The sequence below is a fragment of the Nocardia sp. NPDC051052 genome (assembly GCF_044456045.1).
Classification (GTDB): domain Bacteria; phylum Actinomycetota; class Actinomycetes; order Mycobacteriales; family Mycobacteriaceae; genus Nocardia.
In genome coordinates, this window is the sequence record NZ_JBITFL010000005.1 from 393,597 (window position 1) to 505,878 (window position 112,282).

Below are 112,282 nucleotides of genomic sequence, written 5' to 3' on the forward strand. Positions count from 1 at the left end.
GGACGGTGCCGAGCGAGTGCTGAAGGTGGAAGCCCTGTCGGACACCGGGTTTCATCTCGGTGCCGGGCTTTACTTCGGCTTCGAAGGGCGACACCACGGTTCGTGGCTCGGACCGGGTCTGCACGTGGACGGCGAGCGGATCGAGGACTGCTCCACCTACGAATCCGCCCGCCGCCTACATCAGATCCGCGACACCGTGGTCCGGGTAACCGATTCCACCGGCGCGACCGGCGTCGGCAACTGTCAGCCGATCATCACCGGTGGCGACGAATCGCTCGGATTGACCAAGGAGTCGTCGTTCATGTGAATCGCGCCCTCGGACTGGGTGTGTCGGGTTCCGGCCGTTGTGCAGACCCGCCACGCCGGACGAGAGGCTCGGTTGATGTCGAGCCCCCTGCAAGCATGTGGTGTCAGTCCTGCCCCGCGCTCGCGCTGATGGCGATCGTCAGCGTCCGCTGCCGTCGGTGCTTTCTTCCGCCACCCATTGAGCGCCGGTGGTTTCCGTCCTGAAGAGAATATCGTCGCTGAACGACACTTTCACGGTGCCCTTTCCGGGCTTCGACCATTTCATGCCTTCATCCGGCTCGACGCTGACGGTCCGGCGCTCCTCCGAGCCGGTGCACCCCTTCTCTACTTCTTCTTTCCCGTCAGCGTCCTTCATCTTGATGTCGATATCGGCCATGCCGGTGCCTTCGGTCGGTGCGGGAGCTTCCTTGCCCTCCTCGGCCTTCTTGGCGTCTTCGGTCACCGCGACGCTGAGCATCTTGTGCTTCGCACCTTCGGCGCAGGTGAAAACAATGTCGACCAGCAGGTTTCCCTTGTCATCGATAGCTGTACCGGCGACGGCCAGGGACTCGCCCGCCGCGGCCGACGCGATACCGCCGACGCCGATCTGCATTGCCGCGGCGATCGCCAGCGCGCTGCCGGCCAGAACCTTTGATGTGCGCATAGAAACGCTACCTCCCATTGCTGTTTCGGCGACGCCGGTAGCCGAGCCGAGAGCCACCTGTGCGTCATGGATTCTTGGCAGTGCTGCCATCTGAAACTGTGCAGCAGACTCTTGGCGTACTCATGAGAAATTGTGAACAGCGTCCATCGCATTATCCGGGGCCCGATCGCAGGCCGATATCACGGCTGCGAGGGCAGGCTATGTGCGGCGGCCACATGCCTGACCAGCGGAATCAGATGGATCGCGGAAAGGTTAGCGCATCCGGTGAGGCGCGGCAAAATGCCAGCTCAGGACAGTTCGCATTAGTGCGTTCAATGCTCTGAAATGACTGAAAATTGCACCCATCCAGAACTGTCATGGCAACGAATACGTATTAGAGTTCGAATTGATTGCCGACTGCTAACCCTGAGTATTACGCGGTCTCGGGTGGTCCCGCGAGGGCGGCACGAATCTCATTGATACTCGGATTCACCAGCTTGTGCCCATTCGCCAGCACAGTCGGCGTGATCTCGTCCCCGCCGGTGATCGCCCGCACCTCGGCCGCGGCCTTCGGGTCGCGGATGTCGATTCTGCGGAAGGGGATACGCGCGAGCCGCAGGCGGGCGCCGAGCCGCAGGCAGAAGGGGCAGCCCCAACGCCAGTAGACGGTGATCGGAGTGGACGGGCTGGAATCGGTCATCGTCAATCCCCAATGCGTCGGTTGTCCACGGGTCGCCCCGTGCAGGTCAACCGAGCGTATACCCGCGTTTTCGCCTGTGGCACCGCCTAATCGGCCCTTTCGCGCGGCGCGGTCCGAAGATGGACAGCCCGGGTGCACCCTCCGGCCTAGATGAAAATCAATCGACCTGGGTTGTCTTGGTACCTACGGTCAGGGACGTGATCGATCGCTCGCTGAACCAAGAGCAAGCCGCCGAAATCCTTTGCCCGGTATGGCCGGAGGCAACCGTGACCGATGTGCGGTCGCGAACCGGTGGGCAGTTGAGCTCCGTCTATGAAGTGCGCTGCGCGGAGCCGGCCGAGTCGGTGATCGTGAAGGTCTATGCCGATCAGTGGCGCTGGAAACAGGCCAAAGAGGTCTACGTGTATCGGTTGTTGCGCGCACACGGGGTCGGTTCGATTCCGGAGATCCTGCGAGTGGAACCGGACACCGGGCCGCTCGGTTGCGCGTTCACCGTCATGACGATGCTGCCCGGTCAGCCGTTATCGCATATCGTCGGCGATCTCGATGAGGGGCAGGTCGCCCATGTCTACCGGCAGTTGGGCGCGACCCTGGCGGGGATCCATTGCATCGGGCAGCCTGCCTACGGCTATCTGGTGACCGGAATACTGGATCCGGAGCCGGATAACACCGCCTACATGACGCGTCAGTTCGCCAAGAAGCTCGCCGAGTTCGCGGAGCTCGGCGGTGACTCCGCACTGCACGCCGCGGTCAACGCGCACGTCGCGAATCGAACCGATATGTTCCGTCGCTGCGAAGCACCAGTGTTGTGCCACAACGACTTCCACGAAGGAAATATTCTCGTCGAGCAAAGCGCGGGCAAGTGGACGGTGACCGGTTTCATCGACGTGGAGAATGCCGTCGCCGCGGACCCGCTCCTGGATCTCGCCAAAACCGACTATTACGCGATGCACGGCGACCCGGTAAAGCGAGCTGCGTTTGTCCAGGGCTACGGCTCGCTGCCGGACGACTGGTCCGAGCGATCGGCGCCCTACCGGCTCTATCACGCCCTAGAGCTGTGGGACTGGTTCGCCTCCATCGGGGAGACGGCTCCGCTGCCCGGTATCGCCGACGATATCCGCGCATTGATCTGAAACATTCGGCGGTTTATGTCACACCGATCCGCCGGGCGAGTGAGGATGCAAGGTATCTCGCCGGTGCGTGGTGCTCCGGTGCCCAGGACTGAGGACCAAATTCATGACGGATCGAACCATCTGGATGCGAGTCGGGGTTGTTGCGGGAATGGCCGGGGCCGCGGTGGTATGTGCCGTGCCGGGGGCGGGCGCGACGGCGACGCAGGTGCGAATGTCGCCTGGGATCAATTTCGGGTCGGCGACCAATTATGGGACGGGTTGTAACTATCAGGCGCAGGCGAAGGTGACCGATGTGGTGCAGCCGGTGGTGTTCTACGACAACGGAATTCCGTTCGCCTTGGTGAAACCGTCCGGCGGCGTAGCGCTGGTGGATTGGGTGCCCGCGACGCAAGGGTTGCACACGATCAGTGCGGTGCAGGCGCCCGACGACAGCGTTGTCGCGAGTGTGGATCTTCGGGTCGGGACCGGCGTGCACCTTGGGTACGCGTGCAATGTCTTCGGCGGCTGACTTACTCCCCGTCGATCAGGTGTCGCAGGTAGCGGTCCGGTTCGGCGAGGAAGTCCCTGGTCAGGCGGACCGGTAGCGCCTGGTCGTAGGTGACCTCGTCGATGTCGCCGTCCTCGGCGATCTCGTAGATCGTCGCGCCGGGCAGCGCGAGCAGGATCGGGGAATGGGTGGCGACCACGAACTGGCAGCCCTGTGCGGTCAGGTCCGACAGCAGCGCGAGCACGGTCATGCAGCCACGGGGTGAGAGGGCCGCCTCCGGTTCGTCCAGCAGGTACAAACCGTTCGGGAAGAAGCGAAGTCGCATCAGGTCGACGAACGACTCGCCGTGGGAGCGTTCGTGCGGTGACACGCCACCGAAGACCGCCAACTGATCTGGTCCGAGCCGCTCGGTTTGGGTGGCGACGTTGTAGTAGGACTCGGCGCGCAGGAAGAACCGGCTGCGCGGCTTGTCGATGCCCCACTTCACCACCAGATAATCGCCGAGGACCGACTCGGTCGACCGGGTGGTGAAGCGATAGTTCTGGCTGCCGCCCTCCGGATTCATCCCGACGGCCACCGCCAGCGCCTCGACCAAGGTCGACTTTCCGCTGCCGTTCTCGCCGACGAAAAAGGTCACACCCGGCGCCAGCGGCAGGCCGTCCAGCTGGGCGAGACGCGTCACCGCGGGCAGGCAAAACGGATATTCGGCCATGTCGACGTCGTTCGACGCGAGCCGCAGCTCGCGGAGAAATCCCGTTGTCCTGACACCCTTGCGCACGCCCCATGGTAAGTGCGAAGAGAAGAGTGGTGGGCGGGCCGAACCGGGGCTACCATCTCCACCATTCAGGCGCCCGTGAGGAGGCCACTTTGTCGCAGACTCCGCTCGGGGCCGCAATTGCCGCTTCCGCTAGCGCCGTGCTGTCGTCAGGGGGACGGTCATGATCAAGGTCGAGCTCGACATCCATTCCGACAAGCCCAATCCGAAGTGGCAGCTGGCGCCCGGGGACGAGGCGCAGCTACACGGTCTGATCGCCGCGGCACCGCGGTCGACGGTGGGCGACGTCGAAAACGACGGTGGGTACCAGGGTTTCGTCGCACGGCTGTCGGATGAGGAGATCCTGCGCGTGCGGCGCGGCATCATCGAGATCGCCCGCGGCGACCAACGCACCTATCGCACCGACGGTGATCGCGCGGTCGAGCGGTGGTTGCTGGCGACCGGCCGCCCGACGCTCGCATCGACCGACTATCAGACTGTCGTTGCGGCACTGTGGGATTGAGCATTCAGCCGCACGCCTCCTGACTTCCCGCGCATGCGATTTTCGGTGCGCCACATCAAGAGTCGTGCGCCACTATCGACGGATCGGTGCCGGCGATCATCGAACTTCCGCTGCAGCTGATCCGGCTACCCGGCCGGGTAGCCGGGCATGACAACTGTCATGCCGCAGTCGTGATGGTTGACAGATTCGCTGGCTCGCCGGCGTCCGTAGCGTCAATTCTCGTACCGCACGGACGAATACGCCGACGAGGAGCACCCGATGTCCATCACCGCATCCCACACCGAGAAGGTCGACCAGCCTGTCGAGTCGTCCGTCAAGCAGTACGCCTGGGTGGCGTCGATCGCCCGCGATATCGCCGTCCCGGTAGGCGCCTACTTCGTCATGCACAGGCTCGGCTACAGCGACTTCGCCGGACTGCTCGCCGGAACCCTGCTCTCGGCCGCGATGGTGATCGGGCAGGCCATCCGGACCCGGCGCCTCGAGGTGATGTCGGCAATTATCCTGGGCGGCTTCGTCTTCGGGCTCGTCACCTCGTTGATCAGTGGTGACCCTCGAATGATGATCGCCAAGGATTCCGCGGCGACGGTGCTGATCGGTCTCGCGTTTCTGATCAGCGCCATGATCGGCAAGCCGTTGATCTACTTGGTGGCGCGCAAGGCGATCGCCGCGGGCGGCCCGGCCAAGGTGGCCGCTTTCGAAGCGGCCTACCGCACCAATCCCGACAAGCGCCGGGCGTTCACCAGGATGTCCGTGCTCTGGGGCGCGGGCCTGGTGGGCGAGGCCACCCTCCGGATTGTGCTCGCCTACCAGCTGCCGGTCCACACCATGGCGTGGCTGTCGCCGGTGCTGATGATCGCGGTGGTCGGGCCGCTGATGGTGCTCTCCATCCTCGCTCGCAAGCGCGGTCAGCGCGCCTGAGCCGCGGCGGCAAACGGCCCGGTCCACCAGGACCGGGCTGTTTCGTATGACATCGGCCACTTGGTCCGCGCAGGTAGTGTCGGTTTCGTGGAGTTTGCTACCTAACGGAATGGAGAAAGCTGTGCAGATCCAGATCAATACCGGAAGCGGCATCCACGGCGGCGAAGACCTGAACCGGTGGGCGGAGGCCGAGATCGCTTCGGTGCTCGACCGTTTCAGCGAACAGCTGACGCGGGTCGAGGCTCACCTGACCGACCAGAACGGCGAGAAGGGCGGCCCGGAAGACAAGCAGTGCGTGCTGGAGGCCCGGCCGGCCGGACAACATCCGGTAGCGGCCACCCATCGCGGCGAGACGCTCGAAGAGGCGGTGCGCGGCGCGGCGGACAGCATGGCACACCTGCTCGACAGCAAATTCGGTCGGCTGCACCACGCCAAGGGCGGCGAGACGATCAGGCACATGGCCGCGCCGGAGTAGGGATCAGGCCCCGGTCGTCGAGCCCGGCCGGACGATCATCAGCACGGTGACGATGACCCACAGCAGGTTGAAAATGCCTGTGTCCATGCCGAGTCGGCGGATCAGCGTCGGCGTTGCTCCTGGCAGGTCGGCGAGGATCTTGTGCTGGCCGGGCAGGATCAGCAGCGCGAGTACGCCGCCGGCGGCCGCGGTCAGGCCGATCGAGGCGATCAGCCAGGTGTTGGTGAGCACGCCGAGGCTGAGCGCGGTGAGCGCGCCGAAGACGGGGATGAGGATGCCGAGATAGGCATAGACCCGGCAGATGCGGTGCAGCGTGGCGAGCACGGCGGATTCGCTACCGGGTTCGGCAAGGGCTCGGCGCGTGGTCGGCGCGAACATGCTCGCCGCGACCGTCACCGGCCCGACGGCGAGGATCACGACCAGCACATGGACCGACAGCAGAAACTTCGTCACAGCGGCGAGGCTAGCGGTGAATCGCCCGACGGAGAACGGGCGAAACTGCCACACACCGGTCGATTCTCGCCACTCGTCCTGACATCGAGATTTGTCGGATGACGCAGGTCACAGCTATTGGCTCGAATCGAGTGGCGACCTACTCTAGTGCCATGCATGTCGTGGCTGTGCTCGCGCTGGACAAGGTGATTCCCTCGGACCTCACGACGCCGATCGACGTGTTCGGCGCGGCCAGACTGCCCGACGGCCGAGCCGCCTACCGGGTGCAGGTCTGTGGCGTCACGCCGACGGTGGATGCGGGGGCCTTCACGCTGCGACCGCCGTTCGATCTGACGGCCTTGGCCGCCGCGGACACGATCATCGTGCCCGGCTGCGCCGATCCCACGCTGCCGGTCCCCGGCGAAGTCCTCGACGCGCTGCGGCAGGCGGCGGATCGGGGCACCCGCATCGCCTCGATCTGTGTCGGCGCGTTCGTCCTCGCCGCCACCGGACTGCTGGACGGGCACCGCGTGACAACACACTGGGTCGCGGCCACCGAGTTCGCCGCGCGCTTCCCCGCGCTCGAGGTCGACCCGGATGTGCTCTACGTCGACAACGGCCAGCTGCTCACCTCGGCGGGCGCGGCCGCGGGAATCGACCTGTGCCTGCACATGATTCGCCGTGACCACGGATCCGCCGTCGCCGCCGACGTGGCCCGCCTGTCCGTCGTTCCGCTGGAACGCGAAGGGGGGCAGGCACAATTCATCGTGCACGACCAGCCACCCACCCCGCGCGGCTCGGTGCTTGAACCCGTAACGCGTTGGCTGCAGGACAATTTCGCGAAGGATCTGACCCTCGATGAGATCGCCGCGCACGCTGGAATGAGCACCCGCACGCTCAACCGGCGCTTCCGGGAGCAGACCGGAACAACCCCGCTGCAGTGGTTGCTGCGGGCCCGGATTCGCCAGGCTCAGTATCTGCTCGAATCCACCGCGCATCCGGTGGACCGGATCGCGGGGCAGGTCGGTTTCGGCTCGCCGACCGCCTTCCGGGATCGTTTCAAGCGGGTGGTCGGCACCAGCCCGCACAGCTATCGTGCGGCGTTCCACGGGTCCGGCGTCGGGGGCTGAACCGCGGCGAAAGTGTGTCACGTCAAACCGGAGACACTTACTCCGTTTCTGGTTAGAATTCACCTGTCGAATTCCCGATCCACCATCAAGGCGAGGGACAGGTTTCAGCTATGACCGACAATGACGGAACACCCCAGATCGACCCGTCCTCCATCGATTTCGAAGAGGCCTATCGAGGCGGCACCATCGTGCAGGGCCTCCCCATGGACCGGCTGCCGTGGGAGATCGGCAGGCCGCAGCCGCTGCTCGTCGAGTTCGAGCAGGCAGGCCGAATCACCGGTGACGTGCTCGATATCGGTTGCGGCCCCGGGGATACCACGATCTACCTGGCCGGACTCGGCTACCAGGTGACCGGCCTGGATTTCGCGCCGACGGCGATCGAGAAGGCGCGGGCCAAGGCGGCCGAGGGCGGCGTCACCGTGTCGTTCGCGGTAGCGGACGCGACCGTGCTCACCGGATACGACGGACGGTTCGACACCGTCGTCAGCAGTGCCCTCGCGCACTGTCTCGATCCTGAGCAGCGCAAGGCGCACGCGGCCGCGCTGCGCCGAGTGATGCGGCCCGGCGCGCGGTTGATCCAATTCTGTTTCTCCGAAGCCGATTACAGCGACACGTACGCCCCGTACTCGATCGGCGAGGCGGAACTGCGTGCGACCTTCCGCGCGCCGGACTGGAACCTCACCGAGCTGCGCCCGGGCAAGCTGACCGCGATCAAGCCGTCACCGGAGTTCAAGGCGGTGATGGACCGCAGCGGTGCGCAGCTCGAGTTCGACGCGGCGGGTTCGATGTTGCTGCCGATCTGGGTAGTGGAGGCTGAACGGGTCTGACTCGCCGGGCCGATGAGTTTCCGATCGCCGCTTCGTCAGATCAGGCAACACAGGTTCAACTGATCAAGGAGTGGATGATGAGGAAAATCACCGCAGGCATGTTCGTCGCGCTCGACGGCGTCGTGGCGGACCCGCAGGACTGGCACTTCCCGTACTTCAACGAGGAGATGGGTGCGGCGGTGGGCGCGCAGCTGGGGTCCGCCGAGACGCTGCTGTTCGGCCGGGTGACCTACGAAGGCTTCGCGGCGGCGTGGCCGGAGCGGGAGACCGCGGGCGGCGAGGACGCGGGCATGGCCAAGTCGATGGGCGATGCCCGCAAGATCGTCGTGTCGCATCAGGATCTCGACCTGCCCTGGCGCAATTCCGAGGTGCTGAAGGGTGATCTGGTCGAGGCGGTGACCGCGCTGAAGAACGAGCCGGGCGGCGACATCGGCATGAGCGGCTCGGTCTCCATCGTGCGCCAGCTGCTGCGGGCCGGGTTGCTGGACGAGCTGCACCTGCTGGTGCACCCGATCACGGTCGGCAAGGGCCTGCGGTTGTTCGACGAGAATGACGCGACGCTGCCGCTGCGGCTGCTCTCCTCGGAGACCTTCACCACCGGCGTGCTGCACCTCGTCTACACCAAGGACGAGTCGGCGCCCACCGGCAGCTACGAGGACGCGAAGGCCGCGCTGCCCAAGGACTAGCGATCGATGAGATGCGGGCCGTCGTGGACGGCCCGCATTTCGGGTGCGTCGAGCAGGTGCGCGAGCTGCTTGACCACTTCGGCGGCCAGCACCGCCTGGCCCGAGGTGGTGAAGTGAATACCGTCCGCGCTCAACAGGTTCGGGCGATTGTTGATCGGGTGGTCCCACATGTCGATGACGGTGGCGTCGTATTCCGCGGCCAGCGCGCGGGTGATGTCGTTGACCCGGCGGATGCGATCACGCCAGTCCGGAAAGACCGGCACCACATAGGCTTTGCCAAGGGTGAAAGCGGTGAGCTGCGCGCCGGTGCTCGCCGCCATGCGGTACATATCGCGCAGGAGCTGTTCGATATCGCCGAAATCCGGTGTGCGGCGGACGATATCGTTCGCACCGGATGGTAGGTGCAGTAGGTCGGGAGCGAACTCCAGCATTCGATCAGCTTGCCGCCGTAGGCTTTCCAGCGTGGTCGCCCCGTCCGCCGCGGTGTTGAGATACGCGAGATCGGGACGCACGCGGCGCAGGACGTCGGCGACGCGGTCGGCCCAGCCGAGGGTCGCGTAGCCCGGGCTCGGGTCGCCGGTGCCCGCGGAGAGGCTGTCGCCGATCACGGCGAATCGTTGCCAGGGGGCGTCGTAGAGCAGTGCTGCGGCCTCCAAAGGTGGCAGGCAGTACGGATCGGTTTCTTCGGTGCTGGGGATCGTCACGGTCATATAGAAACAATACGTGCGTACGTATGTTTACATCAAGCGATTGTCAGTCCTGGTCTTCGGCGGCCATGGCATGCAATAGGTCGCGGAGGGCTTGCTGTTGCGTGGCGGTGAGCGAAGTGAGCGGGGAGTCGGCACCGAGCAGCTCGACCGCGGCGGCGCGGCGGCGCTTGCCGGTGGGGGTCAGCACGATTTGTTTGGCGCGACGGTCGGTCGGGTGTGGTTCGCGGCGAATCAGGTCCTGCTGTTCGAGCCGGTCGAGGACGAAGGTCGCGTTCGACGGTTCACAGGACATCCGGGTGGCCAGCTCTCGCGCGGTAATCGGCTCGGACAGTTCGCGCAGGGCGATGACCTGTGACGGAGTGAGTTCGAGCTGTTCGGCGACGCGACGGACGTGCACGTCGAGCCGGTGGGTGAACCGGTGCACCAGCTTGCAGACGTCCCGGTCGAGTTCGGTGTCCACGTTCGTCGGGGTCTGGCGCGTCATTTCGCCGAGTCTAGCGCTACTGGTTCGAACTGTGATAGTTCTAGTTCACATCATTTGAGTTAGAACTATATGGGGATGCTGTGATGCGGCCTGCTGTCTTTTCGTTGATGTTGGTGGTCTTCAGTCTCACCACCGGGGAGTTCGTGATCGCCGGGATATTGCCGGAAGTCGCTGATGGACTATCGGTTTCGGTGGCGGCGGCGGGAATGCTGGTGACCGCGTACGCGATCGGCATGATCGTCGGTGGGCCGGTGGTCACCGTGTTGACGGCGCGGGTGGCGCGCAAGCCGCTCGTCGCCGGGCTGGTGTTGTTCTCGGTGCTCGCGAATGCGGGATCGGCGATCGCGCCGAATTACGCTGTGCTGCTAGTAATGCGGGGCGCGGCGGGATTGGTCGTCGCTACGTTCTTCGCGGTGGCGATCGCTACCGCGGTGTCCACGGCCGAGCCGGGTAAGGAAGCCGCCGCCGTCGCGCGGGTGGCGCTTGGGATGAATCTCGGCATCGTGCTCGGCACGCCGATCGGGGCCGTTATCGGTCAAAGTTGGGGTTGGCGTGCGACTTTCGTTGCCGTCGCGTTGTGTACGGCAGCCGCGCTGCCGCTGGTGCTCCGGTTCCTGCCGGATCAGCCCGGAGCGCGCGGATCGGTGCTCGGTGAGTCGCGTGTCTTCGGTGATCGCGCGGTGCGCTGGGCGATCGCGCTGACGGCGCTCGGCAATATCGGCGTGGTCACCGTTTTCACGTTCATCACGCCGCTGCTCACCGATATCAGTGGTTTCGCCGCCAGTACGGTGCCGGTCCTGCTGTTGGTGTACGGCGTCGGCGCGGTCGTCGGCAACCAGGCCGGCGGCTGGCTGGCCGACCGGGCGTTGCTACCTTCGGTAGCGGGTCTGCTTACGGCCTTGGCCGGTGCGTTATTCCTGTTCTGGCTGGTCGGTAGCGATCAAATCCATGCTGCGGTACTCACTTTCGTGATCGGTGCGCTGGCGTTCGCGATCATTCCGGGGATGCAGACCCGGGTGGTCATGGCGGCCGCCGCCGCGCCGACGCTGGCCGTCGCGGTCAACGCGTCCGGGTTCCAACTGGCGGCGGCGTGCGCGGGGTGGCTGGGCGGCGGTGTGACCGGTGACGGATCGGGCCTGCGGTCGATTCCGCTCGTCGGCGCGGTGCTGACCGCGGCGGGATCGGCGCTGGCGGTCTACCTGCTGTGGCGTGATCGCACCCCGGACGCGGGGTCTGCGAGAACGCAGGTTGTTGCTGAGAACCGTTAGGAAGTCAGGGCTTTGGCGACGATGCCGCCGGTGATCGCCTTGGTCAGGTAGTTGGTGGAGTCGTGCGGACTCGCGCCGTTGTCCAGTGGTTCCTCGGTGATCGGTGCGATGTCGGCACCGGGGAACGGTGGGAAGAACGGGGCGAGGTCGAGGTGGGCGGCGACGAGGTCGTCGCGATCTACCAGGTTGTGCCAGCTGGCAACGGATTTGGGGACGGTGGACGGTTGCGGGCGGAGCCGTTCGTAGATGACGGTGCGCAGGCCGAGCGGCGAGCCCATGGTCAGCAGGGCGACCTCCTGGTCGACGCGGTGCAATGCCTCATAGGCCACCACCGAGCCGAGGGAGTGGGCGACGACGAGCTTGGTCTCGGGGCCGACGAGCGCGAGCACCTGCTGCTGGGCGTACTCCCGGACGGCCTGATCGGTGAAGTAGCGAGTCACCTGGGAAAGCGCCCGCACCACGAACTTCTCGGCGAGCCCGACGCCGAACGGGGCGAACCAGCGCAGCCGGACCAGCGCGTTGAGTGCCGGGCGCAGTGCGGCTTGGACGCCCTGCGGCCGGGCGCCCGGCGGCGGCACGGCGGCCAGGCGCTGGGCGGTCGCCCGGTCGCGTTGGTCGCCCGCGTGCTCGGCGGCCGTCGCCAGCCACTGCTCGGCGAGTTGCTCCATCAGCTCGAGCTGCTCGTCGTCGAGGTCGCCGACCGCGCCGCCCTGGGCGCCCTTGGCCAGGAACTGATTGCCGTAGAACGCCATTCTGGTCGAGATGTCACCCGGTAAACCGTTGCGCCACAGGCGATCAGCGAGGTCGTTGTCGCCGTGATTGCGCACCCCGCCCGCTAGCCCCGGCAGCCATTGCGCTTCCAGCGTGTCGGCCGCGGCCTGCTCCTGGGCGATCCCGTGTACGAGGACGATGGTTGCCAACGTCCCACCCCTTTCGTTGGACGGTCAGGTCCTGCGACGTTGTCTCGCGCCATTTTCGCCCACCCGGGGCTGCTTGTCGCGCCCGAATGGTCAGCCGGCCCGCCATTTGATCGAGCAGCCCATGCTCGGCCGGTGCGGTTCCGGCACCGGCTTGCCGTCCAGCACGGTTTCGATGGCGGCGCGCAATTCATTGCCGGTCAACGGTTTTCCGTTGCCCGGCGTGGATTCGTCGAAGGCGCCCCGGTAGGCGAGGGTGAGGGCCGCGTCGTAGAGAAAGAAGTCCGGGGTGCACGCGGCCTGGAAGGCGCGGCCGACCTCCTGTGCCTCGTCGACGAGGTAGGGAAACGTCCAGCCCGCGCGAATGGCCTGGTCGCGCAGCCGGATCGGGGCGTCGTCGGGGTAGGTGGCGGCGTCGTTGGTGCAGATCGCCACCGTCGGTATGGGTAGCGAATCGACGACCTCACCCAGCGCCGATTCGAGATGCTTGACGTACGGGCAATGGTTGGACGCGAAGACGACGAGCAGGCCTGGCCCGTCCGCGAACTCCGCGCGCGAATGTGTCCGCTGATCTAGATCGGGCAGCGTGAAGTCCGGTGCCGGTGTGCCGAGGGGAACCATGCGGGATGCGAGCGCCATGGAAATGCTTCCGTCGGGATCGAAGACGGTACGAGCCTAACGCCGCTCGATAGTGTTCGCCGGAAATCCGGCAGGCGCGATCGCGCGCTACGTCGTCAAATCGGCGGGGTCGGTATTCGCGCCGCACACCACGACGCACACCTTCTCGTCCGGCTCGGACCGGAACGGCGGCGGGTTGTCGCCGCCATGGAGTGCGGCAAGCGCTGTGGCGGCACCGTATTCGACGACGAGACGGCGGTCTTCCCAGACCGCGCGGCGGGCCGCGATGATGTCGGCGTCGTCGACGAGCACCGAGGTGACGTCGTAGTGCTGCGCGGCGTGCAGGGCCAGTTCGGTGGCTCGGCGCGCGCCGAGGGAGTCCGCGGCGATCGAATCGATCTCCACGTCGACCAGCCGACCGGCCTCGATCGACGCGTTGAGGGCACGGCAGCGGGTGGGTTCCACCGCGATGGTCTGGACGCCGTAATGCGCTGCGGCGGTGGCCACTCCGGCGAACAGCCCGCCGCCGCCGACGGCGACCACCACAGTGTCCAGGTCGGGGATGCACTGATGGATCTCCTCCATCAGCGTGCCCGCGCCCGCGGCGATCAGCGGATTGTCGTAGGCGTGCGACAGCAAAGCGCCTGTCGTTGCCGCGAATTCGCGACTGGCCGCGAGCGCGTCGGCATACTGCGTGCCGATCAGCGTGACCTCGGCGCCATAGGAACGCAGCCTGTCCACCTTCACCTTCGGGGCGGTGGCCGGCAGGAACACGGTGGCACGCACGCCCTCACTGCGCGCGGCCCAGGCGCAGGCCAGCCCGGCATTGCCACCGGAGGCGATGGTGACGCCCGCGTCCGGCAGCGTGCCGTTCTCTCGATGGGTGAGCAGGAAGTTCAGCGCGCCACGCGCTTTGAAGCTGCCGGTGTGCTGCAGGAACTCCAGCGCGAGCCACCGATTCCGGTCGTCGGCGGGCGCGACGGTGATCGGCCGGACCCGGCCTGCCACCCGCTCGACGGCGGCTTTGATATCGCTGTGGGTCAGTTCCATCGGCGTCCTCAGTGTTCGCGGCGGTGCGGTGCGAACTCCAGAGTAAGCAGCGCGGCGGCCGCGATGATGACCTCGCGCCAGCGGATCAGCACGTACCGCTGATCGGTCAGCGCGTGGAACTTGCGCAGGAACCGATACAGCGATTCGAGCCGGATCAGCGGATCACCCAGGTGCACCGCCACATAGATCAGCTTCGCGGTGCGCGACTTCTCCTTGTCGGCGAAGAGCTCGGGAAAGGGCGCGAAGGCCAACGAGATTCGATGGATGTCGTGCTCGCGGGCGTAGTCGACCAGGTCGATGATCATCCGCTCGTCCAGGCCGTTGGGCGCGTCCTTGCGCCGCCACGGCACGTCGAGGGTGAGTTCGCGGCCACGATTGGACACGCCGTAGCGCTGGAACCCGGACAGCGTGCCGTCTTCGTCCTTGGCCATGACCACCAGCATGTTCGGATTCCGCCCGTCCAGCAGGTGGTCGAGGATCATCGAGAACCCTCGGGTCTGCCTGCCCCTGCCCCACGAGTCGACGATGGCGAGCAGTCCGTCGCGTTGGGCGTCGGTGAGCGCGGACTCGTCCACGATCTCGGTGCTGACGCCGAAATTGCGGGTGCGGCTGACGGCTTGGCGCAGGTTGCGGTAGTGCCTGCCGACCATGGCGAAGGTGTCCACGTCGATCACCACGTCGCGGCCGATCGGGACGGCGTGCAGCCCACGGTGATCCAGCGCGCGGCGCTGCCACATCGCGGCCAGGTCCGGGCTGGCGCCGAGCACCGCGACCCGCCAGCCCTGGTTGATCGCGAATTCGGAGAACTCGGTGAGCAAGGCGGGGAAGGCGGCGCGGTCGCCGATCGGATCGCCCGCCACCACGGCGATGCCGAAGCGGGTGCGGTAGCCGATCCCGGCGGTCGAATTCGCGTTGAAGAAGTAGGTTTTCGAGGAGTGCAGTGCGAACGGGGCCAGCGGGTCCAGCTCGGTCCGGCCGACCAATTCGGCGACGCGATACAGCTGTTCGGGCTGCGGCTTGCTCGACTGCGGCAGCACCATGATGAATCCGCTGGAGGCGAGCAGCACGAAACCGATGCCGGGGTGCTCCGCGCGGTAGGCGAGACTGGCGATCGCCAGCACCAGGACGGCGACCGCGAAGTGCGCCAAGGTGATCGGCCGCCGCAGGTGCAGCCCGCGAGCCACGAATACGCCTGCCACCGCGATGCCGACGAACCAGGCGTGGTCCGCGCCGTCCTTCGCCGCGGGGTGGGCCGCGTACACCAGGAAGACGCTGACGATCAGCGCGACGCCGATGAAGACCGGACGGGTAGAAGGGGTGGTGGTGAGTGCGGCTTGCCGATACCCGGTCAGTGCCGAGTAGCGCTGCGCCGCCGCTGCCGTGCCCCGTTCGTCACTCACGCCTGGACTCCGCCCCGTTGTCGCGTTCCTCCATCCACACCAGCTTTGCCATGTGGTCCTCCCGATGATCGCCTACTCACAACACTATGCGGAACCGGCGGTTCCAGCGGCAACGGCCCCCGAAAACCGGCCGGTTGGTCGCGTCGCGGCACAGTCCGGCCTGGCGGCTGGAGTCGATGCCGACTCCAGCCAAAACATCGGATGATATGGCCTTTATTCCGGGGCGAAGGCGCGATTCAGCAGTGCCAGGAGATCGTGCAGGTGACGCGCGTACGCGTCCTCGCTATACGCGGGCGTATCCCGCATGGTGAAACCGTGCTCGGCGTCGGGATAGACGACCGAGGCGTAGCGCACGGCCGCCGTGTCCAGGGCCTGCTCGAGGCGCGTGATGTCCTCGGGTGGCATAGACGAGTCGTGATCGGCGTGCGCGATGAATAGTTCCGCGGTGATGTCGCCCGCGGTGTGGTGCGGGCTGTCCGGCCGGTCCTCGGCCGCCAGAAAGCCCCCGTGGAAGCTGGCCGCGGCGGCCACCTGGTCACCGAAGGTGGCGGCGGTGCGCAACGCGAGCCTGCCGCCCATGCAGTAGCCCGTCGTCGCGAGCGCGCCGGGGGCCACCAGATCGTTGGCGGACAGCCACGCGAGGTAGCCGTGCGCGTCCTGCATGGCCTTGTCGGGGGTGAGTTCCGCCCGCGCCGGGGCCACGGCCGCGAAGAACGTGCCCATCGCGTCCGGCTCGCGGAAATCCGGCAGGGGCACCACCGGGGCGTGGCCGGAACGGTAGAAGAAGTTGGGCGCGAGTACGGCGAACCCGTGCGCGGCAATGGTTTCCACCATCTCACGCAACCAGGGTCGCAGGCCGAGCGCGTCCGGGTAGCACAGCAGGCCCGGATGTGCGCCGCCGTCGTCGGGATGGGCGAAGTAGGCGTCGGCGGTGCCGTCGGGAAGTGGAATGTCGACCGCGTGGAACGCGACAGGTGAAGTCATCAGACGAGTCTCCGTGGAGTAATGGTGACAACGAACGAGCCAACGTTACTCCGGCAAATTACTGAATAATTCGGCGATTTCGGGCGCGTGTAGTCTCCATTCGACTCCGAAGTTGTCATGCTCTGTCTGTCGGCGGCGCGCACGTGGTCACGGTGGGCACCCCCGCAGTTCGATCGCTGATCCGTACCAATCGCCGGTTAAGTGGGCGCGACGAGAGGGTTTGATCTGTGAAATTGATTTGGCTGGTGGGTCCGGCGCTGGTCGCGGTGGTGGTGTCGGGGTGCTCCGACGACAAGTCAGCGGGCAAGGAATCGTCCGCGTCGAGTAATCCGGGGACTTCCAGTTCGGAAGGGACAACCACCACGGCGGGTGACGACAGCGAAACCGGTGGCGGCGTGCGGATCGCGCTCGGCGAGACCAAAAAAGTCGCCGTTCCGGCCGACGCCGTGATGGATATCCGGATGCCCGCGGAGTGGGGACCGGTCGCAAATGAGCTGCGCTGCACGGTGGTCGACAGTTCCGGCCGGAACGAAGATCTCCGGTCCTCGGATGTGAAGAAGACCGAATCGATGAATGGCAAGGACTGGCTGACGGTGTGGACATTTTCCGCCGCCCCGGTCGGCGATGTCACGGTCGGCTGCACCGATCCCGACTCGAAAATCGCCGCCGCACACCCCGACGCGTTCGTCCGGGTCGTGCCGCGCGGCGTGTTCCCGGTCCCAGCTCCGCGCTGAGCCTGCGTCAGCTCCGCTGCGAGGCGGGCGCCCAGTTCGGACCGTCGGCCCGGGCGAACTCGCGTTGCGGGTCCACCGCGTAGACGATTTCGACCGAGCCGCCCGGCAACGCGCGGGAACTCTCGAAGGTCAGCCCGATATTCGGATCCAGCGAATCGGTCAGCCGCATGCCCCCGCCGAGCAAGAACGGCAGCACCACCAATTCGAGCTTGTCCAGCGCGCCGAGCGCGCGGAAGGTCTCGATGGTGCGCGGCCCGCCGATGAGGTGGACGTCGCCGCCGCGGTTGGCCGCGCGCAGCTGCTCGAGCAGGCGCACCGGATCGCTGTCGACGGTGACGTGGTCGGGTGTGCCCGCCGGACGATGCGACCCGAGCACGAACACCCGCAGATCCGGCCACGGCCACCGGTTGTTGGTCAGCGCGGGCTCGAAGGTGGTGCGGCCCATCAGCGCGGCCTCGCAGCTGCCGAGGAACTCCGCGATGCCGTGACTGCCCGGCGCGTGGACGGGATCCACCACCTGCGGCGGCCAGCCGTTCGGGGTGGTGATGTATCCGTCGGCACTCGTGCACAGGCGAGCCAGGATCTGCATGGTACTTCCTTCCCTCGGGGAGATCGGTCCTACGTAAGACGATGGCGCACGCCGAAACTCACCGCTGCCCGATTAGACATGTCGGGGGGTGGCGGTAGCGTCGGGGATGTGGACGATGCCTGGGATGGTCTGGGGTATCGGGAGCGGCCGTCCAGGTTCGGGCAGGCCGTCGTGTGGACGCGGACGGTAACGGCGGCGGACGCCGGCTCGCCGGTGCTGCCGGATGGATGCATTGATCTGTTGTGGGTTGGTGAGCGGCTGGTGATCGCCGGGCCGGATACCCGAGCCCATCGCCCGGCGGCGGTGGTGGGGACGCGGTACGCCGGTATTCGGTTCTTTCCGGGGACGGCGCCCGCGTTGCTCGGTGTGCCCGCGGCGGAATTACGGGATCGGCGGATCGAGCTGGCCGATGTGTGGGCGTCGGGAACGGTGCGGCGGCTCAGCGAGCAGCTCGCGGCGGCCGACGATCCGGTACTGGCGCTGGAGCGGATCGCGCTGCGGCGGGCGGGGGAGGTGGACCCACCCGATCCGGTGCTGCGGCGGGTGGTGGCGGCGTTGGCCGCGGGGTGGTCGGTGGCGGCGACCGCCGAGGCGGCCGGGCTGAATGCGCGACTGCTGCATCGGCGTTCGCTGGCGGCGTTCGGCTATGGACCCAAAACCCTGGGGCGGGTGTTGCGCATGCAACGCGCGTTGGCGGCGGCGCGCAGTGGAGTGTCGTTCGCCGACACCGCGGCGGCGACCGGGTTCGCGGACCAGGCGCACTTGGCGCGGGAGGTGCGTGATCTCACCGGAATGCCGTTGGGGCAGGTGCTGACTCGGTCAGCTGCCGCGGTGCCGGACGGAATCGACCTGCTGTTGGCGACTGGCTGATCAGTCGGCGGTCGGCAGCGCGGCGTAGAGGTCGACGCCGTTGCCGTCCGGGTCTTGGACCACGGCGTAGCGCTGACCCCAGAAGGCGTCCCATGGCTTCATCTCGCCGTGGTAACCCGCCTCGATGAGGTCGGTGTAAACGGAGTCGACCTCGGCGGGATCGGCGCAGCGAAAGGCGAGCCCGACCCGGCCCGCGCCGGTCGGGTGTTGCCAGCCGATGTGGAAGGACTTGACCGTGGCCTCGGTGTCGAGTGCCAGCCGGAAACCGTTGGGCAGGGCGGCTTCGGCGTGCGGCTCTTGCTCGGAGCCCGCGGAGAAGTCGAGGCCGAGGCGGCGGTAGAAGGCGACCGAGGCGCTCATATCGGTGACGACTATGCCGACGAAGTCGAGTTGTGGAGTCATGTCAGCACCGTAGCCAGCCACGCCGCGGCCGGTCTTGAACGAATCGGACAGCTCAGCGGGCCAGGGCGGGGACGAGTTCGGCGATGAGGTTCTCGACCAGGATCTGGATGCGGTCCCGGATGGTGCGGACCACGTCGATAGTTTGCTCAGATGGATCGGGGAGCGGCCAGTCGCGGTAGCTGATGCCGGGGAAGAACGGGCACGCATCGCCGCAGCCCATGGTCACCACCACATCGGAGATGCCAACCGCGTCCATCGTCAACGCCTTGGGGGTCTGGCCGGCGATGTCGATGCCGACCTCGGCCATGGCGGCGACGGCGATCGGGTTGAGCGCGGCGGCCGGCGCGCTGCCTGCCGTCCTGACCTCGATCCGGTCGCCGGCGAGCGCGTTGAGGAACCCGGCGGCCATCTGCGATCTGCCCGCGTTGTGCACGCAGATGAACAGCACGCTGGGCTTGTGCGGCATAGAAGCGCCTTTCGGTGAGCGGATCTGAAGCAGGGATTGTCTGTGCTGCCAGATAAGGGTTATCCGGCGTGTTGGGGCCGAAACGCTGTCGAAGCGTATGGGATACGTATACCAGCGTTGCGAAGATCGTTACTGCGGACAGGTCCTCGTCCGCATTGACACCCGGTGTGGTTCGGTTTGCGCTGGGGGTGCTGGATATCGAAAGTCATTGCTGCACAGCGGTTGCCAGGAAGGACGGCGATTACTGCGGTGCGATTCCTGACGGGATCGACAGGACACCCTTTTCGGACTGGTCGGTTTCGTAAGTGGGTGGGCGTCGGTATCGGCTCGCGCGACGCGCGCAGGTCGAGAGTCATTGGCGCGCAATGTGTTGCCTTGGGAACGCGGCAGGCATCCGAACGGGGCGGTATTGAAAGCTATTGCTGCACAATAAAAAACGGCGCTGTGGCCGGTGGTCACAGCGCCGTCATCGGAAGTCCTCAGATCGGACGGAAGTCGATCATTCTGCGCAGTCGCGCGCGATCACGCTCGAGGCGGCGCGCCTCATAGGCGATCGGGAAGTACCGAACCCGTTCCGGCAGCAGCGGAACCGCACGGGCGATCACCCAACCGAGCGCCCGCAGCTTGCGCTCATCGGACTCGCTCCAGGTCAGGCCGAGCTTTTCCCGTGCGACCTCGGGTGTCGTGCCCACCGTCACGAAGTACTGCATCCGTCCGACCGGCGCGACGGCCCGGCGCCAGAGGGGCGCGAACACGCGCGGCAACTGCTTCGGCGGCGCGACGGACCGGATCACCCGCAGGTAGTCGCGTGCGGTGCCGGTGGCCTCCAACTGGTTCGCCACCATGTCGGCGAAGAACGCCTCGAACTCGGGGTAGCTCGCCGGAATCTCCTTGGGCGCCACCGAGAAGTTGCGCATCAACTGCACCATCTCCTGGTAGACCGCCTCCTTTTCCGCTGGGGAGAGCGGGTCGCGGGCGAAATACTTCGCGTTCTCGGCGAAGGCGAACGTTCCGGTGTGCAGCACCCAGGCCCACGGCCCGGAAGCCAGCGCCTTGTGCCGGACGCCGTGCGCGTCGGTGGTGTTGAGCGAGGCGTGCATGGTGCGCAGTCGATCGGCCTCGGCGAGGGCTTCCTCGCCGCCGTAGATCCACATCATCACCGACGCGATGCTGCGCAGGGCGCGACCCATCGGGTCGGTGCGGAAGGTGGAGTGCTCGTCGACCACCGCGGAGATGCTCGGCTCCATGGTCTGCAAGAGGAAGGCCGAACCCGCGGTCAGCGAGAAGGTGATCAGTCCGGTCTCATCCCACAGGCGGGTGCCCGGCTCGAACGGGCGGCGTGGCGCGGGCGTGTGCGCGCTGGTGGATTCGAGGGCGGCGGACGCGGTCATCGTGATCTCCTTTGATCAACACCCGTAAAGCGATGAGAGGATTAGCGTAACATCCTCTCATTGCCTTGTGTAGGCCGAATCGGGCACGGTGGTTCCGCATTGCCGGGCGCCCTAGGCTTTGGTGCTATGACGAGCGAGTGGCGCAGCCGCGACGGCCGCATCGGGGTGCTCACCGGGGCGGGTATCTCCACCGACTCCGGCATTCCGGACTTCCGCGGCCCGCGCGGGGTGTGGACGAAAGACCCGATCGCCGAACTGCTTTCGACCTACGACAACTACCTCGCCGATCCGGAACTGCGCCAACGCGCGTGGCTGGCGCGGCGCGACAACCCGGCCTGGGCGGCGCGACCCAACGCCGCGCACCTCGCGCTTGCCGAGCTGGCGCAGGCCGGGCGCGCGGTCACGATCATCACGCAGAACATCGATCGGCTGCATCAGCGGGCCGGGTTCCCGGCGGATCGGGTGATCGAGATCCACGGCAACATGTTCGAGGTGGTCTGTGTCGAATGTGATTACCAGACAACGATGGCCACGGTGCTGGACCGCGTCGCGGCGGGCGAGGCGGACCCGCCGTGCCCGCAGTGCGGCGGCGTGCTGAAGTCGGCCACCATCATGTTCGGCCAGCAGCTGGACCGGCGCACCATGATGAAGGCCGCGCTCGCCGCGCAAACCAGCGCCCTCTTCCTGGCGGTCGGCAGTTCGTTGCAGGTCGAGCCCGCGGCCTCGATGTGCGCCATCGCCGTCGAGAACGGCGCGGACCTGATCATCGTGAACAACGAAGCGACACCGTACGACTCGATGGCCACGGAGCTCGTCCGCGAACCCATCGGCACCGCGGTCCCACGCCTGGTCGACGAGATCCTGGCCGCCCGCGGATAACCGACCCGTGCGGCTCTTGTTGCCCCGTACCGCGGGTGGGACATCGAGAAGCGTGCGCCCGCGCGGTCAGTCGACCGGCCCGAGGACCCGGTTCAGGTAGGCGTTGCTGAAGCGGCCCTTCGGATCGAACCGGCGCCGCACCTCGGCGAAGCGGTCCCAGTCGGGGTAGCGCTCGCGCAAGGTGTCCGCGGTCTGGAAGTGGCGTTTGCCCCAGTGTGGGCGGCCGTTGTACTTGTCGAACACGGCCTCGCAGGCGCGGAAGTACGGCTCGTACGCCATGCCCCGGTACTGGTGCACGGCGATGTAGCAGGTGTCGCGGCCGGTGGCGGGGGACAGGAACGCGTCGTCGAGGGCGACCCAGCGGACCTCGATCGGCATCGCCGTGTGGAATTTCGTGGAGAGGTCCTTGATTTCGCGGATCGCCGTCGCGGAATGCTCGCGCGGGATCGCGTATTCCATCTCGGTGAAGCGGAGCAGGCGCGGGGACGCGAAGACCCGGTAGGAGCGGTCGACCTGGCGGCGATAGCTGCCCGCGTAGGCGGCGCCGCGCTGAATGAATGGCACCAGTCGCGGCTGCCAGCGGCCGAGCTTGCACAGCGCGTCGAAGGTGTAGTTGGACATCAGGATGTCGGTGAACCAGTCGACGGCCTTGCCGCGCGGCTGCTCGGGCAGCTCGACGGGATTGTTGCGCTTGGTCATCGCCAGCGGGCTGTGCCCGAACATGTAGAACTCGAAGTGCTGGTTGTCGTCGACGTAGGAATCCAGGTCGGCGAGGATGTCGTCCACGGCGAGTGGGCGCTCGATGCCCTCGAGTACAAACGACGGCACCAGCTGCAGCGTCACGGCGGTGATCACGCCGAGCGCGCCGACGCTGACCCTGGCCGCGCGCCAGCCCTCCGGATCGGTCTGCGCGTTCAACTCGACCCGGCTGCCGTCGGCGAGCAGCAATTCGATGGACTGCAGTGCGGCCGAAAGGTTTTGCAGGGTGGACCCGGTGCCGTGGGTGGCCGTGGCGGTGGCGCCCGCCACCGTCTGCACGTCGATGTCGCCCAGGTTGGGGAAGGCGAGGCCGTGCTCGTGCAGCGCGTTGCTCGCGGCGTTGAGGGTGATGCCCGCCTCGACTCGGACGCGTCCGGTATCGGTGTCGACGTCGAGGATGCGGTTGAGGTTCGCCAGGTTCAGCAATACGCCGTCGGTCAGGACGGTGTCGGTGAAGGAATGTCCCGCGCCCGCGACGCGCACGATCTGTCCGGCATCGCCGGCCCGGCCGAGGATCTCGGCGACCTCATCGGCGGTGCGAGGGGAGGCGATGGTGGCCGGCGCGCAGTGTTGGTCGCCAGCCCAGTTCACCCACGAGTTGGTCATGTGACCAACTGTAGGGGATCGGCGTGTGATATGGCCGACCAATAACGCAGTTGTTACCTTCTACGTCCCTGGCACGCGCCTTTTGCCTGCTCTACCTCGGTGTCGTTGAGCGGCGGCACCAGCAGCTGCTGCGGCGGGGTGCCCTCGGCCCGCACGCCGTTGAGCACGATCGCCATATAGCGCTGCCAGACGTCGGGATTGACCGACCTGGCGAACTCGGCGATGCCGTCGACCATGTGAATCAGCGCGAAGAAGTCGGAGGGCTCGATGCCCGGGGCGAGCACGCCTGCCTCTCGGGCCCGATCGACGATGCCCGTGACGGTCGGCTTGATTCGGTCGCGGACGACCACGAAGCGGTCGACATCGTCTTCCAGTTCGAGCATCACCTCGCTGAAGCCACGATTCTTCGCCATGTGCCTGCAGGCGTACTCGAAGAACTCGACGAGGCCGAACCAGGGATCCGCGTGCCGGAAGGCGGCGTCGGCCGCCTCGGCGAACTCGCTGATGCTCTGCTCGAAGACCTCGGTGATCAGTTCCTTCTTGTTGGCGAACCGGCGGTAGACGGTGCCGACGCCGACGCCCGCGCGTTCGGCGACGTCGTCGAGGGTGATCTCGAGTCCGTGGTCGGCGAAGAGCTCGCGAGCGGCGGCGATGATCCGCTGTTGGTTTCGGGCGGCATCGGCACGCAGGCGCCGGGGTGGAGAGAGGGCCGTGGCGTGATTCACACCCACATCCTATCAAGTATCGGGATTAAGCGGAGGCATTCTCTCCGTTATGGTGGTAGCTTCTTACGGTAACCGGAGGCGCCAACTCCGCATCAATACTTGAGACAAAGGGGACACATGACTACCACGTTCGACCGTGGGGCACCCGCCCCCGCTGAAACGGATCAGGGCCGTCGCGGCTCGCACGCCCTGCGTTGGTGGGTGCTCGCCGTCCTCGGCGTGGCACAGCTCATGGTCGTGCTCGACGCGACCGTCGTGAACATCGCCCTGCCCGCCGCCCAGCGCGACCTCGGCTTCAGCGATGGCGATCGCCAGTGGGTGGTCACCGGTTACGCGCTCGCGTTCGGCAGCTTGCTGCTGCTCGGCGGCAGGCTCAGTGACCTCTTCGGCCGCCGCAATACCTTCATCATCGGCCTGATCGGTTTCGCAGGCGCCTCCGCGGTCGGTGGCGCGGCCACCAGCTTCGAGATGCTGGTCGCGGCCCGCGTCGGCCAGGGTGTGTTCGGCGCGCTGCTGGCTCCGGCCGCCTTGTCGCTGCTTACCGTGACATTCACCGAACCGGGTGAACGGGCCAAGGCATTCGGCATCTTCGGTGCCGTCGCGGGTGCCGGCGGTGCGATCGGCCTGCTGCTCGGCGGCATGCTCACCGAGTGGGCGAACTGGCGCTGGGTGATGTTCGTCAACCTGGCCTTCGCCGCCGTCGCGCTGATCGGCGCGGTGCTGCTGCTGGCCAAGCACGTGACCACGAACCGCCCCAAGCTCGACATCCCCGGCACCATCGTGGTGACCGCGGCACTGTTCGGCATCGTGTACGGCTTCTCGCACGCCGAGTCGACCAGCTGGACCAACCCGGTCACGCTGAGCTTCCTCATCGGCGGCGCGGTGCTGATCGCGGTGTTCGCCTGGCTGGAGACCAAGGTCAAGCACCCGCTGCTGCCGCTGCGCATCGTGCTGGACCGCACCCGTGGTGGATCCTTCCTGACCGTGTTCGTGATGGGCATCGGGATGTTCGCGATCTTCCTGTTCCTCACCTACTACATGCAGCTGAGCATGGGCTACTCGCCGATCAAGACCGGCCTGGCCTTCCTGCCGATGGTGGCGGCCATGGTCGTCTCGTCCACCACGGTGCCCTCGTTCGTGCTGCCGAAGCTCGGCCCGAAGGTCGTCATGTCGGGTGGCTTCCTGATCGCCGCGGCCGGTATGGCCTGGCTGACCCAGATCGGCCTGCAGACGGGGTACTCCTCGCACATCCTGCCCGCGCTGATCCTGCTCGGCCTCGGCCTCGGTGGCGCGATGTCGACCGCGTTCCAGGGTGCCACCTCCGGGGTGCACCACGAGGACGCCGGTGTGGCCTCGGCGATGATCAACACCAGCCAGCAGGTCGGTGGCTCGATCGGCACGGCGCTGCTCAGCACCATCGCCGCCTCGGCCGCCACCGACTACCTGTCGACCCGCACGCCGGATCCGCTGACCGTCGCGCAATCCGCGGTGGAGAGCTACACCACCAGCTTCTGGTGGGCGACCGCGATCTTCGTGGCAGGTGCCCTGATCACCGCGGTGCTGATGCCGAACACCGTGCCGGTGCCGTCGGAAGGTGAGCCGGTGCTCGCGCACTGAGTTTTCGGCCGCGCGGGCGCGGCGTGTTCGTGGCCCCCGGATGTCTCGTGTCCGAGCCGTCGAGACTCGCGCCTGCGGCGCATGCGCTTCGACAGCTCGGACACGAGACGGGCCACGAACGGCGCTCGCAAGACTCGCGCTGTGGTGGTCGCCAGGGTCTGGAGTGTGGCGTTCCGCTCGAACGACACAGCGCCCGCGTTCAACGATGAACGCGGGCGCTGTGCGTTGGACTCAGCAGTTGCTGGGTGCCGGGGCACCGGCGAAGCGGTCGCCGAGGTAGTTGAACGCGTTGATCGCGCCAGGCGCGATCGCGGTGCCGTGGTCGGCGCCGGGGATCAGGTCGAACTGGACTCTGACGCCCTGGCCGCAGTAACGGCCGAGGACGTCACGCACCAGCTGCGGTGACACCTGGTCGTTGGCGCCGTGCCATTCGTAGATCGGGATGCGCGGGACGCCGGGATAGATCTCGATGCTGTTCTCGTGCAGGATCCGGACCACCGTCGGATCGGCGTCCATCGCACCGTAGAAGACATCGCTGAAGCTCTTGTTCGCGCCCGCGTTGATGATGTCGTTGGTGCAGGCATTGGCGATCTGGTCGCGCAGTGCGAAGCCGGCCGGGTTTAGGATCCGGTCCATCTGCAGCTCGGCCGGGTACTCCCGCTCCAGTCCGATGGCGGCGGCGAAGCCGAGGCCGAACAGCGGGCTGCGCTGCAACCCGACGTCCTGGGCCAGCTTGCCGATGTTCATCGGGACACCGCCCTGTGCCGCGCCGACGATCGGCAACTCCGGTGCGTATTCCGGCGCCAGCGCGGCGGCGAAGCCGGTGGCCATGCCGCCACCCGAGTACCCCGCCATGCCGACCGGGCTACCGGCGAGATCGGCTGGGCCGAAACGCTTTACGGCGCGGATACCGTCGAGGGTCAGCCTGCCGCCGAGACGCGCGGCCCCGTAGGAGCTGGTCGGTCCGAGATGATCGGGAACCGCGACCGCCCAGCCCCTGGCCAGCAGCATGTTCAGCGCGGGCGCCTCCTGCATGGTGCCGTCGAAGATGCTGTGCGAGGGTGCGCACCGCATGCCGAGTGAGTTGACGAACGGTTGATACGACACGACCGGACGGTTCATCCCGCCGCCCGGCGGCAGCAGCAGCGTGGTGACCGCGCCGATCGGCGCGTCGGCCGAATTGGTCGACCGATACAGCAACTGCCAGGCCGTCGCGCCGGCGAAACCGTTCGCGGGCACCGCCCTGCTGCGCATCACGTCGCCCGGCTGGAAGTTCGCGACATCCGGTGGCGCGCTGTAGAAACCATCGGCGTCGGGCACCGGATAGATCGGCGCGGCCACCGCGGGAGCCAGGTGTCCGAGACCGGCCGAGGCCGTCGCGAGTGCCACGATCGAGAGTCGACGCAGAGTCCGGCCGACGGCTAGCTGCCGTCTGCCTGAGGTTTGCTGGCGCACCGGTCGGCGAGGTTCCGCCGCCTCCGGGTGCGTATTCGGTTGTGCCCGCTGTGCCGCCATCGTTGCTCCGACCTGAGTAAGTGGGGGATGGAGGCAACTTCGGCCAAACCTTCAGGCCATTCGTACGCGGAACTCGGCCAGATGTCAATGAACAACGCTGTTCGTAGTGGGTTTCTTCGTGGGTCCGACTGAACGGACCGACCGGTCCAACCGATAACATTGCGCAGGTGGCGTTCGGCGCGGGCGGGTCCCCTGATCGACGCTCGCGGTAAATGTCATGGGATGCTTTGCTATCGGCATTCTGATGGTTCCGAGCACCGGGATGTGGGTAGCCCAGAGACTGCTGCGGCCCCGTTTCCGGTATCGGAGTGCTCGGCGGCTGCACCACTTTTCCCACCTGCCTCGGCGAGGTTCGTAGACTGCTCGAATCGGGCGCCGCGGTCCACGCGCTCGGCTCTTTCGGGGGAACGGTGGTGGCGTCGCAGGGGTGGATAACGGAATCGCTCGGCGGTCAACAGCAACGGCACGACGGAAGGGGGCCAGGCAGTGGGAGAAGCAGGACGGTGGCAACCCGCGGCGCGACTGACGGTGCTGCTCGACGAGGACGACACATGGCGGCACACGCCCCTGTATCAGGAGATCATCCGGCGCGCCCGCGACACCGGCCTGGCCGGGGCGAGCGTGTGGCGCGGCATCGAAGGCTACGGTGCGGCCTCCCGTATCCACACCACGCGCGTCCTGGACATGGCCGACCATCAACCGCTGGTGCTGATGCTGGTCGACGAACCCGCCCGGTTGCGCGCGTTCGTCGAGCAGAACACCGAACTGTTCACCACCCTCAACGTCGCGCTCTCGCCACTGGAGCTGTGGCAGGGAGCCGCCCGATGATCCTGCCGCTCGACGCGCCTGTGCACCATCGCGTAGATCGTGTCGTACCAGTACGTTTCGGTGCTCTGCTGCCGGTTGGCACGCCGACCGTTAACATTGTCGGTTCGGCGCTGCTCGGTGGATTGATCGGCGCACGTGCGGGCACTCGGCTGTCAGCCGCCGCCGGTACGGCTTCTCGCGGCGCGCTGACCAGGTTCAGCGGGTTCGGCTACGAGACGATCCGGCCGGTGACGGTCGCGGGCCGACTGATCGCGGTCTTCGTCGCCGCGTCCACGACACAGTGGTTGTGGCCATGATCCTGATGACGAGCAGGGCGCAGCCGATACGGAAGGGAGACCCGAGCATGGCCCATGATCGAGCAGGGCGACTCGCGCGTCCCACCGACCTGGAAGACATCGCACATCTGGTCACGGCGTACTACAGCCGGATTCCGGATCCGGAGGTTCCGGCACAGCAGGTGGTTTTCGGCACGTCGGGACATCGCGGCTCCAGCCTGGACACCGCGTTCAACGAGGCGCACATCCTCGCGATCACCCAGTCGATCGTGGAATACCGTGCGACGCGCGGGATTACCGGTCCGGTATATCTGGCCAGGGACACCCACGCGCTGTCCGAGCCCGCCATGGTCACCGCGCTCGAGGTGCTCGCCGCCAACGACGTGACCGCGATGATCGACGCCCGCGACCGGTACACGCCGACGCCGGCGCTGAGTCACGCTGTGCTGCGCCACAATCGGGGCGGCACCCGCAATCAGGCCGACGGCATCGTGATCACCCCGTCGCACAATCCGCCGCGCGACGGCGGCTTCAAATACAACCCACCGCACGGCGGTCCGGCCGACAACACCGCCACCGACGCCATCGCCGCGCGCGCCAACGAACTGCTGCGCAGCGGGCTGTCCGGGATCAAGCGCACCACGCTGCAGCACGCGCTGGAGACCAACGTCCAGCGCTACGACTACCTCGACCACTACATCGCCGACCTGCCGAATGTGTTGAACCTGGACGCGATTCGCGGCGCGGGCATCCGGCTCGGCGCCGACCCGATGGGCGGCGCGAGCGTCGACTACTGGGAAGAGATCGGGCAGCGCTACGACCTCGAGCTGGAGGTTGTCAACCCGTTCGTCGACCCCACCTGGCGGTTCATGACCCTCGACAGCGACGGCAAGATCCGGATGGACCCGTCCTCGCGCTACGCGATGGCCTCGCTGATCGCGATTAAGGACGACTACGACCTGTCCACCGGCAACGACGCCGACGCCGACCGGCACGGCATCGTCACCCCCGACGGCGGACTGATGAACCCGAACCACTTCCTCGCGGTGGCCATCGAATACCTCGTCGCGAACCGGATGGGCTGGGACGCGCTCACCAAGATCGGCAAGACGGTGGTGACCTCGTCGATGATCGATCGGGTGGTCAGCGTGCTCGGCCGCGACGTGCACGAGGTGCCCGTCGGCTTCAAGTTCTTCGTGCCCGGATTGTTCAGCGGCAGCCTCGCTTTCGGCGGTGAGGAGAGCGCGGGCGCGTCATTCCTGCGGATGGACGGCACCGTGTGGACCACCGACAAGGACGGCATCCTGCTCGCGCTGCTCGCCGCCGAGATCGCCGCGGTCACCGGCCAGAGCCCGTCGGCGCGCTACGTCGAACTCGAACGCCGCTACGGCAGTCCCGCCTACGCGCGGATCGACGCGGCGGCGACGACGGAACAGAAAGCGCTACTGGCGAAGTTGACTCCGGACATGATCACCACCAAGGAGATCGCCGGTGAGCCCATCACGTCTGTGCTCACCAGGGCGAAGGGCAACGGCGCGCCGCTCGGCGGGCTCAAGGTGACCACCGAGAACGCGTGGTTCGCCGCCAGGCCGTCCGGCACCGAGGACAAATACAAGATCTACGCGGAGTCGTTCCACGGTCCCGAGCACCTCGCGCAGGTGCAGGCGGCCGCGGAGGAAGTGGTGGGACAGGCGCTAGGCGGTGAGTAGATCGCCGGCAGTCGGCACCGCACGGTCTACCGGCCGGGCGGAGCCGCTGCCTATCGAGATCTGGGTGCTGGTCGGTGGCGCGTTCGTCATCGCCATCGGGTTCGGGCTGGTCGCGCCGGTGCTGCCGCAGTTCGCCCGCAGCTTCGGCGTCGGCGTCGCGGCGGCCTCGGCCATCGTGAGTGCGTTCGCGTTGATGCGATTGCTGTTCGCGCCGGTCAGCGGGCGGCTGGTGCAGCGGCTGGGGGAGCGGTCGGTATATCTCGGCGGTCTGTTGATCGTCGCGGTGTCGACCGGAGCCAGCGCGTTCGCCCAAAGTTATTGGCAGCTGATGGTTTTGCGGTCGCTCGGCGGGATCGGGTCGACCATGTTCACCGTGTCGTCGCTGGCGCTGGTGATCCGGATGTCGCCGCCCGCCGCGCGCGGCCGGGTGTCCGGGCTGTGGTCGACCGGCTTCCTGATCGGGTCGGTCAGTGGACCGCTGGTCGGTGGGGCGTTGTCCGGATTCGGCCTGCGGATGCCGTTCGTGATCTACGCGGCGGCGTTGCTCGTGGTGACCGTCGCGGTCTATCTGGCGCTGCGCAATTCGCAGCTTGCCGCGCCGGAACCCGTTGGCGGCCTGCGGATGATGTCGTTCCGGGAGGCGTGGGCCCGGTCCGAGTATCGGGCGGTGCTGTGGTCCAACTTCGCCAACGGTGCCGCGATATTCGGCGTGCGGATGGCGCTGGTTCCGCTGCTCGTCGTCGAGGTGCTGCACCAGACGCCCGGCATGGCCGGGGTGGCGTTGACCGTGTTCGCGGCGGGCAATATCGCGGTGTTGTTCCTGGCTGGTCGATACTCCGATCGCTGGGGACGAAAACCCTTCCTGATCGCCGGATCGCTGATCTGTGCGCTCGGCACCGCCGGTCTCGGCGTCGCCGACACGCTGCCCTGGCTGCTGGCCACCTCGTTCGTGGCCGGCCTCGGCGCGGGCATGTTCACCCCGACCCAGCAGGCCGCGGTCGCCGACATCATCGGCCCGAACGCCCGCGGCGGGCCGGTGCTCGCCGGCTTCCAGATGGCGGCCGACCTCGGCACCGTGCTCGGTCCGGTCGCGGTGGGCGCACTGGCACAGCAGGCGTCATACGGTCTCGCGCTCGCGGTCACCGGCGCGCTGCTCGCCGTCGCGGCGGTCGTATGGGCGGTGGTGCCTGAGCCGTTGCGTAAAGCACCGGTGCGAAAGCCGGAAGAATGCGACCACATCTGTGGTGCGGACGGCGCTGATCACCAGCTGACCGGGCACGATCCCGAGGTCGACCACGCGGTGAACGACGCGGCAGGAGCGCCCATTGCCGACAGTCCGGTGCCGCCGATCGCCGAGCCTGTTACTGCCGAGCGCGCGGTGCCGGGTGGCGGTGATTCGGTGCGGGGTGATGCGGCAGATGTGGACACCGAACCTACTGCGCGCGATTCGGTCGCGCGATAACCGTCGCATGCGGCCCCCGCGGGCTCGGGCGACACTTCGCACAGCTGGTTACACCTTCACGCAGCGCTCGACCGGTCGACGGCTATGTGACGGCTGGACCAGGTGTGCGGAGTCTCGCAGCGGGTGGGGGTTGGCGGTGGGGGTGTGGTTCGGTTGCGGCAGAGTGTTGGGGTGAGCGAATCGCGTTCGAACTACACCCCGCGGCCCATGTCCAGCAAGACCACGTACGCGTTGGGCGCCGTTGCCCTCGCGGTGATCGCGGTGATCGTCGTTGTGGCGGTCCGCGGCGGGCACGACGGGGCGAGTGTGCGCAACGACGGGTACGGGGCCGCGCATGATCCCGGTGTGCACGTGACGCTGGAGCCGGACGGTTCGATTCTGCTCGGCAAGCCTGCTGCGCCGAAGACGATCGACATCTTCGAGGACCCGATCTGCCCCGGCTGCGGCAACATGGAGCGCATCTACGGTCAGGAGATCGCGCAGAAGATCGACGAGGGCAAGCTCGCGGTGCGCTACCGGCTGGTGAACTTCCTCGACAACCGCTCGCGCAGCAAGGACTACTCGTCGCGCGCGGTGGCCGCCAATCAGTGTGTCGCAGAGGGCGGTTCGGGCCCGGTGTACGCGAAGTTGCACGCCGAACTGTTCACCACCAAGCGCCCGAGCGAGGGCGGCGCCGACCTCAGCAATGACGAGCTCGCCGCGCAGGCCCGGGTCGCGGGCGCCCCCGAATCGGTGCTGCGGTGCATCTCCACCGGCGCCAAGGTCGACGCGGCGCGCACCAGCGCGACCGCCACCACCGATGCCCTCGGCGCGGCCCTCGGTGGCTCCGCGGCAACGCCCGCCGTCTTCGACGGCAAGACGAAGATCGACGTGAACAACGAGGACTGGGTGGTCGCACTCACCTCCTGATGTCGACTTGACACGGATCGAGCAAATGCGCCGCGCGACATCGACAAGCCTGGCTACGCTTTTCAAAAGCGGTCAAGTGTCCGATGTATCGCGCGTAAAGGGATGAACGATGACGAGTTCCGAATCGGCCCCAGTCGAGTTCGACGTATCGAAGCCGAGTATCTCGAGAGTCTACGATGCGCTACTCGGTGGCAAGGACTATTACCCGTCCGACGAACACGTGCTCGACCACCTGCGTGAAACCATGCCCGAGGTCGATGAGCTGGCCAAACTGAATCGGGCGGTGCTCGGTCGCGGAGTTCGCTATCTGGCGGGCGAAGCGGGACTGAAGCAGTACCTCGATTTGGGCGCGGGACTCCCCACGATGGAAAATACTCATCAGGTCGCGCAAAAACTGCAGCCGGATTCCAAGGTCGTCTATGTCGACAAGGACCCGATCGTGCTGGCGCACGGGCGGGCGCTGCTCGGCGAGAACGGGCAGACCCGCGTCATCACCGCCGATCTGCGCGATCCCGCCGCCGTGCTGGCCCATCCGGACGTGCAGAAGATGATCGATTTCTCGCAACCGATCGCCGTCATGCTCGTCGGCATGCTGCATCATCTGCACGACGACGAGGATCCCGAGGGCGTGGTCGACGGGTACCTGGATGCCGTGCCGGTGGGCAGTCACCTGTTCATCACCCACTTCCTCGATACCGGCGACGAATCGCGCGCGCTGGAGAAGTCGTTCCTCGACTTCCTCGGCACCGGGCGCTTCCGCACCCGTGAGGAGATCCTGCGCCTGTTCCGCGGCTGCCAGCTGGTCGAGCCCGGCTTGGTGCCGCTGTCGCACTGGCGCCCGGACAAGATCGTGCGTGACAAGCTGACCCTCGTCGAGGAGATCATCGTCGGCGGGATCGCCGTCAAGTCCTGAGCTCGGGTGGGCCGGGCCGGATACACCACCCTGTCCCGGCCCAGCCCGCTCGACGTGGGCGATCCGACTCCAGAAGTTCCCCGGGACCGCGGGCGCCGAGCATTCGGTTGGTTCGGGGGCCGAGCCGACGAACGTGTCGCGGACTCGGCCCGCTCGGCGGGTAGCCGGCTTCCCCAGTCAGCCGGGCCGTCGAGCATTCGGTGGGTCATTCGATGGCGGGGCCGATCGCTGGCCAGTTCGTGGGGCCGAGCCGCCGACTCCACCAGTCGGCGGCTCGGCCCGTTTCGACGGCGCGGTCCTGCTTCCCCAGTCGGCCGGGACCGCCGCGCGTCGAGTTTCAGTTGGTCGGTGGGGGCCGGGTTGGATTCGCGCATCTCGTCGGCCCCGCTGGTTCACTACGCGGTGTTGATCGCGGGAGTTATTGCGTCATTGGGGATTTCGTCCTCCGGAGTGATTCGGGACAGTTGACGGTGGACTAGGACGTGGCCGCGGAAGGGGTAGGCGATGTCGTCGGGTGGGTCGATCGCCGGTATTGGCGGTGAGGCGGCGTTCGTGCTGATCGGTACGTCGATGTCCTTGTGCGGGAACAGATATCGGGCACCTTCGCGCGAAGTGGTGTGTATCTCGCCGCTAGGCGTGGTCCACTGCAACCGATCCGGGTCGGCCGGCCAGGTTTCCCATGGCACTTTCTTGTTGTCTGCCAACGTTTTCAAGCGTTGGTGGCGTGCGCACAGCACCGTCGCGCCGCCCGACTGATCCAGTTCGGATTCGGCGGCCGGTATCGTGCAGCCCGGGAATCGGCACATCCCGTCCAACGCCCGTACCTCCCGATCCAGACGCGGAGCTCGCGTGACCGCGTCGTCCGGCTGTTCCGGAATCACTTGAAACCGAGCGTGTTCCGCGAGTATCCGAGCCAGCGCCGCATCGATCGGCCCGTACCCGGCCAGAAACGCGGGCGCGTCCCGCATGCCGAGCAACGTGTCCGCCGGAATCCCGATCTGGATCAACGGCCGCCGCGGCGCATCGCCCGTCACTTCGCCCTTCGGACATCGCGCACCACGCCCACACGCGCACCGCAACCGCCCCGACCCGTCGGCCAACGCCACCAACGCGTCGGCCCGCCGCTGCGGCATCGTCCGCGGATCCGCCGCACACACCGCCAAACTCATCTCCCGCAGCCGCATAGCCACCGTCTGCGCGCCCGGCGCGGGCAGCAGCCCGTCGAACACCGCCATGCTGTCCTGCACCGCCCGAATCCGGACGTCCCGATCATCCTCCCGCCGTTCCCGCCGCCGTTGCGCCCCAGCAGGATCCAGCCGCGCCACCCACCGCCGCGCCGCCTGTCGCAGTCGCACCGCCGTGGTCCGCTCCGCCGCCTCGAGCAACCTCGGCTCCAACTCGCCCAGCACATCCCTGGCCACCGCACGCGTGTTGTCGACGATCACCCGCACCTTCGCCAGGTCGATCCGCCCCGCCGCGAACTCCGCCCGGGTACGCGGCAACCAATCCTCCAGCGCCAACCCGACATCGATCATCGCCGCCGCAGATCCCTCATCGACCTGCAACGCCACCGCCGCCTCCGTCGCCGCGAACTCACCGGCCCGCACCCCACCCGGCCCCGGCTCCGCACTCACCGCCCGATGCCGCCGATACAACTCCCGTACCGCGAACACCTCCGCAGCCTGCGCCGCCGCCGACGCCCCATGCGCAGTCCGAAGGGCATCGATAAGCCCCTCATCGCTCATGGCCTGAAAGTCCAGCACCGAGAGATCGCTTCCTTCGAACATGTGTTCGAGTCTACGACTGCCGGCCCCACACCGCCACCCCCGATTCAACGCGATTTGGCCGCCGCCACACCCGTGGTGTAACTTCGTTCAGGCAGTCAGGGAAACCTGAAAGCAACCCACTCGGGGCTATGGCGCAGCTGGTAGCGCACCACACTGGCAGTGTGGGGGTCAGGGGTTCGAGTCCCCTTAGCTCCACCAATCGTGGCATTGCACGAACCGACTCCATTGGGGCTGATACCGCAGAAGCGGTATCAGCCCCAATGTCGTTTCCGGGTTGGGGGATGCGGAAGGTGGGTGCCAAGCGGTCGGGGCCGGTGATGGCAACCTGGGCGACGAGGGTCTCGATGAGGGCCTTGGCTTGGGTGCGGGTTCCGGTGCTGATGATTTCCGTGATGTGGTCGGCGATGCCATCCAACGCGGCGGGTTGGGGGGCCACTGGTTCGCTGGCCAGAGTGGTGGTGAGTTGGTCGCGGCGGGTGGTGAGCTGGGTTGACTTGGTGCGTAATTCGCTGAGTCTTGCGGCGAGGAGTTCTGGGTCGAGGGTGCCGTTTTCGAAGGCGTTCAGGTAGCGGTCGATCGCCTGATGGGCCTTGGCGAGGTCAGTGGTGACAGTGGCCAGTTCGGCGCGGGTGTCGCTGCTGGAGTCGTGGTGGTGCCGCCGCTGAGCGTGGATGGCTTGGGTGATCAGATCGTGGCGGGTTCGGTAGAACGTGCCCAGCGCCTGGAGTATGGCCGCGTCGACGGAGTCGGCGTCGAGGCGGGCGAAGTCGCACTTGTCGCTGTCGTAGCGGGCGCGGTTGAAGCAGGTGTAGTAGCGGTATGAACGGTTGCGGCCGGTGGCGCGGGTGCCGATCATGGCGCGCCCGCAGCTCGGGCAGCGTAAGCGGCCGGTCAGCAGGTAGTCCGAAGAGTTGGCTGCGCGGTGCGCGTGGGATTCTCCTCGCGCTTCGAGGACGGCTTGGGCCTGGTCGAAGGTGGCGGTGTCGATAATGGCGCGGTGGGTGTCGGCGACGGTGGTATCGCGGAAGGTCAACTCGCCGAGATAGATCCGGCTGTTGAGGATGCGCAGCACGTGATGCCCCGACCATTCACGGCCGGTACTGGCACGATGCCCGTGCGTGTTCAACTCCGCGGCGACAGCACGGGTACCAAGACGGCGGCGGGCGTAGAGGTCGAAGATCATGCGCACGACCACGGCTTCGGCTTCGGCTTCGACGAGGGTTTGGGTGGTTTTGTCGACTCGGTAGCCGTAGGGGCGTTTGCCGCCCTTCCATTTGCCTTTGGCGGCTTTGCGTTCCATGCCCGCGATAACGCGGTCGATGATGGTGTCACGTTCGAACTGAGCGAACATGCCCAGCATCTGCACCAACATGCGGCCCATGGGGGTGGAGGTATCGAACGGCTCTGTGGCGGAGCGGAACACGACTTTGGCTCGGTCCAACTCGTCGAGCAGGGTGACCAGGTCACGCAGGTTGCGGGAGAAGCGGTCGACGCGGTAGACGACCAGTACGTCGATGAGGCCGGCGCGTGCCGCTTGCAGGGCCCGTTGGAGGCCGGGCCGGTCGGTGCTGGCGCCGGAGGCGTCGTCGGTGAAGGAGGTGGTGTGTCGCCAGCTGGGTTGGGAGTCGATGTAGGAGCCCAGGCGGGTGTCCTGGGCGTCGATCGAGTAGGGCTGGTTGTCTTCTGTGGTCGAGCGGCGGGTATAGGTGCCTACCCGGCGGTCTTGTTCCCAGGCGCGGGGATCTGTGGAGATATGTGTGGCTGAGGATTTCTTGGCTCGTGCCATGTTGCCGGTCCTTCGGTCGATGCACGCTTCTCGCGAGCTTGGAATTCCGAAACAACCTGTGGCGGCCCGGAATTCGATATCCGGATACCGGGCCGGTGTGCCGCCGGTTCTATTGTCCCTCGATCGGTTTTCGAATGTGTTGATGTGTCGGGTATTTCAGGCGGCTTTTCGTTCACCGTTGTCGGTGTGGTGGCGGTGGGTCCATGTGGTGATGAGGTCGGCGAGGAGGGTGATGGCGTGGTCGTGTTGGGTGGTGGTGAGGGGCTCGGTGTCGACTCGGTCGATGTGCCAGTGTCGGTAGGCGCGGTCGCGGGTACGCGGCATCGAGGGTTCGGTGCCGGTGGGGGCGTGGTTTCCGGGTTCGGGGCGTTCCATCGGGGCTCCTGTGGGATGTTCGGCGTTGGATTGGCGTCATCCATGTACTGGCAGGGGCACCCGTGCTTTTCCGACTTCGCGACCGGAATTGATGTAATTCCGTCGGCTTTCACCGCGCCGCCCGGCCGGTCCAAGTCGAATTCGACATGGACGGTGGTACGCGGTAAAGGACGATCGGGGCGTGGCTGTAGTCGTCCACAAGGCCATGGCCGCCACAAACACAAACGTCGCCACCCCGAAGGGTGGCGACGATGTCGGGCTACGCATGGGCGGCGGTGCCGCTGTTCCCATGCATATAGCGCCCCCGGCAGGGCACGATGTAGATGGGAACAGCACTGACCAGCATCTTCTTGCGGGTCAGTTGGGGATTGAAGCCGAATTCCCCCTCTGATGGCAGGGCCGCGATGACCTTGTGCCGGTTTGCCGCGCCTTTCACCGATCGTCTGGGTCGACGCTGTGTACTCGCGCACGTACGCGGCTTTCCAGCCGATCCAGTCGATCCAGCCCTCGGTCCGAGGGGCCGGATCCTCCTACGGCAACGGGCTCGCCAGGCACGATCAACGGTCTACAAGACTGAACTGACCAAACCACGCGGCCTCTGGCGAACGGTCGATCACGTCGAGTTGGCCACCGCCGAATGGGAAGATTGGTTCAACCCACCGGGACGATTCAGCCTGATCGATGTGCCGCATGTCGTCGTTGAGGGGGCCGACGGCAGCTTCTTGTAAAGCAATTTCTTCCGCAAATCGGGGGTTGATTCAGCCGAGAGTACGTCCCCAGTTCCGGTAGCTGCGGTCCGCATATTCAGCGCGGGGGCCCAGGTCCACCTCGGTAGCGCTTGCTCCCCAGATGACGGCTCATTCCTTTTGGTGATCTTGTCGACCTAGCATCGATCCGGGAGTAATCCCCTTGGGCCTGTTGGTATTTCGACGGCTAAGGATGGATGCCTCCTGATCAGTGGTGAGCAGGAGGGGACTATGACATTCAGTCGATTCAACCAGACACGCGATCAGCATCGGCAAGCCCGGACGTTTCGGGTCGCCGCTGCCATGGCGACTGCCATACGGGCATGGGTAAGAGCCGCCGCCGCAAGGCCCTGGGTTCGGATGCGCCCCGTCGCATCGACATCAGCTGTCCGTGCTGTCGTGATGGTGCTGGCGGTGGCGATGGCGATATCGCTGGTACACGTGGTGATGTCGCCACCTGCGCTGGCCGGACCGTCGAAACCTCGTGACGTGCCGGTGCTGAGTCCGGTCGACAATCCGAAACCGTTGCGGCAGGACCCCGTTGCGCAGTCAAAGGCCGATTTCGTGCCGTTACTAGGGTCGGGGACGACCTCGTCCGGCACGCACGATGGTTTCGATCCGAAGACGTCGAAGGAGGCGTCGCGGACCGAGAACTCGGTCGAGTACGTCAACAAGAATGGTGGGCATTCGGTGGTGTTGTCGCAGACGCCGGTGAGTGTGCGCGACGAGCGCGGTGGGTGGGTGCCGATGGATACCCGAGTGCTGGACAAGCCGGGTTCGAAGACCGCGAGCGCGGCGCGTGATGGTGCGCATACCCAGTTCGCGCCCTACGCAGACGATCCGGCGTTGGTTCAAGTCGATCCAGGGAACGCGCCGGTGTCGCTGGGACTCGATGGAGCGCACAAGGCACAGCGGGAGGTGTCGGGTTCGACGGTCACCTACCACGAAGTGTTGCCAGGGCAGGACCTGCAGTACACGGTGGAGCCAGGCGCGGTCAAAGAAGCGGTTATCGTGAAGGACGCCAAGGCTGTTGGTGACGGTCGTTGGGTGTTCACGATGAAGCTCGGCAACGGTCTGACTCCGCAGGTCAAGGGTGATGGTGTAGTAATCACCGATGGCAAGGCTGTGCAGGTCGCGGCGTTGCCACCGATTCAGGTGTTCGATTCGGCCGACAAGAACGCCAAGGACAAGAAGAAGGCCGCTTCTGCGCGTACGGGTGGGAAGTATTCCCTTGCGCGTAAAGGGGATTCGTGGTCGTTGACGGTGTCGGTGGACAAGGGGTGGTTGACCGAGAAGAAGCGAGCCTTCCCGATTACAGTCGACCCTACCTACATTTACGGGTTCGGCAATACCGTCGAGACAAGGGCGTACTCCTCCGGTGGCGCACCCGAATGCGACAACACCTGCGGAATCCAGGTCGGCAACTCTCGGCCGGGCAACGTGAATCTGTTCTGGCGCACGGCATTTCGGTTCGACTTCACCGCGTTATTCGGCAAGACCGTGATCGGTGCCCGGATGGACTTTCAGCGCACCGGCCAGACCGGGACCTCGGCGCCGGTAACATCGAATCTGTATCAGGCGTCGAATCCCTTGGGCTACAAAGCCACTGGCCCACAGTTAGCATCGGCGTCGTTGGGCGATGTGGGTTCGATGTTCTCCTCGACGCTGACTGGATATATTTCCGATCGCGTGACTGCGAAGGACAACAACGCCTGGTTCCTGCTCTCGGGTGGGGAAACTGATGACGTCTCGTTCAAGATGTTGCAGGCCAGCTTGGTTGTCGACTACGGCACTGCGCCACCGCCGACCACCTTGGTTACACCGCCCGATGAGAGCGTGATCGCCACGCCCACACCAACATTAGCGGTGAGCCCGGTCACGAACCCGTCCGGAGATGGCACCTTGTACTGCTTCAAGGTGGCGACCGGATTCGATGGCCGCTCCGGCAGTGTGGTGGACTCCGGTTGCCTGAAGGATCCGACGTGGACTGTGCCTTTGAATGTGCTTCATGATGGAGGCAAATACACATGGACGGTGCTCACGGCGCTGTCTGGCGGTGTGACCACCACGACTCCGCAGTGGGTCGGACACTTCACCGTAAATCAGCGTGTTGGTGATACGGGGAAGTCCACGATCGATGAAGTAGGCCCAATGGCCGTGAATCTTTTCAACGGCAATGTGCACACCGATACGGGAGGTCCCCAGTTCATTTCGGTCGGTGGAAAATCGGGTGTTGCTCTGGCGTATAACTCTCGGCAGGGCGAGCCCCACGGTGTGCGGGCGTCGTATTTCAATGATTCTGCTCACGCCGGTAAGCCGGATGACGTTCCGGTTATGGTCCGCACAGAGCCGCAGGTGAATCTGGACTGGGGAAACATACTCAGCAATTCGAATGACAACCTGCCGTGGAAGCCGAATCCGATTCCCTCCGGGTTGAATCGTGATTGGTATGTGGTTCGGTGGGAAGGGCAGTTCAAGCCGCCCACCACGGGCGATTTCCGCTTCGATGGTGTGCATGCCGAAGGCGCGCGAATCTGGATAAACAACCAGCTGGTCTACGACAACCCGAACGCTTCGGGTCTGGCCGGGGATTTCTTTACTGCGGGGCCCAAGGGAACCCAGGATGTATCGCTAACTGCCGGTGTACGGGTTCCGATCAAGATCGAGCTTTATCACCACACCATCGACACGCCACGGATGGTGTTGTGGACCAGGAGCGCCACCAACGGCGGCGGGCGAAGCTTCAATCTCAGCCCGCAGATTGTCTTGACCGACTGGCTGTTCTCCTCGGACCCCTCACCACTGCCCAACGGGTGGACGCTGTCGGTGCAGGGCAGCAACTACAGCAAGGCGGAAATGCTGGATGGCTCGGTGGTACTGACCGACGGTACCGGCGCCAAACACACTTGGGGCAAAGCGTCCGCTGGCGGCTATACACCGCCCGCGAATGAAGATGGCGTACTCGCTGTCGACAATTCGGGGAAGATCACAGTTACCGGGGGCGACGTGGTCTCGGTGTTCAACTCCGACGGCACATTGGGGGCGGTCTCGTCGGTTCTGGATTCGAAGAAGCCTGCTGCTTTGCAGTACGTCTATGGTGGTACATCGCCGCGGTTGACACAGGTCAAGGATCCGGTGTCGGGGCGTTCGCATACCTTGTACTACAACACCGACAGCGGTGACAGCTGCTACGGTGGCGCGACGAAACCGCCGGGTGCGATTGGTAGTGCGCCGCCACAGATGTTGTGCCGGATCAAGTACTGGGATGGCACGGAGACACGGTTGTGGTATTCGATCGCGGGAACGCTGGATCGGGTCGAGAACCCCGGCGGCGACGTCCGCGATTACACCTACCTGGACGAGCTCAGTGCCAATACGGAGATCCCTCGGGTAGGAGCAGATAGCGCACAGGCACAGAAGCTACGCGATGCCGTGGGTCCGTTGATGCAGATGCGGACGCCGTTGATCAATGATTGGCTCGCAACGGTGTCGGCGAAACCCGATGGTTTCAACGACCGTTTTCAAATCGAGTACGACTCGTTCTATGACGCATGGGAGGTCCCGGGCCGCGATCAACCCGGCGCGCGACCCACGAAGATCACGATGCCGACGGGCGATGCCAGGCCCAGCACAAACCAGATGAGCCATAGCTACCTCTACGGCGGACCGGGCCAGTACAACGCCAGTGTCCACCTTCCTGATGTGACGAACGCGAAGAAGGTGACCTTCGACAATGCTGGTCGTGCGTTGTCGACGACCGATGCGGATGGATTCACCGCGAGTATGGAATGGAATGCGAAGGACAAGCCGACCGCCGTGGTGGACACGACCGGGCGACGCACAACGAAAGTTTATGATCACGCCGATCGACTGACAGACACCTACGGTCCGGCTCCGGCGTCGTGTTTCCAAGGCGAGCTGCCGACAGCGACGTGTGCCAGCACGATTCCGCACGCTCGCACCGGATACGACGAGGGAATGGCCGGGTTGCAAGCCCAGCTCTACGCCAACCCTTCCCTGTCGGGCACACCAGCGGTATGGCAGACCGGTGTGGGCAGCCCAGACGACTCTATATCGGCGAACTGGGGTGCCAATCCCCCCGTAGCGAACGATAACGGCTGGTCAGGTCGGTTCACCGGTGAGATCTTGTTCCCCGCAGCAGGCGCCTACAAACTCGGTCTGACCGCGGTTGACGGTGTTCGGCTGTGGATCGATGACGTCTCGATCATCAACTCCTGGACCGACAAGAACTCCACCACGGCCCCAGGCACATACCCCAATACTACGGCGGGTACATGGCACCGCATCCGGATCGACTATTACAACCATTCCGGCAAGACCGGTGCACTCAACTTCACCTGGACACCTCCCGGAACCGACAGTCCGGTGACCGTACCCGGTCAAAACCTGGCACCTCGGTACGGTCTACAGACCAGCAATGTAGCCGACAACACCGCCGACCCGAATGCGGGGCGCGCACCATCGAAAAAGGTCACGACTGGATTCGCAGATCCCGCTAACGGAATCGATCCAGTGCTCTCCCTGGAAACCTCGGCGACATACGACCCAGATGGCGCCAAGCTCATCCGCCACAACAGTTATGAACGACCCGGCCAAGGCTACCTGCGGAAACTCGCACAAGCATTGCCAGGAGGTGACATCACCGACGCCGCTCAACGCGCCACGTATGAGTATTACGGCAACAGTGAGACCCGTGCCAATCCGTGCGACGCGCAATCCGCAACGGTGAGCCAGGGCGGCATGGTCAAGTCCATCACCGCAGCCAAGAACGCCGACGGATCAGCCAATACCGCTGAAACGGTGTACGACGGAGCTGGGCGAATCGTGGCATCTCGAATCAATAAACAGCCATGGTCATGCACAATTTTCGACGCTCGCGGCAGGACGACGAAACAGTCGTATCCACCGATGGATGGCCAACCCGCTCGCACCGTAATATACGACTACGCTGTAAACGGCAGCCCCCTTATGGAGAAGGTAAGTGATGAGTCCGGTTCGACTACCATTGTCGTAGACTTAATTGGGCAGCTCGTGTCTTATACAGACGCAAATGGTGTTGTCACAACCAGTCAATATGATCGTGAAGGACGCAAGGTTCGCGACAGCAGCATCATCAAAGGCGTCACCTCTACCATCGACTATCACTGGGACAACGCCACCCTCCTCACCAGTATGGACTTGGACGGGGTCAAAGTAACTACGCCAAGCTACGACGCCGGCGTCCTGAATGGTGCGACCTACGGCAACGGCTCCAGCCTAGCGATCGGTCGTGACGACGCTGGTGTTCTCAGCACCCTCACCTGGAAGACGGGCGGTTCGACGGTTACCGATGCGGTCACCCGGGCTCGCGACCAACGCATAACCGACGACACGATCACCGACAGCTCCGGAGGGACCTCCAAGTCGTCATACACATATGACGGCGTCGGTCGCCTAATCGCCGCCGCCGTCCCACACCACCAGCTTGCCTATGCCTATGCAGGCGACAACGGGTGCGGACCCGACAAGAAAGCGGGGCTCAACTCCAACCGCACATCATTCATCGACAGCTTCAACAACGCTCCGGCAGCTACGACCAACTACTGTTACGACAACGCGGACAGGCTGATCTCGACAAACGGTGCCACCACTTTGGCATTCAGCTACGACGCCTACGGTAACGCGACGAAGGTCGGCGGTGACACGCTCGGCTATGACTCGACCCGCCGACACGTCTCGACCAGCACTACAGATGGGACCTCCGTCAACTACACGCGAGATGTCAACGACCGCATCGTGATGCGGTCGGTCCAGACCAAGAGAAACGGCTCACCGATCTCCGGTAGTAATCGTTACGGCTATACCGGACCGACGGGAAGCATTGAATTCGTCCTTGACAGCAATGGGAACTTGCTCCAGCGGGCCCTGCCGCTATCCGGAGGTGTACTTCTCACCAAGACGTACACCGGCAACAAGCCCAGCACGTTCTCCTACCCAAACATCCACGGCGATATCCTGATCACTGCGGACAGCACGGGCACTCGTACCGGCGGCATTCACCTGTATGACCCGTTCGGTCAGAATATCGACTCCACGACCGGTGTCATCGGTGACATTCCGATTCCAGACACCGCCTCCGGCGGCCTCGACTTCGGCTACCTGGGGGAGCACAAAATCCCTGTTGAACACCTTGCCAGCCAGCAAGTCCTTGAAATGGGTGCCCGCACCTATCTGCCCGTACTCGGACGATTTCTACAAACCGATCCGGTTTCCGGAGGATCCGCCAATAACTATGATTACGCCAACGCGGACCCCATCAACAGCAAAGATCTGAGCGGGCGGACACCAGGAACGGAAGCCCCAGTCGGCTGGAGCACGTTGGCAGGTGCAACAGCGCTCGTGGTGGCAGCGGTCGGGGCCGGAGCCAGCGCCGCAATAGGGGCGGGTGATGCGTTAGGAAACATTCTCACGAAGGTCGCACAGTCGCTAGCTGACAATTACCATCCGGGCGCTACGCCGCCCACCAAAGATGAAGTCCTGGAACAGACCGGTCGAAGGATCGGGGAGGAAGCAAAAGCGGCCGGGCAAGGGGACGGAAAGAGTGTATCGGGCGACATCAGTGAGAAGATCACTGAGCTCGGACTCGATCAGAGGGACGCCGCGCTAGTGGCCCTAGCGGCGTCGAAGGCGGCTTTCGACGAGGTCGGGCAACCACATGTGATGAAGGATGGCAGCATCGGTGTCTACGGAACGCAGTTAGGGCCCAAGACGCCTACACTGGTAATTTCTCACGATGGATCAGTGCACCCAGACAGAGTGAGTATCTATCCCTCGGCAGGAGTTACAGACCCAAGTAAAGCGGGCATAGACCTTACAGATGGCCAGGCCTACCACTTCTGATTTCTCACAATGAAAGAGTTTTGTATGTCCTCAGATAATCTTGGAATACTAGACTTTCAGCTATACCTGCTGAAGGCAATGGACCCGCCAGAACCGCTGCTAACTACCGCCTTGGCGGAACTGAAGTCCACACCTGAAGATATGGCCACACGTCACGAAATGGTACATCGGTCGACGTGGTTTCAGTCGGGCGGGTCGGCAGAGAATATTTTGCCCATGTTGAGCGAAGTGTGTGTATGTGCTCCGACCGGCGCGGACTACCGCACCTTTGTGTACAAACTTCCACTATGGCCGCAATTCGATTATGTTACGACCTTTGATCCTTCAGGAAAATTGATATGGAATTCCGAGTTCGTGAGATTCGCTGGCCATAACATCGAAAGTGACCCGGCGCCGTGGAATTTTGTCGAAGGAGACCTGTTAAATGTATTCGATCAAATAACCCGCATTGAGTATTGGGGGAGCTACGCTACTTACAGTGCCCGATATATTGATCGTGATCAGTGGTACTGGTTAAGATTCGGGTGTGGGCTCCTCCAGGACATCAGACTCCGAAAAGATTCGGCAGAGAAACCTCTGGCGAAATAGTCGCGCACGGGGCAGTAGTCGACTGAGTGCTGCCCCGTGCTGACGCGCCTGGTGATCCGACTTCTGTCGGACCTGCGGCGTCCCTGCTCGACCATCGCAGAGCCGAGGGCAAAACCTCAATGGAAGCAATGCGGGCTGTGAAATGGCGTCTGTCCAACCGGGTCTATGCATGTACGCTCGCTGACCAGCGCGGTGGCGCCGGTGAGTTGCCTCTTGCTGTAACGGCCAGGCGTTCCAGGTTGACGTCGTATTTGGGGGATGTGTTGGACGAAAGCTGTTGATTGCAAACGGGATTCGTTTGAGATCGGAGCCCCGCCTCCTCGGCGGGGCACCATATAGATGGGAATAGTACCGACCAGCATCTTCTCGCTGGTTGGCTGATCATAGAAGCCGATTTGGTGCTGTGAATGACCGCAGAATCCACGTGTCGGTTCGAATCTCCGGGGCGGTTCGAACAGCATCCACACCAACGCCTATTCCGTCGTGAACTGCAAGATTTCCGTCGGAATCGGGATGATTCGACGTCGCCGTCGTTATCGAAGTGGTGAATTGCCATGAATCAGGGGGGCGGTCGAAAGGGGTGCGGTCGACTGGTTGAACTTGGTCGGAGGTTCAATCCGCAGGGCACGATATGGATGGGAGCAGGACCGACAAGGATCTTCTTGCTGGCAAGTTGGTCATTGAAGCCGATTTCGCCCTGGGCAGCCGCAAGCGCTAGAAAGTCATCGACGATGCGCCCTCCTAGACGTGGTGGGGCCAGGGCCAGTTGCCTGGGCTTCCGGGCGGCGATTCCTGTCGCGCTGCCTGTAACGGACAGGGGACGCTGCGGGCTGACTCGCAAGGAGACGTCATCGGTCGAGACGTGTTCCGCGCTTACCAAGGACTATCGATGCAGGGGCCACTGCTTCGGTCGGAGCGCAGTCGCGGTAGTGGGGGCCGTGTGGGTCCTCGCTGCGGTCGTATGGCTTCAGCCAGAACACCCGACGCGTGAACCTGCCGTGTTCGGAGCTCGGACCAGGTCCCTGCGTGGTGTAACCGATCATCCTGCCCGGCTGCCACCGCGGTCTCGATTGCCGATGGACATGGTGAATCACTGACTCCCGGACGTAGGGAAGCGCGCTCGGATCCTCAAGCCACACAACCGATTCTTCACCGAACAGATCGTCTCGCTGAACCTCCTTGGGCTTGGGATCATCAGCAACGGACGTGAGCATTACGGTCATCAGGTCTTGCAGATCGCCCAGCTCATCCTTGGTGACCCAGAAGAACTCTCGACCATGACGAACCCGTCGACACCTCAGCGACCGATGAACGAGACATTCGCCAACTGCTACGTCGCTCACGTCGTAGTAGAAGAGCACCCTGAACGGAGTCGCGACCGCCGAGGTTCGTGACAGCGTACGGGCACGCTCCAGCACCGACCCTGCGGTCTGTCCGATCTTGACCTGGTTCGGGATGCTGAAGTTGTCCATGACGTAGACCGCACCAGCTATTGCCCGTTTCACGCAGCGAATGTACTTACAGCCACCGACATTCTGGCGCCAGTTCCGGAAGGCGAGAGCTGCCAACGGCGACACAAGGCTGGCTCTAGCAACTCAAGTGCGCGCTCATGCCGAGTTCAGGTCGTCGGTGTGGAGCCAGGCCTGAGGGTCCGATCATGGTGAGGTTGGTGGCGCGTGTGCCTACTCAGGTGAGATAGACGGCCACACCGACTGCTGCGAGACACGCCCCGGCTAATAGCTGCAGAGTGCGGTCGCCCAACACGATCTCTTCGGGTTCACCGGCCTCTCCGCCATCGACGTCGACCGCGTAACGCAGGACGGCGATTGTGAAGGGAATCATCGAGATTGCGAACCACGGGTTGTCGTTGTGATCAGCCTCGAACGCCCACAGCCCGTAGAAGACCACGACCGCAGTACCGGACAAGGTCCAGACGAAACGCAGATAGGTAGGCGTGTAGTACTGCAGTGACTTGCGAATCTTGGCACCGGTGTCGAGCGCGATCCTCAACTCGGCGTAGCGCTTGCCTGCAGCCATGAAAAGCGAGCCGGAGGCCGCGATCAACAGGAACCATTGCGACAGATGAATGTTCGCCGCCGCACCACCAGCGACCGTGCGCAACACGAAGCCCGACGACACGATGCAGACGTCGAGAACCGCCTGATGCTTGAGTCCGAAGCAGTAGGCGAGCTGGATACCGATGTAGACCGCCATCACCGCTGCCAGCTGCCACGCAGCCACGAATGAGATCAGGATCGAGGCGCCCAGTAACGCCGCCGACAGTGCGTACGCCAGATTAACCGGCACGACACCGGCGGCGATCGGCCGGAAGCGTTTGGTCGGATGCGCTCGGTCCGCCTCCACGTCGAGCGAGTCGTTGATCAGATAGATGCCCGAGGCCGCCAGGCAGAACACCACGAAAGCGATACCGATATGCAGGTCGCGGGTGAGGTCGGCGAGGGCGAAGGTGTCCGTACCCGGAATCGTGCCGGCGGCCAATGGCGCGGCCAGCACCAGGACGTTCTTCACCCACTGGCGTGGCCGCACTGCTTTGACCAGGCCCCCGGCCAGGGTCTTGGGCGGTCCGGTAAGGACGGCCTCGTCGAGTTCTATCGTGGTCGGCTCTTCGCTCATATCAACTGGCTGCTTCCCCGTGGCGGTGCACGAATCTCTTTCCGCGGCTGGCACTGCCGCTTCGACGCCCCCGCGATTGTGTCGACCCGCAAGACCGCCGACGACATACTCCCAAACATCCACCCGTATGTCTTCGGTCAATTTTTCGGCAAGCTCCGCCAGTTCGTGGGAATGATGACGAAGCCAGCAGTCCCCATGCCCACACAGGCCGTTGGGCGAGCGATCGGCAAGGCGAGATCGACTGCCTCGCAGAACATCCGATATTGCCGATGACCGACTGTGGACCAAGGTCCTTATCCATTTCAGATTCATGTCGATCTCGACGGAACGATCTGGATAACGCGCATGGCGGCGGTGTTCAGCTCGAGCGGACGCAACAACGCCGTGTCGGTGCTGCCGTCCCGGTCGACGTGAGGGCGCAGCGATCGGCACCGCCCACCCGGTTTTTCGATGGACACTACTGCGAACTGCTCTAGGATTAGCCGCGTGAGCAGCGGAAACTACCTCGATGGTGACAGCGGAATCCTGCTTCCTCCAGAGCATCTGAGCCGCTGGGCAGAGCTCACCTATCTCATCCGCAGCTGCGAGCTGGCGCTGCGGCAGGCCGTCGATCCGGTGGTGGGCAGCGCGCTCCATCAAGCCGACGCGATCTACCCCCGAGAGACGATCTCGGCATGGGCGCGGTCCTACCTGCTTGCCGCGGCCGAGCACCTCAGGTTCTGGGCAGATCTGGTGGCGCCCTACGAGTTCGCGCCCGACGCGGTCAACCAGGTTCGGTTCCGCCAGTACGTGCTGCTGGGCCGGGCGGGCCTGGAAGCAGCCGCGCACGCGGTGTGGCTGCTCGACGTCCCGACCGGGACATTCCAGGAGTGCGTGCAGCGTTTTGTCCGGTTGATGCATCGCGATTTCGCCTACCACCGCAACGCAATCATCGCGTCCGGTGAGGACACTACACTCGTCGATGCTCGGATCGCCAACCTCGCAGCGTCTGCTGAGGCCCTCCCGTTCGACGCACCACGAGTTCCTGGACCGCTCGGCTACGAGAAAATGGTCCGCAACGCCGCGACTGTCACCGGCGCGGATGAGAACCGGTGGGCATATCTGTGGATGGCGGCCAGCGGGGCCGCCCATGGCCAGAACTGGTTCGGTATCGAAGGTTTCGATCTGCTCGCTAAGGCTGAATACAAGCCTGGTTTCTATCGATCGATCTCGTTGCCCGACCCGATGTTCATCACCGAAACCCTTGAGGCTGCCAGTACCACCTTGCAGTGGGGAACGATCAGATTTCTGGACTACACGGGTCACGATCGAGACATGCTCACGGCGGCAATGACCGAGATCCATGAGCGCATGCCGAAAAAGGGCGACCGACAAGCCTGAGGCACGTCCGCCAATCGAAGCGGGGTCGGCAGGACAGAGTGTTGATCGGACCCTGCGCCGATACCGCACAGCATCTACCGATGACTCTGGTTTCCGCTAGTACCAATAGCTCTCAGCCTCGCGGGTCAGTGAGAGAGCTCGCCGTTGGCGGGCCTCTGGATTCACGAGCGCGGTGAAGACCCGTTGTTCTAGATCTCTAGACCTTCTGTGGCACTTGCTCGTGTTGCTACAGCCCGCAGTTGATGATCCTGCGTTGGGTCGCCGGTGGGACGGTGGTCTTGGGAGTTCTCGCAGTCACGCTGATCATCCCTGAGTTCGGCGATGTCGAAGACCGCCAGGCATAGTTGAAGGCGCACTACTCGCGGGATGCTTGGCTAGCGGTGCCTGCGAAGCCGTGGCGGCTGGCGTTCTGGTTGGGGCTGCTGCTGTGGGCATCGCGGCTGGCATATATTACATGGGGAAGAAAAAACCTGCCAAGCCGACAGCGCCGGAGGTGAATGGTCAAGATCCCGCCAATCCAATCAAGGTTCCAAAGCCCGGCCAGTCTGATGACTCAGGTAAGAGCACTGCATCCGATGCCCCAGATTGGGTGAAGAATTCTCCGTATCGTCCGTATGTGGGGGAGGATGGAAAAACGTTTGCAAAACGGGTCTTGGATGCCGTGTATGGGCCGGGTAATTACAAGACGGGTGCCGATACGGAATATTCTAAAATGCAAAAGTGGGCAGACAGGAAGTTTGTGGACCCGCCCAAGCCGGAGCTTACGCAAGTGAAACACTAACCTAGGTGCGTACGGTTAAAATTGAGGACCGGTATGGATGTGCTATATTTGCTCGAATACTACAATGAAGATGCGGATGAGGCGACACGTATCATCGGATTGTACTCAACTGACTCGGCTGCGCGGCAGGCCATAGAACGCCTGGGCGATCGCCCGGAGTTCCGCGATCGCCCAGAGGATTTCCATATATCCAGAGTCGTCATGGATGAGGACGATTGGACGAGTGGATTCTTCACCTACAATTACACCGTCGAATAAGCTGCGGAATATGAATCGATGATATTTTGGCCGCCCAGCTGGGAGTATAAAATGAAAGGTCGCGATGGAGCGCGAGTCGTATTCATGCTGTCCCATGAATACGAGCTCAATCCGGGGAGAAGTGAGAGGAAATTCATCGGGGTCTACTCCTCCGAATGTGAAGCATATGAAGCGAAGGGGCGTCTAGGCGATCGGCCCGGATTCTGCGACTATCCGGACTCCTTCGTTATTCGACGCTATGAGGTCGATAGAGATTACTTGAATGAGAGCTCCGAGGAGGCTAGTTCATAGGCCGTTCCGCCGGCGCCCTCCAAATGTAAATCCCCGTCCAAATCCCAGCCTCGCCCGGGACTGCTGAATCTCAGTCGTTCAGCAGGGGTTGGTTCGTTACGCTGGTGAGCGCATCCTGTAACCAGGCCCTGTGTGGACGGTGTGCCCGTTCGCGCAGGGCCTGGTCATGTTGTGCGCGCGGTGTAGGCGAGTCGGACGGTGCTCGGTCGCAAATGCATTCCCACTGAAGCGGCCTTGAGGCGATGTGACCTTCAACGAGTTGGGCCGCCGCATCTGGGCGGGACTGGGGACACCGACCATGCGGCGAACAGGGCCCGCACCTGACCTGCGGTGGGACCTGCCCAAAAGTGGTGATAATTGTTGTCGGCCAGCGATTTCGCCGTGCACATCGACACGTCGCCTACAAAAGTGCCAGGTCAAGAAGTGTGCTCCCCGCGCACGCGGGGATGATCCGCCGATATCGACGGGCTGCCGGTGCTCACCGCGGTGCTCCGGCCGATTCCTGCAAGTCGACCCCGTGGCAGGCAGATCTGCCAACAGCTACGACTACACCAACGCCGACCCCATCAACCGTCTGGACCTCACCGGCGAACGCCCTGCCTGTGCAGCAGTGGCTCCACTCGCTCCCGAACCGATCGGAGTGGGACCGGTAGAGTGGGCAGCCCTCGGCATCACCGTCTTAGCCATCGGTGGAGTGCTGTATGCAATCGACAACTCCTCGGGTCGCCCGACCGATCGCTCGAAGGACCCAAACGATGCGGTTGCGCAGAGTGCCGCGGTCGGCATCCCGAACCTTGACGGAAAATCCCTCGCAGAAGCGGAAAAGGCAACCGAGAACTCCGGATTCGCGAAGTGGGGCCGAGAGACACCAGGCGAATATATTCGGTACGATAACGGCGATGGCAGTAAGATATTCATTCGACCAGACGGGGAGATTGAGTGCTTGGCTGCAAAGGTCGATGCTGGGCCAAATTCAAAGGACTGGCATCCACATATCGGCCCGGATACTGGCAAGTGGACGAACGAACACAACACTGGTGAAAGGGTAGTTCGGCCGAATGACAATGAGTGATCCAGAATCTGTATGTGCTTTAGCCCCCACACTGAATGGATATTGTATCGAGCATCTAACGCTTCTCTAGTCCGGCGAGAGTGGACATCTAGATCTTGGCCTTAGGTGGGGTCCCGCGAAACCGGACATTCACCTTTCATTTCAGTCTATCTTTCACTTTTCGACTAGTGGACATCCTGTGATCGAGGGAGTTCCGCTGGACGTCGTCAGTGCCACGGTCCTGACTCCAAGTGATGAGCCATGGCCCAAAGGAATTAGTTTGGACATCGCCCGCTCCTCACCCGACCTGCCGGACCTATTACTCTTCTCTGTCGACGGTCCGCTTAGGCTGACGGTTCTCGCTGCGATTTGCACAATCTATGTGCAGTCGTAGAATCCTGGGTTTAGCACGGAACACGGATCGGTTGATCCCTGCGATAGTCTAGATATCGACTGGTAGTAAGGGGCTCGCGTCGCGCACGCAGGCGGCGGCGAATATTAATCTAGCCTGCTGACCAGTACGTATAGCACTGCATGAGGCACATAGATCGCAATTCGGTTGGCGCATAACCCGTTGTCCCAGTATCGGCGACGGCCTCGTTGGTACGCCTCGGAGCTGGCAACGGGCTTCGTGCCTTCACAACGAGCGGTTGCTGACCGACAGCGCTGAATGTGCCGTAACGCCCGGATATGCGGGCCTACGGTCGATGTGCTTCTTGGTAGAGCCGCCCTGGGGGCACGAACTGACACCTGCAGTGCTGTTGCTCAGCGCCGGGGCCGTTCATCGGCGATCGCCGCCGACCGGTTGCCGGGAACCCACCGCACGGATCACGATGTCCTGCCCGTCTACCAGTACCGCACGGTTCGTATGCTGGTCCGTTAGGTCCACTTAAATCCCAGCTCAGGCTGGGATTTTTGCTTTCCGGACCGTCATCGCGACGGCCGAACTTCCAACTAATTCACAACTAAGTGACCCGACGGGTTCGGTCTCACTCCTCGCCGCTGACCGCTCTGTCCAGGGCTGCTGCTGCCGCAGTATGCACCCGTCCACGGGCCATGTAATGCCGTTGCGTCATGGCCGGATCCGCGTGGCCGAGCATGTCCGCCGGAGTACTCGATTGTCGAGTTTTACATCCCTTTCGAACAGTGCATCTCCGGGTTGATTCGGCGGAGCATGATGCCAAGCCATTCGGAGTGCTGAAATTCAGGCGGTAGGGTAGCGACCCCGGCTGTGGCCTCTCGTACGGCTTCGGACTCGCGGCCGAGCAATGACAGCACTACACCGCGTTGCACGGCCCAGAACCCCTCTACATACCAATAACCATGCCGAGGCAGGTCGAGGCTGTCGGTGGATTCGGCCGCCTTGTCGGCCCGGCGGAGAGCCCGGACGGCCCTGACGTGGTCGCCCTCCGCTGCAAGCAATTCGGCTTGCTGGTAGCGGTCGTAGGCACCTAGCGCGGGGTGAGCTCTCGGTACCCGAATCGCGGCGTCGGTCACGTCGAGCGCCCGTGCCGTGTCCCCGCGATGCCAAGCCGTATACGCGAGGAAGGACAGGGCGTGTTCGATCAGGGAGGCATCCCCGAATTCTTCGGCGAGCTGTACCGCGTCGGTGAGTGCCTTGTCGGCAAGCACGAAGTTGCCCGCTACATGTTCGAGCCACCCTCGGTATGTGGCAACCTCAGACGCTAAAGAGGCACCCCCGGCAGGAACCAAAGCCCTTGCTGCGCCGTCGATTCCGCGAATCGCTGGTATGACAAGAGCTGTCCCGATCTGGTCTTCAAGACGCCGGGTCCGTTCGAGGATTACCGTAATGTCCTCAAGTGCTGAGCCGCCCGCCGATGACGGGTCAGCGATAGTCGCTGTCAATCGGTCTACGTCCAACGCCGGGTCATTGCCGAGCACGTCACGGTACGCAGCGATCACGGCAGCAGGAACGGGCCGTTTGCCGTTCTCGATCTCGGAAAGGTAGCTGGGGCTGTAGTGGGTCTTTCCTGACATCTGACGCAGCCCGACACCCGCCACCACCCGCAACTCCCGTAGCAGATGGCCGGTCACGTCCGATTCTGCGAACACACGCGAACACTAACCCTGTTCTGTTGGGGATGCATCGAGGTCAGGGTTATTACAAGCCTCGGCTCTGGCATAACAGCTCCTAGGGCCGGGCCACCTAATCCGTGCGATGCCAGCAGGGGGCTTGAATCACGATGAAGAACATTTCGTTCGGGGAGACACCCGTCTCTCGATGCGTCTACTACCGGTTGGTGTGCGGACTCGCCGCCAACATCGACCCGCCCGGCTCCGGACGGATCGCGTTCCTCGCCGGAAGTACCGGTGCGCTGACTATGCCCGGTCCGTTGGGAAGTGTTCTGCGCCAACACATGCAGCGCCACGGCGTCGCGGTCGGTCCGATCGTGGCGCACGTCGGCTCGAACCGGTGGAGCTTCCTGATCCGGCCTGATTTTCCCGATGACGACACCGGACCGTTCAAGGATCTGTTCCGGTTGAACGTAATGATGGTTCGAGAAGGGGTGATCCCGTTGCCGTCGCCGACCGGTGAACCCGGAGGCGGTAGCAGGCGATGGATAGAACTACCACGCAACACGTTTCGTCCCTCGGGCCGTGTTGTCGTGGATGCGATCCGAGGATGTACCGGTATCGATCGGGATTCGCGATCGTTGGCGGTGCATCGTGGCTGATTACGGATGTGGTCCGTGGATCAAGCTGTCGGTGCGCCACGAGGCGCTGTTGTCCATGTTGGAGGTGAAATGACTCCGAAGTGATTGTGTCGCAGCATGATTGCTGTAGCTGGGGGCAGTCTGATCCGGGAGACGCCGGGGAGGGCGGGAAGCAGCCCTGACAAAGCCGGGACGTGTCAGCACTGCCGAATGGTGCGGGTCCGGCAAGCGTGGAACAAAGGTGGACGCAAGGAATCGGTGTGTAAAGCCCCTCAAGTGATCCGTCAGCTCGAAACTCGGTGGATATGGGCTGAATGACGGTGCGCGCCTGCCTGATTCGTCAGGCAGGCAACTCCTCAACCGGGTTGGACATGTCCGGAGGGAGGTCACGGTGAATGTCTGCGGCGTAGCCGTGACGATGCCGCAGGGGCAGAGCCGGCCACCTCCTGTTCTGAATGGATGACAGTGAACGTGGGAACCATCGCGTCTCGCCCATCGAGAGCGACAACCAGTGGGTTTCGGTGGGCAGGCCCGTCGTCGGCTGGTGGGGCGTGGATGGGGCGGAGGCGTCGTAGTAGTCCGAGAACGGGAAAGCCGTTTACATGGCGAAGGACGCCAGTGGATATCGCAGGAAGGGAACTGTAATGGTCGGAGGCACTTGTGAATTCGGGTGAATCATGGCCGGACTTCGATGAAGCCTGGTCGCGAGTACGGCGGATCCAGACCAAACTGCACTGGTGGGCGGTCCGCGACGCGGACCGTATGTTCGATGATCTGCATAATCTTGTGCACGACCCGGCGTTTCTGACACATGCCTGGGAACGGGTACATGGCAACAAAGGCGGCCGGACGGCTGGGGTCGACGGGGTGGTGCCTCGTTCGATCCCGAACGACTCGGTTGCGTTGCTGTCGCGTATTCGAACCGAGTTGAAGGACAGGAGTTTTCGTCCTGATCGGGTTCGGGAAAAGTTGATCCCGAAACCGGGGTATCCGTTGAAGAAACGCCGGTTGGGGATACCGACCGCGGCGGACCGCATCGTTCAGGCGTCGCTGAAGTTGGTGTTAGAGCCGATCTTCGAGGCCGATTTCCAACCCAGCTCCTATGGGTTCCGGCCACGAAGGCGCGCACAGGACGCGATCGCCGAGATTCACATGTTCGGTTCTCAGGGCTATCAATGGGTTCTGGAAGCCGATATCGAGGCGTGTTTCGACCGGATCGACCACACGGCCCTGATGGACCGGATACGTCACCGGGTTACGGACAAACGCGTTCTTGCCCTGGTCAAGTCGTTCCTGAAGGCGGGCATCATGTCCGAGGACGGCTTGGACCGGGACACCCCGACGGGAACCCCGCAAGGCGGCATCCTGTCTCCGCTGCTGGCCAATATTGGCCTGTCCGTGCTGGATGAGCACTACCAGCACAAATGGGACTCCCTCGGTGGGGACACCAAGAAAGCCGCCATGGGCCGACGCGCGTATCTGCGCCGGACCGGGGGCGCGACCTACCGGCTCGTCCGCTACGCGGACGATTTCGTGGTCTTGGTCAACGGTCAGCAACATCACGCCGAACAGGCCAGGACCGAGGTCGCACACATATTGGCACCGATGGGATTACAGCTGTCGGAGCCGAAAACCCGTGTGTTGCATATGGATACAGGGTTCCACTTCCTCGGCTGGCGCATCCAGCGTCGGACGAAGGCAGGCACAACCCGCAAGGTGATCTATACCTATCCGTCGAAGAAGTCGCTGGCTTCGATCATCGGCAAAATCAGGTTTATCACCCGCAGAGCAGGCTCGCCCTACAGGTCGCTCGAAGCGCTCCTCAAACACCCGAACATTACGGTTCGGGGTTGGTGTCTGTATTTCCGACACGGAGTCTCCGCCGCCACCTACCGATACGTCTCCCATTATTTGTGGTGGGCGGTTGTTCGGTGGCTGCGCGCGAGGCATCCGCGCCTGGGTTGGCGAAAGATCAAGCGCCGCTACCAGACCGAGTATCCGGCGAGCCGCCCAGCAGAGAACGGGACTGTGCTCTGTGACCCCTCGACGATCGTGATCGAGCGATACCGATACCGGGGCCACGCGATCCCGACACCGTGGACCGTCCGAGCGACACTACTCGAAACAGGAACACCAGCATGATGTCCATGGAGAGCCCGTTGCGTCGAGAGGCGCACGGCGGGTTCGGCGGGCGGCCACGAGAAACGGACCGGGAGCAATCCCGGCACCGCGCTCGTGGCCGACCCAACCACTGCGCGGTTGGGATGCACAACAAGGAAGGCGAACTGCTCAAGGTCAGATGCCCGTCGGTCTTCTGCACGGGCCTTGTCGCTCTGATCGACGGCAGGATTGCCCCGCATGATGGCACGGTGCCGGGGCACTGCCCGTGGATCGGTACACGGGTAGTGGATGACACCGCCGATTTCGACCCGGACTATGTCGCCAACCTGCGGGCCAAGAGGGAGGCGTGACCGTGGGGACGTTCGAGGAGCTGCGTCAGCGCGTGTTGTTGCAGGCTGGACGCGCCGGATACGGGATACGGCGTCAGCACCGTGCGCCGTACGCTCGGGAGTTGTTCACGGTCAGCGAGCGAGGTCCGGTGACCACGGGGACGCTTCCCCAACTCGAGAACTATTTAGCTGAGCTGCACGCGAACACCATCAGCGATCGGCAATCGCGATGACTGCCGACCGTGTCTCGCCCCATCCGAACGAGCCAGACGTGCGTTTAGCGGTCGTGCTGGACGGGCAACGACTCGACTTCGCGGCGTGCCTCACCTCCGCGTTGTGGTTCCTCCAGGAACAGCGCCTACGGCATTTCGTGGACTCGGTAGACGTAATCCCCGGCGCGGCAACAGGTTTGCCGCGCCTGCCAAACGAACAACTCTACGACGGGCCATAACATGATCTTTCGCCGAACTGACTGGAAAACCTTGCGCCACGATGGCATTCACGTGTCCTACCGCAAGACGAAGGGCGTGTGTGATTGTGAGGGTGAGCCGTGGTTGAACCTGTCGCAATGCGGTGCCGCCCACATCAACGACGATTCCGGGGTGATCGAGTTCGTGTCGTGCCGGTCGCTGTGGTGTGCGCTGGAATGGGTGGCTCTACTCGACGGACGCATCGTGCCCCATATGAACCTGCGGGGCGGCACGTGCGCCTGGTCCGGGCTCTGTGTCGTGGACGACAGAGACAGCCTGCCTGAGGGCTGGATGCAACCTCTCGAGCAAGACCTGAACACCCCACCCCAGGATTGACACACTGGGTGTCGCGGGAACCGCTGACAACCCGACCAGTGCACCCGGCATACGGTTCTGTTCGATTGAATACATGCAGAAGTACCGACCGCCGAAAGGGGAAAGCGTTATGGCTGACGAACAGCTGAGTATGGATCTCGGCGTCGAGCGGACCGAGTGGGGTAAATGGGTAGACCCGGAACGGCGTGCAGCGCAGGTCCAGAAGTTCGTGGACTACGCCGGAATACGTGAGATTCCTTCGGAGCCGTGGCCGGAAGATGATCCAGAAATAGGCAGGATTGACGCTACTGTAGCTGATCTATTTCCGGATATGACTACAGCAATGACACCCAAGAACGCCGATATAGCTGATGCGTTCATCTGCTTTCTCGGTGAGTGCTTCATCAAATTCGCGGGTGCACACTGGGAAGACTACGAATGGTTCGGCCGTGAGAATTCATTCTACGATCATGTGAATCCGATGCTGAAATACGGATTCCACACCGGCGGCGACACCGCTTACGGGTTGATGGAACTCATGATTGAAGACTACGACCCGGCCGACGGCGGAATGTTCTCCGGCATGGCCGAGATGATGCGCGAATTCGCGGAGGAATACGCGGCGTCACGCGACGGCGCGTAGTCGGTCGTTCTAGATCGGCAGTTCACATTCGGGGGTGGGGCTGGCATGCCTGATGAATACGACAAGATTCGAGAGAACTTGAATCCGCCCGAATGTGGAAGAATCTTCGAGAACGGCACCGAAGCGGTCTTTCGTGACCGAGAAAAAGGGTATGTCAGTCATCCGGACCCGTATTCGACGTTGCATGGCCAGAGATACTACGACAAGGCCAGGACTGACGATCTGGGCAAGGTTCATGCCATCGATGACAAGTCGGGCCAGACTGGCAGTAAGAACGATATTCGGGAGTTGAAGAAAGATCGCGAACTTCTCGCGAAACGTGAGATCGAGACGCTTACCGTTCGGACTGTCGCCGGTGAGAAAATGTCGGCGGCTTACGAAAAGCATCTGAACGAGTTACGCAAAGAATTCGGTGCCAGAGTGATTCACGTCGAGATATCTCGGGCGCAGGCGCGTGATGTGTTCGCAAAGGGGCTCGATCGCGAGAAGGACGCACAATAACTCGAATTACCAGGAGTTGCACAGAAGGCGCGCGAACAAAAAGGTGTAGACCTTCAGAAACGCCGGGACAAGCAAGTCGCGCTCGCGAAGGCGCGCGACGCGAGGGAACGGTTCCAGGCGGTGCAAAGATTCAAAGAGGCCACTGCTCGCGGACGGGCGGAAGCACCGCAACGAGTACATGCCGAACGGGCACAGCAGGTGCGAGAGCAAGCCGACCGTGCTAAGACGCGAGAAGCCCCGGAGACCGAGCGTGATCGGGTGACCCGTGAAGCAGCCGAGAAAGCGGTACGGGAATTTCAGGACCGGCTTACGACCGGGCCAACCCCGGCAGGCAAAGCACCCGAGAAGACCGCTCCGGAACGAGAGAAACCCGAAGCCGCACGCGCCAGAGTCGAGCGCGAAGCCGTCGAACGAGTGCTGAGAGAATTCCCGTTTCCGGCACCCGAGAAACCCAGAGAGCGGGAAACCGTCGAGATCGGCGAACGGACTACCCCGGAGCTGGCCGACGCTGCCAGCGTGGAACGCGAAGCCGCGGACAAGGCGCAAGAACAAACCCGCGAGGCGGCGAGAGAGCAAGGCGCTGCCCGAAACGCGGCGTATGAACGGCTACAGGAACAGGGTCGGCTTACGGAAGTGCAACGGCTCCACTGGTTAGGCCAAGCCGCCGATCCGCGTGGGGCGGTGCGGGAACCACCCGGACACGCACCCAGTGTCGAGCGCGGCGGTAGCGGACAAGCGCAGGGCCGTGACCGAGGACAATCCCGGGACCGTTGATGGTTCGCCCGCCGTGCCGGAGCCGGGACGGTGATGTAACCGCCCCGGCTCACCTGCTCATGGGCCGAACCGGTTACATCACCACGGGTCCGCTACCCGTTCCCGGAGTCAGTACCCGCCTGGGGCGTCATAGTCGTCGTCGTCGACCTGCTGCGGCTGCTGCTTCTTCTTCTCCCAGGCTTTGAAGTCCTTTGCCTTCACGCAGTCGGTCAAGGCGGAGAGGTCCTCCGTGTATTTCGAAGCTTTGCACTCCTTAAAGTGATCGCTCTTGGAGCCAGCGGGAGCACCGCTCGCCTGCGTAACGGTCAACACCGATACCGCAGCCAACCCAGCCAGCACGGCACCTACATACTTTCGATACATCCAACCTCCTCTGTCACAGTTACCTCCGGCGCGGCGAAGCGGTTGTTATTCGTTGCCCGAGCGCTTCCGGATGGATGGAAGATCCGCCCAGCGATGCGGGTCGGTTGGACAGGCCCGACCGAGGGTCGACACGGGATCGTTTGATGGGGCGACAGCGAACCAACGATCTCGATTCGCGATCGTTAAACCGAACCACGTAGGGGGTACCGGGGGTGGTGTCTCATAAACGATCGATTTTGAGAGACTCGGCCACGCGGTCTGGACGGCGTGGCCGAGTTCGGGATCCGATCCCGGTCCCACGCGGCAGGGTGCTGACCGTCGCATCGCCTGTGGGTGAGCACTTGGTCAGATTCGCGAAAGATGCTGTGCCGCAATATTTGATGGACCAAGCAGAACAGATGAAGAGAGTTTGGGGAGTCCCCGGAAGTGAGAAGAAAGAAAAGGAAAAACCGGAAACCCAACTGAGAGAACTTGCCGAATTCACCTCTATTGGATCAAGAGCGGCGCGCTACGCGCGCCGCCCAGAGTGCCTGCCCTCCGCTCCGCTCCGGCCAGCACCCTGGTGCGTAACCAGGATGGGAGACCGTATCCACACTCTGTCCCGCGCAGGCACTCAGCGCATCGCTGACCAAGGATCGCGACCTTGACATACGGGCTGCCGCACCCCTTCGGGGCTTGCCATGTGGTCCAGTCGCTGATCGATAGCCGACACCAAAAGTTCACGGTGTGTCGCACATCCGACACGCCGACGGGACGGCTCATCTGCCCCCAACTAACTCCCAACTAAGTCGGCGAACGTCGTCCATGATCGAACGAACATTCGATCGCCGAAAGTCGTCCAGAGTGGATTATCCCCAGCTAGAGGCATGTTTCCTGCGATGCAGGATGGTCCAGGGTTGTCCGTGGTAGTCGTCGTTTTCGGTAATGTGGGGGTCAGGGGTTCGAGTCCCCTTAGCTCCACCATGACGGCCTTACTCGAAACATTGACCGAAAAAACGTCAGTGAGAGTAAGTGAGCCCGAATCGGTAGATCTGCTCAAGAGAGCCTCCGCATCGCGGGGGCTCTCTTGCTGTTGAGGGTCGTTTTCGCCAGTTGGATGGTTCTGCGGGAGCTTCGGACCCCGCCGGCTGGTCGGCCTGCTGGTGGTGGCGTTGTTCTGGCAGTAGGCGCGCCCGGCATCGTGGAGTTCGGCGAACAGCGACGTTTTTTCGTCGGTAACTGCCAGATCGTCGATGTACAGCCGCTCATAGAACGTCTGGTTGAGGTGACGGCGAACGGCGTCGATGCTGTCGCGGTAGAGCGCATAGGGGTCGGCAACCAGGTGGAGGGCATCACGGAGCACGCCAGCGCCGACGGCCAGTTGCTCGCTGCTGTTGGCGAGACCGGCTTCCAGTTGGGCGCGTTTGCTCTGGATCTGCAACAGCCGGGCACGGATTTTGGCTTGGGGCATGGTGTCATGGGCGGCCAAGTCGATCAGCCGATTTTCTTGGGTATCAAGGTCTTTGAGCTGCCGGGTCAGGCTGGTGTGCAGTTCGCGGGTGGCAGTTTGTTCGTTGCTGACAGCCTCTTCCAGCAGGCGGCGGGTGGCGCTCGCGAAATCGGCCGGGAGTTGGAGGGTCTTGTAATGCTCAACGATGGCCGCTTCGACCAGTTCAACCCGCAGGTGTGGCAGGTCGCACAGCCCTTCTTGGCGTGCACGGCAGACGAAATAGGCGTAACTGGTGCCGTCGCGTCCGGTGGGTTGGCTGAAGATCAGGCGTGCCGTGCGTCCGGCATCGTGGCAGCGTTGGCAGAACAGGCCACCCTTGAGGTAGTGCTGGTGGACGCGGTCACGTTGGCTTTGGCTGCTACGGGCGTTGAGCACGTCTTGGACCTGGTCGAATAATTCTTGTCCGACGATGGGTTCGTGCCGACCGGGGTAGAGGCTGCCTTTGTACTCGACGTATCCGGCGTAGTACGGATCACGCAGCATCTGGTGGAATTTGGAGTCGGACACGGGTTGTTCGACTGGCCAGCGGCCAGACGGGCGGTTCGTCAGGCCCAGATCGGCCATGGTGGCTTCCAGCCGTTCAATCGTGTACTCGCCACTGGCGTACAGCTCCCATGCCTTGAGAACCAACGGGGCACGCTTTTCATCGAGTTGGATGGTGTTGATCTGGCGTCCCTCGAAGTCAACCCGAACGTTCAGGTAGCCAAGTTTGGCTCGTCCGATGGTGCCGCCGCTGGTGGCCTTGTTCATCATCTTGATGCGGATGTCCTCGCCGGACAGCCGGTTCTGAATGTCGTTGAAAACGTCGGTGACGGCTTCCATCATCTCGGCGTGAAGCCCCTCGCCGAAATCCTCACGGGCGGAAACCAGCCGGACACCCATCTTCTGGAGCATCCGTTTGGTGATGGCGGCGTCGATGTAGTTACGGAAGGCACGGGAGCGGGAGTAGACGATGACGTACTTGATTCCCGGATGGGCTCTCAAGTAGTCGATCATCTCGTTGAAAACTTTTCGCTTCTCGATGGTCTGGGCCGAGTTGCCTGGTTCCAGGAACTCTCTCTCGATGCGGGCAGGCAGACTCGTAGCCTTGCCGTCAACGGTCTTGCGTTGGGTGGCAATGGAATTGCCGTCCGGGTCGATGTCGATGGCGGTGTCGAGCTGCTTCTTGGTGGAGACGCGAAGGTAGGAAATGGCGAGATCAAGAGTTGCGTCCAGGCCTACAACGGTGTCGAGTACGCGGGTATCTTTCATTCTGGTACCTCCTGAAATGGCGGTCGTGTCAGTAGGTTTGGGGTACGTTAAGGATCAACGGCTACTTCGCTTCTTCGGAGACGTGACGAATGGGATTGGCATTGGTGTGAGGGCTGTGCGGAGCGGAATCCATTCCTGGAGGATGAGACTCGGCCGAGCGTTTGAGCTTGGGGATCTGACGCCTAATCTGACGCCTATTGCGCCGAGTACGTGGACATGTATATGGCTTCGCAGCTGTCCGATAACAGAGGTAAGTGACGGGTCTCTACCTAGCCTTTGTAAGGCTCTTAAGCAGGGTGTCCGGGGTTCAAGTCCCCGCTGGCCCTCCAGATTGAAATCATCCATAAATGATGTAGTAGCAACAGCAGTTTTGACGTTTGACGCCCAAGTTTGACGCCCAATCAACTCATCACCGCTGCTAGCGCCAAGAAGAACTCGACTTACATCGTCGAGTCCTTCTTGTTGCGCGACAGTATTGCCATGTTGGTATATCGACTGCGTTGTACTGATATTGGCATGACCAGCAATGAGTTGAATGTCTCGATCAGGCACATGCAGATCTTTAAGCATGGTGATCGCCATATGTCGCAGGTCATGCAGCCTTGTCCGGCGTATTCCAGCCTTCTCGCGTAACTGATGGAATCGTCGGACAAAATTCCTGGGCCAGATTGGAGTGTTCGCCTCGCTAAGGAACACTAAATCGTCGCCGCTGGTTGGACGTATGGTTCCTGTTTCGCCTGTCGGCAGAACCTCGATCGCGGTGGCTGCGGCATAATGTCTACCTAGTGCTTCCCGAGTCTGTGGCAGCAGCGGCAGATCACGCTTGCCAGCGCTGGTTTTCACCGGACCGAGTTGCAGCTCACCGTGAATCTGCTGGAGTTGTTGTCGAACGTGCAGGGTTTGATGCTTCCAATTTATGTCGCGTTGGCGTAGTCCTAGAACTTCACCACGGCGCATGCCATAGACCATCAATAGCAGGAATGCTGCATATAATGGATCGTTCGCAGCAACTTGCAGGAACCGTGTTCCCTCTGCGACCGTCCACGGTTCGACTGTCTTTGATTGGTTCATCCTTAGCTCAACGAGCCGCGCAACGTTGCGCGTTACTAATTCCTCACGCATGGCGCGGGTGAGCGCGGCACTCAACACGGTTCGGATCAAGCGGACGGTACGAAGTGACTTACCATTAGCCAGTTCATCATTCAGGAGTTTTTGAAGCGTTGTAACTGACAGCCGGGTAAGTGATTGAGATCCACACATCGGTTTTAGGTGTACCCGGATTACTGATTCGTACAGTTCGATGGTTTTCGGTCGCAGTTTGATCGGCGCAATTTCACGCAAATAGTAGTCAAGGTAGTCGCTAATCGTCCACACACGGTCTGGAATTGGAATTCCACGGCTGGTTTTTGCCAGCTGAACAGTCAGCTTGTCACTGGCTTCTTTGGCTGTCTTGCCGTATAGATGTAGCCGTCGTATAGCGCCGTTCGCGGCTGGAAGATACGCCTTGGCTTCCCACCGCCCATCTTTACGGTGAGTAACGGTGCCTTCACCTCGGATGCGACGGCTCATAGCTGGTCTCCAGCGGCGATACGGGATGCCATATAGCGGTCAACTTCGGCGGATGGCACCATGCGACGAGCGCCAATAGTAGCTGTCTTTAGTTGGCGCTTGTGGAGTAGATCGTAAAATTTCGATCTACCGATTCGCATCCGTCCGAAGGCTTCGGCAACGGTTAGATATGGCCCATGTGGGTCTGTATGGGCGTAATTTCCGACCGATTCTGTGACACTGACAATCTGACTATCCAGCCAACCAGCATCAGGAAACTCGCCGTCAGCTAATTTCAGTGCCAGATTGCCGAGGATGCGTAGAGCCTGGCGAGATTCGGCGGAGAGGGAAGCGCTAGCATGGGTGATCCCGGAGGTCTTGCCCGCTGTTGTATTTGTGTGAGGGTGCAGTATGTCGTTCATCGTGCGCCTCCTCTCTTCCAATTTGAATTAGTATTTCGATTGTGCCGCTACGAGTCCGATGGATATTCAAAGGAAACGCCATATAGTTCACATTGCGCCACGAGATAGCCTTCGATCCGGTGAAAGGCTTCGGGTGGGAGTTGTCCATATTTCGCCTGAAGGTACGGGCTGATACTGGGCAATTCGTCGGCTGGTAGCCAGCCAAGCGTGGCAAACATGTCCGTGCAGGACATGTCGAGTGCTTTTGCGATGGCCATAGCGTTATCAACTTGTGGAGTTGCGCTCCGGCCGGTTTCTATTCGCCAATAGGTCGTGTCCTCCATAGAGGCACGACGTGCTACGTCATGCATGCTTAACTTGAGCGCCTGCCGCCGCTCGGTGAGTATTTGTCTAAACTGAATAGGGCCTTGAGAGTTCATTTTTATTTAATATCTCCGTTCAATAAAATAGTACCTAATTCTATTACGCAAAAGCAATAGAGAAATACAATTTCACAACGTGAATTTAATTCATTTGTTTATTTTCGGGCATTCGTCCGGCGCGTTGGGTTGTGTTGGGCCGGTCGGGTGACAGGGAGCGGTTGGCCGCTCAATCTGTCACCCTCCCGGCCCGTTACCGAGGTTGAATCACGCTCATATCGAGCAGGATTCAGCTATCCGGCTGTTCGGCCGCCCCCTTGCGAGTGCGCCGCGTCGGTTGCGCTGCGCTGTCGCTTGGTTCGTCTGCTGGAACGCTTGCCTGGAACAGATTGGCAAGTGCCGCCTGTTTGGCCTTGGCGTCCTGTTCGATGGCGGCGCGCACTTCGTCGGCCTTGGCGATCAGGTGCGGATCGTGTTTGGCGGCTTCAATGTGCGCGTCGATCGCTTTGAGGAACTCCGCGTTCATGGTGCTGCCACGGAGTTGGGCGATCCAGGTCAGTTGAGTGTGCCGGTAGGGGTTCAGGCCCACTGCCAGCTTCTTTTCCTGGCCCTCGGCCTCGTTGGGTTCGGACATTGCTGCCTCCTCGGTGTTGTGCGGCCGGTAAGCACGTGGTGCGCTTACAGGAACGGCCGCATGGCACCGACGAGGCCTGATAACTCATGCCGCTTTCACCTTTTGGGGGTGGGCTGCTTCGATGCGTCTGGCAGCCAATCGCGCAAAATCCGGATTCAGTTCGATCCCGCACCAGTCGCGTGCAAGGTCTTCGGCGGCAACGGCGGTGGTGCCGCTGCCCATGAACGGATCGAGAACCATTCCCGGTTCGCTGGCGCACTCGCAATCGCAGGTTGCACTGGCCGCGGTGCGTAGGGCTCTGCCACCGAGCAGACGCACCACTCGCCTCCGCCACGGGCGCCGGCAATCCGCGCAGCGAACCTCTGGGCATCCGGCCTGGATTGCCTTGCTGGCCAAGCTCAACGGAAACGTGGCGTGGTGCGCGCCGCGAAAGTTCGAGGTTGCCAGCTGCCAGACATCGCCAGGATTCTTGCCGAGTGGATGTCCGATGCGGCCTTCACGCTTCAATACATCGAGCCCGCCAGTGCCGTCACCGTTGGGACCGCGCCAACTCTCCTTGTCTCGTGGTGACATCCGGTAGCTCTTGGGTGCCGCCGTGCGGTGCGGTATGCGGATGGCATCGAGGTCGAAGAAGTACGCCGGTTGCTTGGCCAGCACGTAGACGAATTCGTAGGTACAGGCCAACCGATCACTGACGTTGCTGGGCATCGGGTTTGGCTTGGCCCAGACAATTTTGTTGCGCACGATCCAGCCAGATTCTTGCAGCCGGAGGGCAAGCCGTTCTGGTGCCATCAGCAGACTTTTCCTGGCCGCTCCCTGGCTGGCGTGGGTTGAGTACGTGTCACCAAGGTTCAGCCAGAACGTGCCAGTAGGGACCAGCACGCGGCGAACTTCGTCGCTGACCGCTTCCAGGCTGTTTACCCAGTCGTCAACGTGGCTTTCGAGCCCGATCTGTCCCGCAGCGTCGTAGTTCCGTAGCCGGAAGTACGGCGGACTGGTTAGAACCATGTCGATGCTGTCTGGTGGCAGTTCACGCAGCCGGGCGAGTGCATCCCCCACGAGCAGCCGGTTTCTGAAAGAGACCGTCATAGATTGCCCGCTTCCTGCATGAGGCCAATCAGCTCGTCCGGCGTGATGACGAAGAACAGTTCACTGGGAAGATTTCGGTCTCTGTCGATTGCCTCGCGGAGGGCAACCCGTCGCCGCTCGGCTTTGGCCGGATCCTTGGCCGTCATGCTCCAGACAATCCGAGGGAAGGTGCCTTCGTTCTTGTCCTGTTCGATGCCGCTCCGCCGATACGCCTCGTAGTCGCGACACTTTTTGATCAATCGAGGGATGCTCTCGGTTCCAAGATCAATCTCGATGAACCAGCTGTCCAGGTAGTCGCTGTTCGAGGATTCGGCAGTGTCGGCGTACAGATCTGGCTTGAGCGTCAGTCGTGCGCCACCGATGCCGACATAGCGCCGCCAGGCGGCCGGTTCTACCTGACTGGTGAGCAGTTCCAGCTTGCCCGCACGATGGGCTGTCACCAGTGCGACACTGGCACTGGACACGGCCAAAGTGTGCTTCAGGAAGGTTTCGCTGGGGTCCGTCATATGGCGGCGCATCCGCTGGCCTGATTCGGCCCGTAGCAGGCGTTCACCGTTGGCATCGAGGAAATGCACCAGCCCACTCGAACCGGCCCGGACGCCGCCAACCTGCCGTTCCAGGGTGCCGAGCAGTCGGAGATTGCGGAGGCGGACCAGTACGCGTTGGGCGATCCGCAACCCAGATACCGGGGTCAGTTCGCCGAAGTGCAACGTGTGGATCTGACTCACCGTCAGGAACCGATGCTCGGACACCGATCGCAGGATGGCCCAATCCCGTTCGCCGAGTGAATCACCAATGCCCCAGATGTCACGCCGAACGCTGATCGGTTGAGCGGGTCCGGCCGGATGTGTGGTGCCCGCATGGGCACCATCAGTCGTTACACGAACGAGGGGGAAACGGGGGCTGGACAGGGGAAATGGAGCTGAATGGATCGACGTGACATGGTGAGCCAAGCGGCTATCTTCTTCTACTCCAGCAGGACGGATTTCCACGCGTACCTCCATGCCAATCTCGTTGTTGTTGGGTCTGTTCATGACTGCCTCCGTTTCCGTCGCGCTGAAGTTGATGTGTCACTGGTGGAATCGAGGAATTCGGCGAACCCGGCCTCAATCTCGTCCAGGGGTTGGCCGTACCGTTCGCGGCTATGACGGCGGATCTCCTCTGGATCGCTGGTTTTGGGTGGCGGCGGCAACGTGGAGCCGGATGCCCATGGCTGGAGGCTGTTGTCTCGGATCACGCTGGCGTACACCTGGAAGGCCGGAAGCGAACTGAAATCTTCGGGCGCGAGCACGGACTGTCCAGCAGTGACATCTTTGGCGTCACCAGCCTGGAGCTGGAAAAATACGCGTGACCTCGCATTATTCTTGAATGCTTCAAGCATTTGCTTTGGAAGTTGAGCCTCATGCTGATGGGCGAGATGAAACGCAGCGCGGAGTGACCTGGAAAGTGCCAGCGCTTCGGCGATGTCATCGGAAAATTTTAAGAATTCCTGTACCTCATCGACGTAGACCATGACCGGCGTTCGTGAATTTTCCGGCGCACCAGCCCGTTCAAGGATTGCTTGCCATAACTCGTAAAGCACTGCGGCTGACAGCAATTGGGCTGACTCTGGGCCGATGACGCCCTTCTGAAGCGGTACTAACAGAATTTTCCGCTCGTTGAGTACTTGCCGGATGTTGAACTTCGGATTCCGTTGCGCTAGCACTGATCGAAGCTGTTTGGTCATGAGCGGTCGGAGCTTGTTCGAAAGGGGCGCAACGATACTGGCCGTTGCCTCGGGTGAGAGGCCATCGAACCACTGCCAGAACGGGCCAGCTGCGTAGGGATCTTCCCGTATGACCTGTTGCGTCAAGGAACGGCGAAACCCTGGATTGGTGAGCAGCAGTGGCAGCATCACCAATGAGGCGTCATCGCGTCGCGCCAGCACTTCGAGGCAGTTGCGCAAAATATCTGCCGATCGGTGCCCCAGGCTGTCGCCGTATATAGCTATGAACATGCTGAACAGCGAATCGGCCACCACTTGCGGCGTTCGTCCGCCACGGTGTTTGCCATCCAGCGGATTGATGCCGATTGGCGCACTGTCGAGTGGATCAAGGACTACGACGTCATCCTTGCGGTACTCCGGAATTCGGGCCAAAATGTCCGCTACTAGATCCTTCGGTTCAATCACTACGACGGGCCGACCAGCTTCAAGGTCTCCGACGATCAGATTGAGAAACAGCGAGGATTTTCCGACACCATTGGGACCCATCGTCCAAAGGTGTCTAGTCGCATCAACGACGTTGTAGCCGATAGTTCCTTGCGTACCAGGCGCATTGGCAATGGCGATAGTTCGTTCACCCGACTGCGCTGCCGCAGTTGGACGAACGGGTTTCGGATGCCGGGGCGGCTGACCCGGAAAGACATCGCTGTCGTGGTCGCTGACCGGCCAGGCCAACAAGTGGCTGACCTCCGGCACGCTCAAGTGCTGTGACGGCATGAACAGCGACCAGCTGGAACGGGGAGCGTTGATCCGGCCTGCTTTCTCGTTTACCAACCGCAGGTGAACCCCAGCCGCCTCAACGGTGCCGATGGCAGCTACTAGCCCCATGAGCAACGTCCGGCGCCGTTCTGCAGTGATGGCGTGGACGCCGAGCCGCAAGACAACCTCGAACCCGTGCTGCCCGAGCTTGCGGGTGACTGCTTGGCGGGCATCGGGCTGTCGATTCGACAAGATGCCGTGCAGCAGTTTGCTGGTGACGGATTGGTGATCCTGCGTTAGCTCCGCTGGTGGCAATGACGGCTGGCGGCGTGGGCCGATGATGGCCTGGATTACCAGCCGCTCATTTTTCTTGACTGCCGTAAGTGCACTCAAAATTGAGCGGTGCGAAGCTACCGAGTCAACTGGCTCGATGGCGCGCACCGTCGTCGTCAGCTTCAGGCGGCGGGCGGTGCTGACAGAGTTGCGCTCGGTCGGGTCGAAGTTGGTGACGATACTGCCGCCAACCAACTGTTCAATGCTGCGCCGCACTGCCAGGGCATGCCGCAATTGGCTGCCGATCAGGTACTCGACACCGGTGACATCGGCTCGCGCTTCGAGCACCAGTTGAGGCGCGTGTTTCTGTGCTGCCCAGTTCCGCAGGAGGCCAATGGCATCCGCTTCTTTGAAAGGCTGCGGCCAGTGCGATTGTTGCCAAACCAGCGAATCCGCAGTGAGGGAAGTTTGGTCAGGCGTCATGATCGGCATCCTGACTGGGTTTCTGATTGGCGGTATCTTCCTGCGCCGCTGCTGCTTCGGCGGTTTCCTCTGCTTCGGATTTTTCGCGTTCTGCGTCAACCAATGCCATCGCAATAATGGCGCGGCTAAGCTTGCGCAGATCGGGTGGATCGCGCCGAACGCTGCGAACGGTGATATGCCGCTCCGGTCGTGTTGGGCTGTTGCGCCCTTTTTCCGGGCGGCGGTAGTTATAGCGTCCTGTTTTTGACATAATTAGAGCCCTCCATGAATTCGTTAATTGTTGTTAGAGGTTACGATTCCGCCCAGTTGGGCGGTTCTGGCTCACTGCGTCAGCGCAATGAACTGCGATTCACTATGTATTGCATTGATGCAATCAGCAATGATGTTTGCTGATTTCACAACACCGAAACGACTAGACGCTATTGCGGTGAAAGTGCTTGGAAAATGTAGGAATTCACCAATGCTCTTTCCATGTACGAAATACAACGATCCCGAGCCAGACTGCTCCGACGATGCCGCCGATCAGCAGCAGGGTCGGCCAGATGGACGTGATTATTTTCGTCGCGCAGTAGACGGCTATAGCGGCGACCAGGATGCTGATGCAAACGCCCTTGAACTTATCCACCATGCCGCCTGGACCTTCAGAGCTCATGCCGGTTACTTCTCTCGGCACTCTGGGCAGGTACAGAAATGGAATAGGCCGGACGTCCCAGCGCCACCAAAATCCGCCCCGCTACCGCCGCCACCACGGGAACCGCCACCGCGTTGCCGAGCTGCCTCATCGCCTGGGCATCAGGCACCGGGAAGACGAAGTCCTCTGGGAACCCCTGCATCAGGCGCATCTCCCGCAGCCCGATCTGCCGGACTGCCCCGTCCACCAGGTAGTGGGACCAGTTGAACCGCGACCCGAACGGCTTGGCGTAGCCGCTGGCCAGGATCGTCTTGCCCACCTTCCGGGCGCAGTCCCCGCCCAGCAGGCCGTCCATCGTGATGGGCAGCGGCACCGGCTCCGGGAACGAAAAGCGTGCCGAACGCTTCCGGAAGCCCACCATGAACAGCCGTGGCCGCAGCTGTGGCAGCCCGAAGTCGCAGGCCCGCAGCACCTTCAGGTGCAGGCCGTACCCCAGGTGCTCATCGAGCAAGCCCTTCATCACCCCGATCGTCCGGCCGCCTTGGTGGGTCAGGAGGCCCCGGACGTTCTCCAGGACAAACGCTTTCGGCCGGGTGGCTTCCAGGATGCGCACGATGTCGAAGAACGCCGTGCCCCTGGCGTCATCGAAGCCGCGCCGTACCCCCGCCTCGGAAAACGGCTGGCAGGGGAACCCGGCGGTCAGGACGTCGTAGGGAGGCAGGTCACTGGCGGAGACGTCGCGGATGTCCCCGGCGAACTGCCCCGCCCCGAACATCTTCGGGAAGCGGTGGTGGAAGTTGGCCTCGAACGTCTTCCTGGCAGCCGGGTCCTTCTCGCTGGCGAATACCGTCTCCGCGCCGACGCCGAGCGTTTCGAACCCGAGCGAGAAGCCGCCGATGCCTGCGTACAGCTCGGCGACTTTCAGCGGTTCGCTTGCTTGTGTCGCTGCGGCCTGGCAGTGCTGACGCTTGGCCATGGCCTGGAGGCCAGGCGGGACAGCGGAACTCCCACGGCCTGCCGGGTTTCCGGGATGGCTATTGGTCATACCGGCCACCGCCGTACCCACGATGTAACCTCGGCGGCAATCGTGCTCGCCAATTCGACGGTGTTGCGGCTGCTGATTGGTGCCTCCTCGAACCGCAGCGTGGCGTAGCGATCCAAGGCGTCGGCCAGTTCCAAGCAGCGGTCGAGCACGAAGTTCACCAGGTCGCCAGCGGCAGCTATGTCATCGCCGAGGGGCGTTGTGGGGCGGGGTTCCGAGGGATGCTCGGAGCGGTTGGCGTCGACGGCGTTTCGGTCGGTTGTCATGCGCTCACCGCCAGATGGGGAATGGCATCCTGGCGAGGCGCGTCCTCGGTGGCCTGCAACTGCTGAAGCAAGTTATCGAGCACCGAGGTATCCACCGTCACCGGGGGAAGCAGCAGGCCGTACACCGGCTCGCCGCTGGCCGGCACCAATTCAGCGTTGATGCCGCATCCCTGGTGGTAGCTCCTGGCCTGCAAGATCAGCTGGTCGGCGGCCTTGATCGGGCCGCTCATCTTGGCCAGTGTGGCATCGTAAATCCGGACTCCGCTTGATTGCAGCAGTTGCAGCCGTGCAACCGCCTGGTCAATCTCCTTCTGCAAGCGCTGTTCAGTGCGCCGTACCGGCATCAGTTGCCGGGCATGGTGGTCGAGTTCGTCCGTCTGGGTCGATCCGTCGCGGTAGTTGACGCCCCAGATCACAAGGTTCAGCGTCATCACAATGACGGCAAAAAATGTGCCGAGGATGGCTCCGGCCAGCCCACTGTTACCAGCAGCGGCAGAGTCGGAAATGATCCGGAAAGCCATGACGATGCCCGAACCGACCGCCACGGCGATGGCCAAGGACAAGTTGACCAGCGGTACCGCGCGGGCCTGCCCCTTCGGCAGGCTGATGTGCCCGAAGTGATCCTTGAACCCCTTGAGATCCCTACCGATGAAGTGAAGACCCACGGCGATAGCGACTGTGCCGAGCATGGCGAAGGCTGCGCTGGTCGTGAGCTGAATAGCACTCTGTCCCAAAGCATTCCAATCGACGTTGAAAACTTCGGCGCAGAAGTACACGAACACCGGCAAATCGAGCACGGTTGCAAACGGCGTCAGGCGCACAAGCCAGCGTGACACGCGGCGGTGCTTCAGGCTGCCCTCGTCAGTCTCCTTGGTGACGATGCTCTGAACCAACGCCATGCGAGCCTCGGCCTGCTGGGCGGTCAGCACCTCACCTTTATCGCCAGTGACGGGTTGTGCAGGCAGCCGTACCAGTTCTGCTCGGAGAATTGCCAACTCACCACGCAGGCCCTCGAACTGCTCCACGGTTTTGGTGAGCTTCTTGGCCCCCTTGTCGCGGATATTTTCCGCTCCGACAACGCCTCTGGATACCACCATGGCTTCCAGATTGCTGTACTTGTTGGCAGCGCGTCTGGTGCCGATGCGCCACTGTTCGGAGACCAACGCCAGCACCATCAGCACCCCGGCCCGCACTCCCTTGAAGGAGATGGGGCCTTGCTTGGCCAGCGAGGTTGTTACCTCGCGTTTGGGGACGCGCTGCTTGGTGTAGTTCTCGGATTCCGCTTCCGCCACAGTCGGTTTCGTGACGGCGCGGGTGGTTCGTGTAGTCATAGGTTGGCTCCTTCGTGCTCGTAGTGGGTGGGGTTTCGGACGGGGAGCAGCTTCACCGCGACGCCAGGCGGTGGAAAGTGAGTTCGGTCCTTCTGTTCGCCTGGGCCTTGATTTCATCGAAGGTGTTATTCGTAAAGTTGGGAATCACCGGCTCGGACGCACCGCGGCCAACGACGTTGCCCAGTGCTTGAGGTGACAGACCGAGCAACAGGAGCCGATCGGCAACAGCCCGCGCCCGCCGGCCGGAGAGGTTGCTGGAATCTCCTGCACCCGTGCCGATGTCGGCAATATGGCCTGCGATGTCCACTGTCAGGTTGCATTTCCGGACTGCATCGACGATCGGTTGCAAGATGGCGTCGGCCTCCGGTCCCAGGGCAGCACTGTCCGGTGCGAACCGAAGTGCCTGATCAGACAGATTTTCAAAGACGGGGCACCCTCCCTCGGTATAACTCGTAGGCACTGGCACGACCGGAACCGGCAACGTGGCAACCGGCGGCTGCATCGACGTCGATTCGTGCGTGGCCTTGCAGGTGGCGTGCATGGCCTGGCAGAGCGGCACCCACAAGTTGTTCTCGATCGCAGTTCGCGCGAACGGCGCCAGTCGCGGTTGGCTGCCTGCGACGATTCCCAGGTTGCGGAAGGTGACGGCGTGCCCGGAGAGGTTCGGCAACTGGCCTTGGCGGGTGATGTTGTCGATGACGCTCACGGACTGGAAATCCCAGCCCAAAATCCGGAGGTCGGTCGGACTCTCGGTGGTAATTCCGCTGCTCAACACAACAATGTCGGACTCCGGAATTTGGCCGGCTCGGTCTAACAGAGGAAGCAACGACAACCCAGGCGCATCGGCGTGGGCGTCTGCCACCAGCTCGGCCAGATCGTCTATGGCGGCGGTGATCTTGCGATCAGCGCTTGCGCTGGCGTGTTCCACCTGGCCGTTGGATCGCATCGGCACAAGATCTTTTTCGATGATCGGGCCGGTTGCCGAGCTGATAATCCGGATGATCGCCTCACCAGGCTTTTTCGCGTGGTGGGCACGCTGGGCAAGTTCGGCACGGAGGTCATCGGAGAGCGCAGGCCGGGGTTCGGCACTCGTGCCCGTTATGACGAGCGTTTCGGACGTTGGGGGCTGCGTAGGGGTGAAAGCGGCGCAAGCGGGCAGGAAGCCGTTGAGTGCGAGCAAGAACAGCAGTGCGACTGCGTGGGCTGTTCGGCCCGTGAAGCGGCGGTCAGGTGATGGTGCCGCCGCTAGATTGAGAGGTGCCATGCGGATACTCCTTTACTGATTCGGAAGATTGGGAGGGGAGGCGGTTCGGGTGGTAGGGCCTGGTGCTCGGGCGGCTACCCGAGCACCAGGCCTGACAGGTGTTAGTCCAGGTCGCTGCCCCCGTTCTCGGCGGTGCCGTCCTGTGGAGTCGAGCCGCCCACACGCACGCTGACCTCAAGACGAAGTGCAGTGAGTGCGGCGAGGGCCAGTGCCCAGGTGGCTGGGTCCTGAAGCTCCATGGCTTGTCTCCCTGTTCGGTTTTCCGACAGCGGTTGCTGCCCACATCCAGGTAAGCGCCACAGGTGGACATCCCACATCTGGCTTGGTGGACATCAGGTGGACATAAGCTCTTGGGATGGCGGAGGATTGGTCGGCCGACGAGGCCGAACTCGCGGAGGATCTTGAGCGGGCGATCATCACGGGACTTTGGGCTATCGGAGACTGGGCGCTCTATCCGAAGCTGTGCGCCGCAGCAGGCCTGTCGGATGCGCTAGACGTGACACCCGATGCATTGCGCGTGTTCTTGCAAGGCAAGCTTGAGGCGGTTCAGCCGGACGAGACGCAGCTACGCATTGGGATGTTGCTTGGACTTGTTCGTGGGCTTTGGGGCAAGCCGCTTGACAATCGACGAACCGCAGTCAGTAAGGCGTTTGGCGAAGAAGGACCAAAAAGCGCTGCTTTGACTGGTAGGAAAAAGCGAAGAAATAAGCAGGCAAAACTTGCCTTGGCCCGCGAGATCTTAAGCAAAAGGCAACCCACAAGAACCGGAACGGATAAGTTGCCGTTCTATGCAAGGCCAATAGAGCAAGGCGAACTACTGAAATGGACCGGAGGCAATGATCGAATAGCGCTGCTGGCAGGGGATAGCGGCAATGGCAAGTCATCAATCGCTATTAAAATATTTGAGCAAGTAGATGAATCCCTGACCATGAGAAAGGTAGCGGTCGACGCTTCAACGCGAGACAGTCAAATCAAGTCTATCAACAAATACGTGGATTCCGATCCGGATGTGAGTCTTTCAGAGCTCCAGCAGAGATTCGCTACCTATCTCAAAAAGCTGCCGCCGCGTTCAATCCTCCTGATCGACAACGCACCAGACTGGGAAGCTATTGAGGTTTTGGTGCTCTGGAGTCATCGAACGATTGTGACAGCCGAGGACGAGAACATCATTCCTTCAGACTTTGGCAGGACCCTTATAAGGGTGGGGCCGCTAAGTCTAGAGTCAGCGACACAGCTTGTTAAATGGTTCCGCAGGAGGGCGGATATCGCCGAAGCAGAACATTTTGCCGAGGCTGTTAATCGTAACCCTCGGATTATTGTCGACTGCCTCGGTATGTTCAGTGAAGAGGATATGTCACTAGAGGACATGTCCGAAGTCGTCGAGGACGATGCTGGAGCGATGTTGGAGACGGCAGGCACGCATACGCGATCGGTTCACAAGCTCTATGGCATCTATTTTCGGCAAACGTTAAAGGATGATCCAGTAGTCCGCTGGTGCATTGCCATTCTTGCTCACTTAAATCAGTCTGTACTGTCCAAGTCAATAGCAGCAAAAACTGCTCAAGAGTTCAGCAGTATGCAAGACAAGGGAAAGGTTATCCATGCAGCATCTGTTGCCGTCCCGTTGACGACGCTGAAATCGAGATTTTTACTCGAACTTACGCGGGATGATATCTATATGCATGGTGTCACAATGCGGCTGTTTCGTAAGGTGACTGAAGATTATCGGCTCAACGTGTATATGGCCGTAGTGTCGCGGTATGTCAGCGACCATTCAAGGTCTCTCGCAACCCTCGATGAAATTCTACCTGGAGAAGCTATTCTCTGGATGCCGACGTTGATGCGTGTGGTACTGAATGTCACATCCGATGATCTATCTGGCTGGTTCTCGAAAGATTTCGTCTTCATCCTAGGCGAGTTGCGTCGCGGCTTTACGCAGCGCGGCGAGTATATTTATGTCCAACACGCACTGGAGCATTTCATCAAAAATAAATCCTTCAGCTTCGTGGAGGATTCGCATCCTGATGCAGAAATTGACGAGTGGTACATGTCAGCCTACGAATTTGGGTTCTTCTCTCGTTCAACGATAATAAAGATGTTTGAGAATTACCCAACAACACCAGGTGCAATTCGAAATTTTTCGCATCTAGTACAGATTAACTGGCTCCTAGCGCGTGCTTCATATGGGATCGACGACTTTAAGGTTGGATTCGAAGATGAGCTAAGAGAGCCCATGGAACTGACTGAAGTAGAATGGGGTGACCGGCTGTACATCGGCGAGATCCACGGCCGCTGCCTTGAGTACCTTGGCCATTTACATACGGCACGGCGTATTGTATTTGATATTATCTCCCATGCGCAAGTATCAACAACTCATGCGATTGATAGTGCTCGCCTTGGTGCCAAGTGCGCTTGCTTGGTTGGCGATCCGCCGGGTGCTGAAAACTACTTCATGATCGCACATCTGCGCTACGGGGCTGCTATTTCGGCCAGATGCCTTACTCGTACCGCCGAAGCCAATTACCTGATTGCATCGGGCTGGTTCCAGCGTGCTGCGGGACAGACTGACCTCAAAGAAATGCAGAAAGCTCGGGACAGTTTTTTTCATGGTGCGTATGCTCTTTACCAGAGTGGTATGCGGCGAGATGCTTTCGCAGCGTACATTGAGGCCGTTGCACTTGATGAGTGGCTGAAGCTCGCAGGGGTACAGGCAGACGGTTGGACTGAAAGTGCAATGCATAATTTTCTCACTGATTTGCACAATGAAGTGGATGAACCACATTTAACGAATCGACGAGAACTCATTTCCGCGATTGCTGCTGGTATTACCTCCGGGTTCGACCAGTCTGCTATAGCAACTATTTCGGGAATCATGGTTCGAGCATCAAGTGATTTTAGTGATATTCGGACAGCTAGCCAAGCTGCCGCGACGATCTTGCACATCGTAGAAGTACTGGGCGAGGCTCCGCGCCTAGAATTATACAAATCAGTGTTCTTAACTACCATGCGGAAGTGGGGAATACAGGAGTACGACCAGGCGGAGCGACAGAAATTCGAATTGTGGGTCGACCATCTAATACGCGAAGACCCGAAGTCACTACTCTTGCTGTAATCTCGACTTGTGATATTCTTCACCACGTCGACGTATTGCGGCATAGTCTGCAATCTCACGCCTGGTAAATGGCCGATCAGGATCAGGAGCCATACATTCGTTCAACGTATTGACGGCATCGCCATACGTTGCCTCGTTGGTTACCATCCACTCCCAGACCTGGCGACCGATTTCGGCATCAGCACTATATAGATTCACGACACCGTCGGTGGCACATTCGATGAATTCAGAATCACCACTGTTTGCTAGACCACGGAGTAAGTCGGCGAGTCGCTGGGGGTCTTCATTGGCTTTCGCCTTAAAGTAAGCATCTGTTTGATCTATAAGAAAATCTTCGCTATTAAAGGCGAGCAAGTCTGTAATGAACTGCTTCGCTTCTTCTAGCTCCGCCTCTGGTGGCGAGGTTGAGGTAGACTCCAAGGGCGAAGGTTGATTTGTGGAAATTTCTTTCATAAACAATACTATTTAAGCATCATCGCTCAATAAAGTCAATAGTAATTGTGCGATTCTGCTATTATTAAATTGAGCAGTTTTGTGATTCTATTGCTTATCCAAGTTCAATGATAACCGCTCCTAAACAACCGGAAACTCCTCGGTTGGCGCATCTTCGTCATCCCACCTATGGTGGCTGCGTCTGACCAGAGGACTTCGACGCTGGGACCGCACCTTGCGTTCGGCCTCACGAGCCCGCTTGGCTCCAACAGAGTGGCGGCCGTCGGACTCGGTTGTCTTCCACCAACAACCAATTCGGAACATGACAGCGGCGACCAGTAGCAGGCTTAGCGGCCAGGCGATTGCAACCATAAGCGCTGGTCACTCCCACAGCCGGGAACACGGCAACGGTGGCAGATCCTCGCTCACGTCGTCATCGACCGTCACCACCAATTCCGGTGACCCCTGCGCCAATTCGTCGGCAACGTTCTGGGCCTGTTCGGCCGATGCCTGGTAATCCAGCTTCAGGGCACCGGATTCGATGTGGATGTGTCGCGGTTGCCTGGGTGCTGGTGCCGTCGCCACCGTGGTCACAAGGCCTCGAAGCCCCGAAACGCACGGCTCACCGCGCTGGCAAACCCCACAATCACACCGACGTACAGACCCACGACGCAGCCCACGCCAAGAAACATCAGGTTCCGCATGCCATCACTCCCGTTCGGTCAGTCGGCCATGGTGGCCGAATTGCCTGGTATCGAGGGTGATTCCGGAACCGGGACCGATCCATACCCGGACCCGTTGGGCGATATACGTCCGGCGTATACCGGGCAACCTGCCGGGGACATAGGCTCGGTGCGCACAGGGGCTATGGCGAATCAAATAATCAGTTCAACCACTATGGAAGGAGACATACCAACTTATGAGTAGCACCACAATCACACCCAGCCAGCGGGCGAAACCGCAGCGGCACAAGGTAACTGGCGACGTTCACCTGTTGCTGCGTCGCGGTAACGAAGTACTGTTCGGCCAGCGTCAGAACACCGGCTACGAGGATGGCGCGTGGCACCTGCCATCCGGCCACCTGGAAGCCGACGAATCGGTTGTCGACGCCCTCATCCGTGAGGCCGAGGAAGAGATTGGCGTTTCGATCAAACCGGAAGACGTGCAGTTCAGCCACATCATGCACAACTCCTCTTCGGGCGGCCGGATGGCGTTTTTCTTCACCGTCCGCACCTGGCAGGGCGAGCCGACCAACCTGGAACCTGAAAAATGCAGCGCCTTGGAATGGTTCGCCGCAGACGCCTTGCCGGATCACATGATCGACTACTGCCAGGTGGCCATGAAGGACATCCAAGGCGGCACGGCCTTCTCGGTTTACGGCTGGTAGAGCCATGACGCTCCAGTCCGGCCCGGTGGTGTGCGTCAGCTACCTGGCGCTGGCGGAGCTGTGGACGGTGCCCCAGTTTCCGCTTGCCAACCACGGGGCAGAAGTCCGAAGTATCGAATGGTCGGTTGCGGCTGATGGTCCGATGACAGCGGCGGTGCTTGCCTCGTTGGGAGCACCGACCCTGTTGATTTCCAACGACATTGGCGACGATGAGCACGGCGGGTTCGTGCACGACTGGCTGGAACAGCGTCACGTTGAACCTGCGTTCGCCATCCGGTCAGAGGTCACTACGCCGCGGATCGTTGTGGCTGCCGATGGTGACCACACACGCACATGGTTCGCTCATCTGCCCGGCGTGGTCGCCAGCCTGGAGCAGGCCGAGTTTTCCACCGTTTCTCGTGCGTCGTTCATCTATCTGGACTGCTACGAACTGATTGAGGCCGCAGCCCTGCGTGTGATCGCGGCCGGCGCCGTCGCCGAGGTGCCCTTGTTACTCAATCTGGGCGGCTCCGAACTATCGGAGGCTGTAGCAGCGGCCGTGGCCGGCTATCCGCGCCTCCTGATCCAAACCAACGTTGACGACGCTCACCACGGGGAAGCATCCGCACTGGCTGAACATTTGTTGGCCGAAACGGGCGCGGCCTGGGTGATCGTGACCGCTGGTGCCTTCGGTGCCGTCGCTGTCAGCCGGACGGAACAAGTTGCCGTGCCAGCGTTTCCGGTACAGGTGCTACATACCCACTGTGCAGGCGCGGCATTTTCCGGTGGTCTGCTCTACGGCGTGCGAGCCGGATGGACTATGCGCCGGAGCATGCAGCTCGGATCGGCCAGTGGGGCACTTCGGTGCGTTCGGCCTCACGGCGACCCCCTTCCTAGCCTCGATGAGATGGAGGCCGTGATCGTGTCGGCCCAGCAATTCCGATCCTCTGTGACCCCGTTGTGGACAGCGGGCAAACTGCGCACTGTTTGATGTCGGCGCCCCGGCGTAGGGTTGTTTTGTGCCCGTCGCGGGGAGCGTTTGCCCCGGTGGATGCATGTATCTAATGGATGCTGTTCCGGCCGGAAGGACCACACCGTGGCGACAAGCAAGAAGGATGCCAGTCTCGCGAGCAAGCAGCTGGCCAACAAGAATGCGACCAAAGCGCAGAAGAGCGTTGCGGCCAGCGACTTGGCCCAAGCCAAGGGAAACAAGGGCAAGAAGAAGTAGCTCCAGTCCAAACGCACCGATCCCCCGGCATGATGCCGGGGGATCGGTGCGTTTGGGTACGGAAACTAGAACACCCCCCACTCCTCCAGCCAGCCCGTCACTTCCGCGAACCGCGTCCGGCTCATCTGCTTCTTCGTGGCTTCCGCCTCGGATTCGTTCCTGGCTCCGTACTGCCACCACGCCTCGTTGGTGTGCCGATCCATCACCAGGAAGCGGTCCTTCACCGCTGGTCCCCGTATCACGAGTGACACCGAAAACGGCTCGGCCACAACGGCATGCACCATCGAGTGATGCAAGGCGTAACTGGTGCCAACCGGCTCATCACGGACTTGCAGCACCGGCAATTTTGCCGGATCAACCTGTTCGTCCAGCTCGGCGTTGCCGAACAAATAATGTCGGTAGTGGCCACGCAAGATCCGGCTGGCGTAGGACCAGCGGTGGTTGTGCGGCCGGTCAAAATAGCCGGGCAGAAAGACGTGCAGGCGGATGCGGACGCCGGTTCTGTCGTCGCTGGCCAGCACGATTTTGTCCAGGATGTCGTAGTGCTCGCACAACTTCAGCAGCTCGGGCCGGTTGGGAAGTTCTTCGAGGCGGGCGCGAACGATACCGGGATTCTGGGCCAGTTCGTCCAGGGCGGCGCGGCACATCATTTCCACTTCGTCGATGTCGTCCCAGTCCAGCCAGGTCAGTTCTCCGAGCACACGATTCATGTCGTCCATTGGGTTTCTCACTCTTCCGGCTTGGCGCTGGATTTCCACAACCGGCAGACGGGCACGATGTCGTCGTAGGCGTCGCACGAGGCTTTGCCCATCACCAATTCCTCGGCCGGGCAGCCGCCCATGCAGGCACCGGCTTTGCAACCGCCGCAGGAACTTTCAGCCAGTGCGCTGGTGAACAGATCGAACTCGTTGGTGCCGTGGTTGAGTTCAACTTGGCCGTCGACCATCTGGGCAAAATTCAGTTCGGTGTCGAACAGGTACGAGCAGACGTAGCACCGGCCATCCGGGAAGATCGAGATCCGATCCAGTGTGCGGCCGATGCACCCCTGGTAGCCCTCGGCGGCGTAGCGCTCCATCTGATCGCGCCGGGCATACGTCGGCTGGTACCAGACCCGTGTTTTGTACTCGGGCGCAACCGAACTCAAGTTGTCGCAGAACTCCACCCATTCCGGTGGCGTCATCGCCATCTCCGCATTGCCGTGGCCGGTGCCGATGGTCGAGAAAACGTGAAACTTCACCAGGCTGACGTTCAGCTGGTCGGCCAGTGCCAGCAGTTGGAGAACATCACCCTCATTTTGCTTGTTGACCGTGCAGATGATGCGCGTATCGAATCCGCGGCCGGTCAGCTCCGCCGTGGTTTCGAGGGCAGTATCGAAAGTGCCCGTGCCCCTGATGGCGTCGTGGCTCTCGACGCTGCCACCATCCAAACTGACCTGGACGTAGGCGAAATCGGCTGGTTCCAACTGCCGGAATTTCTTGAGCGCCGGTTTCTGGGCGTTCGTCGTGGTGATGACGTGCTCGTACCCCAGCTTCCGGCTCATCCGGACGGCCTCGCAGTAGTACGGGTGCAACGTCGGCTCACCACCCAGCAACGTCAATTTGCTGCCACCCAGCCGGCGCCAGGTGCCGAGCGTGTCCACGATCTGGGGAAGCGTCATCTTCATGGCCCGTTCCAGCCGTTCGCCCATGTAGCAGTGCTCGCAGCGCAGCTGGCAGGCTTCGGTGATGTACAGGTAGACGTTGCGAAAACGGCCGTAGGCCACGCGGTCGATCCGTTCCGGCTCCGGAACAGCAACGCCGCGTGGCATCCGCGCGTGGCCGTAGCCGTCGCGTCCGAGTTGTGGCGTGGGGAGAGAAACAGCGGTCATAACGATGCACTCCGTGAAATGAGAAGCGGGGCAAGCAGATTTGCCGCCCCGTCGATGGTGTTGGTGGTGTCGAGCTGGGTGACAGCGATGCCGGAGTCGGTGAAACCGGCGCGGATTCCGGCTGCGGTGTGGTGGTAGCGCTGCAACCGGGCTTTGAACAACCGTGGTGAGTCACCGCGCCTCGGATGCAGCAGGCCGCCGCAGTAGGCGCATTGCCAGGGGTCCTGGCTGCTGGGGACGGCTGGTAGCCGGGGATCGTGGATCGGGTCACGTTCGCAGCGGTGGCAGACTTTGCGGTTTTTGGCCCGCTGCTTCAGCGTTTTGGCGTCGGTCACTACCTCGATGGCTTCGATGTAGCAAGGCGGCGTCAGCGGTGACAGGGTCGTCAGCAGTTGGTCCACCTGGCTGGCCGATCCGGGGAAATTGTCCAGCAGCACCGTGCGAACATCTGGATCAGCCTGTGCCGCTTCAAAATACGAATGCAGCGCAGCGGCCACGGTGAACTCGTCAATCCACCCCAGCCGTTCGCTGCTGGCGGCAGTGGCAGCCAGTACCTCCGTTGGTACGTGCTCGCGCAGGCGGAAAATCCGTCGTCCCGGTGCCGAACCGAGGCGCAAGGTGAGTGTCGTTTTGCCAGCGGCCGGAGGGCCGAATATGGGGACAACGAGGGATAACGCCATGACCTACCCCTTTCTGTAGAGGCCCAGTGGTGTCCGTCGCCAGGATCGGTTTTCCGGCCAACCGCCACCACGACCACGGCGTATGCGGGGTATGTATGAAACGCATATTTGGGGAATCGGCCGGTGGTAACGTCGTCCCACCAGGGCAAACGGGGGTCAAGACGCCCCCAAGACAACGGTTTCGGACGGCCACTATGACGCGCGTACCCGATATGCAGCGCTACTGCGCCCGCTGCGGGAGCAGGCTCAACCGCTACAACGCCGAAACTTTGTGCAGCCCTTGCGGATCAGCTTCTTCTGACGACATCCAGCAACCGCCGTTGGTGCCGCCTGCCTTTTGGCAGGTCGACCAAATGCGCGATGCGCTTAGCACCTGGCACATGGGTCGCGTGATCTTCGCCTACCGGACACATCCGTACCATGGGAAGGCGTTGCCGCAGGAGATCGTTGGCAACTGGCTTGGCCTCACCCAAGCGCAGCTAAGCCGGATCGAAAAAGGAGCGGCACCCGAACAGCTGTCCAAGTTGATCCGGTGGGCACAGATCCTCGGCATCCCTGGGGAACTGCTGTGGTTCAAGTTGCCTGCAGGTTCCAGCGCTACGCTCGAAGACGTGAACCGCCAAGATTTTCTGCGCGCGGCTCTCGGTGTCACGGTGACAGGTGCCGCCGCACCGCTGATCGAGCTGCTAAGCACCATCCAGCCGACGCCGATTCCCTCACAGGTCGGTGCAACCGAAATTGAACAGATCCGCACCACGGCCCGCGAGTTCAGCTCGTGGGATCACACCTACGGCGGCGGCCTGGTCCGTGAGGCTGTTGGTGCCCAGCTGCGGTACGCCGTTAACCTGCTCAACGCCAGGTGCTCGGAGAAGCACCGTGCCGATCTCCAGAGCGCCGTTGGGTTCCTCGGGCACACCGCAGGCTTCATGGCGTTCGATGCTTATGCCCATGCCGACGCGCGCAGTATGTTTCGGCTCGGTTGGACCTGTGCCGAAGAGGCCGGAGACTGGCACCTCCGTGGCAAGGTGCTTTCGTCGATGGCACGCCAAGCGATCTGGTGCAGCAATCCGGACGATGGCCTGACCTTCATTGAACTGGCCATGGTGCGATCGGATCGGCTGACTGCCACCGAACGCGCCATGCTGCATTCCGCCAGAGCCCGCGCACTTGCCAAAGTGAACCGTGTGGAAGAAGCGCTGAAAGCCGTTGGCCAGGCTGATGAGGAATTTTCCCATGCCACACCTGCGAATGATCCGCCGTGGATGGCCTACTACGACGCAGCCCAGCACTCCGGCGATACCGGACACGCACTGTTCGATCTTGCATTGAGCGGTCGGTTTGCCACCGAGGCCAGCAACCGGCTGCGCGCGGCGGTAGAAGGACACACGGATGCGTTTGTTCGCTCCAAAGCCATATCCGGCATCAAGTTGGCCTCGCTGACCATGGCCACTGGCGATCCGCAGGAGGCGGCGGCCCTCGGTACAGCCGCCCTGGTTGATGCTGGTCACATCCGATCCCGGCGGGCTGCTGACGACCTTAGGGAGTTGGCGCGGTTGGCCGGAACGCACGACAAGACAACAGAGGTCGAGGAACTTCAGGTCCATATCGGTACGACGTTGGCGAGCGTATGACCGCTGAACTGGCGGATGCCGAAATGCTAGTGGTCCTGCGAGGGGCATGCTCGCGCGTCGGGTTTGATGCTGCGGACGCCGAACTGCTGCGGCTTGGCGAAAACGCCATCTACAAATTGCCTGGTGACATAGTGGTTCGGATCAGTCGGCCGGGACAACAGGCAGCTGCCCACCGTGAGGTTCAGGTTGCCCGCTGGTTAGAAGCGTCCGGCGTGGAGGCGGTGCAGACCGTGCCCGAGGCCGAACAGCCGGTTGAGATTGACGGTCGCTCGGTGACGTTCTGGCGCGAGTTGCCGCCTCACGAAAACGGAACTCCCGTGCAAGTGGCTACGGCGCTGCGGAAGCTTCATGGCCTGCGGCCGCCAGCCAATTTCACACTGGGAGAGGTTGCGCCGTTCGTTCGTCTTCAAGAACGGATTGAGGCTGCCTCCACTCTGACCGCCGACGATCGTCGGTGGATGCTGGAACACCTTGCGGAACTGCGCCAGCGGTGGGACGACCTTCCGAAAGGGTTGCCGTGGTGCGTGATCCACGGCGATGCCTGGGTTGGCAACGTCGTCTCCACCGATGACGGCCAAGTGATCCTGCTTGATCTGGAGCGCACCTCGATTGGTCCGCCGGAGTGGGATCTGGTACATACGGCAATCAAGTGGAAGTCGTTCGGCTGGATCAGCGAGAAACAGTACGACGAGTTCTGCGATGTATACGAGTATGACGTCACGGACTGGCAAGGGTTCGAGCTGCTGCGGGATATCCGGGAGTTCCGGATGACGACGATGGCCGCACAGAGTGCCACGACGAATCCGGCTGATCGGGAGCAGGCTGTTCATCGGCTGGCTTGTATTCGTGGCGAACAGGGGCCGCGACCGTGGGGAGGCTGGAAAGCCCTCGATTGATGATCGGAATTCTGCCATAAAGATTGACATTGAGAACTGAACGTTATTAACTCGCTGCATGAAGTACGAGGATTTCAATTCACTCACACAGATGCAACGAGACACCCTTCTCGTCTCTATGGTCGTTCGTAACTCCATGGAAGACTTTCATGTCGAGCACTTGAGCGATAAGCAGATGAAGCAGCTCAATCCAATTATTCGTCAAGCAGTCTTCGATGCTCTCAATCTGATTGAGCACGTTCGGCAAAAGGGCGGGCAGTCCGACCCTAAAGCAATGAGGAATCTCGACTTTCAAATCCGGTGTCTTCCGGCTTATTGGGAAACTCCCGAGCGTGTTAGCGAGGGTTTCACTCAATATGAACCTAGAGATCCCAAACGCACGCCGGACTGGGCCGAATCGCCCAATATAAAACCGCTCTATGCGCGGTTCATTCGTCTTGGAGAACTGAAGTATGAATTTGGTGAGGACGCCGTCGCCCAGGTCGAAGCCTATCTATCACGCAGTATCGCGCCAGATGAACCAAGTGCCAACCTGCGCTGGCGGGCTGCAAGGAGCATTATTGATGGGGAGTTGAAAACGGTAGTCCAGGAGCTGAGAGGATTGAAAATATCCCAACAGAAACTTATTGACGCCAGAGGTGAACTTAGTCGGAACGACCTAAGGGAGTACTTCTAGGCCAACGTTTACGGAGTCTATGTCTTTCAACTGACAAGATACCAATACTTACGTCACCTCCGCAGTATTTTCCGGCATCTTAGTAGATGTTATCCGTTTGTTTGGTTCGCGGCTGCGCTTCGACCATATTGCAATATCCTCCAATTGAAACTAAAATAGAGACAGCATGAGCCAAGACGAATTCGCCAAACTATTCAACTATATGGAAAAACGCTTCGACAAGATCGAGGTTGATCTTGCAGCAAAAGCTAACGCCGATGAAATGAACCGTCGGTTCGACGGTATTGCCGCCGCTATTGACGATCAGTCCACCGAGTATGCTGCCATTACGGTGCAGCTCGACCGTCACGAACGCTGGCATCACGAGGTGGCCGATCATGTTGGCCTGACCTTGCAGCATGATGCTTGAATCTCATCCCCGTCCGGGTTTTGACCCGCCGGCTGGACGCATCACCACCCCGCGAGCTTTGAGCGCTGTCCGAACCGCAGTTGCGCCACTGTCAAGCTGCTCGGCAATCGTGACGAGCGACTGCCCCTGTTCGTACAACCCGACCGCCTGATCCGTCTGCTCCTCCGTTAGCGGCTGGTTGCGCATCGTGACGCCGTGGTCGGCCAGCAGCTTCAAAACGCCGCCTTTGGACAGCTGGTACTGCTTGCGCAGCTTCGGGGTTGATGTGCCGCTACGGTAGGCGGCAACCAACTCCGCGATCGTGTCAGGGGAGAGGCGTCGGTCAAGGCGATGGATACGAGCTGATGCCGCCGTTTTCGCTGGTAGGCGCTTCGGTGTTGCTTCCACTCGTTCGATGACCTGGTGCAAGGGGTACCTGGCCACCTGTTTCGAATACGCCGAAACACGGCCCACGACTATCGAACGGTGCAGGTCTTTGACCTGCACCGTTTGTAGTGTTTGATACCTAATTTCCTTTACTCGAACCGTCCAGCAGCGGCGCTGACGCCATCTTCGCGGCGATCAGCCCCTTGCGCGAGATCGCCCTAGGCGTGGGGTGCGCCGCTGCGATTCCAGAGGGAGTCACTGTGGCGGCGGGTTGGTGGAGTCGGGTGTTGAGCTGTAGGCCAACCCTGGATGGGCCGCCTTGGACGAAGCCGAGCTACTGACGCGCGTACAGGTCTGCACTCCAGGCCCATCCACGCCTATGCCCGCGACCTGATGCGCATCGGACACCAGCCGCCGTCGGGGCTGGTCGAGTTCGTACGCCGCGATGGCATCGAGGGCTGGCCGCCCCGCGCCCACGAGGCATGCGCTGACGTTGAGGACCCTACCTCCAATTGATCATCACTTTCGCCTGGCCATAGAGACTGGTTGGTTTTGGTGCGACCCGTGGGTCGTTAGCGTCGCGCGTGACGGTCTTGCAGTCCCTGGCCTCCGACACTTCCGGTCGAGGCAAAGGGTGCAAAATCTGTGACGGCGGCGAGAAGTTGACACGCCCTCAGGAATGGAGTGTGAGGTTCCCCCCGAGCGGTGGACAGATGGTTACACAGCGTTCGCTGCGACTGTCAGGAGAGACCGTTCGTAACGGAGAGGGCTGATGCCGCCGATGGCGGAATGCCTCCTGCTAGTGTTGTAGCGGTCGATCCATTTGTCAACTGCGGCAACGAGTTCGGCCTTCCTGGTGAAGGTGTGACGGTAGTAGAACTCGGGCTTGAAGGTTGACCACAGCGATTCGGCGGGGCTGTTGTCCCAACATATGCCAGTAGCACCCATCGACCGGCGCAGACCGTGGCGGGCGCAGGCCCTCACGGTCAGACCCGCGGTGAACTCGCCGCCACGGTCCGAATGCAGGATCGTGCCGCCCACGCCGCCACCGCGCACGGCGACGGCCTGCTCGATCGCGGTCTCGACCACGTCGGCGCCGATATGGTCGGCGACGGCGTGCCCGAGTACCCGCCGGGTGTGTCCGTCCCGGATCGCGCACAAATACATATCGCCCTCACCGCAGGTCAAGTACGTGAAATCGGTTGTCCACACCGCGTCCGGGCGACCCTGATCGAACACGCGCGACACCAGATCCGGCGGGAACGACGCTTCCGGATCGGCCACCGTCGTACGGACTTTGAACGTGCGCGGGCTGATGCCCTCGATTCCGATCCCGGCCATGATCTTCGCGACGGTCTTGTAGTTCACGACCTCACCGCGCTCACGCAACTCGTCGGTGATCCGCGGGGACCCGTAGGTGCCGTCGGACTCGGCGTGCACATCCACGATCTTCAGCGTCAAGTCCGCACGCCGCTGCTGTCGTGGCGTGAGAACCGTTGTCGCCCTGCGCTTCACGTGCAGGTAGTAGCCCGAAGTCGATACTTTCAGCAACCTCGCCATCCGAGTGATCGAGAATCGTTGTCCTTCAGCCGAACCGGCGATGTCGTCGGGGCCGGCGTACTTCACCATCAGATCGAACAGGGCCGGTTCTTCTGCATCGCGGCAAAGTACGCCGAAGCTTTTGAGAGGAAAGCGTTATCTTTCTTCAGCTCGCTGACTTGCCTTCGGAGCCTGAGCAATTCGGCCCTCTCGGCGGCATCGAGGGGCTTCTCGCCATGCACCTCGCCGCGCCGATCCCGCGCCGCTCGTCTTTCACCCAATTGTTCAGCAAACCATCGTTGAGACCCAGCTCGCGGGCAACTTCGGCGATCGTGCGACCGGAATCGATCACACGATGTGCAGCCTCGACCTTGTACTCGGCCGTGAACGACCGACGCTTGCGAGGAGGCATAAAGACATCCTTCCAACAGGACCAACCGTCCTGTCAAATCGGTGTCCACTACCCGGGGGAACCTCAGTGAGCCGACGGGGTTGTCGAGTCGTTGTCTACCTGCGGTTTCGTGCTAGGAAGTTTCGCACGTGCAGCAGCATCGCTGTGTCCTCGCCCTGATCTGTGGCGAATCTATTCTCTCCCAAACCTTTTTGACGATTTGTCGATGTGAAGCCCCTGATCCGTTCTTCCTGGATCGGGGGCTTGTCTGTTTGCCATATTCCTGCCGCCGCTCCGTATCGGAGATGCCTGTCGCTGCGCCGTGAAACGACGGCGAGATGGCGAGCTTCGATGCTGAGTGCTGTTCGCGCAGTGTGTGATTCGGCAACACGCACCGGTTCGACGTGGATCGACCGGGCCCCAATCTCCTGAGGTGTAATGAAATGACCTACCCCTGCATCGCGACCGGAACTGCCCTACCGGCCGGGCTGATGCGATCCTCGCAGACCCTGCTATCGATCAGGCGTCAGCGACTGTGGAGCCCCATCCCTAACGTGGGAAACACGTTGGGGTCGGGCGGTTTCCGTGCGGGAGAGCTCGGATGAGCGGCGATGATTGGATCGGTCGGCGTCGGGGATCCGCGGATTCGCCCATCCCGCCCTTCACTCCCGGTCGGTTGGCGAGCCCGGAGCCTGACGATGGGCTATCCGAGGGTGCCGGAGGCAGGGCCTACACCTTCGATGGGATGAATCCGTACTCTGCGGCGCGGATGCTCGAGCGGATCGAGGCACGTCGTGGCTTGACCGAGCACGCCAAAACCTTGGTGCAGGCATACGATTCCGCGCCACGATCGGTGCTCGCTGGTCCGCAGCTGCCAGATTCGGTTGCATCGACCACCCCGAACGATTCGCCGGTCATAAAGCCGGTCAGCGCGGTCACCGGGCCGGGGGCTCCTCCGGTGTCGCCTGAACAGCAGGCGCAGGACAACCAGGATCGCCTCGATGAGTGGAACCGGATGCATCCCAACGGTCAATCTCAGTTGCCGCCGGCGCCGGTCCAGCCCGACACCACCGCGAATACGACGAAGACAGCCTCACCGACTACGGCGGTACCCGCTCCCGCAACGCCCGCTACCCCAGAGCCGGCCACCACCCCACCCGCCACGACCCCGCCCGCCGCAAGACCGCCGACCGCAACCGCACCGGTCACCGACACGGTCCAGCCGGTCGACCCGTTGATCCAGCAGATGCTCGGCGTCGCCGGTCCAAGCCAGCCCCCTGTCCCCGCCTCCGAGGTCGGGTCACTGTCTTGGCTGTTGACTGAGGTCAACAAACCAAAGCCGGAAACCACGACCCCCGTTGACAAGCCGGGCATCAGCGTCACCGCGGAGGCGACAGTCGGCGTCTCGCAGGCAGCGCCGACTGCAGCGACCCAGGCCGATCTGGATACCAGCCGAGTCGAACGGATCGTGCCTACCGGTGTGGAGTTGCCCGTGCGTGGCGGTGCGGCAGCGGAATGGATCGACGGCAACGGCAGTCGAGGGTCGCTACGTATCGATGAGTTCGGGCAGCGCTATTGGCGATTCCTGCAGTCCAACGGCCGGGTTATCGAGGTCACCGAAGGTGGCGGTAGCGATGGCGGTGACCGTCCCTGGACGCACACCGAGATCACCGAACCCGAGCAGCAAACACCGCGCGTCGACACATATGACACCGTCGGTGTCACCGCTTATGCCGACACCGTCGACGGTGTGGATACTCGCTATCTGCGTTTCCAAGGTGGTGACTCCGGTCGCGAAGAACACGGCACCGACAGCCAGGACCGGCCGTGGACCAAAACCACCCAGGCCACCGGCATCGGTGACTTCACCACCACCAAAACACAAAGCGGCACCCTTTGGCAGACCCCAGCGGGAGTGGACAACAAGATCCACACCCGCTACGTGGGCAACGACAGAACCGAAGCCGAGCAAGTTATCCCGCGCGATCCGTGGGAGCCCGGCCCGGGGTTCACGACCTTGCCTGGTGGGGTGACCCAACACTTCACCACCCGCGACGGTGCCATCACCGGCGGAAGATACACCGACAGCGACGGTACCGACCTGGGCAGCTACCAGGTCGTCAACGGTGTCATCACGTTCTTCGCCAGCTCGCAGAACATCGCGAAGAACTGGAGCGCGCAAGGCATCTCGTCCCTGCGGGTAGAGATCGGGCCTGACGGCAAACCTCGGACCTACTACCGGGTCGTGAACGTCGCCGACGAACAAGTCCGGGACGGCCAACCCGGCGACCTTCCCGGCTGGATCAGCACAGGACCACCCCAGAAGGGGCCCGCCTTCGAAGGACCCAGGCATTCGATCAATGTCCTTGGAGACGTCGTCGGCGAGAAAGTTGTCGGACCGTTCATCGCCCTGTCCCGCCCCGTCGCCACCCCACAGGGCCTCACCTTCGCCCCCTACCAGCCACCACCAGAGAAACAGCACACCGCCGGCGAAGTGTTCCGGGCCGCAGTCGATGTCGTCACCCTCGCCACCATATTCCTCCCGGTGCCCCCGATAGCTCCGCTCCTGTCTCGCGCCGCCCTCGCCGGACGCGCTGTTCTGTCCGGTACGTCAACTGTTGGGCGGGCCGCGATCACTGGAGCAGAGACCTTCGGAAAAGCCACAGTGTCCAGTGCGGCAGTCATCGGAAGTGCGGCACTGTCCGGTGCGGCGAGCGTCGGACGTGCCGCACTGTCCGGCGCCGCCGTCATCGGACGCCCAGCAATCGCCGGCCTGCAGAAGGTCATTGGTGCCGCAGCGCAGCGCCTCGGCGAGCTGGGGCGCATCCTAGGCCGTGGAGCCGACGATGTACCGGTGCTGGTCCGCCACGATAACAACTTCACATCGACGGTGAATGATTTCGGAAGGACCCCGCTAAAGAAGTCGTACATCGATAGCGGCGGCAACCTCGTTCCTGCGAACAAGAATGGCAATACCGAAGCATGGCAGCACATTCTGGGTGGTAAGAACAGGGCCGCGAAAGAAGACAGCCCGTTTACCTCATTCAGCGTCAAGGACGGCACTGGAAAGGTCTACGGGAGTCAAGAGATCGCCGTCGATGTTGGCAAACTTCGAAAGGCCATCAACAACGGCAAAGCCAATGATGTCCAGTTACTTTCGCCCAAAGAAGTACAGGTTTCGCTGCAGCAGGAGATCAACAGGTTGACCAAGGGACATCAGACCGAGGTCAATCTGCCGGTCAGTGCCACGCCCGCTGACGTCGAGAGATTTGTGGCCGGCGAGGTCCAACGGCTCGCAGACGACGGTGTTGTGATCAGCAGGAAGGACCGCGAACGCCTGGTAGGTCGTGTGCAGGCAATGCTCAACACCCGTCGGGACGGCGAGTGGCTGATCAAGGGTGTGGTGCCACGGAAGTTCATCACCGGCCCATACAATGTCACCCCGAACTGAAGATTGTGGGAGGAACCATGCCGGACAAGTCGATTCAAGACTTGCTCTTCACTGATTTCGATGGCGCGTCGGTAGAGGATCCCGACGATGTCATCCTCGAGGCTCTCGACGACCCTCGCTATCAGCAACGAGTCGCTCCGCTTACTGAATTTCTCGAAACAGGGTCGAACCCGCCCTACGATCGCTTCTTGGCGTGCTGTGCACTGGCCTCGTGGGCTGAACCTGCTGGCTACCGTGCGATTGTCGAGGCAGCACAGGCCGGCGATGAGACAGCCTGGTACGGCGAACTTGTCGAGCGCCGGTACTCCGTGGATGAAACGTTCGTCGAACTTGCTGGCGCCGTGCGGATCAGCAAAGACTTCGCTCGTGAAAAGTCCACCGAGGGCGACCGATTGGCCGCGTTACGCGCACTGGTCGGGATCGCCGACCGCTGCTACTTCGACTGGCAGCTCGCCGCAGCGATCGACGACAGTACCGCTATCGCAGTCTGTGACGACGTCGCCGCGACCGTGCGGCGCGGAATCGCCGCGCTCACTCACGGCGAACGGCAACCCTTCGACCTCGGTGCCCAACTGTCGGAATTGGTGGTTTCCCTCATCACCGTGGACGAGTCGACAACTGTTCAGCTCGGCTACGAATTGGCCCGAATCGATACTGCTCCTGGCACTCTCATGCGCCTCGCCGCGATCGCGTCGCATGGGGGGACACTGGCTAGCCGATCATTCGGTGAGTATCTCGGCACCATCGGCGATGATCAGGTGCGGGCCGTGGCGGCACAAATCACGGCGAGGCGGGCTGACTAGCCGCGAGTTGAGCGTGCCGGTATGTTGTCCGTTGCTACGGCTATGTGACGAACTCCTGCTGGACCGTGAGAGATTCATCGTAGCCGCCGCCGTTACTGGCTGAAAGCTATCGGGAGGCAAATCGGTGACCTCGAAAACGCTTCCGCGAGAATCGGTTCGCCGCACTCGCTTGAACAACAATTGTTACCCCCACAAAGGTTACCGAATGTACAGTGTCTTCTTTTCATCTACGCGGGTATATGTCGAGCGAATCGGCATCGGGCACAAGGCAATCGCGTCCTCGTGCGCCATCGTTTACGAACACGAGTTCCCGATCTACTTCCCCGACAACCCTGACCCGGACACCTACAATCCCCACACCTACCAGGCGAGCACGCCGCTGAAGGCTGGCGACACCGCCCTAGCCATGCCCTAGCCATACGGATGCGGTTATGTGACGATTTCGCCTACCAGTACGGCCGGACCGGCCCCTTTGACGTGATCTGGATGGACGACGACAACTGACGGGGCAGTCGGATTGCTGCCCGGTGACCAGGTGGCCGGACACGCCTGTCGAGCGAGGTATCCGGCTGGCGAGTTCGGAGCCGCGTCGGTCGCACCTGACGGCCGCTGAAATCCTTTACCGCACTTGAGGTATTGGAGAGGGAGTGCGCCCGCGTACAACGTCTGGAGATTCCGTATCACCGATATATCTGCTGGTCGGAGGGAGTTTCCGGGCGCGATTGGGCCCAGGTCTGGGGTGCGCGAAAGTTCGAGTAACGGGACATATGGTCCACTCGTTCAAAAGCCGCAGGTCAGAGACCTGCGGCTTTTGGCGTTGTTCTGGACGGTAGTTGTAAATGGTGCTCTGAGCTGCGCATTTGGTGTCATCGGTGGGTTCGAGTCGCATATGGTGTGTGGGTATTCAGACGGTCTGGAGACCGGTTGGTTTTCTAGCAGCGGGGACTGCGTAGTACGGCTTGTGGGAGTCAGTGTGTTGGCAGCGGCATGCTCGCGCGAGTGACGATACTGACCGGCTTTTACCGCTGACCTGCCACTGGTCGGCGAGTACCGCAGTTCACACCCGCGGTCCAACGCTCGGTTATCGGCCACTTCAGAGCGGACGTTCTGCGCCGCAGCCGATCTCGCGGCGCGGACCGCGTGCCATGCGGCTAGATCGGCGACACCACTGGTGAGCTGGACATCGTGGCCGTCGCGGGTGAGCACGAATTGGGCTCCGGGAACCTGAGCGGCGCGCACGAGCCGATCCAGCAGCGTCCGCAGTCGTACGAGGGAGTCCGGTGTGCTGCCGCGCGGCACACCCGCCGAGCGCGGCGGGTACGGCCAGCACGAGCACCACCGCTACGACGAGGGGCCACTTCAATTCTTTCTACCCCCAAGAGATTCCGGTGCTGTCATCGATCCGCTGCCCGTCGGGGCAGACCGATGGTCCGCGACAGCAGCGCGTTCATCGTCCGGGTCGGCAACAATCGGCTCGAGGCTCCAGCCGGAACCAGGACACGCTCTGCCGCGGTGGCACGATCGACACCGAGTTCACTGGACGGTTCGTAGCTCGCTGCTGCCCGGAGGCTTGACCCCGCCTCCGATCGCCGGCTTCCGACCAAACCCTGACAGGATCGAGGCGTCGTCATAGTCGGTCGTAGATCGCAATCAATCGGTCGAGGACCTCGGCGGCCGACCGCAGCGCAGCGATGTCCTGGTCGGCGAGTTCGGTTCGCAGGGCGGCGGACATCGCCGCCATGCGTTCGCGGTGGCGGGTGCGTCCGGCATCGGTGAGTGAGACCAGCACCGAGCGCTTGTCGCCCGTGCGGCGTTCCCGGGTGACGTAGCCCGCGGCGACGAGGCCATTGATCAGTTGAGTTGTTGCGGCGCCGGTGGTTTCGGTACCGGCGGCCAGCTGGCCGATGGTGCGGGGCCCCTGTTCGGAAAGCACGCGCAGGGCGCGGGCGTGGGTGAGGGACAACGCCTCGGGCGACCTGGTCGCACGCCCGCGCAGGCGGGAGTCCGCCGCGCTGAGCCGGTAGGCCAGACGAGCGAGCTGGTCCAGGGCGGCCACGCGGGCCGGATCGGACGGTTCAGGCACTTGTGTCTCCTGTCGCAGGATCGGGAGGTTGACACCGACCCTATCCTAAGTACTTAATAGATAAGTACTTAGCTAACCGGCGAAAGGGCCACACGATGACCACACGCTCCACAAGCCAGAGCTGGGCGCTGGATATCGCCCTTGCCCTGGGCGGATTCAACGCCCTGCATCCGCAGGCCAAGGGCACCATGGAACAACTCGGCCACGACCACACCGACTTCGACAAGGTCTTCGACCTGGTGCAGAGCGGGGCGATGCTGCCGAAAGCCTGGGCTACCATCGCCGCCCGGGCCGAGCAACGCGCGGCCCATCACGAACGAAACGACTTCGCGCGCACCGCCGTCGACCTCTACATTCGCGCCGCAGTGATGTGGGGGCGGGCGCAGTACTCGATATTCGACGCCACCGACCCGCGCAAACTCGCGCTGCGGGAACGCGCCAACCATTGCGTCGAGCGGCTGAGCGAGTTGCGCGGCGGGCTGGTCCGGCGCGTGACGCTAGATTTCGACGACAAGCAGATCTTTGCACTGCTGCACCTGCCGGAGGGCCCGCTGCGCCAGGCGCCGGCAGTGATACTCGGACCCGGAATGGACATGATCAAAGAGGATTACCTCTATGCCGCCGAGCGGTACTACACGTCGCGAGGCATGGTCGCGCTGTCCATCGAAGGCCCCGGGCAGGGGGAAAGCCGCGCCAACGGGGTGACCGTGGATCTCGCGAACTACGAACGCGCCGTAGGTCGCTACCTCGACTACCTGACCGAACTGCCCGGTGTGGATCCGCAGCGGATCGGCATGTTCGGAATCAGCATGAGCGGTTACTGGGGTTCCCGGGCGGCGGCCACGGATCCGCGGCTGGCGGCGCTGGCCGCCTTCGAGGCGCCGACCGGCGATTTCCATACCCTGTTCGAGCGCGCCCAGCCGAGTTTCAAGAACAACTACATGTACATGGCCGGCTACGACAACGAGGCCGCATTCGACCGGGAGCTGGCGGCCCGAATGCCGCTGGGCGATCTGGTTGGCGACATCACCTGCCCGGTGCTGTACGGCATCGGCGAATTCGACGAGCTGACGCCGCTCGAGCAAGCCCTCGCCAACTACGAACTCGTCAACGCGCCCAAGGAGATTCGCGTCTACGAGGGTGAGTTCCATCCGCTCGGTGGAGTCGCGGCCGAAGTGTTCCGCTTCGGCGCGGAATGGCTCGAACGGGCCCTGTCCGGCGAATTCGCCACCCCCGGGCGGGATGTGCGGCACTACGTCCACCACGACGGACGGACGACCGACGGCACCGCAGACCCCCAATGGTGGTCGGGCGCAGTCCCATTCGCGATAGACCGGCTACGAACCGTAACCGCTGACAAGAAACGGAACCCAAGCATTCCCTCGCATAACTGCTAGATCGCGGGGACCGAGGATGGCTGATATGTGTTTGTCGATCTGCTGGGTCCGCGCGGATTCGGCGAGTGACTTGCCAACGAGGTATCCAGCCGGGAGCTTGGAGCCGGTTGGTTGCTTGTGGCAGCCACTGAAAATCCTCTATCGGACTTGATGTTTGGGGGAGAGGTGCACCGCGTCCAGCCGCTCGAGGACTACGGATTCGCTGACATATCGTCTGGTCAGGGTGAGTTTTCTGGACGCTATTGAGCTGACAGCCGGGTGTGCGAAAGTTCGAGTAACGGGACATATGGTCCACGTCAAGGGAGTAGGCAGAACTCTGCCTACTCCCTTACTCCGTTTTTAGGTCGACAGAAGCGGTCCAGAGCTAGCCGAGATCAACTTCCGGGAGGACCTCGGCCTCCGAGGCGTTTGCCGATTCGATGGAGTGACTCGCGGTTGCGGTAGCTGGTCGCAGCGTGGTCGATCCCGTCGCTGGTGAGGCGTCTTTGCGGGCGGATGGTGGTGCCGCTGTCGCGAAGAACGTAGCGGATGCTGTCCTTGGCGAGCTGCCATTCGTTGCCGAGCTTCTCGGCGGATGAGCCAGCTTCGTTGGCGGCTACGATCTCGGTTCGATCGGACAGTTCGCCGTCGACCCGATGCAGTTGATGCGGAGTCATCAGGAAGCGCTCACGCCGTGCCACTGAAGTCGCCGGGTTCCATAAATAGTACTAGTCTTATTAGCATCATGTTGTGGCACATTGATCAGGCCTCCAGGGCGTCGCTGCAAGACCAGATTGCGGCGTGCGTCCGGCGTGCGGTCACCACGGGGGAGTTGGTGGTCAACGAACAGCTCCCGCCCGCAACGGAATTGGCGCAGGCGCTGGCTGTCGATCGCAATACCGTGCTGGCCGCGTATCGGCGGCTGCGGGAGGAAGGGGTCGTGGATTTTCGGCGCGGGCGTGGCGTGCGGGTCACCGCGGCTGCTCCTACCTCGGCGCCGGTGGAGCAGGCCGTGCGCCAGCTGATCGAGTCCGCACGTGCGAATGGTTACAGCAAGGCCGAGGTGCTCGGCTTGATCGAGGAGTTGATGTGATGCCCGCCGCGACGGTCTACACCTGCCGCGTCACCAATTGGGGGATGTTGTGGCTTAACATCTTCGTCCTGTTTTCCTGCACTCTCGGTTTCGTGATAGGTACTGATCCATGGAGGTTTCTGACACTCGCGGCCGTGATCGTCGCGCTGGTGAAGGTGATTGCGCAGGCCAGCCTGCGCGTTAGCGCGGGGCCTGGCGGGTTGACGGTGAATTTCGCTGTCTTCGGCTTTCCTCGTGTTGCTATCGGCCGGGCGGACATCGCCCGCGCCGAGATCATCGATTTGCCCGTCAAATTTTGGAGTCGTTGGGGTGTGTTCCACCAGCGAAAACGCGGATGGTTCCTGACCCCGACCCTGGGTCCCGCGCTGCGTTTGACCTTGACCAGTGGCCGAACGGTCACTGTCTCGATGCCGGAGCCGAGGGCCGCACTGTGGGCAATGGGTATCGCACCATAACGTCGATTACTCCTGCCCTATGGGCTTGATTCGCGTTGCGCGCTGTGATCAGAACGACGTCGGTGGTGTCGGACGGCCAGCTCGGTATCGGCGGAAATCAGCATTTCATTTGGGATGGTGGGCGGGGTTCGAGCTGCCAGCAATTGGACGATGTGGGGCGGCGCGCAGATATGCGGAAAGCCGCTATTCGGCAGGTGGATTCGGCGTCGACGCCCTAGCGTGTAGCGCGCCTTCGTGCCAGGCGTGGATGGCCAACCAGATGTAGAACGATCTGCCGTAGCGGGGTTCGGGAGGTGTTGATCACCCTGGGCTCACGCTGGGCGGTGGGCTTTGATCAGCGGTAGGACAGGTGGCAGTGGGGCGGCGGCGGTGATCTCGACGAACCCGGCTCCTGCTAACTCGGTCCGCACTTGTTCGAACGATCGTTCTCGGATGCCCCACATTGCACGCAGCAACGGTTCGAGGGCCCGGCCGTCCGTCGGGTGGTCGGTGTCCGGAGGTGGCGGGGCAATGGGGGTCACCAGCAGCCCGCCCGGCCGTAGGTTGGCGTAGACGGTGGCCAGCGCGTCGGCCCGGCTGGGCTCGGGGTAGAAGGTCTGGGGCCAGAACACCACATCGAACGGGTCTGGATCGCGATAGCTCGTCGCGTCGGCGTTGTGGAAGGTGGCCCGGTCTGCGACGCCGAGGGCCCGCGCTCGTGTTCGGGCGACCTCGAGCACATCGTCGGCAATGTCGATGCCGACGGCGGTCAGCTGCGGGTAGGTATGCAGGAAGCTGACGATCGCCCCCGCGATGCCGCATCCGAGGTCGAGAAAACGCGCACCGCTAGCGAACGCCTCGTGCCAGTCCGGGTCGGCGCGTACGGTCGCGAGCATGCCCTCCCGTCCGAACTCGGTCTCGGGATCTCCAGTTGCGTTGGCGGCCAATGCAAGCCGCGAGGTGGTGTCGATGCTCCAGTACGACGACGGCTTACCGTTGAACAGCTCACGGAACATCGTGGCGCGCACCGAGGCAGCGGTGAGGCGATCGAGGGCGCGCCGATCCAGTCCGCCGTCGAGCAGTGGGGCGTAGAGGTCGCTGATCACCACCTGCCCGCCCTCGTCACTGGAAAGGACGCCGATCGATCGCAGTGCCTCGCAGACATTGTCGACGAGATCGGGACCCAAGCCCGTGGCACGGGCCAGCTCGGCGGCGGTCGTCTTCTCGCGACAGCGCATGAGAAATCCCGACTCGATGGCCCCCGTCAGCAGGCCTGTCTGCTCGAGCCGCGTGCTCAGCTCGTTGACAGCGCTGAGAGTCGGCCGCCAGTCGCTAGCGCCCATCATCAGACCTCGGTTTTCCGTCGTTTCCGTTTCCGCGCCAACGACGCGCAAACACACTCGATGATCGTAGTCACGGATCAGAAAGCGACGGCGTAGCTGTCCGGCGTACACGGAAACCTAGATAAGCGAACCGACGCTGTCGCGCGGGGCGGATTTCCTCGTCGGCTAGGCGACGATCAAGGAAGGGTGGTGGCGGCGCATTTCTTCGATGACGGTCTCTAGCGGGACGGGCAGGCTCAGTGCGGAAATCGTGGCGGGGCTGTATCCGGATGCGCGCATGAATCGACTGGTCATTCGAACGAACCACGGCAATCGCGCAAGGTAGATATCGGGTTGGTGCAGAACAAATTCGAGGATCTCTTGCCCATTCATGCGGTTGCGGCGGATGCTGTCGATGTCCGTCCATAGGATACGGCCCTGGTCGAAGTGCTGGATTCCCTCGGCGGTGATGATCAGTTCTGGGCGTCGTCCGATCAACCGAGGAACACCGACGTATATACAGAAAACCGAGCACGCCACCACAACAGCACCGAGAACGGCAAGCGCGAGCGAGGCGTTTCTGATGGTCAGCAGGACCCCGACCAAGGGCACGAGCGAGATGACGATAAGTAGAAGCGCGCGCTGTTTGGGTGCGTAGTAGCGGGTGGTGGGTAGGTCATCGATGTCCACGAACGCTGAGATTAGCGGACTTGGTGCAGTCGAGCCGCCCAGTAAAGCGCCGCCTGCGTAGATGATCGCGATTTCCCGCCGGGCGGCATGGGCCACCGGAAACGGAGCACCAGCCACGTGTCCGAAGGCCGCAAAGAGCCCGACTCTTTTGGTGCCGTCAGGGTTCGTCGGTCTTGACGATGGGAGATGGTCGCCGGGGTAGCGGCGGGAGTTGACGGTGACGGGTTGCCACCGTCGAGATCGCCGGTACCGAGCAACCCCAGACGGCGGGAGAACCCGGCGCGGCCGATCACTTCTAACGTTACGGTCGGCACCGGGCAGACCGGCCACGAGTCGACGGTACGTGGCGGCGAGCTCCGCCTTCAAATCTCCCGACGCCAGTAGGTTTCCCGCCGCGCGAGGTCATGACGAGGCGTGGCCGCATGCGGCCATCCGGTTGTGCCGGGCTGCGGCGTCGTGCTGTAGTCGAATAGGCGCGGCCGACGGTGGAACGTCTGCCTGTAAGGCTGGCATTACGGGTGGAAAGGCTGGGGTGGCGATCGTTTTGATTGACAGTGAATAAGTGTCCGGACACGGTCGCAAGATTGGCGATCGGGGGAGGCCGAAATCGGGGTAGGCGCGGCTGTTCGTCACCTCGTGAATCGACCTCGGAATAAATGGAGCGCATGAGATGCCCGATAACATCGTCATACCCGATCTTGCCGTGCCGGAAATATTCACGCCGGAGTTCTTCCAGAATCCGTACCCCTTTTACGCCTGGCTGCGCGACAACGCGCCGGTCCATCCGATCACCATCCCGGGGGTAAATGTCAGAGTGTGGTTGGTGAGCCGGTACGCCGATGTCCGGGCAGGCTTCGCCGACCCGCGGCTGAGCAGCGACTACCGATCCGCGCTGCCCGAATTCCGCGCGGCCCGCCTCGCTTTCGGGGCTGGCACGGTCGGCGAGCGCACGATGGTCAACCTCGATCCGCCGGACCATACCCGCGTTCGCGGACTGGCCGCGGCTACCTTCACTGCGGCGCGGATCGCGCAGTGGGAGGCCACGATTCGCGCGACGGTCGATGAACTGCTCGACGCGCTGCCGGTCGGCGAACCCGTCGACGTGATGGCGCGGCTCGCCGCGCCGCTGTCGATCCGGGCGATCTGCGCGGTCCTCGGCGCGGAGCCGGATGACGAGGCCGACCTGCGGCGGTGGGCCGACCTCGTGTTCACCGCCGATCCCACGGAATTGGCCCAGGTGCCCGAGGCTACTGCCCGCCTGCTCGGGTACGCCGACAAGCTGATCGCGCGCAAGCGGGACAATCCCGGCGACGACCTGTTGTCCGCATTGATCACGGCGAGCGATGATTCCAGTGAACTGAGCTCGGATGAGCTCATCGGCACGGCCATGGGTCTGCTGGTGGCCGGTTATGAGAGCACCATCCAGCTGATCGGCGACACGCTGCTCGCGCTGCTCGACCACCCCGACCAACTGGCCGCGCTGCGCGATGGCAAGCACACCGCGGCGGACGCGATCGAGGAAACACTTCGCTACGACGGTCCACAGGTCAGCTCGCTATGGCGGTTCGCGACCGAGGACATGACGATCGCGGGCACCGCGATTCCGGCACACGAGGCGGTACTGCTGCTTGTCGCTTCGGCACATCGAGACGAGCGACAGTATCCGAATCCGGAATCCTTCGACCCTGGCCGAGACGACAAGCGACACTTGGCCTTCGGGTACGGCATACACCGTTGCCTCGGCGCGGCTCTCGCCCGGCTGGAGAGCAGAGTCCTGCTCGAAGCACTGCTGGCTCGCTATTCCCGGCTGGCGCTGGCCGTGCCGCGCGCAGAGGTCCGATACAAGCCGTCCCTCGTGGTTCGTGGGCCCGGTGAGTTGCCACTCGTGCTCCACCACTGAACTGACGCCGCAGTGCTGCCCGGCGGGCGCACCCCCTCGCTAGCGCATTCATTCCACCAGGAGGACTTCGTGATCATCGCTCTCGGCCTATATCAGGGCTTCACGGCACTGGACGCGATCGGGCCGTACCAGGTATTCACCACCGTGCCGGATGTCGAGGTGGTGCTGTGCGCCGCCGAGACGGGTCGGCTCGATGACGATCAAAACCTGCTTCACCTGCAGATCGATGCCACTTTCGCCGATGTGCCGCGCCCCGACATCCTCCTTGTCCCCGGCGGCCCGGCCTCGCTCGCACTCGCCAGGGACAACGCCCCGATCGTCGACTGGGTGCGCGAGGCCCACCCGCACACCAGGTGGACCACCTCGGTGTGCACCGGGTCGCTCATCCTCGCGGCCGCGGGCCTGCTCGAAGACCGGCCCGCCGCCACGCACTGGTTCTTCCGCGACGAACTCGCCAAATACGGTGCGCTGCCGACCGAGCAACGTGTCGTGATGGGCGACCGAATCGCCACCGGCGCAGGCTCTGCCGCCGGCATCGATCTCGCGCTGACGCTGGTGGCGGAATTCGTGGCTCCCGAACTCGCACAAGGCATCCAACTCGCGCTCGAGTACGATCCGCAGCCCCCGTTCGACTCGGGCACCCCGAGCAAAGCGGCTGAACCGATCATCGACGCCGTCTCGTTCATGATCGGCACACACGCAAATGAGTACGGTCGAACAGCTGTCGAATATCAGTCACGGTAGGCGTGACCCGATCAACACACTGGGCGGGCCCGACACCGCGCCGCTGACTCTCGAAGGTGCGCTGAAATGACCACCGCTGCAATCAGAATACCCACCGCGACAGCCGATTCCGCGTCCAGCCTAGCCAATAACGTTGTTGCCGAGCATGTTCTGCGGATCGTATTCCGCCGCCGCCGTGCCGCCGACCCCTTGGATCCGTGCACCACTGATCCATGCCCGGAATGCTTTGCCCCGCATCTGGATACGGTCCGATGGTTCATCGTGGCGGGCAAGCCGATCCACTTCGTGATTCCGGCCTTCCCCGCCAAATCGCGCAACCATCGCAAGACCCTCGGCAGGCTGCCCGATCTTGGCGAACGACTCGCACTGGATTCCATGCAGGGCTTCTGTGAGCAGATCTCGGCGGTGTACGCCCCTGGCGCCGTGGTCACCATCTGCTCGGACGGGCATGTGTTCAGCGACGTGCTCGGCATTCCGGACGAGCATGTCGACGACTACGGCGCCGAACTGGTGCGGATCATCCGGACGAGCGGCGGTGGCGCGATCGGTCTCTACGGGCTGCGCGATGTCATGCCGGACCTGACCTGGGATGAGCGCAGGCGCGAGCTGCTGGATCGGTACGCCGATACCGTCGACGAGATTCGCGAGGCGGTCCGCACCCAGGTCGCCGCGCGCCGAATGTTCAACGGCATCCACCGCTTCATCACCGAGGACCACGCGGTGCTGCTGCCGGAACTCAGTGCGACGCAACGACGTAACCGCGCCAAGCAGACCACCTACGAGGTGGTGCAGCGCAGCCAGGCATGGAGCCACGTCGTCGAGCAGGCCTTCCCCGCCGCAGTACGGCTATCCATCCACCCGCAGGCCCAGCACAGCAGGAAGATCGGCTTTCACCTGCTGCGCACCGCCGACAGCTGGCTCACCCCGTGGCACGGCGTCGTCCTCGACGACGGCATCCGGCACGTGCTGGTCAAGCGCGCCAAGGCGGAGGAGTTGGGCGGTCGGCTGGTGTGGCGCAATAGCAGGCCGAGTCATTTCGTCATCGGGGATCCCATCGATCCCGTTCGCGCCGAATCGGCGCCGCCCTTATCCGGAGGAGAGCCGTGACCAATCAACTGCAGCACGCCGTACTCGCGGGCACCGAGCTGTCGCCGTTCGGGCGGCTCGTCACCGCCGACGCGACTGGGCGCACCCTGGCCGATGTGCCGGTCGATACCCTGCTGACGACCACCCTGCAGGCCAAAGTCCTTGTGCTGCGCGGATACCGCGCCCTCGACAAGGCCGATCTGGAGACCTATTGCCGGGCCGCCGGTGAGCTGGCGGAGTGGGAGTTCGGCACGATCATGGACCTGGTGGTGCAGGACGATCCGAAGAACTACCTGTTCGACTCCGGCGACGTACCGTTTCACTGGGACGGCGCCTGGTCGGCGCGAGCGCCACGCTATTTCCTGTTCCAGTGCGTCCAGGGCTGCGAACCGGGTGCCGGCGGCGAGACGGTGTTCTGCGACTCCGCTCAGGTGTATCGCGAGGCGCCCGACGATCTGCGCGCCCTATGGGCGAGCGCCACGGTCACCTACCGGACCGATCGCCTCGCTCACTACGGCGGCACCATGACGCACCCGCTGCTGGCTACCAGCCCGGTGACCGGCGAGACCACCATCCGCTATGCCGAACCGCTGGATCCGGCGATCTATCGAAATCCCTTGTTTCTCACTGTCGACGGGCTCACCGCCGAGGAAGCCGTGCGGGTGATGGACGACCTGAGTGTCCGCCTGCACGACCCGCGCTACTGCTACTCCCACGCCTGGGAGACCGGTGACATCGTCGTCGCCGAGAATCACGCGCTGTTGCACGGCCGCAACCGGTTCACCGGCCCGACCGCGCGGCATATGCAGCGGATCCAGATCATCTGACCCCGGTACCCGGAAACCACGTCCGGAACATCAAGATTGGAACACTGCGGTGGTTGATCTCATGACGACAGCCAGGTCTGTACGCGCGTACGGACGGCTGGCCAACCTCTATTTTCTCGACTACAACCTTGCCTATCCGATGGTGGCGACGCTGCTGCCCGCCTCGGTCGCGCGGGACACCATCACGTGGGTCGCCTTCGGCGTCATGATCGCCGGATACTTCCTGGTGCATTGCGCGACCATCGCCTTCGACGACATCACCGGATTCCGCGACGGCAGCGACGCCACGAACTACCGCGACAATCCAAGCGCACTGCGCCGTGCGCGCTGGAAGCCGTTGGTAACCGGGGAACTTCGACTTCCGGAGGCGCTGCGGTTCGCGTGGACCTGCCTGCTCACGGGTTTGGCACTCCTGGTGATCGGCTTGCTCGTCGCGCCCTACCACCCGCTGTGGCTGATCGCCCTCGCGGTCGTTGGTGCGTGCGTCTCCGTCCAGTACTCCTACGGTTTACGGTTGAGCCACATCGGATTTCAGGAGCTGGTGCTCTTCCTGTTCACTCTGGAACTGGTCTTGATTCCCTATGCGGCGCTGACCGCGGCGGTGACCGCGCGCGCCGTCATCGAGGGCTCGCTGTTCGCTTTCTGGCTGATGATGGTGTCGTGGTATTCCAACCTTCGTGATTGCGATACCGACCGGGGCGTCGGGCGGATCAATATCGCGACGATGACCCGTGAGCGCACCTACATCGCCATACTCGGTGTGCTCGCCGTCGCCGATATTGTCGTGGTCCTCGCGCTCATCGCCTGGGGGGCACTGCCGCCGATTTTCGGGGCACTGCTGTGGCCGGTATTCGTCGCCCGGCTGTTCCAGTTCCACTTCGGCGCGATCAAACGCGATCCGCTGTTCGGGCGGTTGGTCGGTCGCCGCCTCGCCTGGGCGGGCGCGCTGCTGATGGCCATCGGCAATGTGCTGACCACCAGCTGAGTGGCGGCACCGAGGCCGTGGCCTCAGCCCGGTAGCCGTTCGGCCGGATAGTCGCGCAGGTGGTGGTGGTCGACGTCGCTGACCACCACCGGCCAGCCCACCAGATCGAACATCGCGATGTCGGAATGGTGATCACCGAAGGCCGCACACGCACCGAGGTCGACCCCCGTGCGTTCGGCGTAACCGCGCAGTGCGGCGGCTTTGTCCGTGCCGACCATGGTCGCGCGCACCGCACCGGTGTAGCGACCGTCGGCGACCATCAGTTCCGTGCACAGCGTCTCGTCGGCGGCGATGTGGTCGGCGATCGGACCTAGCGCCGCGTCGAATGACCCGGACACCAGGATGATTCGCGTACCTGTGGCGGCTAGATCCCGCAGCCTGCCGACCACCGAGGCATTGAAGAAATCCGTGGTCCGCACGCGCTCCGTGAACCAGTCGCGGCCGATTCGCCGTACCTCCTCGACTTCGCGTCCGTGCCACAGCCGGTAGAACTCGCGGTGGGATTCGGCACGGCCGACGCCTGCCACACGCAGGGCCCGGAACTCGCGCAGCAGCGGTTCCGGATCCGCACCGCGGCAGCGCGCGTCGAAGGTGAACAGGGACAGAAAGCTGATGTCCCGGACCAGGGTGTTATCAACGTCGACAAAGGCGGCGGCCACCGCCGGCGGCGCGGCGGCGGTAGGGCGGCCGGGGTGCATGGGCTTGATCGTCACGAGCGCATCCTCGCACCCTTGCCCGGATAACGTGTGAATTGGTCTCTCCTGGAATAGTATTCGAGTTAATCGCGATGCGTGGGTGCCGCGTGCGTTGCGTGTCACCCTGCGCCCGACGGGGGTGTCAGGTCTCGATGAGTGCGATCGATGAGCACGGCACGCAGGTGCTGTCGGTAGGTGCGGGCAGTGGAAGGAATCCGATACGGTGGTGTGGGCGGCGTCGGCCCTGCTCGTCGAAACCGGCGAAACGGTGGCGCGGATTCCCCGAATCCGTGGCCGCACTGGGGAGATCACCGAGGACATCGCCGCCGTGGATGCCGATCATCGCTTGATTCTGGAGGCGGGCGTGGGTGCGGCCGCGGTGCGTAGTGACTCAGCCGCGCGAGTGATACCTGGCCGCGGCAGGCCGAATTCGGTCCGCCGGAGGAATGAACACAGGAGGCAGTGAAATGTTCGAAGTGCAACTTCCAGCGGGCGTCATCGAATACGAGGACACCGGTGGCGACGGACCGGTGCTGGTCTTCATTCACGGACTGCTCATGGACGGTTCGGGTTGGCGGCACGTGGTGGACAAGCTGCGCACCGAATACCGATGCATCGCCCCGACCTGGCCGCTCGGCGGACATCGCAAACCCATGAACGAGGACGGCGATGTGTCGTTCCTCGGTATGGCCAAGGTGGTCGGGGACTTCCTCGAGGCACTCGATCTACGGAATGTCACGCTGGTCCAAAACGATTGGGGCGGTGCACAGCTCCTGCTCGGCACGCGGGGCAGCGACCGCGTCGGCCGGCTCGTGCTGACCTCGTGCGAGGCCTTCGACAACTATCCGCCCAAGCCCGCGCGCCTCATCGTCGCCGCCGCGAAGGTGCCCGGCGGGTTGCGCACCGCGATGGCGTTGCTCAACACCCCGATGGGGCGGCGTGGCCCCGCGACCTGGGGGTGGATGAGCAAGCGCCCCGTGCCGAAAGAGGTGATCGACAGCTGGTTCCGCCCGGCGACGGTCGATCGCCGTATTCGGCGGGATCTGGCCAAATACTTGAACACCGTGCCGCCTCGCGCCACTCTGCTCGAGATCGCGCAGCGCAATGCCGCCTTCACCGGGCCGGTGCTGATCGCCTGGGCGATCGAGGACAAGATGATGCCGATCGCACACGCCCGCCGCCTCGCCGAACTCTATCCCGACGCCCGGCTGGTGGAGATCGAGGACAGCTACACGCTGCTGCCCGAAGACCAGCCGGAGCGGCTCACCGAGGTCATCGGCGAGTTCCTCGTTGCCACGGAGTCATGATGGAAGCGGTGTCAGCCCAGACGAATGAATCGGCGGCAGCGGGCGGCGACCGCCGGAAGCGGTTGCTGTTCATCGGTATTCTCGGATATCTGTTCGGCTACGGCGCGCATTCGGTGGAACACTGCGTGAGCCTGATGAACGTGACGCCGGTGCCGACGATTATCGCGGGATCACTGGCCTGGGTGCTGTTCGTCCTGGTGGTCGTGGCGGTCCGCCGCGGCCATCGACTCGCGGCCCAGGCCGAGGTATTCCTCGGCGCCGTCACGCTGGCCGGGTTACTGGCCGTGCATCTGCTCCCGGACTGGGGGCCGTTCAGCATGCCGTGGGTGAACAGCAGTACAACGATCGTCATGTGGCTGTCGCTGGTAGCCGCGGCGATCGGGTTCGTCGTCACGATCATCGCCGGGTGGCAGGCCCGCACCGCTGTTCGATAGCTAGGTGATCGGCCGCCCGCAAATCTCCCGACGACGGTAGATTCGTCGTCGGGAGATTTGCGGAATGCTGTTCGGACGACCTCAGCCATTCCAGCGGAACGCTGCTGCGGCGGGTATGGATACCGAGTACGGGGTCGCGGTGACCACGACATCCAGGACTCGACTCCGGCAGTTCGGTTAGATGAGTCCCATTCGGGCCGCGAGGACGCCGGCCTCGAATCTGCTGCGCGCTCCGAGATGCCCCATGAGTTGTTGTGTCATACGTCGGACCGTGCGTACCGATAAGTTCATCCGGCGAGCTGCGGCTTCGTCGGTGTGTCCCTCACAAAGCAGTTGAATGAGCACGAGCTCGCGTGCACTCGGCAGTGTTTCTCGAACTACCATGCAATCCCCTCAGGACTAGCGCTGAATAGCCACCTGTCTGTCCGTCGATGGTGGCTGGCAGACCCCCGGTTAATTCGTGCGGCCAATCCGATGTTATTGGCGATTCCGGGTGTTGGCAACTCGAATTGGAGCAAACCTGCAGCTCTAGAGGTGAAGCCTCCATTTGACCGGCTCTGCCGAATGCGGGCAATCCACTGGTAACTCTTATCGCTTTGCCACCAATCTTGGGGGGTCTGCGTTTTACAATTCTTAAATATTCGCAGTGTATAATTGCAGCTCCCGCCCACTGGCCTGCCCCATGAAATAGGGGATTCCGATTCCTGCCTCTTGGTGCATGTTGTCAAGCCTTGCTGCCTCGTTGGCAGCATGCGGCCATACGGTTGCGCCCGCTGCCGTGGTCATGTTGTAGTCGAATGCAACGTCGGCGCGAATTGTTTGTCGAACGGCTGACGTGTCAGTCGCCCAGTGGCCGCTGGGTGCATTGTTTAATCCGATCATAAGCACCACATTGAGGGGCAGCAGTCCAATGATTGAGCTCGATGAACTCGTCATTCTTATTCGCAAGCAGCTGCGTGGCCGTCAGGATGTAATTTCGCTGACCGAGGATACCGTGATTGCCGATATCGGTTTGTCCAGCTTGCAGTTCGCCGACATAGTCTTCACTCTGGAAGAGGAGTACGAGGTCGAGTTCGACCCGGCGAAGGCGGCCAGCGCCAAGACGGTCGGTGACGTGCTCGAGGTTGCTAATTCCGCGATCTCCGCGAGTTTGTAGAGGCAAGGATCGAGATGGACGGCCGTCGTCACCATGTATTTATTCTTCTGATATCGATTCTGCCCTTGCTCGGTGTTTTCGCGGCGATGATCTTGCTGTGGAACAGCTACTTCCATCTGTCGGACCTTGTGGCGTTCATCGCGATGTATATCGTTGCGGGACTCGGTGTTTCGACGGGTTACCACCGGCTGTTCGCGCATCGCGCCTTCAAGACGAGCAGGCCGGTACGAATCTTCTTCGCCGTCGCCGGTTCGATCGGGGCGCAAGGCCCGGCGCTGATCTGGACGGCCCATCATCGTCGTCATCACCGGGTAGCCGACAAGGCCGGCGATCCACATAGTCCTTATCTCGACCTGGAGCCGGGGACCAAGGCTGGCCTCAAGGGCTTGTGGCACGCTCATCTCGGCTGGTTGTTCGACAAGGAGCTGACCTCGGACCCCGTGCGATATTGTCCGGACTTGGCCCGGGACAAGGACATTCGATGGGCCTCCAACAACTTTGCCTGGCTTGTCCTGCTCGGCGTCATCCTGCCGGGTTTCATCGGACTTGCTGTCGGGCAGACACCGGCGTCGTTTGTCACCGGCATGCTCTGGGGTGGGTTGGTCCGGATCTTCGTCGGTAACCACGCGACGTACGCGGTGAACTCGATCGGTCACGTCTTCGGGTCCCGCCGCTTCTCGACACCCGATGAATCGCGCAATAACGGCTGGCTCGCCCTCCTGTCCTTCGGGGAGAGCTGGCACAACAACCATCACGCGTTCCCCCGCTCGGCGCGTCACGGGTTGCGTTGGTACGAACTGGATATCAGCGCGATCGTGATCAAAGTGCTCGAGCAGCTCCACTTGGTGCATGACGTCATCCGAATCGACCGAGCTCGGCAGAGTCAGCGTCAAGCCGTGTGGGCACCGACCGGCGGCGGCCGGTTCGCGCGATCGACGCCGGCCAAGCCGCTCGCGGAATCGGCTCCGACCACCATGGGAATCGTCGATGTGGAGTAGCGACACCAGCGCGAACGGCCTGTGGCAGGGACTGCTCGGGCAGTCTCGTCCCCGTACGCACTCGCTGATGGCCTGGGAGAACGAACGATACGTGCGGACACCGTGGGCAGAGGTTGCCCAGCGCGCGCGGCACATGACCGCCGGTCTGCGCCGGCGTGGTGTCGCGCCGGGGACCCGCGTTGCTTCGGTACTGACCAATAACTCCGATGTGGTGTCGGGGGTACTCGGCATCTGGCTTGCCGGTGGCGCCTTGGCCTCGTTGCCGGTTCCGTCACGGGGCATGGGGTTCGAAGAGTATCTAGCGTCCCTCGGGGTCATGTGCGAACAGCTAGATCCCCAGCTGGTGGTCCTGGATGCGGGGCTGCTCACCACCTTGCCCGAGTGGTTTCTGGCCAGATATCAGATATGCAGTTGGCAGGATCTGATCGGCTCGGGCGTGGTGGACGAGTGCCCGCCCGGCGATGCGGACGTCGCCTTTATCCAGTATTCGTCGGGCAGTACGGGAGTGCCCAAGGGCTGCGTCCTGACTGCCGGGGCGATCGCTCGGCACATCGACATGTTGCTGTCCTGGATCGGTGTCCGCTTCGGCGGCGACGTGGTGTCGTCGTGGTTGCCCCTGTCCCATGACATGGGGATGTTCGGAACGTTGCTGTCCTCATGGCAGAGCGACAATGACCTGTACTTGTCGACGCCCGAGCGGTTCTCGATGTCACCGCGCACCTGGTTCGGCGACATCGCGGAATACGGCGGCACCATCACCGCCGGCACCAACACGGGTGTTTACCTGTCCGCCAGAGGCTTTCGGCGTGGCGCACGGCCTCGCGGGGCCATCGACATGCGCACGTGCATTATCGGAGCCGAGCGAATCGAATGGCAGACATTGGAATTCGCGACAGAAGTGCTTGGCGAGTTCGGGCTGACGCCCTGTATGTTCATGCCTGCCTACGGAATGGCCGAGGCCACCCTCGCGGTCACCGCTGCTCGACCGGACGAAACTCCGCGACGGATGACGGTGGACGCGGTCGAGCTGGCCAGGGGCGAACTGCGGCTGGTCGACGGTGATCACGAGTCGGCGACCAGTATTGTCAGCGCGGGCCGTCCGCTGCACGGCGTCAGTGTCGGGGTGAGTGGGGCGGACCAGATCGGTCGAATCCGCATCCAGTCCCCGAGTCTCGGGTCAGGGTACTGGAATTCTCCCCAGCTGACCGACGCCCACTTCCGCGACGGTGCATTGCTCACCAATGATCTCGGCTTCGTGGTCGAGGACAACCTCTATCTGGTCGGTCGTAGCGATGACATGATCAATATCGGGGGCCGAAAGGTCTACGCGCGGGGCGTCGAGGAGGCGATCGAGCAGGTCGAGGGAGTCCGACGTGGCTGCTCGACCCTGGTGGAACGGACGATCGGCGATCGGGCGGCGCTGACGCTGCTGCTGGAGTTGGACTCCGACACCAACGGCCATCGCCAGATCGCGGATCAGGCCGCCTCGGCCGCGATGGCGAAAGCCGCTGTCGCAGTGGATGAATGCATGTTCCTCGCGCGTGGCGCCCTGCCCAAGACGCCGAGCGGCAAGATCCAGCGCTATCGGTGCCGTCAACTGTTGGAGGGCGGCGAGCTCGACCCGTGGGCGGTCGTCAGCATGTCGGAAGGCGGGTTGTGACGGTGTCCGGACAACGAAGAACAGTGCTTCTCACGGGTGCGTCCGGAGTTGTCGGTCGCGCGATCGCATCGGAGTTGCGGGAACATCGGGTGATCGGCCTCGCACACTCGGATCCGACCGCGGGCAGCTCGGAAGAGGTTGTGCTTGGCGATGTCTCGCGCCCACGGTTCGGCCTCGACGCCGACAGCTGGGCTGCCCTTGCCAAGACGGTCGACGTCATCGTGCACTCGGCGGCGCTCACCGAATGGGGACAACCCGACG

The 112,282-nt window shown here is 62.7% G+C and carries 115 protein-coding genes, 1 tRNA gene and 1 pseudogene (2 of these 117 only partly in view); 60 read left to right on the plus strand and 57 right to left on the minus strand.

Features of this window, described 5'->3' with window-relative positions:
• Positions 1-307, plus strand: the 3' portion of a protein-coding gene (locus ACIBCN_RS19550; RefSeq protein ID WP_396992978.1) for a hypothetical protein. It extends 842 nt beyond the left edge of the window; 307 of the gene's 1,149 nt are visible here — the last part of the coding sequence; its start codon lies beyond the left edge, outside the window; its stop codon occupies positions 305-307.
• A gap of 138 nt (positions 308-445) precedes the next feature.
• On the opposite strand, the gene ACIBCN_RS19555 is transcribed toward ACIBCN_RS19550, so the two are convergent.
• The gene (locus ACIBCN_RS19555) at positions 446-949 is read right to left on the minus strand and encodes a hypothetical protein (protein WP_396992979.1); all 504 of its coding nucleotides are present in this window, start codon (positions 947-949) and stop codon (positions 446-448) included.
• Between the two features lie 412 nt (positions 950-1,361).
• Positions 1,362-1,628: a glutaredoxin family protein gene (locus tag ACIBCN_RS19560; RefSeq protein ID WP_396992980.1), complete on the minus strand. Its 267-nt coding sequence runs from the start codon at positions 1,626-1,628 to the stop codon at positions 1,362-1,364.
• 197 nt (positions 1,629-1,825) lie between these two features.
• Here ACIBCN_RS19560 and ACIBCN_RS19565 point away from each other — a divergent pair, with 197 nt between their 5' ends.
• Together ACIBCN_RS19565 and ACIBCN_RS19570 are read left to right on the plus strand one after the other, a co-directional pair.
• On the plus strand, positions 1,826-2,761 hold the full coding sequence (locus ACIBCN_RS19565; protein ID WP_396992981.1) for a phosphotransferase family protein: 936 nt from the start codon (positions 1,826-1,828) through the stop codon (positions 2,759-2,761).
• 103 nt (positions 2,762-2,864) lie between these two features.
• A complete protein-coding gene (locus ACIBCN_RS19570) occupies positions 2,865-3,269 on the plus strand; it encodes a hypothetical protein (protein ID WP_396992982.1) in 405 nt (134 codons plus the stop codon).
• 1 nt (position 3,270) lies between these two features.
• Here the strand turns inward: ACIBCN_RS19570 and ACIBCN_RS19575 are convergent, their stop codons facing one another.
• A complete protein-coding gene (locus ACIBCN_RS19575; RefSeq protein WP_396992983.1) occupies positions 3,271-4,026 on the minus strand; it encodes an AAA family ATPase in 756 nt (251 codons plus the stop codon).
• Between the two features lie 160 nt (positions 4,027-4,186).
• Here ACIBCN_RS19575 and ACIBCN_RS19580 point away from each other — a divergent pair, with 160 nt between their 5' ends.
• The 3 genes from ACIBCN_RS19580 (at position 4,187) to ACIBCN_RS19590 (ending at position 5,918) form a co-directional block, all read left to right on the plus strand.
• Positions 4,187-4,525 carry a hypothetical protein gene (locus ACIBCN_RS19580; RefSeq protein ID WP_396992984.1) on the plus strand — a complete coding sequence of 113 codons (339 nt, stop codon included), beginning with the start codon at positions 4,187-4,189 and terminating at the stop codon, positions 4,523-4,525.
• A gap of 258 nt (positions 4,526-4,783) precedes the next feature.
• Entirely contained in the window at positions 4,784-5,443 is a 660-nt protein-coding gene (locus ACIBCN_RS19585) for a VC0807 family protein (RefSeq protein ID WP_396992985.1), read from the plus strand.
• Positions 5,444-5,564: 121 nt separating this feature from the next.
• Positions 5,565-5,918: an HPF/RaiA family ribosome-associated protein gene (locus tag ACIBCN_RS19590; protein WP_396992986.1), complete on the plus strand. Its 354-nt coding sequence runs from the start codon at positions 5,565-5,567 to the stop codon at positions 5,916-5,918.
• Between the two features lie 3 nt (positions 5,919-5,921).
• On the opposite strand, the gene ACIBCN_RS19595 is transcribed toward ACIBCN_RS19590, so the two are convergent.
• Positions 5,922-6,371 carry a hypothetical protein gene (locus ACIBCN_RS19595; protein ID WP_396992987.1) on the minus strand — a complete coding sequence of 150 codons (450 nt, stop codon included), beginning with the start codon at positions 6,369-6,371 and terminating at the stop codon, positions 5,922-5,924.
• 152 nt (positions 6,372-6,523) lie between these two features.
• On the opposite strand from ACIBCN_RS19595, the gene ACIBCN_RS19600 reads away from it, so the two are divergent.
• The 3 genes from ACIBCN_RS19600 to ACIBCN_RS19610 all read left to right on the plus strand — a co-directional run bounded on the left by ACIBCN_RS19600 (position 6,524) and on the right by ACIBCN_RS19610 (position 8,993).
• On the plus strand, positions 6,524-7,480 hold the full coding sequence (locus ACIBCN_RS19600) for a GlxA family transcriptional regulator (RefSeq protein WP_396992988.1): 957 nt from the start codon (positions 6,524-6,526) through the stop codon (positions 7,478-7,480).
• A 110-nt stretch (positions 7,481-7,590) separates the two neighbouring features.
• Complete coding sequence (locus ACIBCN_RS19605) at positions 7,591-8,307, plus strand: class I SAM-dependent methyltransferase (RefSeq protein WP_396992989.1); 717 nt, start codon at positions 7,591-7,593, stop codon at positions 8,305-8,307.
• 74 nt (positions 8,308-8,381) lie between these two features.
• The gene (locus tag ACIBCN_RS19610; RefSeq protein ID WP_396992990.1) at positions 8,382-8,993 is read left to right on the plus strand and encodes a dihydrofolate reductase family protein; all 612 of its coding nucleotides are present in this window, start codon (positions 8,382-8,384) and stop codon (positions 8,991-8,993) included.
• On the opposite strand, the gene ACIBCN_RS19615 is transcribed toward ACIBCN_RS19610, so the two are convergent.
• Complete coding sequence (locus ACIBCN_RS19615) at positions 8,990-9,703, minus strand: SGNH/GDSL hydrolase family protein (RefSeq protein WP_396992991.1); 714 nt, start codon at positions 9,701-9,703, stop codon at positions 8,990-8,992. The genes ACIBCN_RS19610 and ACIBCN_RS19615 overlap by 4 nt on opposite strands.
• 43 nt (positions 9,704-9,746) lie before the next feature.
• Positions 9,747-10,187, minus strand: coding sequence for a MarR family winged helix-turn-helix transcriptional regulator (locus tag ACIBCN_RS19620; RefSeq protein ID WP_396992992.1), 441 nt, complete (start codon positions 10,185-10,187; stop codon positions 9,747-9,749).
• 83 nt (positions 10,188-10,270) lie between these two features.
• Here ACIBCN_RS19620 and ACIBCN_RS19625 point away from each other — a divergent pair, with 83 nt between their 5' ends.
• On the plus strand, positions 10,271-11,455 hold the full coding sequence (locus tag ACIBCN_RS19625) for an MFS transporter (RefSeq protein WP_396992993.1): 1,185 nt from the start codon (positions 10,271-10,273) through the stop codon (positions 11,453-11,455).
• Here ACIBCN_RS19625 and ACIBCN_RS19630 read toward each other — a convergent pair.
• The 5 genes from ACIBCN_RS19630 to ACIBCN_RS19650 form a co-directional block, all read right to left on the minus strand.
• Positions 11,452-12,375, minus strand: a complete 924-nt coding sequence (locus tag ACIBCN_RS19630) for a hypothetical protein (RefSeq protein ID WP_396992994.1) — start codon at positions 12,373-12,375, stop codon at positions 11,452-11,454. The two genes, ACIBCN_RS19625 and ACIBCN_RS19630, sit on opposite strands and share 4 nt — an antisense overlap.
• A 90-nt stretch (positions 12,376-12,465) precedes the next feature.
• A complete protein-coding gene (locus tag ACIBCN_RS19635; protein WP_396992995.1) occupies positions 12,466-13,011 on the minus strand; it encodes a thioredoxin family protein in 546 nt (181 codons plus the stop codon).
• A gap of 87 nt (positions 13,012-13,098) precedes the next feature.
• The gene (locus ACIBCN_RS19640) at positions 13,099-14,040 is read right to left on the minus strand and encodes a threonine/serine dehydratase (RefSeq protein ID WP_396992996.1); all 942 of its coding nucleotides are present in this window, start codon (positions 14,038-14,040) and stop codon (positions 13,099-13,101) included.
• Between the two features lie 8 nt (positions 14,041-14,048).
• Positions 14,049-15,440: a bifunctional lysylphosphatidylglycerol flippase/synthetase MprF gene (locus ACIBCN_RS19645; protein WP_396992997.1), complete on the minus strand. Its 1,392-nt coding sequence runs from the start codon at positions 15,438-15,440 to the stop codon at positions 14,049-14,051.
• Between the two features lie 213 nt (positions 15,441-15,653).
• Positions 15,654-16,424, minus strand: coding sequence for a dienelactone hydrolase family protein (locus tag ACIBCN_RS19650; protein WP_396992998.1), 771 nt, complete (start codon positions 16,422-16,424; stop codon positions 15,654-15,656).
• 227 nt (positions 16,425-16,651) lie between these two features.
• Between ACIBCN_RS19650 and ACIBCN_RS19655 the strand changes: the two genes are divergently transcribed.
• On the plus strand, positions 16,652-17,158 hold the full coding sequence (locus ACIBCN_RS19655; RefSeq protein ID WP_396992999.1) for a hypothetical protein: 507 nt from the start codon (positions 16,652-16,654) through the stop codon (positions 17,156-17,158).
• Positions 17,159-17,165: 7 nt separating this feature from the next.
• On the opposite strand, the gene ACIBCN_RS19660 is transcribed toward ACIBCN_RS19655, so the two are convergent.
• Positions 17,166-17,747, minus strand: a complete 582-nt coding sequence (locus ACIBCN_RS19660) for a dihydrofolate reductase family protein (RefSeq protein WP_396993000.1) — start codon at positions 17,745-17,747, stop codon at positions 17,166-17,168.
• 108 nt (positions 17,748-17,855) lie between these two features.
• Here ACIBCN_RS19660 and ACIBCN_RS19665 point away from each other — a divergent pair, with 108 nt between their 5' ends.
• Positions 17,856-18,617, plus strand: coding sequence for a helix-turn-helix domain-containing protein (locus tag ACIBCN_RS19665; protein ID WP_396993001.1), 762 nt, complete (start codon positions 17,856-17,858; stop codon positions 18,615-18,617).
• On the opposite strand, the gene ACIBCN_RS19670 is transcribed toward ACIBCN_RS19665, so the two are convergent.
• From ACIBCN_RS19670 to ACIBCN_RS19680, 3 genes are all read right to left on the minus strand, one after another.
• Positions 18,618-19,019 (minus strand): VOC family protein, encoded by a 402-nt coding sequence (locus tag ACIBCN_RS19670; protein WP_396993002.1) that lies wholly within the window; start codon positions 19,017-19,019, stop codon positions 18,618-18,620. It abuts the gene before it with no gap.
• A gap of 52 nt (positions 19,020-19,071) precedes the next feature.
• Positions 19,072-19,485 (minus strand): arsenate reductase ArsC, encoded by a 414-nt coding sequence (locus ACIBCN_RS19675; protein ID WP_396993003.1) that lies wholly within the window; start codon positions 19,483-19,485, stop codon positions 19,072-19,074.
• A gap of 479 nt (positions 19,486-19,964) precedes the next feature.
• Entirely contained in the window at positions 19,965-20,876 is a 912-nt protein-coding gene (locus ACIBCN_RS19680; RefSeq protein ID WP_396993004.1) for an oxygenase MpaB family protein, read from the minus strand.
• 126 nt (positions 20,877-21,002) lie between these two features.
• Here ACIBCN_RS19680 and ACIBCN_RS19685 point away from each other — a divergent pair, with 126 nt between their 5' ends.
• Positions 21,003-21,755: an SIR2 family NAD-dependent protein deacylase gene (locus ACIBCN_RS19685; protein WP_396993005.1), complete on the plus strand. Its 753-nt coding sequence runs from the start codon at positions 21,003-21,005 to the stop codon at positions 21,753-21,755.
• A gap of 66 nt (positions 21,756-21,821) precedes the next feature.
• Here ACIBCN_RS19685 and ACIBCN_RS19690 read toward each other — a convergent pair whose 3' ends face one another.
• A complete protein-coding gene (locus ACIBCN_RS19690) occupies positions 21,822-23,120 on the minus strand; it encodes a D-arabinono-1,4-lactone oxidase (RefSeq protein ID WP_396993006.1) in 1,299 nt (432 codons plus the stop codon).
• Between the two features lie 53 nt (positions 23,121-23,173).
• Positions 23,174-23,845, minus strand: coding sequence for a TetR/AcrR family transcriptional regulator (locus tag ACIBCN_RS19695; RefSeq protein WP_396993007.1), 672 nt, complete (start codon positions 23,843-23,845; stop codon positions 23,174-23,176).
• 117 nt (positions 23,846-23,962) lie between these two features.
• On the opposite strand from ACIBCN_RS19695, the gene ACIBCN_RS19700 reads away from it, so the two are divergent.
• Positions 23,963-25,462 carry an MFS transporter gene (locus tag ACIBCN_RS19700; protein ID WP_396993008.1) on the plus strand — a complete coding sequence of 500 codons (1,500 nt, stop codon included), beginning with the start codon at positions 23,963-23,965 and terminating at the stop codon, positions 25,460-25,462.
• Positions 25,463-25,693: 231 nt separating this feature from the next.
• On the opposite strand, the gene ACIBCN_RS19705 is transcribed toward ACIBCN_RS19700, so the two are convergent.
• Entirely contained in the window at positions 25,694-26,869 is a 1,176-nt protein-coding gene (locus tag ACIBCN_RS19705; protein WP_396993315.1) for a lipase family protein, read from the minus strand.
• Between the two features lie 594 nt (positions 26,870-27,463).
• On the opposite strand from ACIBCN_RS19705, the gene ACIBCN_RS19710 reads away from it, so the two are divergent.
• From ACIBCN_RS19710 to ACIBCN_RS19735, 6 genes are all read left to right on the plus strand, one after another.
• The gene (locus ACIBCN_RS19710; protein WP_396993009.1) at positions 27,464-27,805 is read left to right on the plus strand and encodes a DUF190 domain-containing protein; all 342 of its coding nucleotides are present in this window, start codon (positions 27,464-27,466) and stop codon (positions 27,803-27,805) included.
• Entirely contained in the window at positions 27,802-28,101 is a 300-nt protein-coding gene (locus ACIBCN_RS19715) for a fluoride efflux transporter CrcB (RefSeq protein ID WP_396993010.1), read from the plus strand. Before ACIBCN_RS19710 ends, ACIBCN_RS19715 begins: the two co-directional genes overlap by 4 nt.
• Before the next feature lie 47 nt (positions 28,102-28,148).
• Entirely contained in the window at positions 28,149-29,789 is a 1,641-nt protein-coding gene (gene pgm, locus ACIBCN_RS19720; protein ID WP_396993011.1) for a phosphoglucomutase (alpha-D-glucose-1,6-bisphosphate-dependent), read from the plus strand.
• Complete coding sequence (locus ACIBCN_RS19725; protein ID WP_396993012.1) at positions 29,782-31,251, plus strand: MFS transporter; 1,470 nt, start codon at positions 29,782-29,784, stop codon at positions 31,249-31,251. Before pgm ends, ACIBCN_RS19725 begins: the two co-directional genes overlap by 8 nt.
• 171 nt (positions 31,252-31,422) lie before the next feature.
• The gene (locus ACIBCN_RS19730; RefSeq protein ID WP_396993013.1) at positions 31,423-32,160 is read left to right on the plus strand and encodes a DsbA family protein; all 738 of its coding nucleotides are present in this window, start codon (positions 31,423-31,425) and stop codon (positions 32,158-32,160) included.
• 109 nt (positions 32,161-32,269) lie between these two features.
• On the plus strand, positions 32,270-33,073 hold the full coding sequence (locus ACIBCN_RS19735; RefSeq protein WP_396993014.1) for an SAM-dependent methyltransferase: 804 nt from the start codon (positions 32,270-32,272) through the stop codon (positions 33,071-33,073).
• 395 nt (positions 33,074-33,468) lie between these two features.
• Here the strand turns inward: ACIBCN_RS19735 and ACIBCN_RS19740 are convergent, their stop codons facing one another.
• On the minus strand, positions 33,469-34,860 hold the full coding sequence (locus tag ACIBCN_RS19740; RefSeq protein ID WP_396993015.1) for a DUF222 domain-containing protein: 1,392 nt from the start codon (positions 34,858-34,860) through the stop codon (positions 33,469-33,471).
• A 122-nt stretch (positions 34,861-34,982) separates the two neighbouring features.
• Between ACIBCN_RS19740 and ACIBCN_RS19745 the strand changes: the two genes are divergently transcribed.
• Positions 34,983-35,058, plus strand: a tRNA-Ala gene (locus ACIBCN_RS19745).
• A gap of 385 nt (positions 35,059-35,443) precedes the next feature.
• Positions 35,444-35,683, plus strand: a complete 240-nt coding sequence (locus tag ACIBCN_RS19750; protein ID WP_396993016.1) for a hypothetical protein — start codon at positions 35,444-35,446, stop codon at positions 35,681-35,683.
• Here ACIBCN_RS19750 and ACIBCN_RS19755 read toward each other — a convergent pair.
• From ACIBCN_RS19755 to ACIBCN_RS19765, 3 genes and pseudogenes are all read right to left on the minus strand, one after another.
• Positions 35,636-36,646 (minus strand): annotated as a pseudogene (locus ACIBCN_RS19755) (recombinase family protein); the annotation flags it as partial. The gene ACIBCN_RS19750 and the pseudogene ACIBCN_RS19755 overlap by 48 nt on opposite strands.
• Before the next feature lie 156 nt (positions 36,647-36,802).
• The gene (locus tag ACIBCN_RS19760) at positions 36,803-37,021 is read right to left on the minus strand and encodes a hypothetical protein (protein ID WP_396993017.1); all 219 of its coding nucleotides are present in this window, start codon (positions 37,019-37,021) and stop codon (positions 36,803-36,805) included.
• Between the two features lie 259 nt (positions 37,022-37,280).
• Complete coding sequence (locus ACIBCN_RS19765) at positions 37,281-37,457, minus strand: hypothetical protein (protein WP_396993018.1); 177 nt, start codon at positions 37,455-37,457, stop codon at positions 37,281-37,283.
• A 541-nt stretch (positions 37,458-37,998) separates the two neighbouring features.
• Here ACIBCN_RS19765 and ACIBCN_RS19770 point away from each other — a divergent pair.
• On the plus strand, positions 37,999-44,667 hold the full coding sequence (locus ACIBCN_RS19770; RefSeq protein WP_396993019.1) for a PA14 domain-containing protein: 6,669 nt from the start codon (positions 37,999-38,001) through the stop codon (positions 44,665-44,667).
• 1,436 nt (positions 44,668-46,103) lie between these two features.
• On the opposite strand, the gene ACIBCN_RS19775 is transcribed toward ACIBCN_RS19770, so the two are convergent.
• Complete coding sequence (locus ACIBCN_RS19775; protein WP_396993020.1) at positions 46,104-46,760, minus strand: DUF6009 family protein; 657 nt, start codon at positions 46,758-46,760, stop codon at positions 46,104-46,106.
• Between the two features lie 181 nt (positions 46,761-46,941).
• On the minus strand, positions 46,942-47,889 hold the full coding sequence (locus ACIBCN_RS19780) for a decaprenyl-phosphate phosphoribosyltransferase (RefSeq protein WP_396993021.1): 948 nt from the start codon (positions 47,887-47,889) through the stop codon (positions 46,942-46,944).
• A 450-nt stretch (positions 47,890-48,339) separates the two neighbouring features.
• Between ACIBCN_RS19780 and ACIBCN_RS19785 the strand changes: the two genes are divergently transcribed.
• The 4 genes from ACIBCN_RS19785 (at position 48,340) to ACIBCN_RS19800 (ending at position 51,671) form a co-directional block, all read left to right on the plus strand.
• A complete protein-coding gene (locus ACIBCN_RS19785) occupies positions 48,340-49,269 on the plus strand; it encodes a hypothetical protein (RefSeq protein WP_396993022.1) in 930 nt (309 codons plus the stop codon).
• A gap of 454 nt (positions 49,270-49,723) precedes the next feature.
• Complete coding sequence (locus tag ACIBCN_RS19790; protein WP_396993023.1) at positions 49,724-50,050, plus strand: hypothetical protein; 327 nt, start codon at positions 49,724-49,726, stop codon at positions 50,048-50,050.
• A 33-nt stretch (positions 50,051-50,083) separates the two neighbouring features.
• A complete protein-coding gene (locus ACIBCN_RS19795) occupies positions 50,084-50,308 on the plus strand; it encodes a hypothetical protein (protein ID WP_396993024.1) in 225 nt (74 codons plus the stop codon).
• A gap of 808 nt (positions 50,309-51,116) precedes the next feature.
• Positions 51,117-51,671 carry a hypothetical protein gene (locus ACIBCN_RS19800; protein WP_396993025.1) on the plus strand — a complete coding sequence of 185 codons (555 nt, stop codon included), beginning with the start codon at positions 51,117-51,119 and terminating at the stop codon, positions 51,669-51,671.
• 1,107 nt (positions 51,672-52,778) lie between these two features.
• On the opposite strand, the gene ACIBCN_RS19805 is transcribed toward ACIBCN_RS19800, so the two are convergent.
• Positions 52,779-53,723, minus strand: coding sequence for a helix-turn-helix domain-containing protein (locus ACIBCN_RS19805; protein WP_396993026.1), 945 nt, complete (start codon positions 53,721-53,723; stop codon positions 52,779-52,781).
• A gap of 131 nt (positions 53,724-53,854) precedes the next feature.
• Here ACIBCN_RS19805 and ACIBCN_RS19810 point away from each other — a divergent pair, with 131 nt between their 5' ends.
• The 8 genes from ACIBCN_RS19810 to ACIBCN_RS19845 all read left to right on the plus strand — a co-directional run bounded on the left by ACIBCN_RS19810 (position 53,855) and on the right by ACIBCN_RS19845 (position 58,704).
• On the plus strand, positions 53,855-54,346 hold the full coding sequence (locus ACIBCN_RS19810; protein ID WP_396993027.1) for a DNA-directed RNA polymerase subunit beta: 492 nt from the start codon (positions 53,855-53,857) through the stop codon (positions 54,344-54,346).
• Positions 54,347-54,985: 639 nt separating this feature from the next.
• Positions 54,986-56,467, plus strand: coding sequence for a group II intron reverse transcriptase/maturase (gene ltrA / locus ACIBCN_RS19815; protein ID WP_396993028.1), 1,482 nt, complete (start codon positions 54,986-54,988; stop codon positions 56,465-56,467).
• A 5-nt stretch (positions 56,468-56,472) separates the two neighbouring features.
• Positions 56,473-56,796, plus strand: a complete 324-nt coding sequence (locus ACIBCN_RS19820; protein WP_396993029.1) for a hypothetical protein — start codon at positions 56,473-56,475, stop codon at positions 56,794-56,796.
• Positions 56,797-56,798: 2 nt separating this feature from the next.
• Complete coding sequence (locus ACIBCN_RS19825; RefSeq protein WP_396993030.1) at positions 56,799-57,008, plus strand: hypothetical protein; 210 nt, start codon at positions 56,799-56,801, stop codon at positions 57,006-57,008.
• A gap of 38 nt (positions 57,009-57,046) precedes the next feature.
• On the plus strand, positions 57,047-57,226 hold the full coding sequence (locus tag ACIBCN_RS19830) for a hypothetical protein (RefSeq protein ID WP_396993031.1): 180 nt from the start codon (positions 57,047-57,049) through the stop codon (positions 57,224-57,226).
• Between the two features lies 1 nt (position 57,227).
• Positions 57,228-57,581 (plus strand): hypothetical protein, encoded by a 354-nt coding sequence (locus ACIBCN_RS19835; protein ID WP_396993032.1) that lies wholly within the window; start codon positions 57,228-57,230, stop codon positions 57,579-57,581.
• Positions 57,582-57,690: 109 nt separating this feature from the next.
• On the plus strand, positions 57,691-58,203 hold the full coding sequence (locus tag ACIBCN_RS19840; protein WP_396993033.1) for a hypothetical protein: 513 nt from the start codon (positions 57,691-57,693) through the stop codon (positions 58,201-58,203).
• A 45-nt stretch (positions 58,204-58,248) separates the two neighbouring features.
• Positions 58,249-58,704, plus strand: coding sequence for a hypothetical protein (locus ACIBCN_RS19845; RefSeq protein WP_396993034.1), 456 nt, complete (start codon positions 58,249-58,251; stop codon positions 58,702-58,704).
• Positions 58,705-59,586: 882 nt separating this feature from the next.
• Here ACIBCN_RS19845 and ACIBCN_RS19850 read toward each other — a convergent pair.
• The 15 genes from ACIBCN_RS19850 to ACIBCN_RS19920 all read right to left on the minus strand — a co-directional run bounded on the left by ACIBCN_RS19850 (position 59,587) and on the right by ACIBCN_RS19920 (position 74,384).
• Positions 59,587-59,841, minus strand: coding sequence for a hypothetical protein (locus tag ACIBCN_RS19850; RefSeq protein ID WP_396993035.1), 255 nt, complete (start codon positions 59,839-59,841; stop codon positions 59,587-59,589).
• 772 nt (positions 59,842-60,613) lie between these two features.
• Positions 60,614-62,581, minus strand: coding sequence for a recombinase family protein (locus ACIBCN_RS19855; RefSeq protein WP_396993036.1), 1,968 nt, complete (start codon positions 62,579-62,581; stop codon positions 60,614-60,616).
• Between the two features lie 54 nt (positions 62,582-62,635).
• Positions 62,636-64,150 carry a tyrosine recombinase XerC gene (xerC, locus tag ACIBCN_RS19860; RefSeq protein ID WP_396993037.1) on the minus strand — a complete coding sequence of 505 codons (1,515 nt, stop codon included), beginning with the start codon at positions 64,148-64,150 and terminating at the stop codon, positions 62,636-62,638.
• Complete coding sequence (locus tag ACIBCN_RS19865; RefSeq protein ID WP_396993038.1) at positions 64,147-64,551, minus strand: excisionase family DNA-binding protein; 405 nt, start codon at positions 64,549-64,551, stop codon at positions 64,147-64,149. The genes xerC and ACIBCN_RS19865 overlap by 4 nt, the downstream gene beginning before the upstream one ends.
• A gap of 47 nt (positions 64,552-64,598) precedes the next feature.
• Positions 64,599-64,970: a helix-turn-helix domain-containing protein gene (locus ACIBCN_RS19870; protein ID WP_396993039.1), complete on the minus strand. Its 372-nt coding sequence runs from the start codon at positions 64,968-64,970 to the stop codon at positions 64,599-64,601.
• Positions 64,971-65,199: 229 nt separating this feature from the next.
• Positions 65,200-65,544 carry a hypothetical protein gene (locus ACIBCN_RS19875; protein WP_396993040.1) on the minus strand — a complete coding sequence of 115 codons (345 nt, stop codon included), beginning with the start codon at positions 65,542-65,544 and terminating at the stop codon, positions 65,200-65,202.
• Between the two features lie 84 nt (positions 65,545-65,628).
• The gene (locus tag ACIBCN_RS19880; RefSeq protein WP_396993041.1) at positions 65,629-66,633 is read right to left on the minus strand and encodes a DNA-methyltransferase; all 1,005 of its coding nucleotides are present in this window, start codon (positions 66,631-66,633) and stop codon (positions 65,629-65,631) included.
• Positions 66,630-67,667 carry a replication-relaxation family protein gene (locus ACIBCN_RS19885; RefSeq protein ID WP_396993042.1) on the minus strand — a complete coding sequence of 346 codons (1,038 nt, stop codon included), beginning with the start codon at positions 67,665-67,667 and terminating at the stop codon, positions 66,630-66,632. Before ACIBCN_RS19885 ends, ACIBCN_RS19880 begins: the two co-directional genes overlap by 4 nt.
• On the minus strand, positions 67,664-69,850 hold the full coding sequence (locus tag ACIBCN_RS19890; protein ID WP_396993043.1) for a type IV secretory system conjugative DNA transfer family protein: 2,187 nt from the start codon (positions 69,848-69,850) through the stop codon (positions 67,664-67,666). The genes ACIBCN_RS19885 and ACIBCN_RS19890 overlap by 4 nt, the downstream gene beginning before the upstream one ends.
• A complete protein-coding gene (locus ACIBCN_RS19895; RefSeq protein WP_396993044.1) occupies positions 69,840-70,100 on the minus strand; it encodes a hypothetical protein in 261 nt (86 codons plus the stop codon). Before ACIBCN_RS19895 ends, ACIBCN_RS19890 begins: the two co-directional genes overlap by 11 nt.
• A gap of 204 nt (positions 70,101-70,304) precedes the next feature.
• Positions 70,305-70,502 carry a hypothetical protein gene (locus ACIBCN_RS19900; RefSeq protein WP_396993045.1) on the minus strand — a complete coding sequence of 66 codons (198 nt, stop codon included), beginning with the start codon at positions 70,500-70,502 and terminating at the stop codon, positions 70,305-70,307.
• Positions 70,492-71,457, minus strand: coding sequence for a DNA cytosine methyltransferase (locus ACIBCN_RS19905; RefSeq protein ID WP_396993046.1), 966 nt, complete (start codon positions 71,455-71,457; stop codon positions 70,492-70,494). The genes ACIBCN_RS19900 and ACIBCN_RS19905 overlap by 11 nt, the downstream gene beginning before the upstream one ends.
• A 65-nt stretch (positions 71,458-71,522) precedes the next feature.
• Positions 71,523-71,789, minus strand: a complete 267-nt coding sequence (locus ACIBCN_RS19910; protein WP_396993047.1) for a hypothetical protein — start codon at positions 71,787-71,789, stop codon at positions 71,523-71,525.
• Positions 71,786-73,120: a hypothetical protein gene (locus ACIBCN_RS19915; protein WP_396993048.1), complete on the minus strand. Its 1,335-nt coding sequence runs from the start codon at positions 73,118-73,120 to the stop codon at positions 71,786-71,788. Before ACIBCN_RS19915 ends, ACIBCN_RS19910 begins: the two co-directional genes overlap by 4 nt.
• A 52-nt stretch (positions 73,121-73,172) precedes the next feature.
• Positions 73,173-74,384: an OmpA family protein gene (locus tag ACIBCN_RS19920; protein ID WP_396993049.1), complete on the minus strand. Its 1,212-nt coding sequence runs from the start codon at positions 74,382-74,384 to the stop codon at positions 73,173-73,175.
• Between the two features lie 355 nt (positions 74,385-74,739).
• Here ACIBCN_RS19920 and ACIBCN_RS19925 point away from each other — a divergent pair, with 355 nt between their 5' ends.
• Complete coding sequence (locus ACIBCN_RS19925; protein ID WP_396993050.1) at positions 74,740-77,496, plus strand: hypothetical protein; 2,757 nt, start codon at positions 74,740-74,742, stop codon at positions 77,494-77,496.
• Here the strand turns inward: ACIBCN_RS19925 and ACIBCN_RS19930 are convergent.
• Together ACIBCN_RS19930 and ACIBCN_RS19935 are read right to left on the minus strand one after the other, a co-directional pair.
• Complete coding sequence (locus ACIBCN_RS19930) at positions 77,482-77,949, minus strand: hypothetical protein (RefSeq protein ID WP_396993051.1); 468 nt, start codon at positions 77,947-77,949, stop codon at positions 77,482-77,484. The genes ACIBCN_RS19925 and ACIBCN_RS19930 overlap by 15 nt on opposite strands.
• Positions 77,950-78,309: 360 nt before the next feature.
• Positions 78,310-78,522, minus strand: coding sequence for a hypothetical protein (locus ACIBCN_RS19935; protein ID WP_396993052.1), 213 nt, complete (start codon positions 78,520-78,522; stop codon positions 78,310-78,312).
• Positions 78,523-78,847: 325 nt separating this feature from the next.
• Between ACIBCN_RS19935 and ACIBCN_RS19940 the strand changes: the two genes are divergently transcribed.
• The 3 genes from ACIBCN_RS19940 to ACIBCN_RS19950 all read left to right on the plus strand — a co-directional run bounded on the left by ACIBCN_RS19940 (position 78,848) and on the right by ACIBCN_RS19950 (position 80,522).
• On the plus strand, positions 78,848-79,315 hold the full coding sequence (locus tag ACIBCN_RS19940; RefSeq protein ID WP_396993053.1) for an NUDIX domain-containing protein: 468 nt from the start codon (positions 78,848-78,850) through the stop codon (positions 79,313-79,315).
• Positions 79,316-79,319: 4 nt separating this feature from the next.
• On the plus strand, positions 79,320-80,285 hold the full coding sequence (locus tag ACIBCN_RS19945; protein WP_396993054.1) for a carbohydrate kinase family protein: 966 nt from the start codon (positions 79,320-79,322) through the stop codon (positions 80,283-80,285).
• Between the two features lie 105 nt (positions 80,286-80,390).
• A complete protein-coding gene (locus tag ACIBCN_RS19950) occupies positions 80,391-80,522 on the plus strand; it encodes a hypothetical protein (protein WP_396993055.1) in 132 nt (43 codons plus the stop codon).
• A 65-nt stretch (positions 80,523-80,587) separates the two neighbouring features.
• Here ACIBCN_RS19950 and ACIBCN_RS19955 read toward each other — a convergent pair whose 3' ends face one another.
• Genes ACIBCN_RS19955 through ACIBCN_RS19965 form a run of 3 tightly spaced genes read right to left on the minus strand, consistent with a single transcriptional unit; the run spans position 80,588 to position 83,069 of the window.
• The gene (locus ACIBCN_RS19955; protein ID WP_396993056.1) at positions 80,588-81,241 is read right to left on the minus strand and encodes a hypothetical protein; all 654 of its coding nucleotides are present in this window, start codon (positions 81,239-81,241) and stop codon (positions 80,588-80,590) included.
• Between the two features lie 8 nt (positions 81,242-81,249).
• The gene (locus ACIBCN_RS19960) at positions 81,250-82,389 is read right to left on the minus strand and encodes a radical SAM protein (protein WP_396993057.1); all 1,140 of its coding nucleotides are present in this window, start codon (positions 82,387-82,389) and stop codon (positions 81,250-81,252) included.
• The gene (locus tag ACIBCN_RS19965) at positions 82,386-83,069 is read right to left on the minus strand and encodes a hypothetical protein (RefSeq protein ID WP_396993058.1); all 684 of its coding nucleotides are present in this window, start codon (positions 83,067-83,069) and stop codon (positions 82,386-82,388) included. Before ACIBCN_RS19965 ends, ACIBCN_RS19960 begins: the two co-directional genes overlap by 4 nt.
• Before the next feature lie 194 nt (positions 83,070-83,263).
• On the opposite strand from ACIBCN_RS19965, the gene ACIBCN_RS19970 reads away from it, so the two are divergent.
• The 4 genes from ACIBCN_RS19970 (at position 83,264) to ACIBCN_RS19985 (ending at position 86,681) form a co-directional block, all read left to right on the plus strand.
• Positions 83,264-84,700 carry an XRE family transcriptional regulator gene (locus ACIBCN_RS19970; protein ID WP_396993059.1) on the plus strand — a complete coding sequence of 479 codons (1,437 nt, stop codon included), beginning with the start codon at positions 83,264-83,266 and terminating at the stop codon, positions 84,698-84,700.
• Positions 84,697-85,596: a phosphotransferase family protein gene (locus ACIBCN_RS19975; RefSeq protein ID WP_396993060.1), complete on the plus strand. Its 900-nt coding sequence runs from the start codon at positions 84,697-84,699 to the stop codon at positions 85,594-85,596. The genes ACIBCN_RS19970 and ACIBCN_RS19975 overlap by 4 nt, the downstream gene beginning before the upstream one ends.
• Before the next feature lie 58 nt (positions 85,597-85,654).
• Positions 85,655-86,272: a hypothetical protein gene (locus ACIBCN_RS19980; RefSeq protein WP_396993061.1), complete on the plus strand. Its 618-nt coding sequence runs from the start codon at positions 85,655-85,657 to the stop codon at positions 86,270-86,272.
• 166 nt (positions 86,273-86,438) lie between these two features.
• Positions 86,439-86,681, plus strand: coding sequence for a hypothetical protein (locus ACIBCN_RS19985; protein ID WP_396993062.1), 243 nt, complete (start codon positions 86,439-86,441; stop codon positions 86,679-86,681).
• A gap of 3 nt (positions 86,682-86,684) precedes the next feature.
• On the opposite strand, the gene ACIBCN_RS19990 is transcribed toward ACIBCN_RS19985, so the two are convergent.
• The 5 genes from ACIBCN_RS19990 to ACIBCN_RS20010 all read right to left on the minus strand — a co-directional run bounded on the left by ACIBCN_RS19990 (position 86,685) and on the right by ACIBCN_RS20010 (position 90,306).
• Complete coding sequence (locus ACIBCN_RS19990; protein WP_396993063.1) at positions 86,685-87,167, minus strand: helix-turn-helix domain-containing protein; 483 nt, start codon at positions 87,165-87,167, stop codon at positions 86,685-86,687.
• 597 nt (positions 87,168-87,764) lie between these two features.
• Positions 87,765-88,676: an IS3 family transposase gene (locus ACIBCN_RS19995; RefSeq protein ID WP_396993064.1), complete on the minus strand. Its 912-nt coding sequence runs from the start codon at positions 88,674-88,676 to the stop codon at positions 87,765-87,767.
• Between the two features lie 76 nt (positions 88,677-88,752).
• On the minus strand, positions 88,753-88,998 hold the full coding sequence (locus ACIBCN_RS20000; protein ID WP_396993065.1) for a transposase: 246 nt from the start codon (positions 88,996-88,998) through the stop codon (positions 88,753-88,755).
• A 708-nt stretch (positions 88,999-89,706) separates the two neighbouring features.
• The gene (locus ACIBCN_RS20005) at positions 89,707-89,916 is read right to left on the minus strand and encodes a hypothetical protein (RefSeq protein WP_396993066.1); all 210 of its coding nucleotides are present in this window, start codon (positions 89,914-89,916) and stop codon (positions 89,707-89,709) included.
• A 96-nt stretch (positions 89,917-90,012) separates the two neighbouring features.
• Positions 90,013-90,306, minus strand: a complete 294-nt coding sequence (locus tag ACIBCN_RS20010; protein WP_396993067.1) for a hypothetical protein — start codon at positions 90,304-90,306, stop codon at positions 90,013-90,015.
• Here ACIBCN_RS20010 and ACIBCN_RS20015 point away from each other — a divergent pair.
• The 3 genes from ACIBCN_RS20015 to ACIBCN_RS20025 all read left to right on the plus strand — a co-directional run bounded on the left by ACIBCN_RS20015 (position 90,293) and on the right by ACIBCN_RS20025 (position 93,646).
• Positions 90,293-92,428, plus strand: coding sequence for a hypothetical protein (locus tag ACIBCN_RS20015; protein ID WP_396993068.1), 2,136 nt, complete (start codon positions 90,293-90,295; stop codon positions 92,426-92,428). The two genes, ACIBCN_RS20010 and ACIBCN_RS20015, sit on opposite strands and share 14 nt — an antisense overlap.
• Positions 92,362-93,231 (plus strand): hypothetical protein, encoded by an 870-nt coding sequence (locus ACIBCN_RS20020; protein ID WP_396993069.1) that lies wholly within the window; start codon positions 92,362-92,364, stop codon positions 93,229-93,231. The genes ACIBCN_RS20015 and ACIBCN_RS20020 overlap by 67 nt, the downstream gene beginning before the upstream one ends.
• A 205-nt stretch (positions 93,232-93,436) precedes the next feature.
• Positions 93,437-93,646 (plus strand): hypothetical protein, encoded by a 210-nt coding sequence (locus tag ACIBCN_RS20025; protein ID WP_396993070.1) that lies wholly within the window; start codon positions 93,437-93,439, stop codon positions 93,644-93,646.
• Between the two features lie 1,212 nt (positions 93,647-94,858).
• Here ACIBCN_RS20025 and ACIBCN_RS20030 read toward each other — a convergent pair.
• On the minus strand, positions 94,859-95,314 hold the full coding sequence (locus ACIBCN_RS20030; RefSeq protein ID WP_396993071.1) for a MarR family winged helix-turn-helix transcriptional regulator: 456 nt from the start codon (positions 95,312-95,314) through the stop codon (positions 94,859-94,861).
• A gap of 95 nt (positions 95,315-95,409) precedes the next feature.
• On the opposite strand from ACIBCN_RS20030, the gene ACIBCN_RS20035 reads away from it, so the two are divergent.
• A complete protein-coding gene (locus ACIBCN_RS20035; RefSeq protein WP_396993072.1) occupies positions 95,410-96,711 on the plus strand; it encodes an alpha/beta hydrolase in 1,302 nt (433 codons plus the stop codon).
• Positions 96,712-97,085: 374 nt separating this feature from the next.
• Here the strand turns inward: ACIBCN_RS20035 and ACIBCN_RS20040 are convergent, their stop codons facing one another.
• Positions 97,086-97,367: a hypothetical protein gene (locus ACIBCN_RS20040; protein ID WP_396993073.1), complete on the minus strand. Its 282-nt coding sequence runs from the start codon at positions 97,365-97,367 to the stop codon at positions 97,086-97,088.
• 68 nt (positions 97,368-97,435) lie between these two features.
• Between ACIBCN_RS20040 and ACIBCN_RS20045 the strand changes: the two genes are divergently transcribed.
• Complete coding sequence (locus tag ACIBCN_RS20045; protein ID WP_396993074.1) at positions 97,436-97,783, plus strand: GntR family transcriptional regulator; 348 nt, start codon at positions 97,436-97,438, stop codon at positions 97,781-97,783.
• Complete coding sequence (locus ACIBCN_RS20050; RefSeq protein WP_396993075.1) at positions 97,783-98,238, plus strand: hypothetical protein; 456 nt, start codon at positions 97,783-97,785, stop codon at positions 98,236-98,238. The genes ACIBCN_RS20045 and ACIBCN_RS20050 overlap by 1 nt, the downstream gene beginning before the upstream one ends.
• Before the next feature lie 311 nt (positions 98,239-98,549).
• Here ACIBCN_RS20050 and ACIBCN_RS20055 read toward each other — a convergent pair whose 3' ends face one another.
• On the minus strand, positions 98,550-99,563 hold the full coding sequence (locus ACIBCN_RS20055; protein WP_396993076.1) for an SAM-dependent methyltransferase: 1,014 nt from the start codon (positions 99,561-99,563) through the stop codon (positions 98,550-98,552).
• Between the two features lie 162 nt (positions 99,564-99,725).
• Positions 99,726-100,229: an STM3941 family protein gene (locus tag ACIBCN_RS20060; RefSeq protein WP_396993077.1), complete on the minus strand. Its 504-nt coding sequence runs from the start codon at positions 100,227-100,229 to the stop codon at positions 99,726-99,728.
• A gap of 670 nt (positions 100,230-100,899) precedes the next feature.
• Here ACIBCN_RS20060 and ACIBCN_RS20065 point away from each other — a divergent pair.
• The 5 genes from ACIBCN_RS20065 to ACIBCN_RS20085 all read left to right on the plus strand — a co-directional run bounded on the left by ACIBCN_RS20065 (position 100,900) and on the right by ACIBCN_RS20085 (position 105,771).
• Entirely contained in the window at positions 100,900-102,129 is a 1,230-nt protein-coding gene (locus ACIBCN_RS20065; RefSeq protein ID WP_396993078.1) for a cytochrome P450, read from the plus strand.
• Positions 102,130-102,198: 69 nt separating this feature from the next.
• Positions 102,199-102,873 (plus strand): DJ-1/PfpI family protein, encoded by a 675-nt coding sequence (locus ACIBCN_RS20070; protein WP_396993079.1) that lies wholly within the window; start codon positions 102,199-102,201, stop codon positions 102,871-102,873.
• Between the two features lie 66 nt (positions 102,874-102,939).
• On the plus strand, positions 102,940-103,980 hold the full coding sequence (locus ACIBCN_RS20075) for an L-tyrosine/L-tryptophan isonitrile synthase family protein (RefSeq protein ID WP_396993080.1): 1,041 nt from the start codon (positions 102,940-102,942) through the stop codon (positions 103,978-103,980).
• Positions 103,977-104,786 (plus strand): TauD/TfdA dioxygenase family protein, encoded by an 810-nt coding sequence (locus ACIBCN_RS20080; RefSeq protein ID WP_396993081.1) that lies wholly within the window; start codon positions 103,977-103,979, stop codon positions 104,784-104,786. The genes ACIBCN_RS20075 and ACIBCN_RS20080 overlap by 4 nt, the downstream gene beginning before the upstream one ends.
• 61 nt (positions 104,787-104,847) lie before the next feature.
• Entirely contained in the window at positions 104,848-105,771 is a 924-nt protein-coding gene (locus tag ACIBCN_RS20085) for a UbiA family prenyltransferase (RefSeq protein ID WP_396993082.1), read from the plus strand.
• A gap of 23 nt (positions 105,772-105,794) precedes the next feature.
• Here the strand turns inward: ACIBCN_RS20085 and ACIBCN_RS20090 are convergent, their stop codons facing one another.
• Positions 105,795-106,484 (minus strand): HAD family hydrolase, encoded by a 690-nt coding sequence (locus ACIBCN_RS20090; RefSeq protein WP_396993083.1) that lies wholly within the window; start codon positions 106,482-106,484, stop codon positions 105,795-105,797.
• A gap of 124 nt (positions 106,485-106,608) precedes the next feature.
• Positions 106,609-106,809: a hypothetical protein gene (locus ACIBCN_RS20095; protein WP_396993084.1), complete on the minus strand. Its 201-nt coding sequence runs from the start codon at positions 106,807-106,809 to the stop codon at positions 106,609-106,611.
• Positions 106,810-106,933: 124 nt separating this feature from the next.
• On the opposite strand from ACIBCN_RS20095, the gene ACIBCN_RS20100 reads away from it, so the two are divergent.
• On the plus strand, positions 106,934-107,773 hold the full coding sequence (locus tag ACIBCN_RS20100; protein ID WP_396993085.1) for an alpha/beta fold hydrolase: 840 nt from the start codon (positions 106,934-106,936) through the stop codon (positions 107,771-107,773).
• Between the two features lie 8 nt (positions 107,774-107,781).
• On the plus strand, positions 107,782-108,207 hold the full coding sequence (locus ACIBCN_RS20105; protein WP_396993086.1) for a hypothetical protein: 426 nt from the start codon (positions 107,782-107,784) through the stop codon (positions 108,205-108,207).
• Between the two features lie 177 nt (positions 108,208-108,384).
• Here ACIBCN_RS20105 and ACIBCN_RS20110 read toward each other — a convergent pair whose 3' ends face one another.
• Positions 108,385-108,591 (minus strand): response regulator transcription factor, encoded by a 207-nt coding sequence (locus ACIBCN_RS20110; RefSeq protein WP_396993087.1) that lies wholly within the window; start codon positions 108,589-108,591, stop codon positions 108,385-108,387.
• A gap of 526 nt (positions 108,592-109,117) precedes the next feature.
• Between ACIBCN_RS20110 and ACIBCN_RS20115 the strand changes: the two genes are divergently transcribed.
• The 4 genes from ACIBCN_RS20115 to ACIBCN_RS20130 form a co-directional block, all read left to right on the plus strand.
• Entirely contained in the window at positions 109,118-109,363 is a 246-nt protein-coding gene (locus tag ACIBCN_RS20115) for an acyl carrier protein (RefSeq protein ID WP_396993088.1), read from the plus strand.
• An 86-nt stretch (positions 109,364-109,449) separates the two neighbouring features.
• On the plus strand, positions 109,450-110,361 hold the full coding sequence (locus ACIBCN_RS20120) for an acyl-CoA desaturase (protein WP_396993089.1): 912 nt from the start codon (positions 109,450-109,452) through the stop codon (positions 110,359-110,361).
• Complete coding sequence (locus ACIBCN_RS20125; protein ID WP_396993090.1) at positions 110,351-112,021, plus strand: AMP-binding protein; 1,671 nt, start codon at positions 110,351-110,353, stop codon at positions 112,019-112,021. Before ACIBCN_RS20120 ends, ACIBCN_RS20125 begins: the two co-directional genes overlap by 11 nt.
• Before the next feature lie 23 nt (positions 112,022-112,044).
• Positions 112,045-112,282, plus strand: the 5' end (the start) of a protein-coding gene (locus tag ACIBCN_RS20130; protein WP_396993091.1) for an SDR family oxidoreductase. It continues 779 nt past the right edge of the window; only the first 238 of its 1,017 coding nucleotides appear in the window; the start codon lies at positions 112,045-112,047; its stop codon lies off the right edge, out of view.

Coding starts and splice junctions, on each gene's coding strand:
- ACIBCN_RS19555 (WP_396992979.1), bottom strand. CDS start 949: ATGCGCACATCAAAGGTTCTGGCCGGCAGCGCGCTGGCGATCGCCGCG.
- ACIBCN_RS19560 (WP_396992980.1), bottom strand. CDS start 1,628: ATGACCGATTCCAGCCCGTCCACTCCGATCACCGTCTACTGGCGTTGG.
- ACIBCN_RS19570 (WP_396992982.1), top strand. CDS start 2,865: ATGACGGATCGAACCATCTGGATGCGAGTCGGGGTTGTTGCGGGAATG.
- ACIBCN_RS19580 (WP_396992984.1), top strand. CDS start 4,187: ATGATCAAGGTCGAGCTCGACATCCATTCCGACAAGCCCAATCCGAAG.
- ACIBCN_RS19585 (WP_396992985.1), top strand. CDS start 4,784: ATGTCCATCACCGCATCCCACACCGAGAAGGTCGACCAGCCTGTCGAG.
- ACIBCN_RS19600 (WP_396992988.1), top strand. CDS start 6,524: ATGCATGTCGTGGCTGTGCTCGCGCTGGACAAGGTGATTCCCTCGGAC.
- ACIBCN_RS19605 (WP_396992989.1), top strand. CDS start 7,591: ATGACCGACAATGACGGAACACCCCAGATCGACCCGTCCTCCATCGAT.
- ACIBCN_RS19610 (WP_396992990.1), top strand. CDS start 8,382: ATGATGAGGAAAATCACCGCAGGCATGTTCGTCGCGCTCGACGGCGTC.
- ACIBCN_RS19615 (WP_396992991.1), bottom strand. CDS start 9,703: ATGACCGTGACGATCCCCAGCACCGAAGAAACCGATCCGTACTGCCTG.
- ACIBCN_RS19620 (WP_396992992.1), bottom strand. CDS start 10,187: ATGACGCGCCAGACCCCGACGAACGTGGACACCGAACTCGACCGGGAC.
- ACIBCN_RS19625 (WP_396992993.1), top strand. CDS start 10,271: ATGCGGCCTGCTGTCTTTTCGTTGATGTTGGTGGTCTTCAGTCTCACC.
- ACIBCN_RS19635 (WP_396992995.1), bottom strand. CDS start 13,011: ATGGCGCTCGCATCCCGCATGGTTCCCCTCGGCACACCGGCACCGGAC.
- ACIBCN_RS19640 (WP_396992996.1), bottom strand. CDS start 14,040: ATGGAACTGACCCACAGCGATATCAAAGCCGCCGTCGAGCGGGTGGCA.
- ACIBCN_RS19650 (WP_396992998.1), bottom strand. CDS start 16,424: ATGACTTCACCTGTCGCGTTCCACGCGGTCGACATTCCACTTCCCGAC.
- ACIBCN_RS19660 (WP_396993000.1), bottom strand. CDS start 17,747: ATGCAGATCCTGGCTCGCCTGTGCACGAGTGCCGACGGATACATCACC.
- ACIBCN_RS19670 (WP_396993002.1), bottom strand. CDS start 19,019: ATGACTCCACAACTCGACTTCGTCGGCATAGTCGTCACCGATATGAGC.
- ACIBCN_RS19675 (WP_396993003.1), bottom strand. CDS start 19,485: ATGCCGCACAAGCCCAGCGTGCTGTTCATCTGCGTGCACAACGCGGGC.
- ACIBCN_RS19680 (WP_396993004.1), bottom strand. CDS start 20,876: ATGACCGCGTCCGCCGCCCTCGAATCCACCAGCGCGCACACGCCCGCG.
- ACIBCN_RS19685 (WP_396993005.1), top strand. CDS start 21,003: ATGACGAGCGAGTGGCGCAGCCGCGACGGCCGCATCGGGGTGCTCACC.
- ACIBCN_RS19690 (WP_396993006.1), bottom strand. CDS start 23,120: ATGACCAACTCGTGGGTGAACTGGGCTGGCGACCAACACTGCGCGCCG.
- ACIBCN_RS19700 (WP_396993008.1), top strand. CDS start 23,963: ATGACTACCACGTTCGACCGTGGGGCACCCGCCCCCGCTGAAACGGAT.
- ACIBCN_RS19715 (WP_396993010.1), top strand. CDS start 27,802: ATGATCCTGCCGCTCGACGCGCCTGTGCACCATCGCGTAGATCGTGTC.
- pgm (WP_396993011.1), top strand. CDS start 28,149: ATGGCCCATGATCGAGCAGGGCGACTCGCGCGTCCCACCGACCTGGAA.
- ACIBCN_RS19735 (WP_396993014.1), top strand. CDS start 32,270: ATGACGAGTTCCGAATCGGCCCCAGTCGAGTTCGACGTATCGAAGCCG.
- ACIBCN_RS19740 (WP_396993015.1), bottom strand. CDS start 34,860: ATGTTCGAAGGAAGCGATCTCTCGGTGCTGGACTTTCAGGCCATGAGC.
- ACIBCN_RS19750 (WP_396993016.1), top strand. CDS start 35,444: ATGGGCCTTGGCGAGGTCAGTGGTGACAGTGGCCAGTTCGGCGCGGGT.
- ACIBCN_RS19760 (WP_396993017.1), bottom strand. CDS start 37,021: ATGGAACGCCCCGAACCCGGAAACCACGCCCCCACCGGCACCGAACCC.
- ACIBCN_RS19770 (WP_396993019.1), top strand. CDS start 37,999: ATGACATTCAGTCGATTCAACCAGACACGCGATCAGCATCGGCAAGCC.
- ACIBCN_RS19780 (WP_396993021.1), bottom strand. CDS start 47,889: ATGAGCGAAGAGCCGACCACGATAGAACTCGACGAGGCCGTCCTTACC.
- ACIBCN_RS19785 (WP_396993022.1), top strand. CDS start 48,340: ATGGACACTACTGCGAACTGCTCTAGGATTAGCCGCGTGAGCAGCGGA.
- ACIBCN_RS19790 (WP_396993023.1), top strand. CDS start 49,724: ATGGGGAAGAAAAAACCTGCCAAGCCGACAGCGCCGGAGGTGAATGGT.
- ACIBCN_RS19795 (WP_396993024.1), top strand. CDS start 50,084: ATGGATGTGCTATATTTGCTCGAATACTACAATGAAGATGCGGATGAG.
- ACIBCN_RS19810 (WP_396993027.1), top strand. CDS start 53,855: ATGAAGAACATTTCGTTCGGGGAGACACCCGTCTCTCGATGCGTCTAC.
- ACIBCN_RS19820 (WP_396993029.1), top strand. CDS start 56,473: ATGGAGAGCCCGTTGCGTCGAGAGGCGCACGGCGGGTTCGGCGGGCGG.
- ACIBCN_RS19835 (WP_396993032.1), top strand. CDS start 57,228: ATGATCTTTCGCCGAACTGACTGGAAAACCTTGCGCCACGATGGCATT.
- ACIBCN_RS19840 (WP_396993033.1), top strand. CDS start 57,691: ATGGCTGACGAACAGCTGAGTATGGATCTCGGCGTCGAGCGGACCGAG.
- ACIBCN_RS19845 (WP_396993034.1), top strand. CDS start 58,249: ATGCCTGATGAATACGACAAGATTCGAGAGAACTTGAATCCGCCCGAA.
- ACIBCN_RS19850 (WP_396993035.1), bottom strand. CDS start 59,841: ATGTATCGAAAGTATGTAGGTGCCGTGCTGGCTGGGTTGGCTGCGGTA.
- ACIBCN_RS19855 (WP_396993036.1), bottom strand. CDS start 62,581: ATGAAAGATACCCGCGTACTCGACACCGTTGTAGGCCTGGACGCAACT.
- xerC (WP_396993037.1), bottom strand. CDS start 64,150: ATGAGCCGTCGCATCCGAGGTGAAGGCACCGTTACTCACCGTAAAGAT.
- ACIBCN_RS19865 (WP_396993038.1), bottom strand. CDS start 64,551: ATGAACGACATACTGCACCCTCACACAAATACAACAGCGGGCAAGACC.
- ACIBCN_RS19870 (WP_396993039.1), bottom strand. CDS start 64,970: ATGAACTCTCAAGGCCCTATTCAGTTTAGACAAATACTCACCGAGCGG.
- ACIBCN_RS19875 (WP_396993040.1), bottom strand. CDS start 65,544: ATGTCCGAACCCAACGAGGCCGAGGGCCAGGAAAAGAAGCTGGCAGTG.
- ACIBCN_RS19880 (WP_396993041.1), bottom strand. CDS start 66,633: ATGACGGTCTCTTTCAGAAACCGGCTGCTCGTGGGGGATGCACTCGCC.
- ACIBCN_RS19885 (WP_396993042.1), bottom strand. CDS start 67,667: ATGAACAGACCCAACAACAACGAGATTGGCATGGAGGTACGCGTGGAA.
- ACIBCN_RS19890 (WP_396993043.1), bottom strand. CDS start 69,850: ATGACGCCTGACCAAACTTCCCTCACTGCGGATTCGCTGGTTTGGCAA.
- ACIBCN_RS19895 (WP_396993044.1), bottom strand. CDS start 70,100: ATGTCAAAAACAGGACGCTATAACTACCGCCGCCCGGAAAAAGGGCGC.
- ACIBCN_RS19900 (WP_396993045.1), bottom strand. CDS start 70,502: ATGAGCTCTGAAGGTCCAGGCGGCATGGTGGATAAGTTCAAGGGCGTT.
- ACIBCN_RS19905 (WP_396993046.1), bottom strand. CDS start 71,457: ATGGCCAAGCGTCAGCACTGCCAGGCCGCAGCGACACAAGCAAGCGAA.
- ACIBCN_RS19910 (WP_396993047.1), bottom strand. CDS start 71,789: ATGACAACCGACCGAAACGCCGTCGACGCCAACCGCTCCGAGCATCCC.
- ACIBCN_RS19915 (WP_396993048.1), bottom strand. CDS start 73,120: ATGACTACACGAACCACCCGCGCCGTCACGAAACCGACTGTGGCGGAA.
- ACIBCN_RS19920 (WP_396993049.1), bottom strand. CDS start 74,384: ATGGCACCTCTCAATCTAGCGGCGGCACCATCACCTGACCGCCGCTTC.
- ACIBCN_RS19925 (WP_396993050.1), top strand. CDS start 74,740: ATGGCGGAGGATTGGTCGGCCGACGAGGCCGAACTCGCGGAGGATCTT.
- ACIBCN_RS19930 (WP_396993051.1), bottom strand. CDS start 77,949: ATGAAAGAAATTTCCACAAATCAACCTTCGCCCTTGGAGTCTACCTCA.
- ACIBCN_RS19940 (WP_396993053.1), top strand. CDS start 78,848: ATGAGTAGCACCACAATCACACCCAGCCAGCGGGCGAAACCGCAGCGG.
- ACIBCN_RS19945 (WP_396993054.1), top strand. CDS start 79,320: ATGACGCTCCAGTCCGGCCCGGTGGTGTGCGTCAGCTACCTGGCGCTG.
- ACIBCN_RS19955 (WP_396993056.1), bottom strand. CDS start 81,241: ATGGACGACATGAATCGTGTGCTCGGAGAACTGACCTGGCTGGACTGG.
- ACIBCN_RS19960 (WP_396993057.1), bottom strand. CDS start 82,389: ATGACCGCTGTTTCTCTCCCCACGCCACAACTCGGACGCGACGGCTAC.
- ACIBCN_RS19965 (WP_396993058.1), bottom strand. CDS start 83,069: ATGGCGTTATCCCTCGTTGTCCCCATATTCGGCCCTCCGGCCGCTGGC.
- ACIBCN_RS19970 (WP_396993059.1), top strand. CDS start 83,264: ATGACGCGCGTACCCGATATGCAGCGCTACTGCGCCCGCTGCGGGAGC.
- ACIBCN_RS19975 (WP_396993060.1), top strand. CDS start 84,697: ATGACCGCTGAACTGGCGGATGCCGAAATGCTAGTGGTCCTGCGAGGG.
- ACIBCN_RS19980 (WP_396993061.1), top strand. CDS start 85,655: ATGAAGTACGAGGATTTCAATTCACTCACACAGATGCAACGAGACACC.
- ACIBCN_RS19985 (WP_396993062.1), top strand. CDS start 86,439: ATGAGCCAAGACGAATTCGCCAAACTATTCAACTATATGGAAAAACGC.
- ACIBCN_RS19995 (WP_396993064.1), bottom strand. CDS start 88,676: ATGGTGAAGTACGCCGGCCCCGACGACATCGCCGGTTCGGCTGAAGGA.
- ACIBCN_RS20000 (WP_396993065.1), bottom strand. CDS start 88,998: ATGCCTCCTCGCAAGCGTCGGTCGTTCACGGCCGAGTACAAGGTCGAG.
- ACIBCN_RS20025 (WP_396993070.1), top strand. CDS start 93,437: ATGTACAGTGTCTTCTTTTCATCTACGCGGGTATATGTCGAGCGAATC.
- ACIBCN_RS20035 (WP_396993072.1), top strand. CDS start 95,410: ATGACCACACGCTCCACAAGCCAGAGCTGGGCGCTGGATATCGCCCTT.
- ACIBCN_RS20040 (WP_396993073.1), bottom strand. CDS start 97,367: ATGACTCCGCATCAACTGCATCGGGTCGACGGCGAACTGTCCGATCGA.
- ACIBCN_RS20045 (WP_396993074.1), top strand. CDS start 97,436: ATGTTGTGGCACATTGATCAGGCCTCCAGGGCGTCGCTGCAAGACCAG.
- ACIBCN_RS20050 (WP_396993075.1), top strand. CDS start 97,783: ATGCCCGCCGCGACGGTCTACACCTGCCGCGTCACCAATTGGGGGATG.
- ACIBCN_RS20055 (WP_396993076.1), bottom strand. CDS start 99,563: ATGATGGGCGCTAGCGACTGGCGGCCGACTCTCAGCGCTGTCAACGAG.
- ACIBCN_RS20065 (WP_396993078.1), top strand. CDS start 100,900: ATGCCCGATAACATCGTCATACCCGATCTTGCCGTGCCGGAAATATTC.
- ACIBCN_RS20075 (WP_396993080.1), top strand. CDS start 102,940: ATGACCACCGCTGCAATCAGAATACCCACCGCGACAGCCGATTCCGCG.
- ACIBCN_RS20085 (WP_396993082.1), top strand. CDS start 104,848: ATGACGACAGCCAGGTCTGTACGCGCGTACGGACGGCTGGCCAACCTC.
- ACIBCN_RS20095 (WP_396993084.1), bottom strand. CDS start 106,809: ATGATCGGCATCCACGGCGGCGATGTCCTCGGTGATCTCCCCAGTGCG.
- ACIBCN_RS20100 (WP_396993085.1), top strand. CDS start 106,934: ATGTTCGAAGTGCAACTTCCAGCGGGCGTCATCGAATACGAGGACACC.
- ACIBCN_RS20110 (WP_396993087.1), bottom strand. CDS start 108,591: ATGGTAGTTCGAGAAACACTGCCGAGTGCACGCGAGCTCGTGCTCATT.
- ACIBCN_RS20115 (WP_396993088.1), top strand. CDS start 109,118: ATGATTGAGCTCGATGAACTCGTCATTCTTATTCGCAAGCAGCTGCGT.
- ACIBCN_RS20120 (WP_396993089.1), top strand. CDS start 109,450: ATGATCTTGCTGTGGAACAGCTACTTCCATCTGTCGGACCTTGTGGCG.
- ACIBCN_RS20125 (WP_396993090.1), top strand. CDS start 110,351: ATGTGGAGTAGCGACACCAGCGCGAACGGCCTGTGGCAGGGACTGCTC.